This is a genomic window from Marinomonas sp. HM11-D, from assembly GCF_057626615.1.
The window spans coordinates 1-115343 of sequence record NZ_JBMMKT010000010.1 but is presented as its reverse complement, the minus strand read 5'-3'; the positions used below and the strand labels follow the sequence as shown (position 1 = coordinate 115343).

Below are 115343 nucleotides of genomic sequence, written 5' to 3'. Positions count from 1 at the left end.
TGTGGCAGGTCAGGGTGTTGTGGGGCGTTGGGGCGGCGAAGAGTTTGTTATTGTGTTTGATAGCAGTGATGCTCAGACAGTTGAGCGCTTACTGGTTGAATTGGTGCGACGTGTCAGTGAACATGGTTTTGGCGTCTCTCGCCCCGTTACCATTAGTATCGGTGGCAGTCTCCACCAAGGTTTCGACCATAAATTAACCTTACGAGCAGCGGATGAAGCTCTGTACGAAGTGAAGCTCACTGGCAAAAATGGTTACAAAATTGCGGTGCGTGAACGTTTAGAGGATTAGAGTCTGATTCAGTACGTTTTAAAGCGATACCTTGATGTAACGCCCACTCACGCTGATTATCGTCAGCTGAGCCTTACCTTTAGCTGTACTCTTGTTTGTACCCTGATCGCTGCATTTTACTGCTTTTACAATACAGTACTGCGTTTTTATCCGCCATTACTGATGGCGGACGCTGTAGCGGTTTGCCTGGGTCTAGCCTCATTAGTGTCTTTGTTAAGGTTCAAGCGTCCGCAGTTGGCGCGCTATATTCTGATGAGTTTGGTGGTGTTGGTGTGCTTCTCGGTCATGCTGATTAAAGGCAATCAGGGCTATAACCTTGCCTGGGCGTTTGTCTGTCCGCCATTGAGTATTTTCCTTTTAGGCTACGTGCGTGGCACCCTGATCAGCGCGTTTTATTTGCTGATGGTGGTTGGTTTAATGCTGCTGCAAGGCGAAACGTGGCAGCCGACACAATGGCATGTGGGAGCGTTTGCTAACATCATTATGATTTACTTGGGGCTGTTTGCTTTCGCTTGTCATTATGAAGCGAGCCGAAGAACGGCGCAGAAACTTCAGCACGAGGCCAATGCGCAACTGGCCGTTTTAGCGACCAAAGACGATTTGACTGGGTTATTTAACCGCCGTTATATAGAAGACCTGTTGCTCGACTCAGAACAAGAGTCGGTATTTATTGCCATGGTGGACATCGACGATTTTAAAGGAGTGAATGATACCTTTGGCCATCAAAAAGGGGATGAGGTGCTGCAACAGACGGCACGTATTTTACAAGAGGTGGTTGCCAATGCTGGGGTCGTTGGGCGTTGGGGTGGCGAAGAGTTTATTGTGGTGCACTACGCGGACCAGCCCGCCGTATTTATGACGTTGCTAGAGCAGCTGGTTACCCGAGTGCGTGAGCAGTTTGCTGATGATAGGCCCGCTGTCACCATCAGCATTGGTGGTACGACTTACTATAAGCAATTCCACAAAGCGTCCCTGCGCTATGTGGATCATGCCTTATATGATGCCAAAGAGGCCGGTAAAAACGGCTTTCGCATCGTGCGTCATGCGTGTGACGACGAGTTAGTACATTGATTAAACATGTCTAGCTGGTTGTCCTTAGCTTGGGTTTTAATACCGTATAAGCCCAGTAACGAGTGGTACAGGTTGTCGTGTGAGAACGCATCCTGTGCAGCCATTTGACTAACACAAGTACGGTTAATGCCTTTCGCCTCGGCGTATTGTTCTGGCAACCAGAACAACCAAGGCACATGGGTTTGTTCTGCAGGTGCCATAGAGTAGGGTGTGCCATGCAGATACAGACCATTCTCTCCCAGTGATTCACCGTGATCGGACACATAGGTCAGCGCAATGTTGTACTGATCTTGGTACGGTTTTAGGGTTTCAATCACCTTCTTAATAAAGTAATCGGTATACACAATGGTGTTGTCGTATACGTTACGAATCGCTTCGTCACTGCAATGCTCGATATCGCTTTGGTTACAGCTTGGCTCAAAGGTTGCCATGTCCGCAGGGTAACGCTGCCAATAAGTCGGACCGTGGCTGCCCATGGTGTGTAATACGAGGAACTTGTCTTGGCTTTTGCTTTCGATAAAAGATTGCATTGGCGCTAGCATGCTTTCGTCATAGCAGTACTCAGCATTACAGAACGGGCTGTTTAATTCATTGGCATTAACGATGTGCTCTGGCTGTGCCGCACCTTTATCGCCGCCATCGTTTTCAATCCACAGGGTCTCGACCCCCGCCTTGGCAATCACATCGACGATGCTATCACGCGATAGTGCCATGGCTTTGTCGTAGTCAGATTGTTTCAAATCCGAAAACATGCAGGGTACAGACAAGGCGGTATAAGTGCCGCATGAGGTGACCTTGTTCAGGGAAATTAAGTCTTCTGAAGCGGTATAAGGGTTAGTTTTTCGCTGGTAGCCGTTTTGTGCGAAGTTCTGTGCGCGCGCCGTTTCGCCCAAAATCATCACCACTAATGAAGGTTTGTTATTTTGACTGGCCGCCAGCTGAGCGTCATCCCCCACAGAAATGTATTCCAATGGTGTGCTGAAGTAGGTTTGATTCAGATATTTAATCGAGTTAAAAAACTGTGCTGGAATAATCATGCCGCCCAAGTAGTGATTGTTACGACCGATAGCGGCGTAGTTTTTATATTGCGTACCCAAGACACTGCCGATGCCGATGACACCTACTAAAACCAGCGCTAGGCGAGGTTTGAACTGTCCCCAAACACCTTTCGGGTAATCAATTTTGAACCAGCCCAGCAGCACACAAGGCAGCACACCATACAGCAAGATAAAACCGATCGAGCTGGCATTTAAGTAGGTGCCCGCTTCGCTAGAATTGGTCTCGAACACGTTCTCCATCATGCTCACACCCAGTGAAATGTGGTACTGCTCGACACCGTAAAGCGCCACCGCCGACGTCAGGGTTAAAAACATCATAAAGGGCTTAAACAGATAAGGAATCGTGACCAAACTGAATAGCAACGCCAATAGGCTGAACAGCAGCACAGGCGCGCTGTATTGGAACAGCGTTAAGCCACTGTCTTGGCCTAATTGAAACAGTTCTCCCAATAATGGTCGGTTCAGTACCAAGGTGTAGTAAAGCGCGAGCAATACCACAAGGTACTGAATCTTAATGGAGTAGCGGGCAGTCAAAAGGTTACGCACAGCAATAAATCCTACTAATAGTGGATGATCTTAGTGAGGCAATTTAGGGCTGCTAGCTTAAGCTGAGATTAAGTTGCGAATTTTTTGCGGAGCCTTCACGGCTTACGCGTGGTAAAGCCGCGTGGGCATAGGCATGCTTGTCTAACGCGTTTTTACCTACTGTTTAGTAGGCTGAATGTGCATAAACTGCATAAATCAACGTTGTTGTCTGCATAACACTCACCTGAAAATCATACAATGCGTCGATTTTTCCAACTTGTGGTTGGGACTTGAATTAAATCCGATATTTTTCGGTATGCAATGTGCATTCTCTGATGGTTAGATTGTTGACCATCTAAAGAAAAATATCACGATAGGAAATATAAAATGAAAAAGAACACACTGAAAATGAGTGCGAAGGCCATTGTGGGCGGCCTTGCATTAAGCCTTTCTAGCTTAACGTTAGCGGCAGACACTTGGGATATGCCATTGGCGTATTCGGCAACGAACTACCACTCAGAAATCGCGAAACAGTTCGCCGAACAAGTCTCTGCGGCACAAGATGAAATCGAGATCGTGACGCACCCATCTGGCTCTTTGTTCAAAGGTGGTGAAATCTACGGTGCCGTTCGTCGTGGTTTGGCGCCAATTGGTGAGCGTCTAATGTCGGCGTTAAGTAATGAAAGCCCAGTGTATTCTGTGGATGCGATTCCTTTCCTAGCGACGGATTTTGATTCCTCTTGGGAACTGTACCAAGCGTCTAAACCGGCGATGGAAGAAGTACTGAAAAAGCATCGTCTTAAACTGCTTTACTCAATTCCATGGCCGCCACAAGGTTTGTATGCCAACAAAGAGATCAACCAGATCTCTGATATGAAAGGTCTGAAATTCCGTGCTTATAACCCAGCGACCTCGACTATTGCTGAGCTGATGGGTGCGATTCCAACGAAAGTAGAAGCGGCGGAAGTCTCGCAGGCGTTCGCCACAGGCGTGGCGGAAAGTATGCTGTCTTCCGGTTCGACTGGTTACGATCAGAAGCTGTGGGAACACGTAAACTACTGGTATGACGTAAAGGCGTGGTTGCCGAAGAACATGGTGTTTGTCAACACGCGTGCTTGGGAGCAATTGTCTGAAGAAACGCAGCAGATCATCCTGAAAGCCTCGGCTGAAGCGGAGAAAAAAGGCTGGGCGAAAGCGCAAGAACTGGCAGATTGGTACAAAGGCGAATTGGCTAAGAACGGTATGACCGTACAGGAAGCGAACCCTACGCTAACGGCAGAATTTAAAGTCATTGGTGAGCAAATGACCAGCGACTGGCTGAAAGAAGCGGGCGCTGAAGGTCAAGCAATCATCGACGCCTACAACGCTAAGTAATCGTATTTTGGGGGAGGTTAGTGCCTCCCTCAACTATTCTCCCTTTCAATAGGTTCCAGTCTATGTCGTGTAATGTAATTAGTAAGGGACTGGATGGCTTATATAAGTTTTCCGGTGCCTTAGCGGCGTTGTGCATAGTGTCTATGGCGCTATGTGTAGTCACCAGTATTGTCAGTCGTTTAATCGGTCAGTATGTACCTGGGCTAACGGAAATAGCCGGCTATTTAATGGGCGCGGCCAACTGTTTGGCATTGGCTTATACCTTCCGAGGCAAAGCGCACATTCAAGTCACCTTGTTTATTGAAAAAATGGGCATCAGAAAGCAACGTTTGTGTTCACTGTTTGCCTTGTTCGTGACCGCTGCCATTACCATTTATCTTGCTTACTACATGATCCGCTTAACTTACTTTTCGTGGGACTTCGACGAACTAAGTGACGGTTCGATCGCCTTTCCTCTGTGGATCCCGCAAGCAGTGGTGGCATTTGGTACTGTGTTGTTTGCCATCAGCGTGGTGCATTCTTGCATTGAATATTTAACAGGCAAGGAACAGCCGATTGAAGAAGGAACCGCGGCATGAATGAAGTACTTTTGGCCGCCTCGTTACTGGGCGTATTGTTCTTCCTGTTAGGCGCAGGTGTTTGGGTTGGTGCGGCCTTAATTGGTTGTGCCATCGTTGGCATGGAGTTGTTTACTAGCCGCCCCACAGGCGATGCCATGGCGATCACTATTTGGGGCTCGATCTCCTCTTGGACCTTGACCTCTTTGCCCTTGTTTATTTGGATGGGCGAGATTCTGTTCCGAACCAAGCTTTCTGAAACCTTGTTCCGTGGTTTGACGCCATGGATGTATCGTTTGCCAGGTGGCTTGTTGCACGTAAACATTACCGGCTCGGCAGTGTTTGCGGCGATCTCGGGTTCATCGGCGGCAACCGTGGCAACGGTTGGCAAGATGTCCATTCCTGAGCTGAAAAAGCGCCGTTATTCGGATCGAATGATCGTCGGAACACTCGCGGGTGCCGGCACCTTGGGGCTGCTGATTCCGCCGTCGGTATCCTTGATTATCTACGCGGTCACCGTTAACGAGTCGATTGCCAAGCTGTTCATCGCCGGCATTATCCCGGGCTTGATGCTGGCTGGATTGTTTATGGGCTATGTGGCGATCAGTTCGTTCTTTCGCAAAGATGGTGAGACCGCGGACTTAAGTTTCACTTGGCGTGACAAGCTGTTGGCCTTAGTGAGCCTAAGCCCGATCATTGCGTTAATTATCTGTGTCATTGGCTCAATCTACACCGGTATTGCTACGGCAACCGAAGCCGCTGTTTTGGGGGTAATTGGTTCACTCGTGATTGCCATGATGCAGAAAAGTTTGGATTGGCAGAGCTTTCGTGACTCCTTGATGGGGGCGGTGAAAACCTCAAGCATGATTGCCTTTATCTTGATGGGGGCACACTTTCTATCTCTGGCGATGGGCTTTACTGGCTTGCCACGTCATCTGGCGGAAAGCATTGGCGCGTTGGAATTATCACCGCTGATGTTGATCGTGATTCTGACGCTGTTCTACATCATCTTGGGTTGTTTCCTAGACGGTTTGTCTTCGATCGTACTGACCATGGCGGTAATTGAGCCCTTGGTACGTCAGGCTGGCTTTGACATGATCTGGTTTGGTATTTACCTAATGATCGTGGTGGAAATGGCTCAGATTACACCGCCAGTAGGCTTTAATTTGTTTGTGTTGCAGTCTATGACGGGACACAACATGGCCTTTATTGCACGCGCGGCGTTTCCGATGTTCCTGCTGATGATTTTGGCGGTATTCATCATGGTCTGGCAGCCTGAGCTGGCCACCTTCCTACCGAATGCGATGAAGTAACCCTTCATCGCATGTAGGCGTGCCTGGTGAGGTTAGGCGCTTTGTGTTTGCTGAAACCAGTTAATCGCTTGGATGATGTCGAAGGTAGGTAAGCCTAACGCTTCGACCACCGCCGCACGGTAGGGCGATAAGTTGGTGCATTCCAACACCAAGACTTTTACGTCAGGGTTACGAATCACCAGCTCGCGGGCGGCTTGCACCACTTCGGCTTGGGCCTTATCAGTATCAAGGGACAGCAAATCGTTCTTAATGGTTTGATACAGCTCGCCACCTTTGGGAATGTCGCTAATCACGATATCGTCGGCAAAGTGACCGCCAAAATGTTTGGCGTTCAATTTGCTGGCATCAAAGGTCAATACGCCGATTTTATCTTGCGCTTCGTTCAAGAAATTTCGGGCGAAGGGGATCGTCATCAGCGAACTGGTCAGCACTGGCACTGAGGTCTTTTCTTTCAGTTCTTGCTGCATTTCACCTAAGAAGCCGCAGGTGGTCACAATTAAGTTCACGCCTTGATCTTCAAGGTTAATTAATCGCTCAAAAATATCATTTTTGGTGCGCTCATCAACCCCGTTTGCACTCACTATAGCGCTCACCGTCGCCGATGGAACACGCTCATAGATGACTTCACAGTTAAATGAGTCAGGGTTGCCGATGTCACCCAACACGCGCGGAAAGTGCGTGTTCAGCATGATGACGCCAAGAGAGAAGCTTTTCTCTAAATTTGACATTTATTTGAGTCTCAATCGTAGTATTTTCGAGTTTTTTATAGAGGCAGTTAGATGGTCAGCGTCTATGTGGTTGGAGCAGGTATTGTCGGCGTCAGTTGTGCGCTGAATCTGCTCGAGAAGGGGTTCAAAGTTACTTTAATTGATCGCTCAAGTGAAGTGAAAGAGACCTCATTTGGTAACGCTGGTGTGATTGCCCGCAGTTCTGCTTATTTGATGAATAATAAGAACCTCATTCCAAGCTTGCACAAGTACATGTTTAACAAAAGCCTGGCTGTGCGCTTGGATTACCGCTACTTGTTGAAACATGCAAACTGGGCCTCTCGCTTTCTGTATCAGTCGCTTGAGCCGAATTCGGAGAAAAATATCCGAGCCTTGGATAGCCTGATTCGCCAAGCCTTACCTGAGCATAAGAAATGGCTTGCCAAGAGCGGGCAAATGGCACGCTTGCAAGAAGGTGGTTGGTTGAAGCTGTTTCGCTCTGAGACAGGTGTCCACGGTACGGGCTATGAACAGGCGATTTATAAGCAGTTGGGCATTGCCGTAGAGGAAATTGATGCGCAGCAAATCCAAGCCTTGGAGCCTGCCTTAAAGCCGATTTACAAAAGCGGTTTACACATCAAAGATGCCGCTTCGGTTAATCATCCCGGGGAAGTAACGCAACACTACATTGATTTGTTTGTATCTCTGGGTGGCGAGCGAGTGATCGACAATGTTTCCCGTTTGTCTCGCGAAGGGACTCAAGTTGTGTTGCACGGTGAGCAAAACGTATATCGCGCAGACCGATTGGTATTGGCCGCTGGGCCATGGTCAAATGATCTGCTGAAAAGCCTGACGAAACCGCTGCCCATGTGTTTTGAGCGCGGCTACCATCAACACTTTGAAGTGCTGGATGAGAAACTGCTACAACGTCCGTTCTTGGATGCTGATAAGTCGTTTGTCATCGCGCGCACCACGCAAGGCTACCGCGTTACCAGTGGCTCGGAGCTGAAGGACAAAGAGGCGCCTCTATCGCCTAATCAATTGTGTGAGCTGATGCCATTTGCGCGTCAAGCATTGCATTTAGGCGAGCAGGTGGAAGGTTCCCTCTGGCAGGGCAATCGTCCGACATTACCAGATTCGTTACCCGCCATTGGCCCGTGTCCAAAGCAAGCTAATATCTGGTTGGCGTTTGGTCACCAGCATGTTGGCTTTAGTACTGGACCGGTCACAGGGCGCTTAATCGCGGAAATGGTCGCTGGTCAACGTACCTTTATTGATACGAAACCGTTCGCGCCAAATCGATTTTAAAAGGATGTCATATGCGTTTCGATAAGCTTGCTAAGGATCAGCTCAGCGCCAAAACCTTATCCGGTTATGGTGTAGCGATCGGCTGTTGCCTATTTCTATTGGCACTCATCCCAGGCTTAAGCGGCTTATCGATGTTCTCGGCACTGATTTATTGGCTGGTGTGCATCAGCGCGTGGCCCCGTATCAATGGCCGTAACAAGCGTCAAATCAGCTTATTGATCGGTGTGGGACTGGTGGCTCTGGCGATAGCTCTGGGCACTGACATCACGATTCCTTTCTGGCATCTGCTTGAAGGTAACCTTGGCATTGTGGCCATGCTTTCAGCAGTGTCTTTCTTGGGCTTATTGCCCGATACCGTAAAACAAAGCAAACCGGTCCTCGGTGGCAAAGGGGTGGTCAGTACTTGGGCCAGTGTTCAGCTGCTCGGGGCGGTCATCAATATGTCCGCGGTATTTGTGGTTGGGGATAAGTTACAGCGCTTATCCAAAGAAATGTCCACAGCCCAGTTTTCGGTGCTGGTGCGCGCGTTAACCAGCGCCGGTTGGTGGTCGCCGTTCTTTGCTTCGGTGGCGGTTGCCTTGTCGATTGCGCCGCAAGCGGAATTCCATCACTTGGCCATGATCGGTGTGCCGATTGCCGTGGTGGCCTGCTTGATGTCTCTGTGGGAGTTTAAACGCCAAGGCTCTATGGACGATTTTATTGGCTTTCCGTTAGCGTTGAATTCGTTGTTTTTCCCTGTGACACTGGCGTTGCTGGTGCTGCTGTTTCACTACTTTATCCTGCCTAATGTGGCGATCTTATCGATTGTTACCCTGTTGAGCCCGCTCTCGGTCATGGTGTTGTTATTGATGCGCAATGGCCCGCGTCATACCAAGCAGCGCCTAACGGAACATGCCAACATTCGTTTGACGAACATGGCCAATGAGCTATCGCTGTTTTTGGCAGCGGGCTTTTTAACCACCACCGTCAGCTTGGCGCTAAAGGGTGTGTTAGGGGAAGGTTGGTCTTTGTTTGCCGAGTTTGGCTTTGTCGAAGCCTACGCCTGCTTCCTGGCTATTTGTGGTATTGCCTTGCTCGGCCTGCATCCGATTGTTGGGATTTCGTTGATGAGTTCCGTGGTGCCATTTAATGATGTAAACAATACCTTGCTAGCGTTTGTGTCCTTATGTGCATGGGCGGTCGGCACCTCGATCAGTCCGTTGTCAGGCATTAACTTATCGGTCTCGGGTAAATACGGTGTCGATAATTTTACCTTGGGTAAAGCCAATCTTTTCTATGGCGCTGTGATGTCTGTTTGGGTGGCCGTGGCAATGTTTATTCTCAGCTGGAGTTTGCAGGCCTAGGCGAAATGCCTACGCCTGTAACTCGGCGTTAGCCTTTGCGTCGCCAAGCGTGATAACGCGCTAGCCATGGCATCAGCTTTTCAGGGGCGTGAGCTTTTTTCCATTCCCCAGCGGCGTATTTATTCGCCTCTGCCCAAGTAGGGTAGGCGTGAATGGTGCCAAGCAGCTTATTTAAGCCAAGCCCATGCTTCATCGCTAAGACAAACTCCGGCAGCATTTCCCCCGCATGTTCGGCGACAATGGTGACGCCTAAGATGCGATCCTTATTGGGGACGGTCAGTACCTTAATCAGGCCTTTAGCGCTGCTTTCGGTGATGGCACGATCCAAGTCCGAGATATCGTATTGAGTCACTTCATAGGCGATGCCTTGGGCTTGAGCTTCTTTTTCATTTAAGCCTACACGAGCCACTTGCGGGTCAACAAAGGTCACCGCAGGAATCACCCGATAATCAACCTTGAAGCGTTTAAATTGGCCGAATAGGGCGTTGACGCTGGCGTACCATGCCTGGTGTGCTGCCACATGGGTCAGCTGATAAGGCCCTGCCACATCCCCCGCCGCGAGAATGTTAGGGTAGAGGGTTTCTAAGTAGTCATTGGTGTCGATCGTACGATCGGCTGAGATACCCAGTTCTTCAAGACCAAAGCCTTGTAAGCGTGCTTGGCGCCCCAGTGCCACCAGCACAACATCAAACTCAAGGCAGCTTTGCTGGCCATCTTGTTGTTTTAAATAGGCTTTTGAAATGTCCCCAGAGCGTTCAAAGCGCTCTACGCTGGTGTTTGTGATGATCTGAACACCGTCCTGTTCGAGGGTTTTACGAACTAAGCTACTGATATCCTTATCTTCTTTCGAGAGTAAATACTCACTTTTTTCAATCACTGTGACCTGGCTGCCGAGTCGCTGCATGGCTTGTGACAACTCACAGCCAATCGGTCCGCCGCCCAATACTAAGAGGCGCTTTGGTGGCGCATCTAGCTCCTGGAAGGTTTGCCATAAAGTATCGCTGGTGACATAGGGTACGCTTGCTAACCCTTTGATATCTGGAATAAAAGGTCGTGCACCCGTAGCGATAATAGTGCTTTTACTGGTGAGTGTATGCTTACTTCCGCTTTCGTCTGTGATCTCGACGCGCCAAGGGTCCAATAGCTTAGCGTGGCCTTGGCGCACGTCTACCCCCAGCTGGCTGTAACGCGCAACGCTGTCATGGGGCTCAATCTTCTGGATCACTTCTTGTACGCGTGCCATGACTTGCTTGAAGGAAAACTCAGGCGTGACGCTGGTTAAGCCGTAGCGCTCTGCATGGCGCATCTGAGCGGCGACCTTAGCGCTTTTGATCAGAGCTTTGCTCGGCACACAGCCAAAGTTAAGGCAATCCCCGCCCATATGGGCTTGTTCGATCAGGGTCACTTTGGCTTTTACGGTGGCGCCAATGTAAGCGCTTACCAACCCTGCCGCGCCGCCACCAATCACAATCAGATTGCGATCATAGTGTTTCGGGGGCTGGAACCCTTGATAGACACGGCGCTTTTTTACTAAGGAAAGCAAGAGCTTAGCAAACCAAGGAAAGATACCTAACAGGGCAAAAGACAGCAGCAAGCTAGGCGATACGATGCTGCTGAGGCTATCGATCTGCGCCAGCTGTGTGCCGGCATTTACGTACACCGCGGTACCGGCCAGCATGCCGAGCTGAGATACCCAATAAAAGGTCCAAGCCTTGATTGGGGTGAGCCCCATTAAGAGGTTGATTAAGAAAAACGGAAACACCGGCACCAGCCGTAAGGTGAATAGGTAAAAGGCCCCGTCTTGTGCCACCCCTTGATTGATGGCGGTTAAGCGTTGTTGAAAACGGCTTTGTACCCAATCCCGCAAGAAATAGCGCGCGCCAATAAAGGCGAGGGTCGCTCCCAAGGTACTGGCAAAGGAAATGATGGCCAATCCCCAGCCAAGGCCAAACAAAGCACCGCCAGCAAGGGTCATTAACGTGGCACCAGGAATTGATAAGGCCGTCACTAAAACATACAAGATAAAAAAGGCCAAGGTCACCAGCAGCGGCTGTTGGTCACGCCAGTGTTGGAATTGGTCAAGGTTCTGTTGCATGGCCTCCAGTGTCAGCCAATCATGGAAGTGCCAAAATAATAGGCTGGCGATGATCAGGAGCACGGCTGCCAGTGTGAGCTTTTTCATCGGCATGTCTCTAAGTGATTGTTTAATAAGTAAGAGTGCTATTATTGGTTTAGACGATGTCACACTAGAAATCTTACAACATGAGCACAGAAACCTCAGCTTTGACAAAATTCCTATCGCTTATTTCGTTTTAATTTATGCTGCCCATATTTTTGATATTTTGGTTATAACGAAACGGATTTCAAAAAGCACGTTTTGATATTGGATAAGGCCTCTATCTTTCTCTATCATGAGCGCGAACAGTAGCCAAAAGCTACGAAATTGACGACTTTATACTGGAAACAACAGTTGCTATGACTAAACCAACCCCAGTGGCTTTATTGCCACTCGTCCTGTTTTTAACACTTTTTGTGGGCAGTGGCCTTTGGTATCAAAGCCAAGGTGTTGATTTTGCCTTCTATCAAATCCAAGCCCCGGTGGCGATCTTACCAGCCTTAGTGCTAGCGATTTTCTTGGGTCGTGGTGCATTAAACACACGTATTGAAACCTTTATGAAAGGTGTCGGCGATCCCACCATTATTACCATGGTGTTGATCTATCTACTGGCAGGTGCCTTTGCCAGCGTGGCGAAAGCCATCGGCGGTGTTGATGCCACGGTCAACTTTGGTCTGAGCATCATTCCACCAAGCTTTATTCTGCCAGGTATCTTTATTATCACCGCATTTGTGGCGACCTCGATGGGGACTTCCATGGGTACCATTGCGGCGATTGCACCCATTGCTATTGGTGTGGCAGAAGCCACGGATCTACCACTGTTAACCACAGTCGGCGCGGTCGTGGGCGGTGCCATGTTTGGTGATAACTTATCCATCATCTCGGATACCACTATTGCCGCGACCCGTACTCAAGGTTGTGATATGCGAGACAAGTTCCGCATGAACTTTAAGATTGCCCTGCCAGCGGCTCTGTTGGTGCTAGTGTGGTTGTTCTTACAAGGTTCCCAAGCCCATGTGGGTGACATTGCCGACTACAATATTTGGCTGGTATTGCCGTATGTGGCGGTGTTGCTGCTGGCGATCTTGGGTGTCAACGTTTTGCTGGTACTCTTCTCAGGTATTGTCCTAGCGGGCGTGATTGGTTTAGTCAGCATGGCCGATTACAGTGTGGCGAGTCTGTCAAAAGACATTTACGCAGGTTACACCGGCATGCAAGAGATTATGATCTTGTCCTTGTTGATCGGCGGTCTAGGTGGCTTGATGTCTTCTCAAGGTGGCTTGGCTTGGATCGTGAAAACGATTGAAGCCATCAGTCGTCGCTTTGGCGCTCAAGATGGCTCACGCAAAGCGGGTGAATTTAGTATCAGTGCCTCAGTGGCGCTTACCAACCTATGTACCGCGAACAATACCGTGGCGATTCTGATCAGCGGTGCGGTGGCGAAAGACATCGCGACTCGTTATGGCGTTGACCCACGTCGCAGTGCCAGCTTGTTGGATATCTTTGCCTGTGTCATTCAAGGCTTGATTCCCTACGGTGCGCAGATTCTATTGGCTTCATCACTGGCTGGGATCTCGCCATTGGAGCTAATTACCCATGTGCAGTACAGCTGGATATTAGCGTTAGTGGCGTTGTCTTCGATTGCCTTTGGCTGGCCAAAGGTGAAGCAAACGCAAGTGACCGCCGCCTAATCATTTGAAATGAATAGGAAAATCCCCGCACCAAGCGGGGATTTTTTTGCTTGAGCGATACGCTTAAGCTAGGGGGAGTCTATGTTAAATCTCTATTTCATGGCGTAAGAGGCGTCACCTGCGGTGAAAGTATTGGCTTCGCCCGAATGATCAAAGGTAGTAATGGTTTCCCCCTGTTTCTTCCATTCTTCTTGCTCTTCAGCGGTGGCTTTAGGTGAGAACAAACCTAGTTGTGCATAACAAAGACCTAGTACGGGTGAGATCCAGCAGGCGAACGCCAGAGGGATATACAATAGGTTTTCAAAGTTGCCGTCACCGATGCTGAGACCTAGCGCTGTGATGACAAAGGCACCACCTGCGTTCCAAGGAATCAATGGCGAAATCAGCGTACCGCCTTCTTCAGTGGCGCGAGATAGATTCAGCGTTGAATACTTCATGCCACGGTACACCGGCGCATACATACGACCAGGTAGCGCAATGGATAGGTACGGGTCGCCAGCGACAAGGTTCGTTGCTACCGAAGTAAAGGTTGCTGACGTTTGTAGGCCGCTGAAGCTGCGTACTTTCGACATGATGGCGCGAATAATGGCTTCTAGGCAGCCGGTTTTTTCTAAAGCACCACCAAAGGCTAGCGCAATCAAAATCATGGAAATGGTCCACATCATGGATTGGATGCCGCCACGGTTGAGCAGGCTGTTAATTTCAGCTGAGGCCGTTTCAATCGAGTAACCGCTGTTGGCAAAGGTAATCACTTCATAAAAACTCGCACCTTGCACAAACATAGCCGTTGCACCACCTGCCACAACACCAGCAAACAATGATGGCAGTGGAGGCATACGCATCACCGCTAATGCAATAACGATCACTGCTGGTAGTAGCAACCAAGCAGAGATATCGAAGTTGGCTTGCAGTGCCGAAGTGATTGAGTTAATACGGTCAAATGATGTCGCGCCATCACCAATTAACGTGAAACCTGCCACTAGGTAGATAACCAGTGCAATCAACATGGATGGGATGGTCGTTGGCATCATATTTTTAATATGTGAGAACAGATCGGTGCCCGTTACCGCTGGTGCAAGGTTCGTAGTGTCCGAAAGCGGTGACACCTTATCGCCAAAGAACGCACCCGATACGACAGCACCTGCGGTCCAGTACATTGGGATATCAAAGCCCGCACCAATGCCCATTAGCGCTAGGCCGACCGTACCGACCGTACCCCACGAGGTCCCCAAAGACAGAGACACCACGGCACACAGAATCATGGCGGCGGCTAGGAAAATCTGTGGTGATAACACGGTTAAGCCATAGTAGATCAAGGTAGGCACCGTACCGCTGGCGATCCATACGCCAACAATCATACCTACCAAAATCAGAATGCCGATTGAGGGTAAGCTTACGTACACCACATGCAGCATGCCTTGCTCGATTTCTTTCCATTTAAAGCCCAGCTTAATCCCCACCAAACTAGTGATGGCAACACCGATGGCCAGTGGAATGTGTGGCGTGAAATCGCCAAAGTAGAAAATTTGAATGCCGAGAATGATTAGCGTCAGTACGACGGGAATCAACGCCAGACCAAAGCTTGGGGTTTGCACCTTATTCGCCATAAATCCTTCCTGTTCCTTACATTATTATTAGAGGAGCAGCTGAGGCTGCTCGACGCACTTTTGTAAGTCCATGTTGTAACAAGTTAGATCAACGAATTCTCAAACAGGTCGTAATACTTTGTATGAACAATGTGATGCCAAAATGGCATCTTTTAGGCACTTTTATGTGTCTAAAAGGGGTTTTAAGAGCTGAAGCAGCTGCTCATAAAAGCGCCTTCTAAACTGTCTCGCAGGTGGGCCGTCTGTTGCTGTGCACCAAAATGTTTCTTTGAAATGGCATTGTGAAAAGCCAGACAAATCAATTTTATACGTGAGTCATCCTGTTTTTGGTCGATTGCACCAGCGCGGCGCGAACGAGGATGGTGATGGTGGCTTTTGAGGCGTGCACTGACGGACGCATGAATGGGAATAAGTAGCGAGTATGGCGCTTGGAGACGCTGGGTTTATGAGTTTGATACAAATGTAGGTAGCTGGTTTACAACTTGGATTTGAGTTTACAACCCATTCACAAATGGCCGTAGGCTAGGCGCTTATCTTTTGTCAGATGAGTTGCTATAGTCCTATCACTGCTTTGTCGTATGACGGCATTATGACCAACTCCCTTTTTTATTGTGAAACTGTGATCAGACCATGCTGACATCAGAAATCAAAATCCTTGTCGTCGATGACTCGCTAGTGACGCGTGAGACACTGCAAAGTTACTTCGCCGAAGAAGGCTACAGTGCCGAAGGTGTTGAGACCGCCGAAGCCGCAGAGCTACGCCTTGCAGAGGACGTGTTTGATCTGGTGTTACTGGATATCCGCCTGCCCGGAAAAGATGGTCTGACCTTGACCCGTGAACTGCGTTCGCGCTCGGAAATCGGCATTATTCTGGTGACTGGTAAGCAGGATGAAATTGACCGCATTATCGGCTTAGAGTGTGGCGCTGACGAATATGTGTGTAAGCCGTTTAACCCACGTGAAATTCTAGCGCGGGGCAAAAACCTGATTCGTCGAGTGCAAGCGCAACGAGCCATGGCTAAGCCTACGGACGAACCTACCTTGCGCAATCTAGGGCCTTGGCAGCTCGACACCTCCCGTCGTGTATTGGTCAAAGCAGATCGTTCCATTACTCAGCTTACAGAAGGCGAGTTCCAGCTATTGCTGACCTTAATGGAGCACGAAGGCACCCCTTTATCCCGTGACCAATTAATGGATCGCATTAAAAACCGTACTTGGAACGCGACCGATCGCACTATTGATGTATTAATTGGCCGCATTCGCCGTAAGTTGGCGGAAGATCCAAACTGTCCGCAAATGATTATCACCGTGCATGGGGTCGGCTATTTGTTTAGCTTATCTTCCATCGAAGACGAGTTATGCGCGCCTTAATTGTCGCGCTGCTTGGCTTTGCCTTTCATAGCGAGAGTTGGGCCGCTGACTCAGAGAATGCTGTTCCGACCTTAGCCAATCTCAAGGTAAAACTTTGTGGTACCAGTGCTTATCCACCCGCTTCTTGGGTGACGCAAGAAGGGCATGTGGAAGGGGTGAATACCCAGGTGGTACGACAAATGTTGAATTCACTGGGTGTGCAGGTGGATACCCGCCAAAACAGTAATTGGCGACGTTGCCTCAAAGAAGTGGAGCTAGGCAATGTGGATCTATTGACTGGATTTCGCACCGAGGCGCGCACTCACTATATGACGTTTCTTGAAACGCCCGTGCTTCACGAAGCCATTGACCTGTTTTTCCCCGTCGAACGCCCGGTGAACTTTAATGGTTGGCAGAGCTTAGCGGGCCTGCGTGTTGGCGTGCTGATGGGCGACAGCTTTGGCGATAAAACCGATGCCGCACTGAGTCAATATCCGAGTCTCGAATGGGTATCGAGCCAAGATCAGAACTTGCATAAATTGGCAGACAACCGCCTAGACGTGGTGCCCATGGGGCAGCTCTCGGGGCAGTTGCAAATTGATGTTCTTGGACTGACGGGGCAAATCGCCTCGACTTCCACCGATGTCAGCGATTACTGGTACGTGGGGATTTCGAAAAAATCGCCCCTTATCCATTTCCTGCCCGAGTTGAATCAAGCGTTAGCCCAGTTGTTATCCGATCCAAGTCCGATTCCTAAGTGGGTCGAGCAATATCGAGCTATCTATTTAGAATCCATGGCCACACCCTCGACGCGCAAGGAGTTGCCATGAAGCAAGCGTCTTGGATCAGTAAGGTGGTGGGCTATAAGCAGGCGCATCCGCTGGCCTATCGTATCTTTATTAAGCTGATTTCCCTGAGTTTGTTGCTTGCTTTGATTTCCACCAGCATTCAGGTCTACAACGAATATCGCCGTGAGCGACTGGCGTTACAGCAGCAAACCGACTTTATTACCTCCTCTCATATTGAAGGGATTCGCAAAGGTCTATGGGATCTCGATCGGGAACAGTTACTGCTGCAATTGAAAGGCATCATGAACTTTTCCAACGTCAATGCGGTGATGCTGCATTCGACCGATTGGAGCGATGACATTGTGGTTGGAGATGCGCCGGAGAATTTAGCGCAAGCCTACGGCACCACCTTTGATATCTATTACATTGATCGCTCTGGACAAGAAACGCAGCGCTTATTGGGCGAGCTAACGGTGTACCACGATATGGTCGCGATCCAATCACGCTTGCTACGTTCAGCGATTGAGATCGCTTTATTCCAAAGTGCTCTTGTATTGATCAATGGCTTGCTGCTCCTGCTGATCGTACATTTTATGGTGACCCGTCATTTAGAGTATATGGCACGCTATACCCGCTCCATTGACGCGGGGAATTTGACGCAAGCCTTGCGTCTGCCCCATAAGCCCAAGTCAGCGCAGGCGGATGAAATCGATGCGGTGGTCAATGCGTTAAACGAAATGCGCGAAGCGATTCTTGAAGACATTAAACAAAAAGATCAGATCGAGGCGGAGTTACGTTTCCATCGTGATCAACTGCAAGACCAAGTCAGACGACGCACCCAGCGACTACAGGATGCCAAAGAAGCCGCCGAGCAAGCCAACCGTGCGAAAAGCCAGTTCTTGGCCACCATGAGTCATGAAATTAAAACCCCATTAAACGGCATCATGGGGATGGTGGAATTACTGCAACGCACCGACCAAGCCCCAGCGGAGCAGGAAAAGCTCGATGCGATTTATCAGTCAGGGGACGCCTTGCTTGAAATCTTGAACGGGTTACTGGACTACGCGCGCCTAGAAGAGGGTATGTTTAGCCCCGAAATCAGTGAGTTTTCCATACGTGAGCTCGTCACCTCCACCAGTCTATTGTTTTCCGCCCAAGCACAAGCTCAGCAGACAGAGATTAGCCTTAATATCAGTGACGAACTGGCGAGTCATTATCGCGGCGGTGCGGGAGCGCTACGGCAAATCTTGTCGAACCTCGTCTCGAACGCAATCAAGTTTACCGAGCAAGGACAGGTCACCATAACGGTCGCACCCAGCCAGGATCCCGAGCTTAGTGACGGTGTTATTTTTGAAGTAGAAGACACCGGCATCGGTATTCCCGAACATTATCAAACCCAGCTGTTTGAGCGTTTTAGCCAAGCGGATGACAGTATTACTCGGCGTTTTGGCGGTACCGGTTTGGGCCTAGCGATCACGGCGCAATTGGTGACCGCCTTGCAGGGGGAGATCGGCGTTAGCAGTGAAGTGGGCCTCGGCAGTGTCTTTTGGGTTTATGTGCCCCTGACTCCGCTGCAGCAACTTTCCTCAACGGCGGATATGAGTGTTGCGCAAACGCCATTGCCAGCAATGCGTATCTTGCTGGTCGAGGATACGCCCATTAATCAGGCGGTGACTCTTGAGCTGTTAACGCAAGAGGGCCATCAGGTCAGCTTGGCTGAAAATGGCGAGCAAGCGTTAACGGCGGTGCAGCAACAGCGCTTTGATCTGATACTGTTGGACATTCATTTGCCCAATATGAGCGGTTTGGAAATCGCCACGCATATTCGTCAGCAACAAGGACCCAATCAAACGACGCCTTTGATTGCGCTGACTGCCAATGTGCAACCCTCCAATGTACAAAAGTGCCATGAAGCGGGCATTTTGGCGGTGTTACCTAAGCCCTTTAAGCGTGACCTGTTGCATCAGGCCATGCGCACGCAAACGGAAGCGCCAGAGCTGACTGAGGAAAGTCTGCCCAACGCAGAACTGCTTGATATGACTCTAATCCGCTCTCACTTGTCCGCGTTAGGTGCGCAGCGTTTGCTAAAGCTAGTGCAAAGCTTGGAAAAAGCGATGCGGCAAGGGCTAGAGGAGTTACGGCAGATGCGCGCGGAGCAAGATGATTACGAAGTCTCCGAAATCGCCCATCGCCTCGCTGGAGATGCGGATGCGATTGGGGCGCTGCAACTGTCCGCTAAATTACGTGCGCTAGAGCAACTGGCTCAACAAGGCTTGCAGCAGGACTATTCCCTTGAAATTCAACAATTAACGAGCTGTATTGAAGCAACGCTGGCAGCATTGCAAGCGGTGGTCGATCAGCCAGTCATCTGATGGGGGACTGGCTGATGTTTCACTTAATTAAAAGGTTCTGGCTGAGGCGTACTGTCCACTGACGGTGGCAGAATCGGCATAGTAAATGTCGGTTGATCGCCAGTTAGGGTTTTCAAAAAAGCCACAATCGCGGCATTCTCGTCCTCTGCAAACTGACGTCCTAGCTGCAAGCGCCCCATAATATCCACAGCCTCCGTTAGCGTCGCCGCTTCACCATCGTGAAAGTATGGGTAGGTGCGCTCCACATTACGTAACGTCGGTACTTTAAACATAAAGCGATCCATGTCTTTGCCGGTTACCGCGACGCGGCCTTCCGCGCTATTAGTGGTTTGATAGGCTTCGATGACGCCCATTTTTTGGAACGAGTTGCCGCCCGCCGCAGGGCCGTTATGGCATGCCGTACAGCCGCTTTCTTTGAATAGGGTGTAGCCCTGTTTGGCCGTTGGGCTGATGGCATTCTCATCGCCCATCAACCATTGATCAAAGGGTGCATTAGGGGTGACCAGTGTTTTTTCAAATTCGGCAATCGCATCGGTCATCAGATCAATCGAAATGCTCTGCTGGCCAAAGACTTGCTGAAACTCACGTTGATAACCTGGGATCGAATCCACGACGCTTACCGCTAAACCATGGCTCGAAGCCATTTCTCCTGGGTTGGCAATCGGCCCACCGGCTTGCTCTTTAAGATCCGCTGCTCGGCCATCCCAAAATTGCACAAAGCTCAAACTAGAGTTCAGCACAGTGGGAGAGTTAATGGGACCTTGCTGCCACTGATCGCCAATCGACGTTTTTAGGTTATCCGTGCCGCCCATACTTAAGTTATGGCAGGAGTTGCAGGAGATAAAACCGGATTTCGATAAGCGTGGGTCAAAGAATAACTTCTTGCCAAGCTCAGCCATGGCTAGGTTAATTTCTTTAACGGGTTCAATCGGTTGAATGGGCTCTTGAGCAAAAGCACCGACACTTGCCAAGAGCACACCAGAAGAGAGCAGGAATCTTTTAGAATTGGCCAAACATTGCATGATCCACCTCGCATGATTGGGGTTAACGTAAAAGCATCCGCATTAGCTGTTTAAAAGCATCCTTTGCCGATGTGATCGGTTTGATCATAGGCGTTTTGTTTACTTGTGTTACTGTAAGGCGACCGAGCATGACACATATCAGATATGCCAGTTGGCTATGTTTGACGGTGTTTAACTAGTTGTTTTAGTGAGGCTAAAGACGAATTATGTCAAACATGGATGCGGCCACAAGGTCGGGTATTCTGTATGGAGTCTCAGCCTATTTACTGTGGGCGGTTGCTCCGTTGTATTTCAAAACCATTGATCATATTCCTGCGTTGGATATTTTATCGCATCGTATTGTATGGTCCTTTGTTGTGGTCATTGTCTTAATGACCTTATTGCGTAAATGGCAGGATTTACAACGCACTGTGAATAAGAAAGTGCTGGGCGCCATTACAATCTCAGCTATCTTGATCGCGATGAACTGGGGGACTTATATCTATGCGGTTAACAGCCAGCAGTTATTGAGCGCCAGTCTTGGCTATTACATCAACCCATTGGTAAGCATAGTGCTGGGCATGATCTTTTTTAAAGATCGCTTGGATCGGCCTAAACAATGGGCCGCATGGTTGTGTTGTTTAGCGGTAGTGTTTGAAGTGATTCAGTTCGGGCGTTTGCCGTGGATCGCTCTGACATTGGCGTTAAGCTTTGGTCTATACGGCTTGATACGTAAAAAAATTGCCCTAGATAGCTTTACCGGTATGACCCTAGAAACCGCCATATTGTTGCCATACGCCTTAGTGCAACTGCATTGGTTTGGCGCCGATATAGGCTTTTTGCAAAGTGGTGAATGGGGTGCAAGCTTGCTATTGATGGCTGCAGGGCCTGTGACCATGGTGCCGTTAATGTGCTTTGCCGCCGCCGCGAATCGCGTCAGTTTAGTGACCTTAGGCTTTTTCCAGTACATAGGCCCGAGTGCCATGTTTATGCTGGCGGTGTTTTTATATGACGAGCCTTTTACGCCAGCTAAGCTGGTTACCTTTGGCCTGATTTGGGCGGCGTTGGGGATCTTGGTGATTAGCTCGATCAAGCAATTGCGTAAGCAAGGTCACGCGATGGTATAGGTAAAAAAAAGCCAACACCGAGTGTTGGCTTGGGTAAGGAAGTTATCGCAGGGGAATTAAACGATCGCTTCTTCTTGGAGCTGTACGCCAACGAGATAGTTGCCGTTTGCTGCCGGATCAAAATCCGAAACCTCAACAAAATAGGTACCATCTGCGTCGGCGGTAAACTCTAAAATGCCGTCTTCATCTTCTAAAGCCAGTTCGGAGACCAATGTGCCCGTTGCATCGTATACAGCAATAAGAGGCACCGACAAATCTGTGCTTTCGACAACAATATTGTAGGTTTCATCCGTCAAAAGCGTCACAGCAAACCAATCTTTATCGCCGCCCACCTCAAGGTCACCCACCGCAGGGTCGCCATCAACTGTAATGACACCAGTAGTCTCGATGTCGGCACTGAAATCATCGATCACCACGAAACTAATGTTGTAATTACCGGTGGAGGCATCGATCACATCTGAAAAGGCTAGATAGAAGGTACCGCTTTGCGTAGCACTAAAGTCGAACGTTGCCGCTTCGTCATCACCTACTTTGATGCCGCTGGCAAGTCGTTGGCCTTTATCATCTTGAAGCACCAAGTAAGGCAGCTCTAGTTCATCACTGGTTACGGTAAAGGTGTAATCTCGTCCGGCAACCAATTCAACAGAATAAAGGTCCGACTCCTTCACCTCACCGATGTCCGCGTCTAGGTTGGAATTCACCGTCAGCTCAATGACGCCGCTGTCTTCTGAATCATCGTCATCAGTATGGAATTTATCTAGGATCGTGCTATCGATGCCATTGTGAGCGAAGTAACGCACGATATGACCGCGAGCTGTCCCCATGATCTCTGCTAACATTTCATTGCTGAATTCGTACTGATTCAATACTTGTAACAAAAAATCAGGGGTGCTTAAGTTGCTTTGAATAAACGCTCGAGCTTGCCCTAGGCTGATGTTCAGATCGCTAAGATGTTTTGCCGCTTTCATGGAAGCCTCCGTTTTCTTTTTAATACTTATTTAGGCCGCACTAGATACAGATATATTAGCCAAAGTAGTTATAAATATAGGTGATCTATTCAAAATATGGTGTCAGTAGGGTGTGAGGATTTAGCAAATAATTATGCATAAAATGTGCATGTTTATTTTTTGAATGAAAGGGGCGCGAGTTATTCTTTTAATGGATAAAAAAAGCCAACACCGAGGTGTTGGCTAAATTTGGCTTTGTTAAAGGAGTTCTTTTCTAGGTCGCAATTAAACCATCATAGCTGGATCTTCAGCAGGCAACTCTTGAACGCCGACGGTAACGGCGTAAGTACCGGTTGCTTCAGCATCCGTTGCGGAGGCAATAATGTAGTAAGTGCCATCCGTCAACGCTGCAAAGGACAAGCTGCCATCCAGATCGTCATCACTCGCTAGTTCAACGACTACGCCGTCCACTTCAGAGACAAGAGTTAGGTTACCCAGCGCTGGTTCTTCAATCATTAGCGAAATATCGTAAGTTGTGCCTGCGACTAGATCAACGGCAAACCAGTCTACGTCACCGGCTGTTTCGATGGCGCTAGTCACGGTACTGCCTACCAGAACCTCACTTGTGGTAGAACTGTCTGCAGCGATCTCTTCGACAACGATGAGGTCACTTTCTGCAGCAGACATACTAATGTTGTACGTACCGATGGCTTCAGCATCAAGTTCTGACAAGGTTAAAAAGAAGGTGCCTGACTCGGTTGCAGTGAAGGTAAAGGTCGCTTCTGTTTCACCTTCTTCTTGAGTATCGCTAGCAAGTGTCGCGCCTTGTGCATCAAGCAGTGTTAAGGAAGGGGACAACAATGTCTCGCTCGTCACCGTAAAAGAGTACTCTTGACCTGCTACCAACTCGATTTGGTATTGATCCACTTCAGCGCCTTCGGCAAGGTTGGTTGCCAGAGAAGTATTGACCGCCAACAGTACCGCATCACTTCCAGCTTCTGTTTCTTCTGTTACCTCATCTTGAATCAAAACAGAGCGATCGATGCCATTATGAGCGAAATATTTCACCAACTGTCCCGGTGGTTGGCTTGCGATTTCCTCTAGATCCATATCGCTGTAAAAATCGTTTTCCGCGACGATTTGTTTCAGTAAATCAGGCGTGCTCAAGTCACTTTTCAGGGTTGAGCGTAGTTGGCCAAGGCTAATTTTTGAATCATCAAGGTTCTTCGACTGTTTCACTGGAGTCTCCATTTGTGTGTTTTTACATAAGTTAACATTTTTACATAAGTTAACAATATGTATATTACAGCCATAGGTCATGAGTGATGACTTCAATCAAATAGGGGGTTGTAGAGTGTCAGCATGAGGAAAATGTGGTGCGTTATTTTTGCGCATTCAGTGGGCGCCACAAAATGGTCGCAGAAAAAAGCCAACACCGAGGTGCTGGCTTTGTTAACAAAGTGATGGCTAGGGGAGTTAAGCGATCACATCGTCTGCGGTTTGCTGTTGTACACCGATTAGGTAATCACCAGTCGCATCTGGGTTTGCATCAGATGCTGCGATAAAGTAAGTGCCTGACTCTTCTGCCGTAAATGACAGTATGCCGTCATCGCCTTCAGAAAGGCCAAAGGCCAGTTCACCATCGCTATCCATGACGGCCAATTGCGCGGTTTCTGAGTCACTTTCCATTGAGAAGTTGTAAGTTGTGCCTGCCTCAAGTGACGTCGTGAACCAGTCTGCGTCGCCAGCGAAGTCGATAGAGCTAGCCACTGTGCCGCCCACATCCAACAAGCTAGTTGTTAGAACGTCTGCCGAGATATCGTCTTCATTAAGCTCTGGTAACTCAATCAGATCTTGTGCGTCGCTTGCTACAGAGATTGTGTAATCGCCTGATGCGGCACCTGAAAGATCGCTAACATCTAGGAAGTAAGAACCTGCTTCTTCTGCCGTGAAGCTGATGGTTAGGTCGTCGCCAGTGATGTTGAAGTTATTCTCAATGGTTTGACCTTCTGCATCGCGCAATACCATTGCAGGTGTTTCCACATTGTCAGAAGAAAGCGTCATGGTGTATTCCGTACCCGCTTCAAAGTCCATCGCGAACCAATCAGAGTCATTGGCCTGCTCGAAGCTACCGGCGACGTCAGAATTCGCCGCAATGGCGCCTGCAGTAGTGGTGTCCGCAGCATAGTCATCAACGACCGCATCTTCCTCTGTCACTGCATCAGATCCTTGTTCTGCAACAGTCTCGTCCTCAGAGACTTCTGTGCCTTCCTCTACGACAGTCTCATCCACAACATCCACGTTGTTTTCAGCGTCGGTTTCGTCTTCGGCAACCACTTCTGAACCGTCCTGATTCGTAGCGTTGTCTTCTGTCACCGTATCGTCTACCGCTTCAGCAGGCTCTTCAGGTGCGGTTTCTTCATCCGTTACAACCTCTGAACCATCCTGGTTCGTTGTTTCATCCTCTGCTACAACGTCCTCAGATGCTTCAGAGCCTTCCTCAGCAATTACATCAGAACCGTCTTGATTCACTGAGTCATCTTCGGTATCTGCTTCTGGATCCGCTGAGTCCTCTGTGTCTTCATCTACGACAACATCAGTATCGTCCTCTGCTACCACATCTTCTTCAGACGTTGAATCTTCGCCAGAGATCACATCAGAGCCATCTTGCTGGTTAGTTGAATCGTCTTCAAACGGATCTGCTTCTTCGTCTGTTACAGGCGTGTTTTCTTCCTCTGTTTCAGCGCTGTCTTCTTCAGACGTTGATTCTTCGCCAGCGATCACATCAGAGCCATCTTGCTGGTTAGTTGAATCGTCTTCAACCGGATCTGCTTCTTCGTCTGTGACAGGCGTGTTGTCTTCTTCTGTCTCTGCGCTGTCTTCTTCAGACGTTGAGTCTTCGCCAGCGATCACATCAGAACCGTCTTCCGTTTCAGTGCTGTCGCCCGCTTCTACATCAGAACCGTCTTCCGTTTCAGTGCTGTCGCCCGCATCTACATCAGAACCGTCTTCCGTTTCAGTGCCTTCGCCCGCTTCTGCGTCAGAACCGTCTTCCGTTTCAGTGCCTTCACCTGCTTCTGCGTCAGAGCCGTCTTCCGTTTCAGTGCCTTCGCCAGCTTCTACGTTAGAGCCGTCTTCGGTTTCTGACCCCGTCTCGTCTTCAGCAGAGTCTTCTTCTACTGTGGTGACGTTAATATTGTAAGTGCCAGACGCTTGATCTTCTGTGTCTGATAAATCTAGGTAGAAGACACCAGATTGTGGCGCTGTGAATGTGATTGTCGCGCCTGTTCCATCACCTTCTTGTAGGTCGCTGGCGATGCGCTCACCGTTGCTATCGCGTAGCACTAGGTAAGCAGAAGAAAGCTCTGCGCTAGTCACATTGAAAGAGTAAGTGACGCCTTCTTCTAGTTCGATGGAGTACAGATCGTTTTCCATGCCCTCATCGATGTTGGCATCTAAAGCGCTATCAAGCTCTAGTGCGACAGCGTTTAAACCGAAGCTGTCTTCTGTTGGGCTATCTTGAGAGTCATCTGGCTGAGGGAATAGAGCATCCAAACCATTTTGTGCAAAGTAACGCACGATTTGGCCTGGTGGTAAGTTGTCCATAATTTGAGCAACTGAATCAGCGTCAAAGTTCTGTTCGCTAAGGCTGTTTAGTAAGTAGTCTGGTGTGCTCATCTGTTCCTGTGCTGATGAACGTGCTTGACCTAGTGCATTGCCCTGATTCGAAAATTGCTTATCTGATTTCATGAAGACCTCCGTCCTAAGTTTGGTTTCAGAGTGTTGAGCGAGCAGTTGTTCGCTAACACGCAATCCAAGATAGGGGATTCGGCTCCAAGAAGGTGTCAGCTGAGCGTTAAGGTTCAGAAAAGCCGACTAAAGAAAATTTACGCTTTGTAAGAGGCCAGTGTAAAGGTGGTTGTAATGAAGTTATTTATTATAAGGCTATGATTTTAATAGATATTATTTAGTGTTGTTTGGCTTGGTTAAAATGAAGGGATTGCCTAGACCCCTCTATTTCTCTGATGAGAACTATTTTCAACTAAGGGCAGGATGTCTAGAAACCTTGCAAGCATTACGACTTTACAGGGCGTAATGCTTGATAGAATCTTGAAGTTAGGAGTTTTCAACAATGGTTGTTTAGGAAAACAACATCAATTTCATCGCCGCGATGGTCGATACCAATCGAATGAGCCATTTAAAGTGAGACGGCTTCACGTGTTTCAAGAAGTGATAACCGATCACTGAGCCCACCAACAATCCTGGTAACGCATAAGCGCTCATGGTTAAGCTTTCTTGGGTCAGCAGTCCTAAGCTCAAATACATTGGCAACTTCACTAGGTTAGTTAAGAAGAAGCCCCAAGCTCGTGTGCTGACGTAGCTTTCTTTGCCGAGCTTTTGTTCTAACAGGAATAAACTAAAGAGCGGTCCTGAAGCATTGGCGACCATACTCACTAAGCCGCTGAAAAATCCCATGGAATACGCGGTCACAGGCTTTTGCATAAAGGCGTTTTTCGGGCGAAAGTCGAGATACAGCCCCAAAGCAATCATGCCGACAATAATAACGCCCAACAGCGTCACGAACTGGCTCGCATCAATGCCAGACAATAAGTAGGTACCGACGCCAACGCCGAAGAAACTCAGCGGTAAAAAACGCGCCAATACGGGCCAAGAAATATTCTTACGGTAACTGTAGACCGCCATCACATCGGTAATGATATACAGCGGTAGCAGGACACCCAGAGCTTCTGGCCCCGGAAAGGCAAACATGACGATCGGTAGTACGATCAGGCCCATGCCGCCGACGGAAAATTTGGAAAAGCCGGTGATTAAACCAGCGATAAACATCACCACTAATGCGGTTGTCACAATGGTCCCCCTTGGTTATGAACGAGTGTTACTTGATTGGTTATAGAATACTCATAATAATGAAATAAAAATAATTTCATTTTTTGATTATCTTGAAAGGAAAAGGCGATCATGAAATTGGATCAGTTACGAGCTTTTATCGCCGTAGTGGAAACCGGCAGCTTTCGCGCGGCGGCGGATGCGATCCATAAGACCCAGCCAAGCATCAGTGCCGCGGTCAAAGCCCTAGAAGAGCAGTACGGCATTGTCTTATTGGACCGTGACAGTTACCGCCCAACCCTCACCGCAGAGGGCAAAGCCTTCTTTAAACAAAGTAAAAAACTGCTGCTACAAGTGAATCAACTCGAACAGTTGGGCCATCATTTGGCCCAAGGTACAGAGCAACAGCCACTGCGTTTATGCATTAGCCAGATGAGTTTGACGGAGCACATTGTGGATTTGCTTAAGGCGTTTGACGCCGAGCATCCACAGATTGCGGTGGAGCTTACCACCGATCATTTAAATGGCGTTCAGGATCACCTGATTAAAGAGACCTCGGATATCGCCATTGGCCCAAGTTATGGTTTGGACGATCGTCATGTGTTTGTGGAAGTGGGCAAGCTGGACATGACCTGTGTGGTGCACCCAGATTTGCTGCCAGGGTTACAAGCTGGCGCGCAAAAGGTTAAGCAACAGGCGTTGTATTCCTTGCCTCAGATCTTGGTTAGTCGCTCTGCCGAGGATCAGGAGCATCGCTTTGTGTTGCCGACTGGAAGACGTTGGCATGTGAATGATTTCCAAGCGAAAAAGACGCTGGTGCAAGCGGGCATGGGGTGGGCGCGCTTACCCCATTACATGATTAAAGACTCCCTAGAAGAGGGCCGCTTGGTGCGCATGGATGTGGAAAACTTTAGCTCCCATAGCCAGTTTCCCTTATTTATGATTCGCCTGCGCAATCAAACCCTAAGCAATGAAGCCAATACCTTTTGGCGCTTTACCAAAGCCTATCTAAAATCGCCTGCGTCAGATGCGGATGACTAAGGCATCTGCTGGAAGTATTGACTGATCTTGGCGGCTAGATGCGCGCCAAACGCAGGATGCGGCACCGGAGCCACAGCCAAGACAATGTCGACGGAAGGCAGAGCAGGCAAGCTTGAATCTTGGCTAATGGTGAGCCCCGGCGAGACGCTGGACACCGCCATGGCACTGATGCCAATGCCGCGGCGTAGTAGGCTTTTGATGGCGGTGGCGCTAGAAGAGCTGGCAACCAGCGTATAGGGGCGGCCTTGTTTTTCCATACCATCAATGGCAGCACTGTGAAATTTGCAGTCCGGTTCATATAGCACTAAAGGTAAGGTTTCGCCGAGACTGGTTTGGTTGCCGTGCACCCAGACACCTTTATCATGCTTTAACAAGTAACCTTCTTCGGCGTGGGGAGCGCGCGTCAAAATCGCCACATCGACCTTGCCTTGATCCAGCATTAGGCGTAACTGGGTGCTGCAATCACAGATAATGTTTAACGTTTGTTGTGGCAGTTGTTCACGAATCAAAGCCACCACATCGGGTAACACGGATTCGGCGTAATCATCTGGGCAGCCCACGACTAAGGGGCGATGATGTACCGTATGCTTAAAGTGGCTGATGGCTTCGTCATGCAGTGACAAGATCCGTCGTGCGTAACTCACCAACTCTTGGCCACGCTCAGTCAACGCCACATTGCGACCTTCCTTTGAGAACAATGTTTGTCCGGTCGCTTCCTCGAGCTTCTTCATCTGCATGCTGATGGCACTTTGTGAGCGATAAGTCTGCTTGGCCGCACGAGTGAAGCTGCCTGTATCCACAAAAGCCAAAAAGCTACGTAATGCATCAATGTCCATCGCATGGCCTATTCATTAGAAAAACGAAAGTAATCCATTAAAACTATTCGTTAGTCATATGAATATCAAGGGCGCACAATAAAACCACTTCCCACCACTTGCTAAGGAATTGCTTGTATGAAACTCATCATCGCCAACAAAAACTACTCTTCTTGGTCATTGCGCGGCTGGCTGGCTCTGAAAGCCTTTAATGTGCCATTTGAAGAGATTAAGTTGACGTTGTTTACCGAACATTTTTACGAGGCGTTATCGCTTTATAGCCCCGTGAAAAAAGTCCCAGTCTTGGTAAACGGTGATGTGGCGGTGTGGGATTCTCTTGCGATTGCCGAATACGTTAATGAGACGTTTCTGGATTTTAAAGGTTGGCCACAAGACCCTGCCGATCGTGCCTTTGCCCGTTCCATGGTGGCGGAAATGCACAGTGGCTACAGTGCTTTGCGTAATGAAATGCCGATGAACTGCCGTGCCCGTCGTCGAATCGACGCGAGCCAGCAAGCGAAAAACGATATCAAAAATATCCTCGCCCTGTGGCAAACATTGCGCAGTAAACACCAAGCTAAAGGGGATTACTTATTTGGTGAGTTCAGTTTGGCGGATGCCTTCTTTGCTCCCGTGGTGTTCCGCTTTGTCACCTATGGCGTAGAAATGAAAGGCTTGGCGAAGCAATACCATCAAACCATGCTCGATCATCCGGCGATGCAAGCATGGCTTGAAGATGCGCTCACTGAAACCGATATCGTCGAAGAAGACGAAGCGGGCGAGCCAGTTTAACCCTTCAAAATCTCCAACAAGCGCACAGATTCTTCGTGGTTGATGTTGTGCGCTAGGCCATCAAAGGTGTCCAGCGTGGTGCTGGCACCTAGCGCCTTTAGCCAGTTGTAGCCTTGCTCTGAGTAGCTTAACGGAATCACTTTATCGGCTTTACCGTGTAGGAAGTGCACGCTAGTGCCTTCAGGCTTATGCTCTGGCTCTAGTGCAAAGCGGCCAGAAAGTGAAATAATTTGGCGTGCTAAAGGCTCTGTCACCAGTTGCGTCGACGACAGCGACATAATCGCACCTTGAGAGAAGCCAATGATGGCGGTGTCTTCAGGGCCGACTTTAGCCTCTTGCTGCCAGCTGCGGATGTTTTCTGCAAACAGTGGCATCACTTCTTCGATGCGATTAATTCGGTTCTCTTCAGTGACACCACGAATGGAAAACCACTGGAAGCCATCGCCCATTTCAAAGCGGAACGGTGCCGCGACCGCAACGATCATGGCGCGATCCAAGTTGTCCGCTAACCAACGTCCCAGCGTTAACATGCTTTCTGGACGTGAACCGACGCCGTGGTACATGAGTACTAAGCGTGTTGGCATAATAGGTTTACGAATAACGATTGAATCTGACATGTTTAGCTCCCCCAAGTGATAACGCTACTGTATGAGATATGAATGCGGAAATAAATGAGCACAATCTGAATGCTATATTTCATATTCCGCAACAATGTGAAATCAGTGTGGCATCGTTAGTGAATGGCAGATAAAAGAAGCTGTAAAGAACACCTAAGCATTACTGACTTTATGGAAGGGTTGAGGCATTTGTTGTTCATAACTCGTGTTTTGCATCGGGGCTGCGTAAGGTAAAAGCACAGTCATCAAGGAAGCTATTACTATGAGTGCCACGATTCAGAAGTTATTTGCCAAAGCCTTGGCGTTGTTGTTTTTCATCTTAGCGGCCATGGTTTGCGGCAGCAGTTTAGTGACCGCATTTACCCAGCATGGAGAGGGACAAGCCCTGACCCAAACCTTAATTCAGGTGATCAACTCCAATATCATTGCCATTGCCGTGTTTGAGCTCGCCATGGTCATCAATAAAGAGTACGGCAATAAAAATGAGCACGATGTCATTGTTATGATGCGACGTACTTTACCGCGCTTTATCAGTACCGTGTGTGTGGCGCTGGCGCTAGAGGGCTTGATTATGGTGATCAAATACAGCCAAGCGGATATGGCCGGTAACCTCTATTACCCCGTCGCCATTGTGATCAGTGCCGCCTTTCTATTGGTCGGATTGGGCGTCTTTCTACGCTGTATCCCTCACGACCGACATGCACAGGATGACGCATAAGTCATCGTTCGCTGCGACCATAGATCGATTGGTTATTAAATAAACAGTCTGGGCGGTCGATAAACTGAGTTTTACCACTTAGGGAGGCCGCCCCATGGCAGAGACTCAATTATCGTTTCAATCCCGCTATGCCGCACAGACCACGACCTTTGTTGGGCAAAAGCGTACCCGCATTGACTCTGCTGTCTCGGACAATGCGGCTGGCCCAACACCGACGGCCATGGCGCAAGTGCAATTAGGCGAACGTATCAGTGCGCAACAAGAAGTAGCATTTCAGTCACGTAGTGACGCCCAAGCCAGTGATGAGTTTGAGCAGGGCATGTCGGCGGTAGAAGTGCGTTTTTCCAGCATGGTGACTTTGCTGGAGCGCATGTTTGGCATCAAGGTGAAGGTGTTTGATGCTGAGGATCTGCAAACGGAGACTAGCCCGGAAATCGCGGGACCTAATTCAAGACCGACAGAGACGGTGCCCGCTTCAGAAGTGCGAACCGGTCGTCGCCAAGTGCTGGAAGCCATTCAAGAATATCGAGTGGTGACAGAAAGCGAATCCAGCGCTGTGGCCATCCAAGGTAAGCTCGCGCTCAACGATGGTCGTCAATTGGATGTGAATCTAAGCCTAGATATGTCCCGCACACGCAGTGAGGAATACTGGGGGCAGATGACCTTATCAAGTCGCACCGTAGATCCCTTGGTGGTGAATTTAAACGGCAACGCTGCCCAGCTCACGAACCAGCGCATGGCGTTTGATATTGATGCGGATGGTAAGGCGGAGCAAGTGGCCTTTGCCACCGGTGATTCGGCTTTTCTGGCCTTGGACAAAAACCAAAATGGCAGCATCGATGATGGTAATGAATTGTTTGGTCCTCGCTCTGGCAGCGGTTTTGCCGATCTCGCTCAGTACGACGATAACCAAGATGGCTTGATCGACAGCCTAGATGAGATTTGGCAAAAGCTCGTTTTGGTGCAGCGCGATGAATCGGGTAATGAAAGCCTATTATCTTTAAAGGAGGTGGGCATCAGTGCGTTTGTCTTAGAACGCACCAGCTCACCCTTTAGCCTGTTTAATAACAAGGGTGAGCAAACTGGCGTGATCCGTGAAACCGGGCTGTATGTGCGCGACGATAACAGCGTCGACACACTACAGCACGTGGACTTGATGGTTTAAAGCTGCACCAGCGGATTATTGCTGAGCAAGATCGGTGCGAGTTGCAGTGATTCTATTTTCGCTTGGCTGGCGTTGATGGCGTCACTGTCATTGAACAGGCCAAAGCGCACATGGAAGGTCTTGCTCGACTTGCCTTTGATGGTAGGCACCAATCCAAGGTAGCGCTGATGTTTGCGGTTGTAGGCAAACGAGGTGCCCGGTTCAATCCCCACTACGTAGCCTTGCTCGAGGCTGTCGGTGTTTTTCCAAATCGTCAGCACTGGCAAGGTGCTGTTGCTCCAGCTGACTTCAATTGCGGCATCGCCAGCGGCATTTTTCATCAGCGCATGGCTCATGCCATCTTGGTCTTCTAGGGCGAGGACGTTAAACACCATTTCATCAAAGCCCTCGGTTGGTGCTGGCATTTGATTCCATTCGTGCAGACCTTGGGTCGCGTATTCGTTAAAAGGCGATACTTGTGTGCCCGCCACATGTAGCGTTGAGCCTTGCTCTAGAATCGGTGTACCAAAGTTATTGTGGTAGATGGCTTGGTAGGTGTTGTCGTAGTTCGACAGGTTATGCAGCGTGTCTTTAAGATGAATGTAAGGCTCGTCAGGGGTCATTGACAGCTCAGTCTGCAACTCAAAGTTAGTGGATTTAAAGCGTTTTTCATCCACGCGGCCTTTTAGGGTGACGCGATAAGGTGGCTCTTGTTCCACAATTAGCATCACGTCGTCCGCCGGTGTGTTTTGAATGCGGCCATGTAAGGTCAGCATTTCACCATTGTCTTCACCTGGGTGACCGGCCCATTGGTAGCCACAGCGTGCCACCATTTCATTAAAACCATCTAACCAGCCCAAGCCGCCCGATGCTTCTTGGTTGATAAAGCTTGGGTGCACGATTTCTTGAACCGGGGAATCCCAGCCATAGCGCAGTTCGCCGCGGGTTGCATCCAAGATTGCCATGGCGCGAGTCGGTACAATACGCACCACCTTGTCGCCCACGGTCAGGGTAATCAGTTTTGAGCCTTGCTGTTTGCCGCCGCGTAAACTTTGTAGTTTGCACTCAATGGCGATGTCGGCTGGAAGTCCCATGTCTTCGGCAGTCAGGTGGGCAGAGCTCAGATCGGTGTGCTGGGCGTTGCTCGTAAATGTGAAACGAAACTCTGGTGTGGTGGACATACGGACTTCCTATTGATTTAACCTGTCAACTATAGCGACTCTCAGCAAGGCTGTGAAAGGTTGGTCTGCTGATAAAAAGCAGAGCCATTGACACTGGTCTACACTTTGGAGTGCTTGATTCATTAATGGTTATGCAGTGGTGCCTTAGAACATTCTAGGCGTCTCTGCGTAAAGGCGTGCGGCGAGCGCTTCGTGCTCGTTCGCACGCATCTTACCCTCTGCTTCACTTTACATCCAATTCGATAGGCATTTTTTACAATCCATCAACGCGTAAAGAGCGTCATGAGCGGGTATCTTTTTGGTCTGCTTGGCGTAAGCTATTAACCTAACACTAGGACAGAGGGCACAACAATGAAAGTCAGTTTTTTAGGGCTGGGCACCATGGGATTCCCCATGGCCGGACATGTGAGCCAAGCGGGACATGAGGTCGTGGTTTATAACCGTACCCCTAGCAAGGCTCAGGTGTGGTTGGAAACCTACCAAGGAAGCTTGTCACTGACGCCTAAGGAAGCGGCGCAAACGGCTGACATCGTGTTGACCTGTGTCGGTAACGACAATGATCTGCGCCAGTTGTACTTAGGCGAACAAGGGGCCTTAAGTGGCGCTAAACCGGGCACCTTATTTGTCGATCATACCACTGCCTCAGCAGAAGTCGCGCGCGAGCTGGCGGCTGCGGCGCAAGCCAAAGGTTGTGATTTCATCGACGCGCCAGTATCAGGCGGCCAAGCGGGTGCGGTAAATGGTGTGTTGACGGTAATGATTGGCGGTGCGCAGAGCGACATCGATCGTGCCTTGCCCGTGTTGAACTGTTATGCCAAAGCCTGCACACGTATGGGCGAAATAGGTGCTGGGCAGTTAACCAAGATGGTGAATCAAATCCTAGTGGGTGGCGTATTGAGCGGCTTATCTGAAGGTATTCGCTTTGCCGAGAAAGCAGGCTTGGATATTCCAACGCTGGTAGAAACCTTGAAATACGGTGCTGCGGGTTCGTGGCAATTAGAGAATCGTGGCGAGAACATGGCGCAGGACAAGTTTGACTATGGCTTTGCCATTGAGTGGATGTGCAAGGATCTGGGCATTGCTCTAGAGCAAGCTGAGCAGATGGGTTTAAAACTACCGTACACTGAGGTGATTAACCAAGATTACCATGAGTTAGTCGCGCAGGGCTTTGGCCGCTGTGACACATCTGTCTTGATTAAAGCATTGGACAATCAATAGCTCAGTCCAAAGCCGACGCAAAAATGCCCACCGAAGTGGGCATTTTTATTAGAACGAGTACAACACCGATGCGGTGGTTTCGGTATCGGTAGTATCCCGATCCGATGGTACATCAGAGGTGTACTTCACCTTATAAGACAGCTTCATCGCTAAGTTATCGACGACACTGGCTTGTAGCGAAGAAATCGACTCATTGACGGTATTTCCGCCGCTGGTACTGATCTCGCTGTTCAATTCTTGGCGGAACAAAGAGGTCGGAGTTAAGTGGTTTTCATAGGTGCCGGCAAGACGCACAAAACTACCGCGGTCAGACTCGCCATCTGCACTGTCTCGATCAATCGCAAAGTCGCGATAACCTACTCCAAAGGAGGCTTCCAAGAAGGAGCCGTCGGCATGTTGCCAGAAACGGTTACCGTAACCTGTGGACGTTGAGCCTTTGCTACGGTAGCCAGAAAAGCGGTCTTTCTCGTAGGCGCCACGGACATACCAAAACTGTTGCGTATCAAATTTGTAGTTGGCCTGCGCTGAGCTGGTGTAACGCTCCGCAGTGGTTTCGCTATCCGAGCTACTGTAGAGCGAACTTAGGCTATAATCGGTACGCCATTGCACCGTTTCTTGAGTAAGGTTGATGGCGCCGTTTAGGTTGTTGGTATCAGTGTTGCCTGAGGTAGAGACCACACCGAGCTCCGCAGAGCCAGACCAGCTACTGCTGTTGCTATCAAGATCGTTATCGGCGGCATGGGTCAGTGGTGCGGCAAAGCAAGCCACCACAAATGGGGTCAGCAGGGCTTTTTTCATGGGTGTCCTCGTAGGCTAATAGGTAAGATTATGACAAGTTATCACAGCCCTGAAGCGGACCGCAGTGCTTCGTCGCAGGTTGCATGGTTTGACCATATTTCCCCTAAATGCTTGAAAAATGCTTATGTTAATCTTGCAAAAGATGACTCTTATTCCTTGTTTTATCAGTAAGTTGGACGAAAAAAGTCCCATTGAGAGAGTGTTGTGTCCGAAGTTAAACGTTATTTAAACGCCTACAGTGCTGATTTGCAGGCTCAAGTTGAGAGTCTCTTAGAAGCGGAGAAAACGGGTGCTTGGTTACTAAAAAAATATCCCAAGCCCCACGATCTAGCGGCCGAAAAACAGCTCTATCAATATGCGCAAGATATTAAGCAGCAGTATATGCGCAGCTCAGCGCCGATCAGTAAGGTGATTTATGACGATAAAATCCATGTTATCAACAACGCTTTAGGCTTGCATACCTTTGTTTCACGGGTGCAAGGCAATAAGTTGAAAGCGAAGAATGAGGTTCGTGTGGCTTCTATGTTCCGCCGTGTACCTGAACCTATGTTACGGATGATCTTGGTGCATGAGTTAGCGCACTTGAAAGAGAAAGAGCACAACAAAGCCTTTTACAAACTCTGTCAGCATATGGAGCCTGACTACCATCAGCTGGAGTTCGAGTTGCGTATTTACCTATGCCACAAGGATCGTTTTGGCGAGCTTTGGAATTAGACGCTAACTGGTCACAGAGCCTTTCTGTGACCAGTTCTCAGTAGCGACTAATCAAAGTCCGCTGCGCTATGACGCTCGATCAAGCCGTCTTCAGCAGAAGAGTTGACACGGATACCGCGTTGTACCGCTGGACGTGAAGCAATCATATCTGCCCAACGTTTTACATGGGGGTACTCTTCGACATTTAAGAACTCTGCCGCATTGTACAATTGCCCCAATACCAAACGACCATACCAAGGCCAAATCGCGATATCGGCAATGGAGTATTCAGCGCCCGCCATATAGGTGTTTTCCGCCAAGTGCTTATTCAGCACGTCCAGCTGACGTTTGGCTTCCATGGTGTAGCGCTCGATCGGGTATTCTTGCTTGAACGGTGCGTAGACATAAAAATGCCCAAAGCCACCGCCTAAGAAGGGCGCTGAACCCATCTGCCACATCAGCCAGTTACGGCATTCGGTTTTGCCTTTTAAATCTTTGGGAATAAAGGCGTCGTGTTTCTCGGCTAGGTATTGCAGGATGGCGCCTGATTCAAATAGACGCAGTGGCGGATTGACACTGGTATCGAGCATGGCGGGAATCTTTGAGTTCGGGTTGATTTCAACGAACCCTGATGAGAACTGATCTCCAGCACCGATGTTGATGGTGTAGGCATCGTATTCCGCTTCACTGATGCCCAGTGCGAGCAGCTCTTCTAGCAGGATAGTGACTTTCTGGCCGTTTGGCGTAGCAAGGGAATGTAACTGCAACGGATGAGCGCCTTTGGATAGCGCTTTTTCGTGGGTTGCGCCTGCGTAAGGACGGTTGGTTTTTGACCACTGCTGGGTTTTCTCAGCGTCCCATTGCCAAACTTTGTCCGGCGTGTAGTTGCTTTCAGAACTCATGGTGTGCTCCTCAATTATTTTGCTTAGCTAAGGTTATATGGCGATCGAGCTATAACCTCAAGGGCATAAAAAGGAGACTGTGTGCAAACAAAAAAGCCAGCACCTCACAAGGAGGTGCTGGCTTTTAGGCATCTGGTTCGATCGAGATTAAGCGATCTTAGTTAGCCAGCCGTGAGTATCGGGTGCTTTGCCCCACTGAATATCGTTCAGTGCTTGGCGAAGTTTTTGTGCCATTGGGCCGATTTCACCGTTGCCTACCTTGATGTCTTCACCGTTGTGGATGAAGGTGCCAACAGAGGTCAGAACCGCAGCTGTACCAGACAGCATGGCTTCAACACCTGGTTTCTTAGCACGTTCAATCAGCTCTTCTACCGATACTTCACGCTCAGAAACCGTCATGCCTAGGTCTTTAGCGATTTGTAGAATGCTTGAACGAGTAACGCCGTGTAGGAAGCTTGAATCCAAGGCTTTAGTGATGATTTCGTTGCCATCAACCAATAGGAAGTTCGCCGCACCGGTTTCAGTGATGTAGCCGTTCGGGCAGAACAGTACTTGGTCTGCTTGGTATTTTGATTTCGCTTCAAGGGTTGGAGCTAGGGCGCTAGCGTAGTTACCACCACTCTTGATCATACCCATGTGAGGTGCACAACGTTGGCCAGTTTCGTCTAGCAATAGACGCAGTGCACGTGCACCACCAGCGAAGTAATCACCTACTGGTGATAGCAGTACGTACACCATAGAAGACAAAGACGGCGCTGCTGCTTTACCTACCGCGGCTTCCGTACCGATGTGCGTTGGACGAATGTACATAGAGCCTGGAGGCGTTGGTACGTCCGCTGCGTATTCGGCAACGATGTCCACGATCATCTGAGTAACTTGTTCTTTGTTTACTTCAGGAAGTGATAGCAATTTACTGCTCTGTGCGAAACGCTCGACGTTTTGGTCCATTCGAAACACGTGCACGCTGCCGTCTTCGTGACGGAATGCTTTCAAGCCTTCAAAACAAGTGCTTGAGTAATGCAAGACGTGCGCACCTGGGTGTAGAGAGATGCTGTCAGAGGCAACGATCTGAGACTCAGACCATTGATTGTTTTCGAATGTTGCTAATGCCATTTTCGGCATAAACACGCTACCAAAAGCCGCCATTATGAGTTCCTATTGAATGAAATTGCGAAAAGGATATGTGCCATTAAGTTTGGGCAGGCGATTAGATTGGATGTCCAAGACTTAATCTCAAAATACTAAAACAGAATGGTCTTGTAAGAAAGTGAGATTACCGGATTACGGCGTTCTTGCTCTTAATTATCAATATTTACGACGTGATTTATAACTTAGCCACAGACCAAGCGGTCTGTGGCTAAGAGGAGCATTAGCGATTATTCAAAATCGCAATATAGTGATCGGTACGGTCGGTCTGATTCTGAGGCGCAATTTCGCGAATTTGTTGTACCCCTTCAAAGTCCGCACGCAAAGATTTCATTAGCGCATACATCATCATAAACATGATAAAGGCAAACGGCAGGCCAGCGGCCAAAGACGCGGTTTGCAGGGCTTTTAAGCCGCCCGCAAGTAACAACACCGAAGCAATCGCGCCTTGGCCCAAGCCCCAGAAAATGCGGTAGCTTGATGGTGGGTTTTCATTGCCCATGGAAACCAAGGTGGTGATCACCAGCGTGCCAGAGTCGGATGAGGTAATGAAATAAGTGACGATTAAGACAATCGCAATCAGTGTTACCACAGGGGTTAACCAACCTAGCTGCAGATGTTCAATCACCACAAACAGCGGTTTGGAAATATCTTCGTTTACCGCAGCAATAATACCACCGGTGCCAAAACCGCCCTCGGCGAACAGTTCGTAGTACAAACCGGTCGAGCCAAAGATCGACATCCATAGGAAGGTCACCAGCGTTGGCACCAGTAATACGCCGAGACAAAATTCACGGATGGTACGGCCTTTGGAAACGCGGGCGATAAACATGCCCACGAACGGTGCCCAAGCAATCCACCAGCCCCAGTAGAACACGGTCCACCAGCCTTGCCATTCCCCCTTAGGATCCGGATCCACCCAGAAGCCCATCGGGATAAAGTTCATGATGTAGTCACCGATGTTTGTGACAAAAAAGCCAAGCACAAACACCGTTGGTCCGGCCAAAATAAACACCACCAGCAAGACAATCGACATCCACATATTGGCTTCAGACAAAATCTTAATGCCTTTGCCGACCCCTGAAACCGCCGAGATGGTAGCGAGTAGGGATATCACGGCAATGATGATCACCTGAGAAGTGGTGTCTACCTCAATGCCAAACAAATAACTAAAGCCTGCGTTGATCTGGCCAGAACCAAATCCTAGCGTAGTCGCCACACCGAATAGCGTACCAAAAACTGCCAGCAGGTCCGCCACATGGCCACGCCAGCCGAAAATTTTATCGCCAAAGATCGGGTATAAAGCCGAGCGAATGGTGAGCGGAAGATCATGACGGTAGGCAAAATAGGCCAACGCCAAACCGACGATCACATAGACCGCCCAGCCGTGTAAGCCCCAATGCATAAAGGTGATCTGCATGGCGGTATTGGCCGCGGCAAGGGTGTTTTCTGTGCCTGGGGCGAGGAACGGGTTGCCTTGAATATGATAAGCCGGTTCGGCAATAGACCAGAACAGCAAGCCCACCCCCATGCCGGCCCCAAATAACATGGAGAACCAAGTGAAGTAACTGAACTCTGGGCGCTCATCATCTTTGCCTAAGCGGATGGTACCGTATCGGGAGCACATCAGGTAAAAGGTAAAGCCAAGGAAAATACACATGGATAGGACGTAGAACCAATCTAGGTTGGTTTGAATCCAATCTTGTAATCCAGAAAAGGTGCTGGCGGCATAGTCCACATCGAACATGGTGAACAGTAGAAAGGCCAAGATGAGGCCTTTAGAAAAAAAGGCCATGCTCGGGTTGAGATCCCGAAACATACCCTTATCGGCGAGGATGACGTAGTCCGTCTCGGACTGCTTAGATTTTGTTCCCATTGGAAGACCTTTATGAGTGTTCTCGATAGTGACTCGTTAGCGATCAAGGGATGAGCCGACGTTGATCGCTGCTTTTAGCAAAACCAATGCTTAAAAAGGAGCGTTTTAACGGCGCGTCAAATGAGAAGGGTGCTCAGCGGATGGAACTGATATGTTTAAAAAGCGAAAATTAGAATTCATAATCCATTGATTTGAAATGAAAAATAAAAACATTTCATGCCTGTTTTATTTTCTTGTTATGCCGTCCCAGCCTAACCAATAAAACACCCTGTGCAATGATGCTAACACTGTATGTCGAACCATTATGGTATAAAGCAGTACCTCATGAGTACCGTGTCGGGTCAGATGGCTATCTTTCCGACGCTTACGGGCAACTTGAATGAACATTTAATTACAGCGCTTAAACAGAGTTGATTTATGAAAAGAAAGGCGCTCTTTTGAGCGCCTTTCTAGCCTAGCGATTATTCAAAATGGATATGTAATGATCAGTACGATAGGTATGTTTCTCTGGGGCGATTTCGCGAATCTGTTGCACCCCTTCAAAGTCGGCACGCAGGGACTTAATGAGTGCATACATCATCATAAAGATAATGAAGGCAAACGGTAAACCAGCGGCTAGAGAGGCGGTTTGCAACGCTTTCAAGCCTCCTGCGAGCAGTAATACGGCTGCCACAGCTCCTTCGCTCAGTCCCCAGAAAATACGATAACTGGAAGGTGGATTCTCATTGCCCATGGACACTAGTGTGGTAATGACCAGGGTGCCCGAGTCAGACGAGGTAACAAAGTAGGTAATAATCAAAATCACTGAGATAAAGACAACGATGGGGGTAAACCAGCCCATGCCGAGTTGTTCAATGACCACAAACAAAGGTTTGGAAATGTCTTCATTGACGGCTGCAATCACGCCGCCGGTACCGAAACCTGCGTCGGCAAATAGCTCCATAAATAGCCCTGTGCCACCAAAAATTGACATCCATAAGAAGGTAATCAAGGTGGGTACAATCAGTACGCCTAAACAGAACTCACGAATGGTGCGGCCTTTGGAAATGCGCGCAATGAACATACCGACGAATGGTGCCCAAGCGATCCACCAGCCCCAGTAAAATACGGTCCACCAGCCTTGCCATTGACCTGCAGGATCAGGGTCGACCCAAAAGCCCATCGGAATAAAGTTAATAATATAGTCACCCAAGTTGGTGACAAAAAAGCCCAAAACAAAGACGGTTGGTCCAGCAATAAGAAAGATGGAGATCAGGATGATCGATAGCCACATATTCAATTCAGATAGAATCTTAATGCCGCGGCCGACACCGGATACCGCGGAAATGGTAGCGATAACCGACACCACAGCAATGATGATCACTTGCTCAACGGTGCCGACGTCAATGCCGAACATATAGTGTAGCCCAGCATTAATCTGGCCAGCGCCCAAACCGAGCGTAGTGGCCACCCCGAACAGAGTACCGAAAATCGCTAATAGGTCGGCCACGTGGCCGCGCCAGCCAAAAATCTTATCGCCAAAGATTGGGTACAAGGCGGAGCGAATCGTCAGCGGTAGCTCATGGCGGTAGGTGAAATACGCCAACGCCAAGCCTACGATTACATACACCGCCCAACCGTGTAAGCCCCAATGCAAGAAAGTCACCTGCATGGCGGTATCGGCACCGGCCATGGTGTTAGCGGTATTGGGCGCTAGAAAAGGGTTGCTTTGAATATGGTAAGCCGGCTCGGCGATCGACCAGAACAACAAGCCAATCCCCATACCGGCACCAAACAGCATAGACAGCCAAGAGAAGTAGCTGAATTCCGGGCGATCATGGTCTTTACCCAAGCGAATGCCCGCATACTTGGAACACATCAAATAAAAGGTAAAGCCCACAAAAATACACATGGATAAGACATAGAACCAATCAAGATTGGTTTGAATCCAAGATTGCATGCTGGAGAACAGACTGGCGGCCTGATCCACGTCGTAGAGGGTGAAGGCGACAAAGGCCAAAATCAGCCCCTTAGAGAAAAGAGCCATGTTTGGGTTTAAGTCCCGAAACAGGCCCTTATCGGCGAGTATGACATAGTCCGTATTGGACGATTTTGCTTTCGTTCCCATTTTTATAAACCTTTTTAGAGTACTTATTAATGAGACGTTAGCGGTCCAGTGTGCCCCCGTAAACTCCCTAAAAACTAATATAAAGCATAAGTCTTGCTAATGTTATTTTTTGGCAAACTCTTTTTCATATAGGTGTTCGGGTTTACTTATACTGTGAACGGGATGGGGTTTGTATTTGTTGCTTCGATATTTTTTATATTTATCAATGCCTTATTTTTAGTTTTGAGTGTTTCTCAATCTCAAATTAGAGAGGCTAGGCTTGTACTATAAAATATTGAGAGGCTATATATTATTTATATATTGTTTTTATTTATGTTAAGGGTGGCGTTTTAAGTGGGCTATTAGCCATATTTCCGACGCTTCCAGACAACTAGAATAAAGCTGTCATTACAGTTTATTGGTGTGTTTGGATTGTTGTGCTTCCACATAAAGACTTTTCAGTTCTTCGAGGCTGATATCGATAAACACATCGTGCTGTTGTAACACGCGATGCAGATCTTCTAACTCAACCGAATCTGTGTTGTTCGGCTTGGCTTGTTGCTGGGTGAACCAAAATAAAGGGTAGCGACGCCAATGAAAGGCGTTATTGAGCAGGATGGCTAGCATCACAATCACGCTGATATTCAGTAGAAAAGCCAAGCAGGTTTCCTGCAATGGAATATGCTCAATCCCTGTAACAAAGAAAAACGCGGTGGCAGCGCCCGGTGGATGAAGGCAGCGAAGATAATGCATCAGTAGCACGGTCGAGCCGACTGCCAAGGCCGCCGCGAGAATGCCAGAACCTAGAAAAGTACCAGCCAATACCCCTATCAGCATCGCCAAAGCTTGTCCGGCCAGTACTGGCCAAGGCTGCGACAACGGACCGTGAGGTAGCGTAAAGACTAAAAAGGCACTCGCTGCCGAAGAAGCGAAAAACAGTAAATGGGTTTCGTCGGACAAGCTCCATTGTGTCAGCATGGCAACGACAGCAATGGCTAAACAAGTAGAACCCCCCGCAATCAGGCGTTCCCAATGGGACGTTGGATTACTTTCCACGCCAATCTTTTGTGCTAATGATGCCCACATGTGCTGATGTCCTCCTATTCTGACGCGTCAGATGGTTGAGATAGCTGCATGGTAGCGACTCTTTATAAATAGATATAATGAATATTAACTGATATATAATTCAATAAAATTGCATTAAATGGGGCGATGATGGACGTTGAGTTAGCAAAAACCTTTTTGGAAATCATGCAGTCCGGCACTTTTGCCAAAGCGGCAGAACGCTTGCATGTGACGCAAACCACAGTGACGGCACGCATACAAACCCTAGAACTGCAGCTTGGCTGCAAGGTGTTTATCCGTAATCGCCTAGGGGCCCGATTAACACCGGAAGGGGAGCGCTTTGCGCGTTATGCTCGCGAGTTGATCAGTGTTTGGCAGGCAGCACAGCATGCCTGTCAGAATCCAGATGAGTCTGCACTGACGCCCTTAGCGCTTGGAGCTGAGCATAGTCTTTGGAATCCGGTGATGGTGGAGTGGTTGGCTGCTTTGCAAAGTGCTCAGACCTTTCAGCTCACCAGTCATGTGGCGACAACCGATGTACTGTATGAAGACATTCGCCAGCAACGCTTAAATGCAGCGTTGGTGCATAGCGCCCGTTATTATCCCGATCTACAGATAGAACAGGTGGCGGAAGAGAAGCTGATTCATGTGGCGTCTACCAAGCAGTCGACACCTGATTTATACATTGATTGGGGGGAGGAATTTGACCAGCAATTTGATCGCTGCCTGCCCTTTAGTCGACAGACAGCCATGCATTATTCCCATGGGCCACTGGCGTTGCATGTGATGTTGCGTCAGGGGGGGAATGGGTATTTTCGTACACGTGTGGTACTGCCACATTTGGAGTCTGGTGCGTTACATGTTGTTGAGCGTTCACCAGAGTTTCACTATCCGATTTATTTGGTCTCGCGCCCCGAGCGTCAACCGGAGAGTTTTGATGAGGTAAAGCAAATCCTACATCAGGTGATTGAACAAACCGAGCAGTGGCTAATTTAACAATTTTAAAAATAGCAGGCATAAAAAAAGCCCCTTACGAGAAGGGGCTTTTAATCGTTAAGCGATGATTAGAGCTTAAGCGCTGACTTTTGCCGACAGACGCTGTGCCGCCACTAGGGCCGCTGGCTCAAACTCTTCAGTACCTTTCGCAAGTTGCTCCGCTAGGATCTTCTTCATGCGACGTGACCAGAATTTAGTGATGTGGTTTTCCACCATATCCGCTACTTCTGATTCAGTACCTGCACTCACATTGTTTTGCGCAATGTGGTTGATCATGGTTACGATGCTTTCTTCTTCAGTATGAAACATAGTTTATCTCTCAATACCTACTTATTTAACCGCACTGTGTGCAGACGCTGAGCCACGTAGGAACTCGTTCTGGCGCTCGTGGTTGTCTTGGAAGTTCTTCTGCCATTCAGATGGCTGAGATACTTTCTCGACTTGAACCGCGGTCACCTTGTACTCAGGACAGTTAGTTGCCCAGTCCGAGTTGTTCGTAGTGATTACGTTAGCGCCACTGCCTGGATGGTGGAACGTTGTGTATACCACACCAGGTTGCATACGTTCGCTGACTTTCGCACGTAGTACGGTTTGACCTGCACGGCTGGTGATGCCCAACCAATCGCCAGTCTTGATACCGCGCTCTTCTGCATCGTGAGGGTGCAACTCAAGGATGTCCTCATCGTGCCAAGCTTGGTTATCAGTACGACGTGTTTGCGCGCCTACGTTGTATTGGCTCAAGATACGGCCAGTCGTTAGCAACAATGGGAAACGGCTGTTAGCACGTTCTGTTGTTGGTACGAATTCAGTTACCGCAAATTTCGCTTTACCTTCGTCACCGATTGGGAAGCTTTCAGTGTGCATGATTGGCGAGCCCATTGGGAACTCGTCGTTACATGGCCACTGCAAACTGCCGTGTTCTTCTAGTTTCGCGTAGCTTACGTTAGCGAAGCTTGGTGTTAGGCTCGCAATCTCATCCATGATTTCAGATGGGTGAGAGTAGCTCATTGGGTAACCCAATGCGTTTGCTAGGTCGACCGTTACTTCCCAGTCTTCTTTACCTGCGATCGGTGCCATGACTTTACGTACGCGGTTGATACGACGTTCCGCGTTAGTGAAGGTACCGTTCTTCTCTAGGAAAGTAGAACCTGGAAGCAATACGTGAGCGAATTTCGCTGTTTCGTTCAAGAAGATATCTTGTACGATCAAGCAATCAAGCGCTGCTAGTGCGGCTTCAACGTGTTGTGTGTTCGGGTCAGACTGAGCGATGTCTTCACCTTGTACGTACATAGCACGGAATTCACCAGACAATGCGGCATCGAACATGTTCGGGATACGTAGACCTGGCTCGTCGTCTAGTGTTACGCCCCAAACTTTTTCGAAGCGGGCACGGGCAACCGCATCCGATACGTGTTGATAACCTGGTAGCTCGTGTGGGAAAGAACCCATGTCACAAGAACCTTGTACGTTGTTCTGACCACGTAGAGGGTTTACACCTACACCTTCACGACCGATGTTACCGGTTGCTAGGGCAAGGTTGGCGATACCCATTACCGTTGTTGAACCTTGGCTGTGTTCCGTTACACCTAGACCGTAGTAGATCGAAGCGTTTTTCGCAGTCGCGAACTTACGTGCAGCTTCACGTACTTTCTCTGCTTTAACGCCAGTGATGGATTCTACTGCTTCTGGTGCATGACGCTCATCGATGATGAACTCGCGCCATTTCGCGTACGCTTTAGTATCACAACGAGACGCGATAAATTCTTTGTCTTCGTAACCTTCTGTCACCACTACGTGTGCTAGAGCGTTAACCATAGCAACGTTGGTGCCTGGGCGTAGTGGCAAGTGTGTTGCGTCGCCTAGGTGTGGTGTGCTCAGTAGGTCGATCTCACGTGGGTCGGTAACGATCAAGCTTGCGCCTTCACGTAGACGACGACGCATTAGCGAGCCGAATACAGGGTGAGCGTCGGTAGGGTTAGCACCGATAACAAGGATACAGTCAGAGAACATAACTGAGTCGAATGTTTGCGTACCCGCAGATTCACCTAGGGTTTGCTTCAGACCGTAACCGGTTGGGCTGTGACATACACGCGCACAAGTATCGGTGTTGTTGTTACCGAATGCCGCACGGATCAGTTTCTGAACCAAGTAAGTTTCTTCGTTGGTACAACGAGAAGACGTAATACCACCGATACTTTCACGGCCGTATTGCGCTTGGATTTCTTTTAGGCGTTTCGCTGCGAAACCGATCGCTTCTTCCCAGCTTACTTCTTTCCAAGGCTGGTCGATCGAATCACGGATCATTGGCGCTTTGATACGGTCTTTGTGGGTTGCGTAACCGAACGCGAAACGACCTTTAACACAAGAGTGACCGTGGTTCGCATCACCGTCTTTCGCCGGTACCATGCGTACTAGCTTGTCGCCTTTCATTTCAGCGTTGAAAGAACAGCCGACACCACAGTATGCACAAGTTGTGGTCACGCTGTGTTCTGGTTGACCCATGTCGATGACAGAGTTTTCCATTAGTGTTGCGGTTGGACAGGCTTGCACACAAGCACCACAAGACACACACTCAGAATCAAGGAATTGCTCGTCTTGGCCAGCGGCCACTTTCGAGTCAAAACCACGACCGTCGATGGTCAGTGCAAAGGTACCTTGAACTTCAGAACAAGCGCGCACACAGCGTGAACACACGATACATTTGCTCGCATCGAACGTGAAGTAAGGGTTAGATTTGTCTTTTTCAGCGTGTAGGTGGTTGTTGCCTTCGAAGCCGTAACGTACTTCACGAAGACCAACGGCACCGGCCATGTCCTGTAGCTCACAGTCACCGTTTGCTGGACAAGTTAGACAGTCTAGCGGGTGATCAGAGATGTACAGCTCCATGATGTTACGACGTAGCTTAGCAAGCTTGTCCGTTTGCGTAGATACTTTCATGCCCGCATCAACTGGCGTTGTACAAGACGCTGGCGTACCACGACGACCTTCGATTTGCACCGCACAGATACGGCAAGAACCGTAAGCTTCTAGGTTGTCGCTCGCACATAGTTTAGGGATGTTGATGTCATACATCGCCGCAGCGCGCATAACTGACGTACCTTCCGGTACGGTCACTTCTACACCGTCGATTTCTAGCGTCACCATCTTCTCGCTCAGAGAAGCGGGTGTGCCGTAATCCTTATTAGGGTCAAAATGTTGCAACATGATCAGACCTCCTTCGCTTGGGTCGCTGAAGCTGCATTCTTAACGAAGTCCTCAGTAAAGTGTTTCATGGCACTTTGGACTGGGAATGGCGTCATACCGCCCATGGCACAAAGAGAACCGTCTAACATGGTTTCACATAGATCAGTTAACAGTTCCATATTGGCATCGACGTTTTGGCCTGCGCGAATACGGTCGATCACTTCGACACCGCGAGTTGAGCCAATACGGCAAGGTGTACACTTACCACAAGACTCGGCAACACAGAATTCCATAGAGAAGCGTGCTTGCTCACTCATGTCCACTGTGTCGTCAAACATCACCACACCACCGTGACCAAGCACGGCTTGTTTCTGGCTAAACTCTTCGTAACCAAGTGGCGTATCCCACTGGCTTTCTGGTAGGTAAGCTCCTAGTGGACCACCCACCTGAACCGCACGTAGAGGACGACCGCTGCGCGTACCGCCACCGAATTCGAACATCAGTTCTTTGAGTGTTGGGCCGAACGCTAGTTCCACCAAACCACCGAATTTTACGTTACCTGCTACTTGGAAAGGCAGAGTACCGCGTGAGCGACCTACACCTACGTCAGCGTACGCTTTTGCACCCTTATCAAGGATGAATGGTACCGCAGCAAGAGAAAGTACGTTGTTCACAACCGTTGGCTGACCGAACAAACCAACGATCGCTGGCAATGGTGGCTTAGCACGAACTAGACCACGCTTACCTTCTAAACTTTCTAGTAGTGAGGTTTCTTCACCACAGATGTAAGCACCGGCACCCATACGCACTTCTAGGTCGAAGTGTTTACCACTACCTTGGATGTCAGCACCCAATAGGTTGTTGTCGTAAGCGGTTTGGATAGCGCTGTTCAAGTTTTCAATGGATAGCGGGTATTCAGAACGGCAGTAGATGTAACCTTGTGTCGCGCCAACAGCAAGACCTGCGATGGTCATACCTTCGATCAGCATGAATGGGTCACATTCCATCACCAAACGGTCAGCGAAGGTACCAGAGTCACCTTCGTCGGCGTTACAAACGATGTACTTTTGATTTTTTGGTGATGGCACATCAAGCACAGTTTGCCACTTGATGCCGGTAGGGAAAGCCGCACCACCACGGCCACGTAGGCCTGATTCTTTTACTGCATCAACGATTTCTTGTGATGACAGTTTGATCGCGTTCGCTAGACCTTTAAAGCCGTCTTTCGCTTTGTAGTCTTCTAGGGACAGCGGATCGTTGATACCAATACGTGAGAACGTGAAACGCTCTTGACGTTTTAGGTAAGGGATTTCTTCCACTAGGCCAACGGCCAATGGGTGCTCAACGTTGCCTTTGTAAAACTCAGCAACGAATAGAGACTCGATATCGCCTTCTTTTACTGGGCCAAAGCCGTAACGACCTGCGTCAGTTTCGACTTCTACCAAAGTTTCTAGCCAGTAAAGACCGCGCGTACCGTTACGACGTACTTCAACGTCAACTTTGTGTTCTTCCGCTACGATCTCAATTAGACGAGCGATGCGGTCAGCACCACGCGCTTTAGCGGTTGTATCAGAAGGAACGTGAATGCGAAACGTCATTACAGAATCTCCACTCGATCGGTTTTTAGGCTTTCCACTAGCTCGTCGAAGCGTGCTGCATCAACGTCTGCGTAAATGTCATCACCAACACGAATAGATGGACCGCATGAACAGTTACCTAAGCAGTAAACTGGCTCAAGGGTAATGTTACGGTCTGGTGTTGTTTGGTGGTAATCCACACCCAAAGAAGACTTGGCGTGAGCTTCCAATGCACGAGCACCTAGTGCCTGACACGCTTCTGCACGACATACTTCAACCACGTGACGACCTGGTTGATGGGTACGGAAGTGGTGGTAGAAGCTGATCACACCGTGAACTTCTGCGCGAGTCAATTTCAAAGCCTGAGCAATCAGGGAAACAGCCTCGTCAGGGATGTATGAAAAGCGATCCTGAATAGCGTGTAGAATCGGCAGCAGAGCGCCTGGCTTAGACTTAAGCTCATCGATGATGGCTTGGGCAGTCACTGGCTCCCATGCAACTGCTTTCAATGTAGTCATTGTATTTCCTCCTGTCGCCCAGCTACAAAGTTGATTTCGTAATCTGGCGGAAGTGTTGCTTATTATTGTAGCGGTTAATGTGCGTTAAGGCAGTGTAGTTGAGTTGTGAGATTCCTGCGATTCACAACCCCAAAGCCACTAACGCTGTCAAGAGTTTAAAACTGGTGCGCACCTTAGCACAGCCCAAATATTGTCATTTATCTTATTGCGACACTAATTGAGTGCTTTAAGGCATCGCGATTTATAAATTTGAAACTGGCAAGAATTGTTTGAATTTTAAACAAAGCAATGCGCAGAATCACTTTTTTCGTTCATATTTTCTACTCTCTCGCTCTTTCGTATCAAAAAAAGTTATAGCTGACATAAAAAAGTCATGAAAAAACAAAAAATCGTCGTTATCGCGACGGGGGCTGACGCTTGTGTGCAAGATTAGTGCGTTTAGCTGGTTTCTAATTGCATACGCCCAATTATGGGTGATAGTCCACATAAGTGTCGTGAATGGCACCATTGTAGGGCAAAAATATAAATACGGCTAAAACTCGGACAAGAATAAGTACGGCATCATTATGAAGATTGGTATACCGAAAGAGATAGAAGACGGCGAACTGCGGGTGGCCATGACCCCAGCAGTCGCTGAAAGGGTCAAACAGCTAGGCTTCGATCTAGTGATTGAGAGTGGCGCAGGTGAAGCCGCGTCTTACTCTGACGAAGCATACATTGCAGCAGGCGTTGAAGTGACCAGCGATACCAAATCGCTATGGCACAATTCAGACATCCTGATTAAAGTGCGTCCACCGATTGAACACCCAGAGCTAGGCTTTTATGGCATTGAGCTGCTAGGTAAAGATCAGACGCTAATTAGTACCCTCTATCCTGCGCAAAACTCAGTGAAGCTTAATCAGCTAGCTGAACGAGGCACGAATGCGGTGGCGTTAGATGCCGTTCCACGTATTTCTCGTGCACAGAAGATGGACGTGTTGAGCTCGATGGCAAACATCGCCGGCTACCGTGCGGTAGTGGAAGCAGCACAACACTTTGGACGTTTCTTCACGGGCCAAATTACCGCTGCGGGTAAAGTACCACCGGCAAAAGTATTGGTTATCGGTGCGGGTGTAGCAGGTTTGGCTGCCATCGGTGCTGCGAAGAGCATGGGTGCGATCGTTCGTGCGTTCGACACGCGTCCAGAAGTAAAAGAACAAGTGGAAAGTATGGATGCTGAATTCCTTGTTCTAGATTTCAAAGATGAAGATGGCAACGGTGAAGGCGGTTACGCCAAAGTAATGAGCCCTGAGTTCATTGCCGCGGAAATGGCGCTATTCGCAGAACAAGCGAAAGACGTTGATATCATCATCACGACAGCCCTAATTCCAGGTAAACCTGCACCAGAATTGATCACAGAAGAAATGGTTCGCTCGATGAAACCAGGCAGTGTGATCGTTGACTTGGCAGCAGAGACGGGTGGTAACTGTAAACTGACTCAAGCCAATGAGATCGTGCAGAAGCACGGCGTGACTTTGATCGGTTACACCAACCTACCAAGTCGTATGGCGGCGCAATCTAGCCAATTGTTCGCGACCAACATTTACCACCTACTAACAGAATTGTGCCCTAACAAAGATGGTCAGATCGATCTGAACATGGAAGACGAAGTAATTCGTGGCGCAACTGTTGTGAAACAAGGCAACATCACTTGGCCACCACCAGCACCACGTCTGTCTGCTGCGCCTAAGAGTGATGTAAGCGAGCCTTTGCCGGAGGCAAAAACAGCCAAGAAAGAAGAGAAGAAGCCAAGCGCGTTTGGTTTCCTAATCCCAGTCTTCATTATTGGTGCATTACTAATGGGTGTAGGTAGCGTAGCGCCTGCCGAGTTTATGGGACACTTGACCGTCTTTGTATTGTCGTGCTTTGTCGGTTATATGGTGGTTTGGGGAGTTAGCCACTCTCTGCACACGCCACTAATGAGTGTTACCAATGCCATCAGTAGTATCATCGTGGTCGGTGCTTTGACACAGATCTCGAACGATAGTCCGATCGTTGCGATACTGGCTGCTCTGGCAATCTTTATTACCAGCATTAACATCGTCGGCGGCTTTGCCGTGACGCATCGTATGCTGAAAATGTTCCGTAAGTAGGAGACGACAATGAACTTTGGAGTAATGACGGCTGCCTACATCGGAGCCAGCGCCTTATTCATCATGGCACTGGGTGGCTTGAGCCACCAAGAAAGCGCGCGCCGCGGTAACATCTACGGCATCCTAGGCATGGGCCTAGCGATGGCAGTGACTATCATCGGTGCAGTAACAGATAACTACGGCCTACTACTGTTAGGTCTAGTACCTGGTGGTGTGATCGGTTACATCCTAGCGAAACGTGTAGAAATGACATCGATGCCAGAATTGGTAGCGATCCTACACAGCTTGGTAGGTTTGGCTGCGGTATTCGTAGGCTTTGCCAACGCATTAGGTCACGGTGTGTACGAGTCAGTTGTGGCTCAGCGTATCCATGACGTGGAAACGTCACTAGGTATCTTTATCGGTGCGGTAACCTTTACGGGTTCTTTGATTGCTTACTTGAAACTAAGCGGCAAAGTATCGGGTAACCCACTGCAACTGCCTGGTCGTCACATGATCAACCTTGCGATCGTATTGGTGTCTTTGTACCTAATCGTTGAATTCGCAGCGGTAGGCGCAGCAGATGGTATGGTTTACCTATACATCATCACTATCCTAGCGTTGGTATTCGGTGCTCACCTAGTAGTTGCGATCGGTGGTGCGGACATGCCAGTAGTAGTGTCAATGTTGAACTCCTACTCTGGTTGGGCAGCAGCGGCAATGGGCTTCATGCTAGGTAACGACCTGCTAATCGTAGTCGGTGCCCTAGTAGGTAGTTCAGGTGCGATCCTGTCTTACATCATGTGTCGTGCGATGAACCGTAAGTTCTTGAACGTTATCCTTGGTGGTATCGGTACTAAGAAGAAAAAAGCATCTCCAGCAGCTGGTGCTGCGGTAGAAGAGCAAGGCGAGATTGTAGAAATCCAATGCGAAGAAGCCGCTCACATGCTTGAGTCTGCGAAAGAGGTCATGATCATTCCAGGTTACGGTATGGCGGTAGCGCAAGCGCAGCACACTGTATTCGAGATCACTAAGAAACTTCGTGAAAAAGGCGTGAACGTGCGCTTCGGTATCCACCCAGTAGCGGGTCGTATGCCGGGTCACATGAACGTATTGCTAGCTGAAGCGAAAGTACCATACGACATCGTGTACGAAATGGACGAAATCAACGATGATTTCCCTAAAGTAGACGTATCGGTTGTTATCGGTGCTAACGACATCGTTAACCCTGCGGCAAACGAAGTAGAAGATAGCCCAATCGCGGGTATGCCAGTCCTAGAACCTTGGAAAGGCAAACATACTATCGTGCTTAAGCGTGGTATGAGCCGTGGTTACGCAGGCGTAGAAAACCCACTGTTCTTCAAAGACAACACGCGTATGTTGTTCGGCGATGCGAAACAAACGGTTGATGCCCTGTTGAAGCATTTGTCAGCTGACTAATCTTAGCTGGCGATAAAAAGAAGCCCGAGGCATCCGCTCACGCCTCGGGCTTTTTTTCGTCTAAAGGAAAGTAACTGATGGCTATTTATACTGAGGTATTGAATAGCGATCAGTAATCAAGACTGAGAACAGTGGGTCGAGGCAAAGTCAGCTTACGGCCCGCCCAGACGGCACATCCCTGTGCCGATTGGGCTACGCAGGCATCCTGCCTGCTGGCCTTTAAGCTAATCTTTGCCTCTGAAAACTCTACGCCATATCTAGCGTGAGTAGCAGGCGGTATTGGCCATTCTCTACGCCTGGCGAACGATGTACGATGCCGCGGCCTTCATTGCCTTCCCAACGCTCGCCTTTTAATAGCGCAACGTCACCCACACTGATTTGCTGGATGCCGGCATCCGCTTTGATCAGGCCAGACGAGCCATCTGGTTGACCATTGCTGCCACGTCCTAGTTTTTGGCGATTAAGGTGGTGTTCTTCCAACCATTGTGTCGCTGGGCCTTGGTAAGTGGTGATCAAACGACAAGGCACTTGGTCTACATGAAAGCGTGGACACATGGCGCGATCCACTTGCGTTAAACGCAGGCCTGCAGTGTTTAAATCAAATAAACAGCAGTAGGCATCGACCAGTAACGCGATATCACGAATCAAAGCTTCACGCCCGTCGACATTGGGAAGGCCTCGTTCAAGGGACTTGGTAACGTTCTCAGGTGTGACGATCTGATTCAGGGAAAAGTTATTACCTGCGCTAAGAAGCGTAGCCACCGCTTGCTGGGTGTCTTCTTCTAAGTCTCGCTGCCAGACCATTAGGTTCACATCGTCTTGATAGATGCCAGCAAGACCCGATAACTCTTCGGAAAAGTCGGCGATCGGTGCGCGCAAGGCACCGAAGGTTTCTTCAACTACACTCACGCCGCTGCTCCTGGTTGCCACTCTGGGAACGGATCTTCCAGCTCTTGCCAAGTCGCTTTGCCTTGTAGCAGTTCGTCTTCGGTCAGCAGTGCTGCCTCTAGAGCCTTCGTCATGGCGTCTTGATCAAGGTTTTGGCCGATAAAGACCAGCTCTTGGCGCATATCGCCAAAGGGTTCTACCCAGCTGTCGTTGATGATGGCGAGTGATTCTTCATCTTGTGGCCAGTACTGACGCGGCACCGCATGCCAGAACATGCCGGCAAAGCCGTATTGTGCGATGCCGCCCGCTTGGCTCCATTGACCTGCGAACTCTGGGCGAGAGGCCAACCAGAAGTAGCCTTTTGAACGGATCAGTTTGCCGTATTGCTCAGTACTGTGTAGGAAGGTGTGGAAGCGTTTTGGGTGAAATGGTTTGCGTGCCACAAAACTAAAACTTCCAATGCCGTATTCTTCGGTTTCTGGTGTGTGCTCGCCGCGCATTTCTGCTAACCAACCTGGGGCTTGTTGAGCTTTTTCAAAGTTAAACAGGCCAGTACCAAGCAGCTTTTCATTCGGCACTTGGCCGCGCTCCATTGGGATAATCTCCGCTAGACTGTTGAGGCTGCGCAAGATGGCTTTGAGTTCATTCAGCTCGGCTTCACTGACCAAATCAATTTTGCTGATAAGCAATAGGTCGGCAAATTCCACTTGGTCGACCAATAAGTCTGCCACGTTACGCTCATCGTCTTCGCCCAGGGATTCGCCCGCTTCTTTGATGCTTTTTGCGGTGTTGTAGTCTTTTAAGAAGTTCACCGCATCCACGACGGTGACCATGGTATCCAAGGTGGCGATGTCCGAAAGGCTAACGCCTTCTTCATCGGCAAAGGTAAAGGTTTCCGCTACGGGCAAGGGTTCAGAAATCCCAGTCGATTCAATCACGAGGTAATCAAATTTATTCGCTTCGGCAAGCTTGCGTACTTCGATCAATAAGTCTTCGCGCAGGGTGCAGCAGATACAGCCGTTGCTCATTTCGACCAGCTTTTCTTCGCCGCGGTTAAGGGAAACTTCTTGTGAAACGAACGCCGCATCGATGTTGATTTCGCTCATATCGTTAACGATCACGGCGATACGTAGACCGTCGCGGTTATTTAATAAGTGGCTCAGTAAAGTGGTTTTGCCCGCGCCAAGAAAGCCCGATAGCACAGTGACCGGTAGGCGCTTGAAAGTGGAAGGTGTGTTCATGATTCTCTCCTAGAAAACTTAAAATGTTATAACATAACATTGATTTTTTGTAAAAGCGTGTTGCTTTCTTGTGCAATCCCTTAGACCTCGCGGGAGAATGCTTTTATTATTGATCTCTTGGTCGAGATTAAAGAATGAGGTAGCCAGTGTCCGAACGCGAACAACAGCTGATGGAAGTGATTTCCCGTGTCGATGGCGTCATGCCAGGCTCGGGCTTAAAGAAGCATCGCAAGATGGTAAGCAGTCCGTTCGTGATGTTGCGTGGCGCATCGTCGGTGTTTTACCAAGATCTGGCCAACTTAACCTTCCGTTTACCAGAAGCGATTGAGTCTTGGCCGTTAACCATGGTGATGGGAGATTGCCATGTATCGAACTTTGGCTTTTTTAGCGAAGAGGGCTCCCATGGCGACAATGTGATTTTTGCGCCGAATGATTTCGATGATGCCTGTGTTGGTCATGCGGGTTGGGATTTGCTGCGTTATGGTGTGAGCTTGCTTTTGTGTGCTGATCATTGCCAAGGGGCGATAGAAGGGCGTTATCAGCTATTAGAACCGCTGGATAAAACTAAGGTGATTAGTGCCGAACAAGCTGGTCTGGCCTTAACCGCCTTCTGGCAAAGTTACCGCGCAACCTGTCAGCAACTGGTCGATCAAACCATCGATTATCAACAGGTGTTGCAGCAATTTGATGATGAACATGTGCTGTATAAGTTGGAGCAAAAAGCGCTGAAACGCCAAACGGGTGGGGCAGACTTTCTGACCAAAAGCTCACTGGCTAAGGCGGTGGATTTAGATGCTCGCCCCCTCGCTTTTCTAGAGCTACCTGAGAAATTTAAACCGGTAGATGGCTCCACCTATCGGGCGATAGAGAAGGTGTTTGCGCCCTATGTGGACGACCATATTCTCGACATCGTGGAACGTGTTGGAGCGGGCACGGGCTCGGTGAATATGAAACGCTTCTACTTATTGGTGGGGCCAGAAGATGTGAGCCAAGAGGCATTGCATCTCTGCCACATTGTCGAAGTGAAAAAGCAGCGTGCCGCGGCGCCCTTGTTTGAGTACGAAGACTTAAGTCTGACTAACCTGTTGTCGCCAGCCCACTTAACCGTGAACTGTCAGCGTCGTATGCAGCGTAATCCAGACTTAGTCTTGGATGATGTGTTGTGGCGTAAAAGCCATTGGTTAGTGCGCTCGCGCCATCATGCGCGGGTGGGCATTGACCCCGAAGACATCGCCTGTGGCAAGCGTGCGCTAAATGGAGGTTTTCAAGCCTATGCAAGTGCTTGCGGTGAGGCGCTAGCCTTAGCTCATGCTCGTTTTGATCGCCGTTCTAAACGCTTTGAAACAGCCGTACTGGAAACTTCTGATGAGGTTTGGCAAGCGCTGGAAAGCTTACAGCGAGACTACGCTGAGCAAGTCAAACGTGACTGGCAATGGTTGTCTTCCATAGAGGCCCCTCTGACCTTATAGCCTTAAGAGTAAACTTCTAAAGCCCCGCCAATTGCCATAATTGCTCGGGGTCTACCTCATCGATCTGTTCTGGCTTAAGAAAGGCGTTGGCGTAGTTCAAGTAGGTTTTTGTCTCAACAAATAGCTTAAACAGCGCGCCATCTAAATGACCGTTTTTCACCATAGACGCGAGTATGGCGAGCGATTTAGAAATTGGATGGCCCGCTTTATAAGGTCGATCTGAGGCGGTTAACGCTTCAAATACATCGGCAATGGCGAGGATGCGATCCTGCACACTGAGTTGTGCTAAATCGAGTTTGCGAGGGTAGCCAGTGCCGTTGAGCTGTTCATGGTGATTACCGGCGATATTCGGAACATTTTTATACTCTTCTGGGAAGGGTAGTGCTGAGAGCATCTTAATGGTTTGCACCATATGATCCTTGATCACAAAACGCTCTTCATCGGTCAGGGTGCCGCGCTGCACGCATAAGTTATACAGCTCGCCTTTGTTAAAGGCTTGCTGTGGCAGCTCCATATCAAAGCCCCAAATGTTGTCAGGATTGCTGGCTTCCACAGCAGGGCGTCGCTCCCCCCATGGCTCAATATGTTCGGCTTTGTCTGTCAGTAGTGTTTCTTGTACTGGCAAGCTTTCCTGCGTCTCTGGCAGCAGTTGCTGCTCGTCTTGCGATAGACCCAAACGATCACTGAAATGACGCGTCCAAGTTTGTTGGGCTATCTTGTGCACACGCTCAATGTCCTCTTCGGCCATAAATTCAGCACCGATATTCGCTTGGGCGATAAAGGCAAAATCGGATTCTAGCTGCTGTTGACGTTGCTGTTTTCGTTGCGCTAGCTTGGTTTCTTCTTCTCCCGCCAGTAAAGCATTCAAATACTCAATTTCCGCATCGCGCCAGAGTACTTCAAAGCGGGTGCGCACTTCATGAATGCGGTTATAAATGGTTTCGAGTTTGGTGGCCTTATCGACCACATGTACCGGGCTGGTGATCTTGCCGCAATCATGCAGCCAAGCCGCGATATGAAACTCGCGGCGTTGATGATCATTCATTGTGAAGCTTGCCAATTCGCCTTGCTTGGTTTGTACCGCTGCTTCGGCGAGCATTTCTGCTAACTCCGGCACTCGTTCACAGTGGGCGCTGGTGTAAGGGGATTTAGCATCGATGGCATCAGCGAGTAGACGAATAATCGCATCGAGCAGTTCTTGTTGCGCTTCCAGTTGGCGGCGCGTGGAAATCGCGGTGGCCGCGGCGCCAGAGATCTCATCCATAAAGTGCTGGAAGGATTGGATGTCGACCTGGCTGTCTTCAGGGAGCTGCAGTAACAGAACCCCAAGGATAGAGTGATCGCGATCGATTAGTGGCGTTAAAAATAGCTGTTGCTGTGTCGCATCAAGCACGTCCATTAGCGTTGGACGTAATTCCGACCAGTTATTGCTTGGGCAAAGAATGATTTCTGGACAGTCGATATGCGTCTGGGTCGCACGTTGCATCTCGAGTTTAGACTCGTTGAATAAGTACACCGCACCTGCCTTGGAAGAGGTGATCGCAATCAAGTGGTTGGACACCTGTTCGAGCATGCGTTCTAGATCCGGATCGTGCGCCAAGGTATGGGAAATGGACTGAAAGTTATGGATGGTGAGCGCCATGTGGTCGGTTAGCGACGATAGCACATTGATTTCTTTTACCGGTGAATTCACATTAATCTTACGATCAAAATCAAACGATGACAGCTTGCTGACTTCTTCTGATAGCAGATGCAAAGGACGTGAAATCGAGCGGCCGACCAACCAACCAAACAGCATGAGGATCAGGATTACGCCACTTGATAACAGCAGCTGGTTACGTAGGTTTTGATTCACATCCTGTAGTAAAAAAGACTGTGGCACTGCATAGAGTAATTGCCAATCTTGATTGCTGGAACTGTCTAGAGGAGCGCGTATGCCGTACCACTGTTCGCCATCGGAGTCGAACTGGTTAAGGGCTTCTGAACTGTTCGGTATTGTCAGTAGTTGGGCTAACGCTTTCTCTTGCAGTTGTGCGACGCTTTTTAAGGTCGGCAGATTTGAATCTTCGTAGGTGGCTAGCGCCACGTCGGTTTGGTTGTAACCTAGTAGGCGTCCATCCTGATCCACTATCGCCATTTCTACCTCTTTGGCGGGTGTCAGGCGATGCATAAAATTCGACAAATCATTAATAGAAGCATCGACTCCTACCGTGGCGTGGCTGTTAGGGCTATGGATGGCAAAAGAGCTGCCGACTTCATCGGTGGTATAGAACAAATAGGGTTTGGTTAAGATTAAGTCAGGTTTGGCTTGAGCTTGCTGAAACCAAGGTCGTTCTCTGGGATCGTAGCTGTAGCCGTTTGGCTGTTCAGTTTGTTCTAAGGGCTGGAGCGCTTCATCAAGAAAGGTCCAGCGAGCGTTTTCAACTGCCCCCGATGCGTCGCGGTCGATTGCTTGCAGTAAAAACATGGAGCCTTCCGGCGCATCCAGCCGCTGGCGTGCGATGGGGCTTTCAAGAGAACGTAGTAAAAAGAAGTCACCATCCTCATAGCCCACATAGATGGCGCTTAGGATGCGGTTCATTTTGATGACACTGGCCAGAAACGGCAGCCTTGTCGCACGCTCCTCCATATTGTCGAGCGTGGTGATGGCATCGAACTGCAACAACATGACGCTTTGTTCGGCGGTGATGGTGACGCTTTCTATTTGTTTTTCGAGCGACAAGGTCACTTGCTTAGCGTTCATCTCCACTTGCTGGTTGAGCGAAGTGCGGCCATAAAGGTAGGAAAAGATAGTGAGGGTGGCCGCTAATAACATCATGCTAATAATGATGCTGCCGCTGAATAAAACTCTAACTGAAATGCCCGCTTTCTTACGGTATCTATTCATCCGTGCTGACCTGCAAAATAAGAGAGATGCAATCTGGGAAGTGAGTGACAGCATTCAGTATCAGCGAGGATCAGAAAATTCTCAAGCAAGCGGGATCGCCACCTTACGCGAATATAAAGGTGACGATCCTAGACGGTCGATTAACCGAGTAATTTAGCGGTGGCTAGATAACCTTGTTGAATGGTTTTTAGTTTGTCGTCGGTTTGGTCGCGTTCCACAAAGTAGTGCTCCACGCCCGCTTGTTGCGCGGCAGCGAAGATCGGTGCAAAGTCGGTCACACCAGTGCCCACATCGGCAAAGTTGCCAGCAGCATCCATATCTTTAACATGCCAAAGTTTGAAGCGGCCAGCGTGTTGCTGGAAGTAAGCAAACGGATCTTGCTTGGCCTTTAATACCCAGTACAAGTCCATTTCCATGGCCATATTTTGTGCTTCGACTTCGTTCAGTAATACGTCGTATGGCATCTCGCCATTCATCACATCAAATTCAAAGGCATGGTTATGGTAAGCAAGCGTTAGACCTTGCTTGCGGCAGGCTTCGCCCCAGCGGTTGCACTCTTCAGCCAGTACTTTGTAAGTATCGATGCCATGGCCACGTTGTTCTTCGGTGAGGTATGGAACGACCACGTATTGGTGACCGATTTCTTGGGCCAGCTCGATGACTTTTTGAATGCCATCATTGCGGAAGGTATCCAATGGAATATGAGCGGATGGTGATGACAAGCCATTGTCATTCATCATCGCACGGATCTCTTTTGGCGAATGACCAAAATAGCCAGCAAATTCCAGTTCTTTATAACCCACTTGCGCGACCAGCTTTAGTGTATCGCTGACGCTTGCGCCCATCATATCGCGTAGCGTGTACAGCTGTAGACCGACCGCCTTTGAAGCGCTGCTGGCAAACACTGGCATGGATGGCAATGCCATGGCGCCGATGCCTGCTGCGCCAAGTTTGAGCAAGTTACGGCGGCTTATGCAATTGGCTATTTTGTTAGAGTAATCAGACATTTAGGGGATCTCCTCGATTATTGTTATTGTCGTCCCTGTACCTTTTTAAAAGGTTATAAGTTCGGTGCAGGTCCGGTGCTGGCGCGGGTAATCAGCTCAAAGGGCAAGATCACTTTGGGCGCCTTGGTCACCTTGTTATCTAAAACATCGATCAACAGATTGACCGAAGTGCGACCAAATTCTTCTGCCGGTTGGGCAATGGTCGTCAGTGGCGGATCACAGAACTCGGCAAAGGAAATGTCGTCAAAGCCTGCTACTGAGATGTCTTCTGGCACGCGCAGGCCCGCTTGTTTAAAGCCTTGAATGGCACCTATGGCAATTTCATCGTTGGCACACACCACCGCCGTAGGGCGGGTTGGTAACGCCAAGATCTGCTCCGCCGCTTCACGTCCAGAATACAGATCAAAGTGACCAGCAAATAACAACGACTCATCAAACTCGATCCCTGCTTCCATCAGCGCATCGCGATAACCGGCCAAACGGGTTTGTGTCAAAGGACTCTGTTGTGGACCCTTGATAATGGCAATGCGGCGATGATTTAAGCGAATCAGATGTTCAGTAATGGCTTTGGCAGCAGAGCGGTTATCCAGTGTTACCACGGGGAAGCGATCGCTTTCTAACACCTCACAGGCGTTGACCATGGGCAGCAACCTGGTACTGCTTTGCACTTCAAATGGGTTGTGGGCGCGTAGCTGGATCAGGCCATCGGCCTGAGAGGTCTGTACCATTTTGGCGTAATTGGCTTCTAGTTCGGCATTGCCCAAGGTGTTACCGAGCAATAGGGAATAGCCACGCTCGGCCGCGGCGGTTTGCATGCCGCTGATGACACGGGCAAAGAAAACGTTAGCCACAGTAGGCACCAGCACCACCAGATTAGAGGTCTTACCCGAACGGAATTTCACTGCCATCAGATTGGGTTTATAGCCAGTTTCTGTGACCGCTGCTGTCACTTTAGCGCGGGTCTTTGGGGATACTCGCTCAGGTTGTTGTAGGGCACGGGATACCGTTGCCACCGATACGCCCGCTAACTCTGCGACATCACGAATGGTTGCCATAACCTTCTCTTTAACCTTTTTATTATTCTCAGTCACTAAAATGTAACCGATAACATTTATTAATGGGAGATTACTAGAAATGTCTGAAAAATCCAGTACTAAGCCCAGATTATAACCCAAGAAATGCCCTGAAAAGAGGCGCAATGCCCCGTTATTGCTCGAAAATTGTTTGACAGACAAAAATGTAAACGGTTACATTTTGCAAAAATATAAGCAAGACAACGCTGGGCAATATTCAGCGGGGAGAAAAACATGGCTAAATTGGAAAAAATCCGCGCCGGAATGGTCGGCGGCGGTGAAGGTGCGTTCATTGGCGCCGTGCATCGACATGCAATGGGCTTAGATGGCCAGTACCAACTTGTGTGCGGAGCCTTCAGTCGTAATGACGACAACAACCAGCGCACAGCCGATAGCCTGGGTCTCGACGATCAGCGTGTGTATGGCTCTTGGCAAGATATGTTGGCGCAAGAAGCCAAGCTCCCCGAAGCAGAGCGTATGGAAGTGGTGATCATTGTCACGCCCAACCATATGCATGTGCCGATTTCCATGGCCGCGATTGAAGCGGGTTTTCATGTGTTCTGTGAAAAACCAGCGGCGTTAAATCTTGCTGAAGCGAAGCAATTGGCCGATGTGGTCAATGGCTCGGATCGTCTGTACGGTCTGGCTCATACTTACCTTGGTTACCCTATGGTGTGGCAAGCCAAGTCCATGGTCGAAGATGGCAAGCTTGGCACCATTCGCAAAATCCTCGTCGAATACCCGCAAGGTTGGTTAACCCTTCCAGAAGATCCTTCCAATAAACAAGCGGCTTGGCGTACGGACCCTGCGCAATCCGGTGGCGCTGGCTGTATGGGCGATATCGGTACCCATGCTTTTGGTTTGGCTGAGCTGATCAGCGGCCAACAAGTCACCAAGTTGTGTGCGGATATGAATTCGATTGTCGAAGGCCGACGCCTTGATGATGACGGCGCGGCCTTCTTCCATACGGACCAAGGTGCTCGTGGTGTATTGATCGCCAGCCAAATCTGCGCGGGTGTCGAAAACGATCTGAAAATCCGTATTTACGGCGACCAGGGCGGCCTTGAATGGTCTCAAATGGAGCCGAACTCTCTGACTTACCGCACCATGGATGCGCCGTACATGGTGTATCGCGCCGGTGCCGGTCAACCAGGTCTTTATCCAGAAGCCTCACGTCGCTGCCGTGTGCCAGCGGGACATCCTGAAGGTTACCTAGAAGCCATGGCCAATCTATACAGCGATTTTGCTGCCGCCGTGCGCCAAGGCTTGTCTGGCAAAGCGCCGGGTGTGCCTGGGCTTGAATCTGGTCTACGCGGCATGGCGTTTATTGAAGCCATGGTGGCAAGCGGTGCCAGCGATCAGAAATGGCTAGGCATGCCAGAAACCCATTAATTGAGTCGAGGAGAGAAACGATGTCGACAATGAAAGGTCCTGCGATTTTCCTCGCACAATTTGCGGGTGACAGTGCGCCATTTGATAGCCTTGAAGGCATGGCCAAATGGGCGGCGTCACTGGGTTACAAAGGCATTCAAGTGCCCACCGATCCTAAGCTATTTGATCTTGAGATCGCTGCCGAGAGCCAAGAATACTGCGACAACATCAAAGCTATATGTAAACAAGCGGGTGTCGAAATCACCGAGCTTTCGACGCACTTGCAAGGTCAGCTAGTGGCCGTGCACCCAGCTTACGATGAGTTGTTTGATAACTTTGCCCCAGCAGAATTACACGGTAAGCCAAAAGAGCGTACCGAGTGGGCCATCAAGCAATTAAAACTGGCGGCGAAAGCCAGCCAGCGTCTTGGCCTAAAAGCCCATGCGACCTTCTCTGGCGCGTTTATGTGGCACCTAGTTTATCCATGGCCACAACGTCCGGCTGGCTTGGTCGAACAAGGCTTTAAAGAATTAGCAGCGCGTTGGACGCCGATCTTGGATGCTTTTGACGAAGCCGGCGTCGACGTTTGTTACGAAATTCACCCAGGGGAAGACCTGCATGATGGCGCGTCCTTTGAGCGCTTTTTAGCGGCGGTGGACAACCACCCGCGTGCCAACATCCTGTTTGATCCAAGCCACTTTGTGCTGCAACAGCTGGACTACCTCGATTTCATCGATCGCTACCACGATCGCATCAAGATGTTCCATGTGAAAGACGCAGAATTCAATCCAAATGGTCGTTCCGGCGTTTATGGCGGTTACGAAGATTGGGTGAATCGTCCTGGCCGTTTCCGCTCGTTAGGCGACGGACAGGTGGATTTCAAAGGCATTTTCTCCAAGCTCACGCAATACGGTTTTGACGGTTGGGCGGTGCTGGAATGGGAATGTTGCTTGAAAGACTCCGCTCAAGGCGCTGCTGAAGGCGCACCGTTTATTGCGGCACACATGATCAAGCCTACTGAGGTAGCGTTTGATGATTTTGCTGGTGCTAGCAGTAGCGAGGCACGTAATCGACGCATCCTAGGGCTAGACAACGCATAACGATAAGAATCCGCTTTGCCCACACCATGAGGTTAAAACAATGATAACAACTCGTCTTAGTATAATGATGTTTCTCCAGTTCTTTATCTGGGGAGGATGGTTCGTCACCTTAGGTACTTTCTTAGGGCAAACCCTAAGTGCCAACGGTGGTGAAATTGGTATGGCGTTCTCAACGCAATCTTGGGGAGCGATCATCGCGCCGTTTTTCGTCGGACTGATTGCTGACCGCTTCTTTAACGCGGAACGTATTTTGGGTGTGCTACACCTCATTGGCGCGGTGCTGATGTACATGATGTACCAAGCACAAGACTTCGCGGCCTTCTACCCATACGTATTGGGCTACATGATTGCCTACATGCCAACCCTTGCCTTGGTGAACTCAGTGTCGTTTGGTCAAATGAAAGACCCAGCGAAAGAGTTCGGTAAAGTACGTGTGTGGGGCACCATCGGCTGGATTGTTGCCGGTCTAGTGATCAGTTTTGTGTTCTCTTGGGACTCACAAGCAGCGATCGCCGACGGCATGCTACGCAACACCTTTGTGCTGGGCGCTGTGGCTTCAGTGATCTTGGCAGCCTACAGCTTCACTCTACCAAGCACGCCACCAAAAGGTGCGGGTCAAAGCAGCAGTGTGAGCGAAATCCTAGGTTTGGATGCGTTGAACCTACTAAAAGATCGTAGCTTCCTAGTGTTCTTCCTATCTTCTGTGTTGATCTGTATTCCGCTGGCGTTCTACTACCAAAACGCGAACCCGTTCCTAGCGAGCGTGGGCGTGGAAAACGCGACCGGCATTATGACCATCGGTCAGATGTCGGAAGTCTTGTTCCTATTGATCATGCCAGTGCTATTGAGCCGTTTTGGCATCAAGCTAACCCTGCTAATCGGTATGTTGGCCTGGGCACTGCGTTACGTGCTATTCGCTTACGGTAACGCTGACAGCGGCATGGCGATGTTGATCCTAGGTATCGCTTTGCACGGTATTTGCTACGACTTCTTCTTCGTGACTGGCCAAATCTACACGGATGCCAAAGCTGGCGATAAGAACAAGAGCGCGGCACAGGGCATGATTACTCTAGCGACCTACGGCGTCGGTATGCTGATCGGCTTCTGGGTGGCAGGTAAAGTGACCGATGCCTACACCATTAATGGTGTGGCAGACTGGAACGGTATCTGGATGTTCCCAGCAGTCTTTGCCGCGGCAGTGATGGTGATCTTCTTGATTCTGTTTAAAAACGAGAAGCTAACCAAAGCGGCGTAATAGCGATAAATCGTTGGTTTGCTGAAAACAAAAATGCCCCGCTTTCTAGCTTAGAAAGCGGGGCATTTTGGCTAATGAGGAAGCATTACTTCTCTTGCATCTGCGCTAACATTTCTGGGGTGATTTGCCCAGATAAAGCCATTTGGATAGTGTTTACCAAACCAAGGAAACCTTCTGCACCTTGGTACAAATCGGCACCAGAGAAAATGTAGTTTTGGCCATTTTCATTGGTCATGATTAACTGTGGTACGCCGCCAGAGCCTGGCAAACGGCTCAGTAGTTGGCTCGCTTGTTGTACCATTTGATCGGCTTGTTGTTGCAATGGGCTGCCATCTTGTAGCAAAGCCAACAAGGTGTCTTGATCCACTTCAACGCCTTGCTCTGCCGCCACTTCTTTAGCGATTTTCGCTACTTCCGCCGCATCCGATGTATCGATACCATCCACGTAACGACGAATTTGCGCTGTGTGTAGCAACTCACCCGCTAGACCCAGTTGTTGGGTTTCTAAGAACAGGGTCGCTTGAGTTAGGGCGCGAGAAGAAAATACGCCATCAGGCTTCAGCAGCACCTTGTTAAAGTACGCTTCAGAGAACTCTTGACCAGACAGCGACTGAATGCGCTCGTCGTTGGTCTTGGCAAAGTCCGCGATGTCGCTGGTTGGGCGCGGATTGTAGAATAATCCCACCGGAGCCATGGCAATGTTGCCAAGCTCAGACTCGCGCAGTGCTTTGATCGCAGGCGCCGCCGCGTAGCACCAGCCACACAGCGGATCGAATAAATAAGTAAATGTCATGGGCGACGATCCAAATGTTCGTAAAGCCACACCATAGAACGAAATGCTGTGTTTGAAAAGCGCTGTGGCGCCAACAGATAAACTAGGTTGATAGTGCGCAATTTTGTCCAATACCTTTGCTATGATGAGTTGTAATCTTTTCAGTAAAGATCAACGCACACTTTGGGGTTGGAAATGTCCGACGAGAATCGTTTTACCTTTATGAATAGCCAAGGGCTTGAGGATGTCATGTTGCTGAAAGCATCCATGACCGACTTTGCCTACAGCACGCATGCCCATGAAGAGTATTCGATTGGCGTGACGCTGACCGGTCGTCAGGACTTTTATACCCAAGGTGCGTTTCATAAAAGCCATCCTGGGCAAATCATGGTGTTTAACCCAGGCGATGCCCACGATGGTGAATCCGGTGACGAAACGGCGCTGACTTACAGCATGTTGTACATTCACCCAGATCAGCTGGCACCGTATTTGGAAGCCTTGAATGTTCGTTCGCCGGAGCAATTTCGCATTCAGGATGCGGTGTTTTCTGACACAGAGGTGCAAGACAAAATCCTGCGCTTGGCACATTTAATCGAGCTGAAAACCGGCACCTCCAGTGAGTACGAATCCCTATTGTTCGAGCTCAGTGAACAGCTCGTACGTTATCAATCGCAGCAGCCCTTGTTGGCTGAGTCACGTCGTCAGCAATTGTTAGAGCGCGCCAAAGACTACTTACAAGACCACTACCAAGATGAAGTCTCGTTGGACGATTTGTGCCAAGTGGCCTGCATGTCCAAGTACCATTTTTTGCGCTGCTTTAAAGCCTATACCGGTATGACGCCCCATCAATATTGGCTCAATGTACGTATTCATCGTGGTCAGCAAGCCTTGCGCTCCGGTGTGCCAGTGCTCGATGTGGTGACTGAGCTGGGCTTTAACGATCTGAGCCATTTCAATCGTCGCTTTAAACCTGTGTTTGGCATGACGCCGCGGCAGTATCAGCAGCTGATTCTCGCCCGCTAATCTTTTTCCCTTTCTATCGTTCTTTGATCCGACTCAAATGCCGTTGGAGGCTTTGCTATGCTTGAGATTTTTCTGTTCGCTGTGGCGATGATGTACAGCCCTGGTCCTGTGAATATGCTGTCTTTATTTGCGGGGGTATCCGATTACGGTTGGCGGGCGTTGCGCTTCTGTGCCGGTGTTGGTTTGGCCATGTGCTTGCTGTTTATTGTCACGGGCTATCTAGGCAGCTCGTTTATGACCGCAACGCTGCAAGGATTGGCGGCATTGGCTGGCGGTTCTTATATTGCCTATTTGGCACTGAAAATTATCAAAGCCAGTTTTAGTGTGCAAAACGCTGGTAACAGGCCGCAAAATCTTACATTTTTGTCAGGCTTTTTGATGCAGCTCACTAACCCGAAAGCCATGGTGGCGGTGCTGCCCATTGTGACCGTGCAGTTTCCCAATGCTCATGTGGAAGGGCTGATGATCTTGCTGATGTCGCTTGTGCTCGGTACCATGGCCGGCGGTGCGCCAGCGAGTTACTTTGTGGCGGGAAGTCAATTAAAACAAGCGGTGCTGAATCCACGCATTATGAGTTGGCTACAACGGGTGATGGGGGTGATGCTGCTGATGCTCGCACTACAATTTCTCTACAACGGCATGCAATTGCTGGCATAAAGAAAAGGCTGAACCTTTCGGTTCAGCCTTTGTGTTAGTCATCAAGAGCAAGCCACTAGCGTGCTGGGGCTTCTTCTGGGTGAGTGTTCTCCACGTGGTGTTTTTCTGACACCGGACGAACCGCCATGTTGGCAAAGAAAGCCACAACCAGCAGTGCTGCCATCGCATACATGGTGGTGTTGTACAGACTGGACGTCGGATCCACTGTGCCCGCTGGTGCGATTTCCATTAATCGACCTAGGGTGACTGTTTTTGAAGCAATCAAAGACTCTAATTGTTCAACGCCAGCACCAAATGCCTGTTGGAATCTTGCCGGGTCGATTTTCGCCGCCAAGTTATGGATGGCGTTGTTCAACGACTGTTCGCGTAAGTAGGTAATCGCGAATGGGCCTAACACACCAGCAGTACTCCAAGCGGTTAATAGGCGACCGTGAATACCACCCACGTGCAAGGTACCAAAGATATCTGCAAGGTACGCAGGAATCGTCGCGAAACCACCGCCGTACATGGTGAAGATAATCATGGTCGCGATGCAGAACAGGATTAACCAAATCACCGCAGGGTTGCTGCTGACTTGGCTCGCCACAAATGGAATGGTGACGTACAGCACCATACCGATTAAGAAGAAGCAGAAGAAGGTATTCTTGCGCCCTAAGTAATCGGATGCTGACGCCCAGAAGAAACGTCCCACCATGTTAAAGACACTGATCATCAAGACGTAGGTGGCGGCAAAGCCCGCGTCAACAATGGTGGGTAGGGTGGTCCCGAAGATCTCCGTCATCATGGTTTTCGCCACACCGATCACACCGATACCGGCGGTCACGTTCAAACACAGCACCAACCACAGTAGGTAAAACTGAGGTGTTTTTAAGGCTTGGTCAATGTGTACATGATTTTCAGAAATTAGACTGGTTTTCTTTTCGCTTTCCGCTGGCGGAGTCCAGCCTTCTGGTTTCCAGCCTGGAGCAGGTACACGGTAAGCAAACGCGGCAATGGTCATAATGATAAAGTAAACAATACCAAGGGTAATGAACACGCCTGCGACACCGGTATCGCCCGTGTTGACCACATATACACCTTCAGGTCCTGGAACCGGCATTTTCGCCATATCTGCAGCACTTGCGACGACGACTTCTAGACGCTCACCAGCCACTTCCACAAAGCGACGTCCGGCATCGGTGATCAAGGTTAAGTCAGCCACTTGGCCTAGGTATTGTGGTGCTACATAGAATTTAGACAGTAGCCATTCTTTCAGGGGGGCGCCTATCATGGCGCCGCCACCAAAGCCCATAATGGCCATCCCCGTTGCCATCCCCCGTCGGTCAGGGAACCAGCGTATTAACGTACTCACCGGAGACACATAACCCAAGCCGAGACCACAGCCGCCGAGCACACCGTAACCGAGATAGAGTAGCCAGAGTTGGTCGGTTAAAATGCCGGCGCTACCCACTAAGAAGCCGCCACCCCAAAGGATCGCTGCCAAGAAACCTACGGCACGAGGACCCACTTTTTCTAACCATTTACCACCAATGGCGGCAGCTAAGCCTAGGAACACAATGGCGGTGGAGAAAATCCAGACCACCGAACTTAAAGACCAGTCGTCTGCGGCACTGGCGACCACGCCGTGCTGACGTACCAAAGGTGGGTTGAAAATACTCCATGCGTAGACGGAGCCGATACAAAGGTGAATAGCAATGGATGCCGGTGGAACGCGCCAGCGGTTAAAGCCCGGTTTGGCGACAATGCGTTCTTTGAGCAGGAAAGATAATGGACCAGATGTGTTCGACATAAGGTGTTTCTCCGCTTTTATATTTATTGTTGCAGTCGTAGTTGTTAGGCGAGCTTATGGCTCGCTATCTAATACAGAGCAAGAACAACGCCAAAAAACTAAGCTGTTGATTTATAATGAATTGTTTTTTGGTTTTATGAAGTGTGAAAAATAAACCGAGTCATTATGACTCGGCTCATTTATAGGGTAGGGTTATTTTGACTCGCTTCGGTTTGCGGGTTGAGCCAAATAAAAAACACGCTGCCACGGCCGATGCGCGAGCGTACTTTTATTTCAGCCCCCACTTCTGACAGCAGTCGGTGAGTGATGGATAAGCCCAGTCCAGTGCCCGTATGGGAGGTAGAGAAGAACGGATCGAAGATGCGTTTTAGATGGTCAGGGTCAATCCCAGAACCGTTATCGCGCACGGTGAGTTTGATACGACCATTTCGTGTGTCACAACTACGAATCACAATGATACCGTCTTGTGTAATGGCGTTGGCGGCATTCATGATGAGATTGATCAGCACCTGCTGTAATTGTGAAGCATCGGCGAGCGCCGAGCGCTGCGCCTTAAGATCCAGTGTTAAGCGAATCTGACGGCGCTGCAGCTCATGTTTGACGAGCGTCTGCGTTTTCTTAATCACATCGTTTACATCAATCGTCGTGAATGTCTGATGTTCGGGCGTGGGGCGAGCGAGCTTAAGTAAGTCATTGATAATGATGCGAATACGATCGACTTGCGCGATGATCAGCTCGGCATCTTGGCGTACTTCTGGTGTGGCATGATCGCCCAGTTCATCCAATAACAGATCCATATAGCCCAAGATTACCGCCGTTGGGTTATTGATCTCATGGGCAATGCCCGCGGTCAATTCGCCCAATGCGGCCAGCTTGCCTTGTTCGATTAACTGCTCGCGGGTGCGATCTAATAAGGCAATGTGTTGTTGTAATTCCTCGGTACGCTGGCTTAAGGCGTGGGTGCGCTCATGAACCTTTTCTTCTAGCTGATTTGACGCCTGTTGGATCGCTTGATGTTGGGCATCGAGCTGCGCCAGCATTTCATTAAAGTGCAGTGCCAGTTGTTGTACTTCATCCGTTGATTGCCCAATAGATAAAGGCTGTCGCGCACCATCACGTACTCGGTCCATGGCGTCCGCCATACGCTCTAACGGCTTGGAAATGGCGCGCGCCCCGCGAATGGTAATGGCGATACAAAACAGTAACACCGCGACAAACAGCCAGAGCAATAACTCTAGCCAGATATAGAAACTCTCGAGGAAGGGCGCTTCGAGAAAGCCAGTGTAGAGCATACCGACGCGTTTACCGTTCACATCCAATACTGGCTCGTAGGCGGAGATATACCAATCGTTGACCACAAAGGCTCGATCGAGCCAGCGCTGACCTTGCTCTAATACCTGAGATTTCACCTGAGCTGACACTTGTGTCCCTAAGGCCCGCAGCTGCGGGGCGCTGGGGTGGGGCACGTTGGTGCTGATGCGCACATCGCCTAAAAAGAGCGTCACCGTGCCCACTACATTGTCGGGTAAACTGCCGGGACCATAGACGGTTGAGCGGATTTGATCGACCAACTCAAAGTTGCCATTCATCAGTACGCCAGCGGCGAGCAGAGCGATGGCTTGACCTTGATCATTCAACAAGGGCTGCATTAAATGCAGCATCATGCCCCGTTGTTCTAGACCCTTTGTAGACGTTGCTAACGTCACCTGAGCTTGAGCGGCTAAGGTAGTTGAGAGTTCTAGTAGCTGTTCATGTGTGAAAATCTGCACGCCACTCACTGGCCCTTGTGAGAGAGCTTTCGCGGCCAGTGGCCCAGCAGGATAACGACAATTCGATGTAGTTAGTTCACAGCCATTTAAATTCAACACACGCACATAATCGACCCCAGCGGCACGAGCTAGCTCATTTTCTAATAGAGCTAACGCGTCTTCTTTAGTCGAGCTGGGCTCACTGTAACGCAGTAATGCAGGGCGAAAACGGTAATCACTGGCAAGCAGGGAGAGGCGTGTCAGATGCTGTTGTTGGTTAGTGATAAAGGCCTCATGAGCCACCGCAAGGTCAGTGTTGGCCTTCATTAATAATTGGCGGTAGCCGACTTCCTGGCTCCATAAGTAAGCCAAGCCAATGACGCCTGGTAGAATCAACAGCAAGGGAAACAGGGTGAGTCGCAATAAGCGGTAGCGCAGGCTATTACGGCGACGTGACCAAGGTGCTTTAGTCAAGGGCGTCGCACTCATCACTGCTTGATTGGCGTTTACGGTCGAGGGTTTTGCGAGTAATACCTAGCTGTTTCGCCGCCTGAGTTTTATTGCCGCCGTGAGCGCTAAGTACTCGCTCGATATGATTCAGTTCCACCTCTTGTAGCGTCCAGTCTAATGGAAAACCATTGAATACTGAGTCGCTAGGAGAAGGCCGTTGCAGCAGTTCATGGGCGTTCATGTTCAATAATAAGCAGCGCTCCACAAGGTTTTTCAGCTCGCGAATATTCCCCGGCCAGCGCTGTTGGCGCATCAAGTGAAAATCCTGCTCAGTAAACTGGACTGGTGGCATGGCGAGCTCTTGGCTTAAGCGTTTGACCAAGTGCTCGGTTAACAGCGGTAGATCGTCGAGCCGCTCTCGCAACGGTGGCAGTAGGCATTGCAACACATTAAGGCGATAGAACAAGTCTTCGCGAAAGCGGCCTTGCTGAACTTCATCGGCGAGGTGCTTATTGGAAGCTGCCACGATCCGAACACTCACCGGTCTATCGCGCTCGGTACCCAGCGGACGAATGCGGCCATCTTCCAACACGCGCAATAATTTGGCTTGCATGGCCAAGGGCATTTCTGAAATTTCATCGAGAAACAGGGTGCCATGGTCAGCGTAACTAAACAGGCCTTCCCGTGACTGGTGGGCACTGGTGAAAGCGCCTTTGACGTGACCAAACAGCTCTGATTCCATCAGTTCGGGTGCTAAAGCTGCGCAGTTCACTGGCACAAAGGCACCTTGTCGGCCACTAAGTTGATGCAAGGCGCGCGCGGCTAATTCTTTGCCAGTGCCGCTTTCACCTTCTAATAAAACGGCTGAAGGCGCAGGTGCGATGCGCTCAATCAGTTTGTTTAAGGTTTGCATCGCAGGGCTTTGACCAATTAATAGGGGCGTTTGCTGGCCGTTCAGTTGGCGTTGTAAAACGAAGTTTTCCCGCGACAATCGGCGATGATCGAGGGTTTTCTTTATTGCGGCGCGCATCTGCTCAATGCGAAAGGGTTTTAGTATCAAGTCACTGGCACCTAGGCGTAGGGCGTCAATGGCGTGGTTCATATCGGTAAAGGCGGTCATAAAAATTACGTCGCCGTGGTTACCCGAATCGCGTAAGGTCTGGATCCATTCCACCCCAGAACGCTCCGGCATACAGATGTCCACCACCAGCAAGTCGTAATGCTTTTCGAGGCGACACTGATCTGCTTGTTGAGTCGACTCAGCACAGTCGACCACCTGATAGAGCTTACTCAGCGCACGTTTTAAAAAGTCCCGAATCCCTGCTTCATCGTCGACGATCAAAATCGCCAGATCGTTTGCCTGAGCCGGAGTGGGGCGTTCATTCCGTTGTTCGTTCATCGCCATCTTTATTGTTCTTATCATGCTTGATTGATTGGCGAATGCTTTCGCCAGTGCCATTCAATGTAACGTGCTAAGCAAGAAAGGGGAAGACTCAAGGCGGGTCTGAAAACGACGCTCTACCAAGGGCAAGGTATAGTGAAAGTCACTTGGAGCGGCTTTTTTGTGCTCTCTAGAAATTCGGTTGTTGCACGTTAAAGCCTTTCAGTGTTGCACTGGTGCGGTATTTCTCGAAGTAGGCGATAAAATCCTCGTCAGTCACTTCTTTTTTCAGCTGGCTGGCATGGCGCAGAAACAGCTGACCATCTTTGCGTAGAGCAATGGATTGATGGGTAATATTCAAATTGGTGCCGATCCATTTTTTCACATCATAATCAGGGCGCACCATGCTGATGATGCTGCCGCTAGGGATACGATCGAGCAAAGCTTGGTTGATGCTGTCGCCCTGATAGACAGCACTTAGGGGAACATAAGGCGTAGTCACGGTTTGTGGGTGAAAACGCGTGCCTTCCTGATGCAGCGCTTGCAGCAAAGTGTCACGCTCAGCATCCTCTGGTAAGCCTTGTAAGCGGCTGTCGGACATCATCTGATACCAGGCAGGTTTATCAATCAAGGTCGTGGCGCTGAGGGTTTGTGCTTGTCCTACCTCGGCGGTGATATCGGTCAGTAGCCACTGATTGTTAGGAATCCAATCGGCGCTGGCAAAATGATTACGACTGACAAACGAGACTTGCCCATCTTGATAGCGAATCTTCTGCATATTGCTGGCAAAGTCCTTGGCAGAATTGGAGAGTGCGCCGGCTAAGATGGTTTCCACATACGTGGTGCAGTCGAACACATCAAAGCGATACAAGGGATCACGATCGTATTTTCCAGTTGAACCTTCCCCCAGATTTCCGTCCACATAAGGAGCCCCCTGAAACAGGTCGCTTAGGGCGGCTATACGTTCAGCGCTGGATGCGTGGGACGCTTGTAGCGTGTCTATTTTTTCAAAGAAGCTTTCCGCATCGGTTTGGGCCAAGGCAATGGTCGAGGTCGCGTAAGCGGCGAGTAGCGCGAATGAGGTGGAAACTCGAATAATGGCGGCAAGCATATAAAGCCCTAAGATACTGCAATTCAAATATGACCTAAGTCTGCATGACGATGCCGCGGTGTGCCAGTCGATTTACAAAATGTCAGTTTTTTACAAGGTTAGCGAGATACTAATCAGCTATGCTGGCAGAAGAAAAGAGGTCGAGTCGAAATGGATAAAGTGAACTATTTCAGCACCTCGGATCAGGCGGTCGGTCTAATTGAAGGGCATTATCAAAGCTTTGCTTTTTCGCGCCATTATCATTTGGACTATCACTTTGGGCTGATCCTTGAGGGGCAGCAACAATTTACCTATTTAGGCCAACGCTATCATGTAGGGCCAGGGGATTTGGTGGTGATGCCACCAGATGAGCTGCATGACGGCCATTCTAGCAGCGAATCTGGCTACCAAAGCCAAGTGTTTGCCATTGATCCCAGTTGGTTTGCCAAACAGCTCGACGATGCAAGTGCAGACAGTTGTTTAAGCTTTCTACAGCCAGTGATTCAAGATCCCTATGTCTTCTGTTCTTTGGTTCGAGCTCATCAAGCGCTGCGTCAAAACCAGTTGGCGCAATTAGCGCAAGATTGCTTGCCTTATGAAGGTTTTCAGCCGTTGCTGGAACGCTATGCCAAGCGCCAACCTGAAGTCGTCTTGCCATTGGGACGTTTAACCATTGAGCGTTTGCGAGACTACCTTTTGGCCAACCTAGCGGAGCCGATACAACTGGCGCAGTTAGCGGCCCTGTGTGACCTTAGCCCAACACAATTTCAACGCCATTTTAAAGCGACCATGGGGATGACACCTTATGCTTGGCTGACTCGTCTGCGCTTAGAGCAAGCGATGAAACTGATCAAGGCCAAGCTGTCGGGGACGGAGGTAGCGCAGCGAGTGGGGTTTTATGATCAGGCCCATTTCAGCAAAGCCTTTAAACAAGCGTTTGGCGTATCGCCTTCGGAAGTGCGTTAGCTGTCAGTTTTGTACAAGCGTTGCTGTGCCTAATTCAGGCACACTGATCTCCTTATGGGAGAACAATAATGAACGAAACACATATCCTCATCACCTTGGCTGCGGTGCATTTAGTGGCCCTGATGAGCCCAGGGCCTGACTTTGCCTTAGTGGTGCAAAACGCGGCACGCTTTGGTCGACAAACTGGCTTGTACATTGCCTTGGGTTTGTCCTTAAGCATCTTAACTCATGCGATTTTTAGTATGACTGGGATCAGTTACTTGGTGCAGCAACAGCCGTTGCTGTTTGCTTTGCTGCAAACGGCGGGTGGACTATACCTGCTGTATTTAGGTGTCGGAGCTCTGTCGGCCACATACAAACACTGGCATGTTGCCCCACAAACAATGGGGGGAAATATCGTCCTATTAGCGAGCAAGCGCCAAGCGTTTGTAAAAGGTTTTTTAACCAACCTACTAAACCCCAAAGCTTTAGTGTTCTTTGCCAGTCTCATGTCGAGTTTAATCCCTATCAGCATGTCACTGAGCGGGAAAGGACTAGCGCTGACGATTATCTGGAGCTTATCGCTTTTCTGGTTCGCCTCTTTGGCGTGGCTACTGACTCGCCCCAGTTTACAGCGCAAAATGCTGAACGCAGGTCGTTATATTGATCTGCTGTGTGGCGTGTTTTTTTCGCTGTTGGGTGGGTTTATTTTATTCAAGGTTTTGCTTATGTAAGTGGCTTTAATGATGTATATCAAGCCATCATAAAAGATATTTATAAAAATGCCTTGGTCATAAAACGGTCATTATCTAGCGCCTGCTGTTACTTATAATCGCCGCCCAAATCACTCATTTGGGATGTGAGAGGGAGTGCTAGTAATGCGTCATATATCTGGGTCGATAAGACACAAACTTTTCCTTGCCGCTTTTATCGTTGGCCTGACTTTACTGTCTATTGCTGTGTTTACCTACATTGAGTCGGGCAAGGTGCAGGACTTGTTCGAGCTGAACCAGACGCTTGAAAACAGTGAAAAGCGTATGCTGCATCTGCGTAAAGACGAAAAAGATTTCTTAAGTCGAAACGAGGCTCGCTACGTTGAACAGTTTGAAGCGAATTACCAACTATTGATGGCGGATTTAGCGCATATCCAGCGCTCACCGCTGATTGATCAAGAGCAAGTGTTTGAAAACTTACGTGACTTGCAAGGTTACCTTGCGGCCTATCGCAACGCATTTCTGGCGATTAGCCAGATGCGTGAGGAAATGGGATTAACGGAGACGCTTGGTTTGCGTGGCAAGTTACGCCAAGCCGTACACGATGCTGAAGTAGCGATTAAAGCGTTAGGCAAAAGTGATCTGGAAGTGGCGATGTTGACGCTGCGACGTCATGAGAAAGATTTTATGCTGCGTTCCGATGTTGGCTATGTTACGAAACATGAGCAAAGTATCGCTGTCTTTCAGAGCTTGTTAGCGCAAGCGGATTTAGACAGTGCGTCACAACAAAAGATTTCGCACTTTATTCAAGCTTACCGTGCAGGTTTCCAAGCGTTAGTGCAAAAAAGCCAGCAAATTGGGCTGAGTGAAAATGACGGGGTGATGGGCAATATGCGTCAGCAAGTTCATCAAACAGAAGGCACTTTTGACATCCTCCTTGATTTACTTGAGCAAACGCAGAAACGTTTTATTGTAAATCTAGCTTGGACCTTAACTGCGATGTTGGTGGCAGCGGTATTGTTTGGCGTCTCTATGATTGTATTCATTGCTATCAGTGTTTCTAAGCGCGTCAATGTCGTCGGGGCTCAGCTACATAATATTGCTGCAGGTTCAGCAAACTTATCGCAACGCTTGGATATCAAAGGGCATGATGAAATTGCGGAGCTAAGTTCAAGCTTTAACCGTTTTATAGGTAAACTGCAGAACGAATTTCAAGGCATTCAACGTGTCAGCCGTGACCTGCATTCAGCCACAGAGATCAATGCGCAATTGACGGAGCAGGCGCGAGCCAATGCCACCAAACAGCAGGAAGAGTCCTCTCAAGCCGCTGTTGCGGCGCAGCAAATGGCAGCGACCGCACAAGAAATGGCGCAGAATATTGAGACCACAGCGGAGCAAACCAATCGCGTTCAAGCTGCTGTCGCACAAGGGCATACCGTAGTACAGCAAACACGCTTAGCGATTGATGAACTGGAAAAAGTTATCCATCATTCGAGTCAAGCAGTGACTACCGTCAGCGAACAGACAGCTCGTATTGATTCGGTGGTGGATGTGATTCAAAGTATTGCAGAACAAACCAACTTGTTAGCGCTTAATGCGGCGATTGAATCAGCTAGAGCGGGTGAAAGTGGCCGAGGCTTTGCCGTAGTGGCCGATGAAGTTCGCTCACTTGCCCAGCGTACTCATGATTCAACCGAGGAGATTCAAGCCTTGATTGAGTCCTTGCGTAATAGTGTGAAAGACGCCGTCGTTCATATGCAACACAGTAGTGAATACGCACAGCGAGGCGTGGTCAGCACGTCACAGGTGGAGGACTCCTTGGCATCGATCACGCATGCGGTGGAGGGCATCGTTTCAATGAGTGCTCAGATTGCCGCAGGCTCTACAGAACAGGCGCAAACCGCAGATGTGATGGGGCATAATATTTCGGCCATTTCATCTTTGGCTGAAGCAACTTTAGCGACTGTGAACTCAGTGGATAAAGAAGGTGAACAGCTGTCTCGCCAATCTAGGGAGCTGTCCGACATAGTCGAAGCCTATATTTAATTTGGCACGAATAAAAAGGGGCGCTACCTTGTGGTAGCGCCCCTTTTTAGGGTGTAACTTTAATTAAAAATTAAAGTACAACGATGTTCTCAGCTTGTGGGCCTTTTTGGCCTTGAGTTACAACGAACTCAACTTTTTGGCCTTCAGCTAGTGTTTTGAAGCCATTGCCTTGAATCGCACGGAAGTGAGCGAATACATCAGGGCCGTTGTCTTGTTGAATGAAACCGAAGCCTTTAGTTTCGTTGAACCATTTAACTGTACCAGTCGTTTTAGTAGACATAATAGATATCCTGTAGATAAAAAATAAAAGAGCCTGCAAGAGGCGGGTGTAGCGGAGAAATAGACAATATTTTAGATCTTACAAGACGAAGGACTACTTTATATAACACTACGTAACGAGGACTTAAACACGCAAACTTTCTAGCTGGTGTTCAATATATAGACAGCAGTTTACCGAGTCAATCTTTATTTTAAGAAAGACTAAAATAATTTTGTATCGGCTAACCAGCCAAAGTAAATCAAGCCGCAAACTGAGATTATGCCCAGCCACGCGGTGAATTTAAATAGTGGCTTTTGTGTTTTATGGCGATAGCGTTGTTGGGCATACAAGGCGCCAAAACCTCCCCCGAACAAGGCGGCCAAATGCAAAATCCGTTCGGGGATGCGCTCTTTATTTCCCTTAATGGCTTTACGCTTGTCAAGCCAGTACAGCCAAGGTAAGACAATCAAGTTTTGACTCACTAAAAAGCTTGCTAGCAACCAAAGGTGAAGCGGTTCAAGCTCTGTGAAGAGGGCAAACTGGCGATTAAGCCAAACCGCGGCGATAAGTATTAAAGCGCTAACAAGGCTACTTAGTAGCAAAGTAAGCAACAGCCATTTGCGATAGATAGGTGACACAGTGAGAGCCTTATTAGAATGAAATAAATAGCTTGGAGTGTCCTTGATTAAGGTGTTTAGGGCAATGCTTCATAATCCAAAATCTTCCCAGCCATATTCAAAATATGTCTCATAACTAGACGTGCGAGGGCATCAAGCGCAGACTGCCTGCTAGATTTTCTAGCTGGCCTATGGAGTGTGCTGTGTCTGTGTTGTTAGAGCGTAAAATTGATTGTCATAACCATGTGTTTGACCCTGAAAACTTCCCTTATCAACCGGATCGCTACCATCCTCAAGGCCACGAAATCAGCCCAGCGGATTACTTTTTACAGGTATTAAATGCCTACCACGTCTCCCATGCCTTGGTGATCGGCCCCAACTCTGGTTACGGCGAAGATGATAACCGTGCCTTGTTGGATGCTATCCAGCGCTCTAATGGCCGCTTTAAAGGTATGGCTGTGGTGTCCAAAGACGTTACCGATGACACATTACTCGCCCTGAAAGCGGCGGGGATTGTGGGCGTCACCTTTAACGTGGCCTTTTATGGGGTGGAGCATTTTGCCCATGCCGAAACCTTGATGGAACGCTTGCACAGAGTGGGGCTGATGGCGCAAATCCAAATCATAGGCGATCAACTGTTAGCGTTTGAAGCCTTATTAAAGCGCACCCCAGCGACAGTGGTGATTGATCACTGCGGTCGACCTGAACTGGATAAGGGCATGGACTCCGATGCCTTTCAAGCCTTGCTGTCGATAGCCGAGCAAAGCGAACACTTTATCAAACTTTCCGGCATGGCCAAGTTTTCAAAACAAGGGTTTCCGTTTAACGACACGAAAGAATATGTCATGGCGCTTTTCGATGCGTTTGGCGAAGATCGCGTGCTTTGGGGTTCTGATTGGCCATTTTTGCTGGCACCACAGCGTATGGACTATGGCACCTTGCTGATGTTGGCGGAGGACTGGTTCCCAGAACCAAGCGTGCGTGAGAAGTACTTCTGGCGCAATGCGGCACGCTTATTTGGCTTTGAATAAGCTAGAGGGCGACCGCCAACCCTAATCCCACCGCGCTGGTGAATATCAAAGGTATGCTGGCGCGTTGAAACATGGATTTTCCTCCAATGGCGCCGGTCATGCCTGCTTTCAACAGACCGTTTACGGTTGCTGCAATAACAATCCCTAATACCGCTGTATCTAATGCTAAGCCTTCACGGCTCATGCCGGATAAGGACAGGTTAATCGGATCCACATCGGCAACACCGGACGCTGCCGCTAAGATGAGCACCCCCGCATCTCCCAGCGTCGCCTGCAGGCCGCTACTGAGCAGCAAAATCCCCGCTAACAAGGCGCCAAAGCCTAATGCTGACCACAGCGATAACGGCGACGCCGGTGGCGCCACGTTTTCAGGCACCATTTGGTTACCGCGGTACCACAACCAAAGCGCTGGGATATAGGTCAGCACGGCCATGGTTAATGTGGGGATCGCCAGTAACGGCAGAATGTCTGGGTTAATCACACTGGCGACCAAGAGAATGCGCGGGTACATGGTGCCACAGGCAAACAGTACCCCAGCGGCCAAGAGCGGTGCAGCGGGCGGGACTTGTTTCGCCATCCTTGAAAACTGCAAGGTTAATGCGGTAGATGAGGCCAAGCCGGCAAATAAGGCAGTGGCCATGATGCCCTTGCGCGCGCCCGCGAATTTCATCGCGAAATAGCTGACAAAGGAAATACTCGAGATCAGGATGACCATCCACCAGATCTCATACGGGTTCAGCGCGTTCCACGGTCCCATATTTTCATCGGGAATCACCGATAAAATCACTACTGACATGATCAGCAGTTCTAGCGCAGCCCACAGTTCTTTCTTTTCAATCAACCATAGCCAGCGATGTAATTCGCCTTTCAGGCTGAGTAAAAGGGTGGTGATCACGGCTAAAGAGGCGGCTTCGATGACGTAGCCCACCATCACCATGGCACCAAAACAAAAGGCCAACAGCGAGGCGATTAACGAGGTCAGGGAGGAATGCTCGCGGGTGCTATTGACCACGTAAGAGGCGGTTAAAGCGATGGCTAAACCAATAAAAAATACGCCCAGCAGAAAACTACCCAGTTGCTCAGCCAGCATCGCGGACACAGCACCCAGCAATGAGGTCAGTCCATAGGTGCGTAGGCCGGAGACCCGAGCGCCGTCTTTTTGATCACGATATTTAAAACCGCGTTCAACGCCAATCAATAGCCCCAAAGACAACGCGATCCCTAGCAACACAATAGAAGAATCACCCACCTGCATAGCACCGTCCTAATGTTTTGTTATTAGCGGAAGAACCATTTTCCTTTATTGAAGCGTAACACAGGCACTCAAAAATGGAGCCGGATTCGATCAGCTAAACGTGTCCTAATTGAGCGCTAATATCGGCGGCGGTTTGCAGTAGCGGGGCTGCATAATCCTTGGCAAAGGCGGCTTCACTGGCGAACAGTTTAGGCCAGACTAGGTTGATACAGGCGCGGACTTTGCCATCTGTGATCACTGGCACGGCAATGGCGCGGAGTTCGTCACCACTGCTGCGTTCGCCAAAGTAAGTGGGGGCACGAAAGGCATAGCCCTGCTGGCGTATTTGCTCGTGCATTCTCGGCCATGCTTCCGTAAACAGACGTTGCTCGCGAGAGCTGTGGCTGGGTTCTTTCCAGGCCTGTTGCAGATAGCGCTCGCTGTCTTCTGGTTCACTAAAGGCAAGTAACGCCCGTCCCGCAGCGGAGCGCAGTATGTCGACCTTGGTTTGAATGCGGCAGTGGGCGATATGCAGGCGGGTCAGTGCACGCGTGCTTTCAACGAGAATGAGTTGATTGCCAATGGGCATAAAAATATCCGATGGCCACAAGACTTGATCGGTTAGGGCTTCGGTATTTTGGCAAATGATTTCAATTAACGGCTGCTCAGCAGGGGGAATATGCACTTCGGATTGCTGAGGTAGCAGCACATTACTGCGATAGCGTTGATCAAGCAGGTTTTGACGCACGAGGTTTTGCTCGCATAAACGTTTTAACAGCCGATGCGTAGTGCTTTTGGGAATGCCGGTACGTTTTACTATTTCTGACAATGTTAGCCCTTGAGCATTACCCAGCTCTGCTAAGATTTGGATTCCACGATCAAGGGCTAAAGTCATATTAGGCGCTCGTTAACTATTCAAATACATCCAAGTCATTGGCTAACACCACCTTGCCATCGTAGTGCTGACGGACTTGCTCGGCAGTGGATTCCACTGGCTCAGCATAGAACAGTAAGTGGGTCAGTACCAGTAAGCCGGGCTGTGCGGCGTTGGCGACTTTGGCCAGCTCCGCCGCTGGAGTATGGGCTTGGGAATGATAGTTTTGCCACGCGGGTGAGACCTTTTTCAAGGCTTCATCATTGATCACTTCGTGCACCAAAATATCGACCCCTTTGGCCATTTCAATCAACTTCTCGCTGTAGCCGGTATCGCCAGAAATAACGATGCTTTTATCCGGTGTGGTGATCTTGTAGCCGAAGGCTGGCTCAATATCGCCGTGGGGTACATCAAACGCTTCGATGGTGACATCGCCATCTTGGAATACCCAGCCGCCGTGCTCGTATTCGGTCACTTTAGTTTTATACAGTTCCGGATTTTTCACCGGTTGTAAGCCGTGCAAACGTAGATCCAAATCCACCTGCAGCATTTCATAGTAGCCGTCGGTCATGGCTTGAATGCCTTTTGGGCCAAACACGGAAATCTGGTTATCTCGACGCCACCACAGGGTAGAGGCTAATTCGGCGTAATCCAAAATATGGTCACTGTGTAAGTGGGTGATAAAGAGGTTTTCGATTTTGGTCGGATGCAGTTGCGGAAAGCCCTTGGCTGCCGCTTGAATGGTGCGATGTACGGCGCCTGGGCCGATATCAAAGAGGTAGGCTTTATCGTTGTAGACCACGGCGGTGGCCGAGCCGACCCGTTCAGGGTTGGTCACTGGGGTGCCCGTGCCAAGGGTAATGACTTGAGTTTTTGCCAGCGCTGGCAACGCCACCAAACCAAGAGATAAAAGGGCGCATTGAGAGAGTTGTTTGATCATCATCTGAGTCCACTCTGTTATTTTTATTGGGAAGACATCTAAGTGCGGCCATAAGCCGCTCAGCCGTGTAACGGATGCATTGATCATTGCCAGCAAGTGGCAAAAGGTAAACGGGAAAATGCAAACTGTTCCACTGAGTGGAACGGCATAAGGGTGAATTTTTTACCCTCAAATAGGGTTGTAACAGAGCTAAAAGTGACTGCTTTTAAAGGAAAATTAAACCACTTAAAAGGAGTGAGTAATGGCGAAAATAGCGATTTGAGTGCTATTCGATTTTAAAGCGAAGCAAACTAAGTGGAGCAAGGATCCACATTACACAGTAGACCCTTGCGAGATTGAAGGCTTATGGGAATAGGGCTCTAGAAGACGCAGACCAAGGTGGGTTCTCGCCCTTTAATCTGGCCATCCAATACGGCGTCGACGATTTTATCTTGGTACACCTCGTAAATTAAACGAAGGTGCTCTGGGCGCCAATCGGAAGAGCGAAATACCTTGCCATAGTGGGTTTGGGTGATGCCCGCAGGTAGCTTGCTAAAGTCGAGGTCGGTGAGCTTTTCTGCTAGCTCAGTGGCGTAGATCTCGACATTTCTCGCCGCTAGCTGATGCAGCGAATCGCCTCGAACCATGGGCGCGGCGGTTTGGAAAATAATACCACCACCGTCCAGTTCCGGCGTCGTTTCGTGTAGCGTCATGCCGGTCATCTGTGGCTCTAAAAAGTAACTTGGCCAAAAATGCGTAATGGTGCCACGATAATCTGGCGACAAGCCGCCGTGGGTATTCCAAAAAGTGCTACCAATAGAGGTCATAAAGGCATCGCTTAATTTATGACAGCCATAACTTAGCACCAGATCCGGCGAGAATTGCTGAATGAAGTCGATCGTCGCTGCGCTGTTTAGATCCGCATGGGAGGTATGCAGTGTGGGCAGTGCTAAGTCTTCGTATTGGAACCAACTATTTTCAACACTTTCTCGTAGCTGAAAGTGTTGATTAAACAGCGCTTGTAAATCTTCGGCCAAGTGGGCCGGTGCCGTCGGTACGAAGTTCTCGCGTTGCTCTATGACCCAGGCTTTCATGTGCCCAGACTTGGCCAGCTGAGAGGCCATAAAACGGTGTCGTGGGTGGTCGCCGGAAATAAACACAAAACTCATGAATCTTTCTCCAAAATACCTTTCAGAAGTAGTTGTTGGACTATTGGCATGGCATTCATCACACTGCAATCGAGCTTTTCTACGGCCTCGACAAGGGTTCGATGGCCATCAAAGAGCGACAGCAACTGCAGTAATAGATTGAGCTGGGCACGAGAGTCGAGGGCATTATCGCTGGACAACTTGTTGGTCATAGGGCCGTTCATGGTGGGATACAAATCATGCTTGCCCAACATGGGCTCACCGCCCATCACTGTTGATCTCAACTTCCTATGGCTTAGCTCAAAGCAATCAATAAATAGAGCTAATTTTTCGATCGAGTCTTCAATCGCAGCAATGCTGGTCAAGGCCTTATTATCTAGGCTGGTGTGGTATTCAGGGAACTTACCATAAACGGTACGGGCCGCTTGGATGACCGGTAAATTCAAACCAGGTGAGCAGTATTGACGCTCATCGGAGCCGGAGGTCGGGGTAAATTCGCGTACTTCGTAATACTCAGCATCAGCCTTGGCAAATAAACGGGCCAACTGGTCGATACTAGAGCTGTCGTCTAACCAATCGCGGCGGCTTAGCTTAAAGCTCACTTTCTCGTGCGGGCCTCCTAAACAAGTCAAAACAATACCGCCAACGATTTTCTCAAGATCTTGTTTGTCTGTGGTAGCGAGATAACTAATCGAGCCAATGGTTTCTGGTACGACCACGAAACGATAGGAGTAGTAACGCTGACTCTGCTGTGCCAGCTTTTCATATACCCCCAACATAGCCAGCGGCCCAGATAGTTCATTGTTGCCCATGCTTGGGTGGCACAAATAGGTGCTGATCAGTACCGTTTCTTGGCTTTCACCCGGCAGGAAGTATTCCCCATAACGTAGCGCACCATCGAACTTTTTCGTTTTGATTTCAACACGATAAGAGGCGTCTCTTAGCGTTTGCTTCAGCTCTTCAGAAACGCACAGTCCCCAACGTGGTTTGTAATAAGAGGTCACATAGGGAATGGCGTTGGGCAGACTTGGGATAGAGTGCAAATGAGCGAACAGCTCTTGTTGCGATACCACACCGGAAAAAGGCTCAGAGAAGTTTAATACATGCAGATTGGAGTCTTCGGTCGAGAAGATTTCATTGCCCTGCATGTCGTACAACGCAGCGTGTTCCAGCGCCCATTCTTGCGGTACTTGCCAATCAAAGACTTGGGTGCCGGTTGCCACCTCTTTGATTTCTAAAGGCATATACTCCTTTAGAATATGCAGTGATTGAGTAATGCCGGGGCCAGTGATGGAGCGACAAATGGGAAAGAGTTGATCAAAAATACGATCAAGGTTAAGCGCGGTCATGCTGCATCCTATTGATAACCAATGTGTACATTGGTTCCATAGTGACGGATTTAGCCGCGCTTGTCTTGTATTCTGTTAGCCAGTTGAAATGAGTAATCTAAATAGATCAAGCACTTGCGATCAAGTTGCTAAAGGCTTTGCTGATTAGATCTTTTTTCACTGTGGGGCGTGCCACAGATTGATCAAACCAGAAGCTCATCGGCTGATCAAAACCAATGCCATGCATGTAGTTGTACAGGGCTTTGCGTAGGCCATTACCGAGCATGTCATGGTCAGTACCAGTTGGGTCAAAGAAGTCCACATCGTTCTCGGCGAATAGGGTTTCAGGGCGCTCAGCCAAGGTGATGCCGTATTCTTCTGGGTTGATACCAATTGGGCTGTGAATGGTGGCGGCGAAGCGGTGCCAGTAAGCCGATTGGAAACAACCGTGGGACATCATCTGGCGCACCATTTCTAACGCATCAACAGTTTCCTGCTCTGTTTGTGTTGGGAAGCCGTACATCAAGTAGGCGTGCACCAAGATGCCTGCATCACTGAAGCCTTTGGTAACGCGAGCCACTTGCTCGACGCTGACGCCTTTTTTCATCAGTTTCAGTAGACGATCCGAGGCCACTTCCAAACCGCCGCTGACAGCGATACAGCCTGAGTCCGCCAGCAATTGGCATTTCTCTGGCGTGAAGGTTTTCTCAAAACGAATATTGCCCCACCAGCTGATTACCACGCCACGCTCGATTAAGCGTTCCGCTAGGGCAAACAAAGCTTTAGGTGGCGCTGCTTCATCGACAAAGTGGAAGCCGGTCTGACCGGTTTCTTCGATCAATTGTTCGATACGATCCACCAAGATATCGGCGCCTGCATAGTCGTAGCGCTCGATGTAATCCAAGCTTACATCACAGAAGCTGCACTTCTTCCAGTAACAGCCATGGGCGATGGTGAGCTTGTTCCAACGGCCATCGCTCCAGATACGGTGCATGGGGTTGAGCATTTCACACAGGGACAAATACTCGGTCAGGGGCAAGCCGTCATACACTGGCGCGCCCACTTCCGTTTGTGGAATGTCTTTTAGGTCTTTGTTGTCATTGAAGTAAACAAACGGCTCGCCGTCTTGGTCTTCAGCAAGGAAATACGTACGTACTAAGTCATCGACCTCACACTTACCATCAAAGTAATCCAGCAAGGTCATAAACGGGCGCTCGCCATCGTCGACACAGATAAAATCGACAAACTCAAACACGCGGGTGTCTTTCAGCGCGCGCAGCTCCGTATTCACAAAGCCGCCGCCCATCACGATCGGAATATCGGGGTTAATCTCTTTACAGGTTTGTGCAATGCGTAGCGCGCCCAGCATATTGCCAGGGAAGGGCACCGTCAGCGCGACCACGCTGGGTTGGGTTTCTTCAAGGTAAACCTCCACCAACTGCTCAAGAATTTCTGAGCTAAAGCTCGATTCACCCATCAGCGTATCGTACAGATCATCAAAGGTTGGGTTGGCGGCGGCTAAGCGCTCACCGTAACGACTCACCTCAAAGTAAGGATCAACCCCTTGCGTAATCACGGCAGATAAGTCGTTGATAAATAAGGTTGCTAAGTACTTGGCCTTGTCCTGTACGCCTAGATTACCAAAGGCGCTTTTCAGTACATCGCCGGATACCGCTTCCATCTGCTCGATCACATCGAACGCAGGGCCTTCGGGTAGAAAACGGCGCGAGTTAATGCGCATGGCAAGGCTGGAGTCCTTGCCCTGTAAAAAGCGAATCACTGGCTCAACACATAGACGATAGCGATCAAACTCGGCGAGGAAAGTATAAATCGCATCCGGTAGCTCATCGTCATCGAAGGACTCGAAGTTCTCTTCCACATGCTGACGCATAATGTCCAAGCCCTGCGCTGTCATCATTTCCAAGAACAACTCAATCGCTGGATCGCGTTGCACCGCATCGTAACCACGAGAGCGCAAAAAGCCCGTGAGATACGCCGTCGCTGGGTACGGAGTATTCAACTGAGTCATAGGAGGAGTCATTAAAAGAACGGTCATAGCAGGCCTGTCTGATGTGCGAACAATTTGCGGGGATTTTAGCATTATCAGCTCAGAGTTCCTTTAGAAATCTTTGCTTTCGGGTTGCCTCCTTGCTGATATTTTATCCTAGCTAAATTGAGAATTTCTGCATTGCCAACTAAACCTAAGCAATACCCCATCCATACGCTCTTGAACTGGGAGCCATGATAACTATGAAAATCAAAACCAAACTATATCTAGGACTTGGCGTGATGTTGTGTGCGATTCTGCTAAGTTCTACCGTTGCTCGATACGGGCAAAATCAATTAGTAAATACCCTTGAATTTATTACCGGGCCAGCATGGTCCACGGCCGATGGTGCCATGGAAGGGACAATAGAATTGCAAGCTCAGATTATTGCACTGCAAAGATTTACCTCTGGTGACCGTTCTTTAATGGACACTCAAACAGCGGTAAATGATGCATCGGCTGCGATGCAGCAAGCCTTTGACCGTCTAAAACAGGCGCAATTGGCGGAAGCCTCACAAATCACCCAGTTAGATCAATTCTTAAAGCAGTTTGCTCAAGATAAACAGGCGCTACTAAGTAGTCCTGAAGCAACTCGAGGCGCTAAGTTAGAGACGCTGATTGCAAACAGTGATCGGATGCAGGCGTTTATTACGCAGTTAGAGGAAACCGGTGATTCGAAAGTTGAGTCCACGGCGTTGGCCCTAGAGAACACCATCAGTCAGGTAACGGTCACAACATTTGTGGCCTTAGGCATTACCTTTTTTATTGCTGCCTTTATTTTGTATATGGCGAAAAACTCAGTGATTATGCCTCTGCAAGCGATGCTTTCAAGGCTGGAAAAACTGGGTAGCAGTCATGGCAATTTAACGGAAAAAATCGATATTAATAGCCATGATGAAGTGGGGGAGGTGGGACAGCAAATCAACCGCTTTATCGGTGTGGTACACGATGCCATGGTTCAAGTCAGTCACGTGATCAATACCACGACCCGTTTGACGCATCAGATTGGCCAAGACTTACAGGCTATTGATGAAAAGGTGAGGGCACAAAGCCACGATACCGATCAAGTGGCGGCCGCGACGCATCAAATGAGTGTTTCTCTTAGTCAAGTTGCGTCCTCTGCGGCGGAAACGCAAGCCGCGTCGGTACAGGTGCAAAATCAGTCTTACAGTGGGCAGGATACGCTTAAAACAACTCTGTCTGCGCTCGATAGTGTAGTGGGCTCGTTAAATGAAGCGTCTGCCGTTATTAGCACGTTGGAGCAAGATGGTCAGAACATTGGCTCTGTGCTGGAAGTGATCCGTAGCATTGCAGAACAGACTAACTTACTTGCTTTGAATGCGGCCATTGAGGCGGCTCGCGCAGGGGAGTCTGGACGAGGATTTGCGGTGGTGGCAGATGAAGTACGCAGTCTTGCCAATCGTACGCATGAATCCACCATTGAAATTCAGACCGTTGTTGAGCGCATTCAAAATGGCTCTGGTAGAGCGGCTGAGGTCATGCGTAATTCTCAGGTATTGGCCGATGATGTATCCCATCAGGCCAAAAGTGCCATGGAACTTTTTGATGGCATTACTCGCTCTATTGAATTGCTGAATGAGCTAAATCTGCAGATTAAGTCAGCCACTGACGAGCAGCAAAATGTCTCCGAAGAGCTGAATCAACGCATCGCGGGGATCTCAGATAATGCCAGTGCCAACGCTGAGCTGACGCAGTCAGGTGTGCGCATGAAAGATGATTTGTTAAAAGAAATGCAGGCCTTAGATACGTTAATCAAACGCTTTGGGTTCTAGCGCTTCAAACAAGGTTTTTCCAGCCAATGCCAAGACGCCACGGCACAGAAAAGTGTGATCAAACTGGATGCCAAAACAAAGCTAAGAAAGGATGCCTGTGGCACAAGCTGTAGCGTGCTTTGCTGCGCTAGAAAACCATAGATATACACGCCGTAGGAGTAATCACCGAGGCGGTTAAATTGGCGAATCCAGCCAGTTGGGCGATACGCCAATAGCAACACAGAGTAGGTCATGGCGACGGCAAAATAGGCGCTAAAGAAGGCTGTTTTGTACGCTAATGGTGCCAGTAACCACAGCACAAACGCGTAGCGATAGCGCAGTATGATGTGCTTTCTGGTCAGATAGTAAAGTGCCCCAGCATAAAATAAGCAGATAAATAACAGCATAATTTGCGCATCATCGTCGCGATGTTTCAGCAAGGCGTGGCCGATAACGCTTAAGCCCAGTAACCCTAAGACGCCAACACCAAGTAAGACACTTCGGTTTAGGATTGGCCACCGCTCGATGCCTAACGCGATCAAGCAGTAGACCATAGCGGTCATCATATAAAGCCAAGCTTCAATCGGAAGCGTCCATAGGGAAGCGTTTACATTACTGGGATAGGGCGCGTTGGCAAATACGCCGGTGAGCTCAAATTGAGTATGAATATTGAGAAGGTTAGCATTGAGTAAGTAATCCCAGGTTTGCTGAGAGGCGAAATATTCACTCAGGCTTACCTGCGTGAAAAACGGTCCGACAACGAAGATGGTCATCAATAATAAAGCAAGCAATGCTGGCAATAAACGTAACGCTCGGGCAACAAGATAACGTTTTAAATCATTTGATTGCAGTAAGCTTTTGCAGATTAAAAAGCCGCTAATGGCAAAGAAGACGGTGACAAATAGATGGTCGATACGTACGCCCAGCAACGACCACGCAAGGGACTGTCCGGTGAACACCAAATAACTGTGCGCCAGCAACACGCCGAGCGCACAGAGCAACCTTAAAAGATTGAAATTATTATCGCGGGATTGGCTGGTAAGTTCGAGATTCATAAACCATAAGTCTTCGATCAATGAAGGCTTATGGTACTCGTGTTACCAGCAACTGTTCTACACGCACGCCTTCTAAATCCAGCACCTCGAACTTATAGCCTTCATGAACAAAGGCATCGGTGCGTTTTGGCAGACGTTTCAGTTTATAAATCACAAAGCCGGCGATGGTTTCGTATTGATTACGATCTGGGAAATCTTCGATCTCAAGGCTGCGCATCACGTCGATAATCGGTGTTAAGCCCTCGATCAACCATGAATCTGCGTCACGCTGTACGATCTGCTCGGCATCTTGTGGTGTGATTAAGTCGCCCATAAAACTGCTTAATAAGTCTTTTACCGTGACCAAGCCGACCACGGTGCCGTATTCATTAACCACCACGGCAAACGGCTGCGGCGCCACTTTAAAGGCGTTTAAGGCTTCAGAAAGCGTTAGCGTTTCCGGTAGATAGAACAGGTCTTTATCGATTTGATCCGGTGGGATACAGGCTTTTTCGCCTTTTAACACCATGCGCAAGATTTCTTTTGATTCAATCACGCCGAGGATCTTATCAAGGTTGCCTTCACAGACTAAAAAGTCATTGTGCGGATGCTCGATGATTTTCTGACTGATGTCTTCGCTACTTTCGTTGGCATCGAAATAAATAATCTGATCACGGGGAGTCATGGCGCTGCCGATGGTCAGACTATCCAGTTCAAATACGTTACCGATTAGCTGGTATTCCTGTTTTTGCAGACTACCGTCTTCGGCACCGGCGTCCATCATAGCGACGATGTCTTCGGTGGTGACCAGCTCCTCTTGCTTAGTTGGCAGATTCAATAAACGCAAAATAGCGTTGGTTAAGCCATTAAATAGAAACACCACTGGCATCAGCACAAAGGTGATCCAGCGCATTGGCGTGACCAATTTGATGGCCACAGCTTCTGGCATAATGATCGCTAAGCGTTTCGGTAGTAGGTCGGCAAATAGGATAAACAGCGAGGTTAAGACCAAGAAAGACAGCATAAAGCTGACTTGATCGAGCAAGGGCCCTTGGTAAACCATGATGACCATGTCTTTCATATAAGGCGTCAGCGCTTGTTCACCGACGATACCGCCTAAGATAGAAATCGCGTTTAGGGCGATTTGAATCATGGCAAAGAAAGCACCTGGATTTTGCTGTAATAACAGCACTTCTTCCGCTTTTTCATTACCGTCTTCACTCATGACCCGCAGCTTAATCTTACGGGCCGCCGCCATACCAATTTCAGACATGGCGAATAGCGCGCCGAACAATATCAGCAGGCCAATCCACATTAGATCACTCATCACTTCCCCTTATTCGTAGCGGCTACGAAAACGATTTAAAAAACCGTGTTTTGGAGCAGTGTACAAGCCCTAATCTGGCTTCCATAGACGGTGCTTTTCGCAGTCAAAAAGCACGCGCATTATAGGGTTAAAAAATGATCAATCAACGATTATTTTCAAGCGCTATTTGCACGAGCATGTTAGTCAAGAATTGGGCGTAAATAGTCGGGGCCCAACTGACGCATTTGCAGTTCGATCCAGCCCACCCTTTGTGCCAAATGGTGGCTTAAACGATTTGGGTTTCGCTGTCGTGGGTTAGGTAATAACACGGCTAATCGTGCGGCTTGATTCGCGGTTAACGCTCGAGCTGGACGTTTGTAATAATACTGGCTGGCCGCTTCGACACCGTAAATGCCTTGGCCGAATTCGGCGACATTCAGGTAGACCTCGAGAATGCGTTTTTTGCCCCACACCGCTTCAAGACTTAGGGCGAGCCCTGCTTCGAGTCCTTTACGGAATAAACTCCGTCCAGACCAGAGAAATAGGTTCTTGGCGGTTTGTTGCGTAATGGTACTGGCCCCCCGTAAACCGTCGCCATCACCGTAATCTTTTAAGGCATTGCCGATGGCTTTAAAGTCGACACCAATGTGATCAGGAAAGCGCTGATCTTCAGAAGACACCATGGCCAGCGGCACATGGGACGGTAGCTCATCGATGTCCACCCAGGTTTGTTCTACCGGATAAGGGCTTTGCAACATAAACGCCGTGGTCGGCGGCGGCACAAAGCGCAACAACACCAAGATCAGCACGAACAGCAGTACCAGCTTCCAAAAGGTGGAATACAGCCAACGGAGAATGCCGCGTTTTTGTTTTGCCATGTTTCGCCTCTAGTTATAAAAGGGGGCTACCTTTAATGAGCGTCTTCATCATAGCAAGTTTCATCGTACAGTGGGCGCTCTTGGTGCGCTTTCAAATTTCGTATTTGGCTAGCCTCAACTTAGCTTGCCAATCGGCTGTAACTTAAAATATGGCCTTTAAAAGGCTTGTCTAAATAGTCGGTGTGGGCTGGTTGGGTTTGGGCACAACTAAAGCCAAAGTTAGCGAGTTTATGGCTCAGCTTGTTTTTACGGCCGCGACCGGGATCGACCACAATGACTTCACAAGACGGTAAGGCATGCTCTTGAATAAAGTTCGCCAGAATCTCGATATGGTTGTCTTCGTATAGGACATCGCTGCCAATAATAATATCGAAGCGACCTAAGGTGTCGTCTTGGCTAGCCCAATCTGCTTGTTGGTAGGGAATCAGTTCATCACCATTAAGGGCGGTATTACGATCGAGGAAGTGATGTGACTCAGGGTGATAATCCGTCGCGGTAATGTCTTTATGTTGCTTATTCAACAGCAGGCTAGACAATGCCATTCCGCAGCCCAGTTCTAACACTCGCTTTTTACCCACATCGTAGTCACACATATGGTTCGCCAACACCAAGCTAGAGGGCCATAAAATGCCAAAGATAGGCCAGGTGGCCGACGAAATGCCGAGTTGTTCAGCGAGGCCGTCTGGGTCGTGAAATTCTTGATTATCGCGTAGGGTGCATAAATGGATATCAAGTTTGCCAAACTCTATGGTTTGGTAACGCAGTCGCAGGGACGTCATATCTCTCTCAAATAAGTAGGCGCTAGGCCAACTATTCTAGAATAAGTGACGAAACGAGATGGGTTTGTGTGGCCAGTATAGCACCAATCTCGATGCACTCGGTGTTTATCTCCCTCTGCGCTGTATCACGGGGTTACTGCGATTAATGAATCTTTCTTGCCAATAATTGAATTCGTTTAATGCACCAGCCTTGCTATGTTGTAGGGCACATAACAATAAAAAGGATAATGACATGTCGGGACCACTCAATCGCACAGCAGGGAACCCCATTTTACCGGTGCTGGGGATTAGCTTAGCGGCTGCAGCCTGTGCCGCATTGGGGCTGCTGTTTTTGCCTACCGTACAGGCAGCCACTTTAGGAGTGCTAGTGTTCTGTGCGGCCTTATGGGCAACTTCTTATGTGCCAGAGTTTTGGCCTGCGCTGGCCATGTTTGCCTTGATTACGGTGACGCAAATTGCCCCAGGCAGTGTGGTGCTTTCGGGTTTTACCTCGTCGACCTTTTGGCTGTTGTTCAGCGGTATGGTGTTTGGCGCGGCGATTCAATTTACCGGTTTAAATCATAAAGCCGCTGGGCTCTTGATTCGCATTGTTGGCAAACGCTACCGCAGCGTGATCATCCGCACGACCTTGTTTGGCTTGTTGTTGGCTTTCTTAATCCCATCGGGTATTGGCCGAGCAGTGCTCTTGATTCCGATTGTGTTAGCGATTACCGAACAATTGGGTTATGAAGAGGGCTCAACAGGACGCTATGGTATTTTACTTGCGGCCGCTTTTGGTACCTTCTTACCTACTTTTTCGATCTTGCCGGCCAATGCCCCGAACATGCTGTTATCCGGTATCAGTGAAGCGCTATATGGCGAGACGCTGTCCTATTGGGATTATTTAGTACTGCATTTTCCCGTGCTGGGGCTGGTCAAAGCCGGGTTGGTGATTGCTGTGATTCTATGGCTGTTTCCCGCCCAAGATCCGGTGCATCCGGTGAAACCTGCCACGTCGGAAAAGGTCACGCTGTCCAGCAAGGAAAAGCAATTGCTGCTGATCTTAGTACTGTGTTTTGTCGCTTGGTTAACCGATAGTCTGCACCATATTTCACCGGGTTGGATTGGCTTAATTGCCTGTGCTGCCTGCCTATGGCCAGCAGGGGAATTTACCAGTAAGCAATGCTTGAGTAAGGATCTGAATTACGGACCGCTGTTTTTTGCCGCGGGGATTATCGGCTTAGGTGCAACCATTGCCTACACCGGATTAGGCGAGTCGATTGTCAAAGGATTAACCCAAGTGGCACCCTTTGCCGCAGGGGAAAACACCCTGAACTTGGCCTTAATGACGGGCATTTCCATGTTAGTAGGCATGATTGCCAATCTTGCTGGGATTCCCGCGATCATCACGCCGTTAGCGGGAGATTTGGCGGAGATTACAGGCTTGTCGAGCTACACCATTGTCATGTCTGAAGTAATGGCCTTTTCCACCGTGTTGCTGCCGTATCAAGCGCCGCCGTTGATTACCGCGATGGCGCTTGGCAAACTGCCTTTATCAGTGGTCAGCAAAGTGTGTCTGGTGACCTTTGTCATCACCATTGTGCTGCTATTGCCGCTGAACTTTGTCTGGTGGCATGTAATCGGTATGTTGTAGCGGCTGATCACAACAGGTCAGTATTCTTCAATACTCTGGCCACGGCCTGTTTCATGCTCTCTACATTGTTAAATGTAAGGAGCATAACATGGTTATTTCGACTCTAATTTCAATGAGCTTATTTGCCTTGGCGGCGTCTCTGTCGCCAGGTCCTGTCAACCTAGTCGGCGTCAGCAGTGGCGCGCGCTATGGCGTTTGTGTCGGACTGAAATTTGTCACTGGTGCCACCCTTGGTTTTATCGCCCTGTTTCTACTGATTGGTTTTGGCTTGCAGCAGCTGATTGTCGCTGTGCCAGAATTACTGTGGTTCTTGAAATGGGCCGGAATCGCCTTCCTGCTGTTTATCAGTTATCAACTTTGGCGCGACAGTGGCGAACTGTCCGCCGAGCAGCAACAAAGTCAGCCCTCGGCTTGGCTGGGGGCCTTGATGCAATGGCTTAATCCGAAAGCTTGGTTAGCCTCGATTTCTGGCATTGCAGCCTATACAGCGCCGACGGATGCTCAGGGCATTTGGGTGTTTGCGGGGCTGTATCTAGTGATTTGCTGGCTGTCTTTAATGGTGTGGGTGTTGCTTGGGGCATGGATGGGGGAATGGCTCAACACGCCCAAACGTATTCGACTGCTCAATCGAACCCTAGCGTTAGGCTTGCTGGGCAGCTGCCTCGTGATCGCGTCTTAAAACGCAATATATTGCTTGGGCGTGGCCGCTACGCGTTCCTTAAACACGCGATGGAAGTGGGCCTGATCACTAAAGCCAAATTGTCCCGCCACCTCGACAATCGACACACCATTCTTCAATGCGATTTGTCCGAGCTGAACTCGTCGATTTAAACGAAACGCATGGGGTGTCATCCGATAGTAGCGTTTAAATTGACGTGTTAAGTAACCACTACTGAGGCCAAACTTATGAGCAATCTCCTCAATGGCCTCTTCTTGGTGGGCATTTTCAATCAAGTAATAGGCAATGCGTGACAGCAGGCTTGGCGTCTCAGGTATTTCAGGATACTTGTTACTTAGCCATGGTTGAAACAGTTCGCACAGGACGCTGGTGAGCGTGGCCTCTTTCTGGGTATTTGGGGCATTCGACATTAGCAAGCCACATAGCGCTTTCAGATCAGCAAAGGCGTCTTCTGCTGAGATGACATCCTGTCTTGTGGCTTGCCAGTGAGCCGTGTCCTGTAGACCGGCTTGATAAAGCATTTGTCCAAGCCAGTCACAGTCCACATGTAGCATATAGTATGACCAAGGCGAGTCGGGTGTGGGATTACAGGCATGAACCTCATGGGCGTTCATGACCACCAAGTCTCCTTGCTGAACCTGATGTAAGCGATCGCCGCATAAAAACGAACTTTGCCCCGCTAGGATTGCGCCGATCGACCACTGTTCATGGGAATGCGGTGTGTAGCGCACGCGATGGCCATCTTCGATATAACGCAGTTCCACAAACGGCAGTTCAGCGCTACGCCAAAAGATCGGATGAGCAGGGTCTGACATATCGGTAGGTCTTCCTCGATTAACTGAGTGCTAGCGTCACGCTTAAGGTCAGCATAAACACCGCAATGATGGCGTCCAATATACGCCAAGCCAGTGGGCGATTAAACACTGGACGCAGTAGGCGTGCGCCAAAGCCTAATGAACAAAACCACACCACGCTAGCACCGCAAGCGCCAATGGCAAAGGCAATTTGTCCCATGCCAGGGTAGTGGGTCGATAGGCTGCCCAGCAGCACCATGGTGTCTAAATAGACATGGGGGTTTAAAAAGGTAAATGCTAAGCAGGTCAGCACCACCTTGGTTAGGGATGCTTGATTGCCATTTTGTGTGGCGTGCAAGGCACCGGAACCAGACCAAGCGCGTTGCGCGGCCAGCAAGCCATAATAGGCTAGAAACGCCGCGCCGCCCCATTGTAGGTACACCATCAAAGCAGGCCATTGCTCGATCAGAAAGCCAATGCCCGCCACGCCTAAAGAAATCAGCAAAATATCGCTAAGCGCGGTGATGGTGACGATCACGCCAATATGCTGGCGCAGCAGACCTTGTCGTAGCACAAACGCATTTTGTGAGCCGATCGCGATGATCAGACCTGCGCCTGTGGTAAAGCCGGATAAAAGTGCCGTCAACATGGCGTATTCCCTAAGATTAAGTGACTGGCCGCTAGTGTGATGGCGATTAGGTGCTTAGTAAATTTAATAAATATTGCTATGGTTAAGTATTTCTAATCTGGAGGGCGTGATGAGTTTAGTGCATCCGCAGTTGGCCGCTTTTGCCGCGGTGATTGAAGAGGCCAGTTTTGATGGTGCGGCCCAGCGTTTGTGTGTTACACCATCGGCGATTTCTCAGCGGGTGAAAGCCTTGGAAGACCGTCTGGGCCAAGTGCTGATTGTGCGTCAGCCGCCTTGTCGGCCAACAGAAGCGGGGCAAGCTTTATTGCGTAAAGTATTGCCCATGCTGACGTTAGAGGCCGAAGCCTTGGCGGATTTTCAGCTCGACCAACCTGAGCAAATGGCTCAGCGTCGCCTGAAAATTGCGGTCAACGATGATTCCTTAGAAACCTGGCTCTTGCCCGCGTTGGCGCAGCTGAGCCAGCAATTTGGCTATTTGTTTGATGTGGTGGTGGATGATCAAGACCATTCCTTGAGTCTACTGCGCGATGGCAGTGTGCTCGGTGCAGTAACCTCTGATAGCAAAGCCATTCAAGGTTGTGATATTCACGCCCTTGGTATCATGCGCTATCACGCCATTGCCTCAGCGGAATTTAAAGCGCGCTATTTCGCGCAAGGGCTCACCACCGAGTCATTGAACTCTGCACCTATGCTGGTGTTTAACCGTAAGGATGAACTGCAGAATCGCTTTATTCAAATGGCGGTCGGGCAGACGTTGCAGCCACCCACTCATTATATTCCCACCTCAAAAGGCTTTGTCGAAGCCGCAGCATTGCACCTCGGCTGGTGTATGGTGCCAGAGTGCATGATCCAGCAAGACCTCGCGCGCGAGCGCATTGTCTTACTCGCCCCTGAGATGAGTGTGGATGTGCCGCTGTACTGGCAACATGCTTCGATTCGCTCCACCACGTTGGCAAATCTAACCCGTGTATTTACCAAGCAAGCACAACAAATTTTAGCCCTGAGCTAGTGGGTACTTTACTTTGATAATCAAACAATCTATTTTGAAATAATATTTGATAATCAAAGTAGTTGCTTATGACCATTCCCGCTTGTACCAAAGTCGATCAGTTTTCCTACTTCGACGCTGAAAATGAAAGACGCACCCTCTATGTGTTGCTGTTGACCTTCGTCACCATGGTGTTGGAGATCGGCGCCGGCACCATTTTTGGCTCTATGGCCTTGTTGGCCGATGGCTGGCATATGGGGACGCATGCGGCGGCATTTTGTATTACCTTATTTGTCTATCGCTACGCCCGTAAACACAAGCACAGCGGTCAGTTCTCCTACGGCACGGGCAAAGTGGGCGTATTAGGTGGCTACACCAGTGCCATTTTGTTGGGATTGGTGGCGCTGGGTATGTTACTAGAATCCTTTCATCGTCTGGTGAGCCCAGTGGCCATTGAGTTTAATGCCGCCATTGCGGTGGCGGTGATTGGTTTGCTGGTGAACCTACTGAGTATGCTATTACTTGGGCATCACGATCACGGTCATCAACACGGTCATGACCATTCGCATTCTCACGATCATGCACACGACCATAGCCATCATCAGCACGAGCATCATGATCACAATCTAAGTGCCGCTTATCTGCATGTACTGACGGATGCGCTGACCTCGGTGTTAGCAATTGTCGCCTTGTTAGTCGGCAAGTATGTTGGTTGGACTTGGCTTGATCCTCTTATGGGCGTGGTGGGGAGTTTAATTATTGCCAAATGGGCATGGGGCTTAATGCAGCAAACGTCGCCGATTTTGTTAGATAAAGCCATAGATCAAGAGTACAAACAGCAGATTGCAGTCGCACTGGATGAGGCCGATGTGACCTTGCAAGATCTGCACATTTGGAAAGTCAGTGCCGATCATTTCTGTGCCACCTTGACCCTTAAAGACGAGCAAATGCGTGAGCCGGCTTTCTTTAAGCAACTCTTGGTGGAGTTTGATAAACTCGACCACCTCGTTATTGAAGTGAATCCAGTATAGGTCTGTCTTTATGTCTTGCTACGCATCGCTAAACAAAGTGTTGATTGAGTTCTACGACAAAATGGCGTCGTGGGAAGCCTCAGTGGTGCGTGAGTCGGATTATTCCTTAGCGCAGATTCATACCCTAGAAGCCTTGGGTAATTATGGTCCCATGAATATGAAGTCCTTAGCCAATCAGCTGGGGATTACGACAGGGACATTGACCGTACAAGTGGATAAATTGGTCAAGCTCGGTCTATTGCAACGTTTCTACAGCGAAGATGATCGTCGTTCCATTACCGTGGCGTTGACCGATGCCGGGCAAGCCATTCACCAACATCATAACGCCTTACACCTTTCCCTAACGGAAGAACTCACCAAAGAGCTCAGCGAAGATGAACGTCAACTGCTGGCGACGCTTCTGGGGAAAATGAACCAAGAGTTTTAATTCAAATTCAGATTGCCCAATGTGTAGGTCTGCTGTCTCACTTCGAGCGGTTACATAATGCAGTGGACTTTTTAGGGGGATTTGCTAGCTTCAGTGGTAAACCTCTTCTAATCAAGCGATGGGCTTAAATCTTAATGAGTGATGTGACGACACAGCACAATGGATTTGAAACGGTTTTCAGGGATTCGAAAGATGGTTTAGCTATTTTCAAAGATGGCTATTTTGTAGATTGTAACCAATCCATGGTTGAACTGGTCGGCGGTCGCTCGAAAGCCGACTTCCTTGGCCTAACCCCGTTTGATTTCTCCCCCGAATTCCAGCCTGACGGACAGTCCTCCGTTGAAAAGGGCATGAGGCTTATTAAACAATGCTATAACGAAGGCAGTATGCGCTTTGAATGGGTGCATAAGAAATTCAATGATGAACTGTTCTGGTGTGAAGTCATCATCACCAAAATGATCCTCAATGATGAAGTGGTCATTCATGCCAATTGGCGCGATATCTCTGAGACAAAACAACTGCAGCTAGAGTTAGCCGAGCAAAAAGAAATCTTTGAAACCCTGTTTGACGAGTCATTGGACAGTCTCAGCGTCTTCGATGGCAAGCAATACATCGACTGCAACAAAGCCTTTGTCAGGATGTTTGGTTTTGCTTCAAAAGAAGAGGTTATTGGCATTCATCCCGCTTCGCTTTCCCCTGAATATCAACCGGATGGTCGTACTTCGAAAGAAGCCGCGCAAGCCGTTATCCAAGCGGTATTGCAGCAAGACCTAAAGCAGCGTTTTGAATGGGTGCATAAGAAAATCGACGGCACCGAGTTCTGGACCGAAGTGATCTTAAGCAAGGTAACTCTCAACGGTGTCGATGCCATCTATGCGGTGATTCGCGATATTTCCGAAAAGAAAGATCTTGAGTTCAAACTGGCACAGCAAAAGCAGACTTTTGAGACTTTATTCACCGAATCTAAAGATGGTCTAACCATTTACGATGGTCATAAATATTTAGATTGTAATAATGCCTTTGCCAATATGATGGGGTTTGACTCCAAAGAACATATTGTTGGCCTAGGGCCATTGGATATTTCGCCGGAATTTCAAGCCGATGGACGCACCTCGGTGATCAACTCCGTCGAGCTCAATCGAGAGATTATCCAAAACGGTAAAGCGCGTTTTGAATGGCTGCATCGAAAGGTCGATGGCACGCCAGTCTGGACCGAAATTATTGTCACCACGATTGTTCTGAATGGCGAGCAGGTGTTCTTTTCCACTACCCGTGATATCACCGAGAAAAAAGCTCTAGAGCTTAAAATCGCCGAACAAAAGCTCACCTTTGAGACCTTGTTTAATGAGTCCCAAGATGGCCTGACCTTCTTTGATGGTGAGAAATACATCGACTGCAACAAAGCCTTTATGAGGCTGATGGGCTTTACCAGCAAAGACCAAGTCATTGGCTTAAACCCATTGCTGTTGTCACCACAATATCAGCCGGATGGAACAAGCTCTAAATCGCTGTACCTTTACTGTCGTGACGAGGTGTTCGGAAAAGGCAGTGCTCGCTGCGAGTGGTTGCATAAAAAAGTCGATGGCACCGAATTCTGGACCGAAGTAATCATAGGTTTGTTGTCGCTAAATGGCCGAGAAGTCGTCTACTCCATTACTCGCGACATCCATGAGAAGAAAGCATTAGAGCTACAGATCGTTCAGCAAAACGAAGAGCTTAATCAATCCAACGAGGCTCTTGAGCGTACTGTTGAACATTTGCAACAAGCTCAAGATAAGTTGGTTGAATCGGAAAAAATGGCCAGTTTAGGCTCTTTAGTGGCAGGCGTTGCCCATGAAATTAATACCCCCATTGGCGTTGGGGTAATGGGCATTACCCAGCTGATGGACGAGAGTAAAGTCATTCGTAAGCGCTATAAAAGTGGCGAGATTACCGAGGGTGATTTTGAAGACTTCTTAAATAGCACGGATGAGTTGTCTGAAATTGTGCGCAAAAACCTCGATAGAACCGCGCATCTGGTGCGCGGCTTCAAACAAATTGCCGTGGATCAGACCAGCGAAGAAGAGCGTGAGATTAATCTAAATGACTACGTCAAAGAGGTGCTTTTCAGTCTGGGTTCGGTGACACGTAAGGCCAATGTCAGTGTTGCTCTAGACTGCCCCGTAGATATCAAGGTCATCGCTAATCCAGGGTTAATTTCTCAGGTACTGACCAATCTGATTGTTAACTCCATCAACCATGGTTTTAGCGAGCGGCCGTCTGGCTGCATCGATATCGAGATTCGCGAAATCAGCGCCATGGCTTTTACGCTCCACTATAAAGACAATGGTAAAGGCATCAGCGCGGCCAACTTGCCGAAGATCTTCGATCCCTTCTTCACCACCAACCGCAGCAGCGGAGGCACCGGCCTTGGCTTAAATGTGACTTACAACATCATCACCAACGCCCTAGGTGGTTCTATTGAATGTCACAGTGTGGAGGGTGAAGGAGTCGAGTTTGTGATCAGTTTTAAGGTTAAACAGCGGCTTTGAATTTATGCGCGGTAGCGTCCGCTCATATGCGTAAAAATGGATATTCACATTAATGCCATATTAGAAAATTGCTCTGCTTCGTCCATCTATCATATAACCCTTGCCACATCATACTTCTATAAAAGTAATTAATATCGAGGTGGCAAGTGGATTGCAGAATACTTAGAGAAATCAGCCTGAAGTCCGATGGCCACATACATTGCGACGACAGTAATGGCTACACGGTCCATCTTGGTCAGGTGGGTGAATTTGATAATTGGAATGTGAGGCAGGTACTTGAAGGCCCCATATACCAGCACATTCGTACTTCTTTCTTTAACGGTACACCGCCTTGGGGAGATACCTGCCGAGGTTGCGATTTATTCAATATTGGCAGCACGCCAGAAGACACACTTTCCAAGTCAATCAAAATCAGAATTGAGCCAACATTAGATTGTGACTTGGCTTGCGCCTACTGTAAGCGTAAACGTGAAGCGAGAATCCGAGAGGGAGACTGGCACCTGTCTCTAAAGCGTTTTAATCAATTGCTCAGCAGCTGCCAGAAAAATCAAATTGATGTGAGTTATCTTTCTTATCTTGGTTGGGGCGAACCTTTAAACCACCCAGAGTTTGGCCAGCTAGTACTGTTAGGGAAACAATACTATCCCGAGATGTTTCAAGAAGTGACTACTGTGGCGCAGCAAGACTTCCAGTCGACATTAGGGAATATTCCTATCGACTTAATCACTATTTCCTGTGATGGTGTGACACAAGAGCCTTATGAGCGCTACCGACGCCACGGGGTGATTGAGAATGTGTTTAAGTTTATGGAAGACTCCAAGCAACATAAATCTGAGCACACGAAAATCATTTGGAAATACATCGTTTTTAATCATAACGATACGGACGAAGAGTTGTTGAAAGCCCAACAGCTTGCTGATCTTTATGATATTGATGAACTGCATTTTGTGCTGACCAATACGGATAATGGCTCGAAGCGCTTTTTTGCCCATAATCTGCATGAGTTTCCATTGCAGTCTAGTAAAGCCCGCGTCATCAATGCGGCAGCGTTGCAAAAAATTAAGTACGACCTGAGTGATAAAATTAAGCGCAGAAGTTTGAATAAAAAATCTTTGCGAGGCTGGATTGATAAACTTTTTATCACCAATGGTAATCAATTGATTTGTGAAGGTTGGCTGTTTGATAAAAAAGCTGGGCTTTCAGGTCTGGAAATTCGCATTAATGATGGGCGTTTTTATAAGGCTATTTCGATCAAGGAGGAGAGGGTGGATGTCTCTGAGCATTTTGACAATAAGTTCTCCAAGGAGTGCGGATTTGTCGCTCAGTTGCCTATATCAGAAGAAGAGCAGCATGCGTTCTCGGTTGAGCTCTTGGCAACAGTGGGAGATAAACAGATTCGCTATGAAATACCCCGTATGACGTTAGAGAAGAGAATTCCTATTTCGATGGTGTAAAAAAAAGCCCCTATCTTTCGGTAGGGGCTTTGTGTTTTAGGCTTTGAAAACCGTTTAGGCTAGGTGTGATTCAAAGAAGTTAGTCATCTTATCGAATGGGATCACATCCACCTGATCGTATAGGTCTGTGTGAGTCGCGCCAGGGATGATCATTAGCTCTTTTGGCTCGGCTGCCGCTTCGTAAGCTGTTTCACTGAAGTAGCGAGAGTGTGCCACTTCACCGTGAATCAGCAATACTGGACGCGGTGCAATCTCTGCGATGTAGGTCAGAATTGGCAGATTCATAAACGATAACGGTGTCGTTAGAGTCCAGGCGGCATTAGAGTTGATCGCACGTGGGTGGAAACCACGTTCTTTCTTCTTGTAGTAGTCGGCGTATTCGACCACGAACTGTGGTTCGCCGCCTTGTAGCTCAAGGGATACTGGACCGTATGCTGGTTTGCCGCTTTCTACGTCAGCCCAACGTTGTTGGCTTAGTTGCGTTAGGGTTTGTGTACGCTGTTCTTTGGTTACGCTGTCGTTGTAGCCTTTTGACATCACGCGAGTCATATCGTACATGGTGCTGGCAACGACCGCTTTGACGCGCTTATCGACTGCCACGGCACTCAATGCCATGCCACCAAAACCACAAATACCGATTACACCGATGCGCTCACGATCCACGTGCTCTTGCATACCGATGCAGTCTACTGCCGCACTAAAGTCTTCCGTGTTGATGTCTGGAGACGCCACGTTACGTGGTGCACCGCCACTTTCACCAGTGAATGAAGGGTCAAATGCCAAGGTCACAAAACCGCGTTCAGCCATGGTTTGTGCGTACAGACCAGACGATTGCTCTTTCACCGCACCAAATGGACCACTCACTACGATGGCAGCAAGCTTGCCGCTAGCATTCTTCGGCACGTATAAATCGCCTACTAGTGGAATGCCGTAACGGTTTTGGAAAGTCACTTTCTTATGGTTGACCTTGTCGCTTTTCGGGAAGGTTTTATCCCAGTTGCTTTCCAGCGTTAGCTCAGTCGTGTGAGCAAAGGCTTGGCCAGATGCCATCGCGGCAACGCTCACGGCAGCGATGCCAGCACCGGTCATTTTTAATAGATCACGACGGCCAGAGTTTTCTAGGGCCTGTTCAGTTGAAAGATTAGTTGGCTTGTCTTGGTTCATGTGGACCTCCCTTGATGTGCCTCGCGGCGACATGACAATTTGCACTAAAGATAATGTGGCAATCAGTGCCACTGAATGAGGGAAGTTTTGCAGGCCGACTGTTTTTTATGTAGTGCAATCGTCCAAAGTTATTGCCTAATACTACAGAATTGGTTTTTTGCTAAGGATCGGCTTGAGCGGCCGCTTAGAGGGAAACCTTAATGAAAAGTTCCAACTTTTGATGAATTTGATGCAGAAAATCTTATTTTAAAAATCGTGAGTCATGCCTATAAGTCTACAAAGCTCGTAAACTTATAGACCAATAGAAACGTTAAGATTAAGCGCTTTTGTTCTTCGCCGAACGCATATGCAATTGCAGGCCAAGTAGAAAGTAACGCAGGATCTGATCTTTACACTTGCGGTATTGGCGGTTATCCGGCTTGCGGAAAAAGGCACTCAGCTCGTGTGGACTGATATTAAATTCCGCCAAGCGCATCACTTCGAGCATATCTTCCGCTTTAAAGGCCATGGCAATGCGCAACTTCTGCAAAATGATATTGTTGTTCAAACGTGCCTCAGGCACTGGTTGCTCACCGTCGCGGGCGCCACGTTTTAGGATGATTAAGCCATTTAAGAAGGACGCCAGTTCGACGTCTTCTAATGGCATATAGCCTTCCGCATCGTCTTTCTTTAACCAAGCTGTCACTTGTTCAGGCGTTACCGTTAGCTGTGCTAGGGCGAAAATCTCCACCATGGCGCTGTCTTTAAAATCGAAGGTGTAGCGCACGCGGCGCAAAATATCATTATTGGTCAAAGTCGGTTCCAGAGTCGGATGGGTGAGATCGCGTAAGGATAACATTAATTGCGTAAATGATCTTAAAGGGATCTCGTTTCCCGCTTTACCTCATCTAGGTTTGCTGTAGTATGCGCCCACTCACTTTCCAGCATTAGTTAATCATGCTGCTTCAACGTTTAAATCGAATTTTTCTCTTCACTACAGGACCTTGCCTTATGGCAGATTTTAAAACCCACGTGACCGTGGCGGCCGTGATCAGCGCACCCTTGGCCGTCAGCGCTTTTATCTTTGGTTTGGCAGATATCAACGACACCATCTTGTATATTCTTGCTGGCACGCTAGGGGGGATGTTGCCCGATATAGATGCCGATGAATCCATTGCCATTCGCATCGTTTTTCGGCTGTTTGCCGCCTTATTTGCGGGACTGAGTTTAGTGGTTTGGCTGGATAAAATGATTTACTGGCATCTGCTGGCGCTCGCCATTACCAGCTACTTTGTGATTCGTTTTCCGGTGCAATGGCTGTTTGAAAAGCTCACCGTGCATCGCGGCACATTGCACAGTCTCTTGGCGAATATTCTGTTTACCGCGGTAGCGGTGCCCCTTGCTTACCATGTGTTTGCCCTCGATGCGCAAACCGCGTGGGGCATCGGTGGCTTTATCTTTCTTGGCGCGACTATCCATTTGATTTTGGACGAGATTTACAGCATCGAACTGTCGGGGATGCGTGTCAAACGCTCATTCGGAACAGCCATGAAACTCACCGATTGGGGCGAGCCATTGGCTTCGATTCTCTTTGTGATCGCCTGTGGCGTGGGCTACTGGCTTAGTCCAAGTCCAGCGGTGTGGTTGGACTCATTATCGTTGTTGGCTGCGGGCTAGAGGACCCGCTACTCAAACAAACGCATAAATTTCTGATTGCCGTTTGGGTCGGAGCCGTTAGCGATCTCGTAGCATGGCTCGGCCAACTGCGTTGCCAGACCCACAATGTCTCGGTCCAGTTTTCCGCTCTCCGCCATATCGCTCAACATGGATAATACGGTGCTCAGATCGACCCCTTCACGATAGGGGCGATTTTGCACCAAGGCTTGGAAAATATCCGCCACAGCAATAATGCGCGCTTCGACAGTAAGCTCGCGAGCGGTGGGATGGAATGGGTAGCCTTTGCCATTGATACCTTCATGGTGAAAGGCGGCCCAACGGGCAATCTCTTCTAAACCTGGAATATGGCGCAGAATCTCATAGGTTTCATAGCTGTGCTGATTCATGATCGCACGCTCTGAAGGATCGAGCGGGCCCGGCTTATCGAGAATCTTATCCGGCGTATGCAGCTTACCTAGGTCATGTAGTAAACCTGCGATTTCCACCTTGTCACATTGCGCCTCAGACAAGCCATAAGACTGCGCCAGAAAGCGCGCCACATCGGCCACACGCACTGAGTGTTGCGCGGTGAAAGGGCTCTTTTGATCGACCACGTAAGAGAGGATCAAAGACAGGTGTTTGATTTGCGGTAAGGTCAGGCGCTGGCTACTGGGAACATGCCCCATCTCCCATGTGTAGCGGGTGATATGACGATCTTCCAGTGCAATCCAAAAGGCTTCCGAGCGTTGCACTTCCTTAAAGGCTTCGATAAAGGCGGGATTAAAATAACTGCCCGAACGAGCGCAAGTATTGTCAACGATTTGATCTTTGACCAGCAAAATGTCTTTGCCGTAGTGGGCGGCGGCTTGCACATCGATACGATCGGCGAGGAAAATGAGATTGGTCATACGTGCATCGTACGCCGAAATATCCAGCTCATTCAGCTCTGCCCAAGAGGTATGATGGTGGCGGATCGGGTTGGCAAACTTGGCTAACGGAGCAAAGTCCTTGAGCAAGCGATAGCCAATCTCGCAGTGGATATTGGCGCCATCCCAATTGAACTGATTGACCAAATTATTGTGCATTGACTCGGTCGACACACCGCAGTCATGCAGCAAGCCAAACTCGAAGGCAAAGCGAATATCTGTTTCACTAAAGCCCAATTCATAGCCTAACTGACTGGCAATAAAACCCACTCGTTTGCCATGGTTGGTGTCGTCCATGCCGACCAGAGATACCGCGGTTTCAATCACGATAATCATCTGTCGAAGGTCTACATCCAGTCCTTTATCCATCATCATCCCGCCGTCTAACCTCATACGAATTGGTTTAGATTAGTCTAATTTATGAAAGCATGCACTGACTTCTATTAAGGGCGAGTTAAGTATGGCTAGCGCATGGCGCGAAAAAGGCTCGAGTAGGCGAGTGACGCAAACATGAAGTAAGTTTATTCTAACGAATTGACGATATTGAACGGATAGGGAGCCATCATGGCCAATCAAAAATTAACGGCAGAAGCGATTCAAACGGCGCTGGTTGAACTTAACATGGCGGCTTCCCAAGACTGGGTGATTGAAGACGGCAAACTCACGAAAACGTTTAAGTTTAAAAACTTCCAACAAGCGTTTGGCTTTATGACCATGTGTGCGCTCTACGCCGAGCGAAAGGATCATCACCCAGAGTGGTCGAATGTCTACAACCGAGTAGATGTGCAGCTAGTGACCCATGATGTGGCGGGGTTGTCGGTGAAAGATTTTGATCTGGCGAAGAAAATGGATGAGTTTGCGGGCTTGATTTAAATTGGGGTCAGATGAACATAGTCGCATCTGACCACAATAAAACCTAGTTTACTTAGCGGCTGTAAGACTTATTAGAAGTAATACGAGCCAAGCCTTTCACAATCTTGAAAATCGACCAGATGAAAGTACCTAGCAGGATAAAGTAGCCCACTACCACAAACGCTAGCACGAAGCCGACGATCGAGAGACCCAAGCCCCACCAGAAGGTTTGAATGATGTTCTTGTAGTGATCTTCAAACATGGAACCACGCGCATCTCCGATTTTGACCATGGCCCATATCGCACCAATAATCCAGAAAATACCCGTGAATAAGCCAACTAGCATCAGCACATAAGCAATTAAGGCTTGGTTTTTAGCGCTCTCATCCAGTGCGGTTAGGCCTGCAGGCGGAAAAGAGTTAGGTTGAACGTCTGACATATAATCTCCTTTAATGTCTTAAGGACGGGTGGTTGCTTCATTGATAATTGAAGCAGGGTGAAATCCTTTATCTTTGCGCGGGAGATTACAGCGAAATGTACAGGTGTAGCAAGATTAAAATGTGAGCAGAGGAAAATAGTGCTGATGAAATTTTCATCTGACTTCGGTAGTTGAGGTAAACTTAACGCTAACGTGTATTGGAAAGGGTCGTTGTTAATGTTTGTCAGCTTTCTGCGTCGCCCAAACAATCTCTCCCAAAAAATGATGCGTGTGATTTTCTCGATCTATTTGGTCGTTACTTTTGTTATCACAGGCGTTCAGTTTTTGAGTGAATACTTGAAAACGCAGGATGCGATTATCAGTGAGTTACAGCAGCTGGAAGCTACCGTACAGAGCCCGATTTCAACCAGCTTGTGGCAGTACAATCAGGATCAATTGCAAGCGCTGGTCTCTGGGCTTATGCAAATGCCTATTATCGAAGGGGTGGATATCCGCGATCAGGATGGCCAAAGCATTCTGTCGAAGCGATTCTATGAGCCTACTGCGGCCCCCATGTCCATTTTTGAATCGGCCTCTGAGTTAAGTTGGAGCTTAAATGACAAGCATATTCCGCTGGGTTCCTTGATTCTTTATTCCTCTTCCGATGTGGTGTTAGAGCGTGTTTGGTTCGGCTTCCTCTTGATCGCCGCCACCGCCATCGTCAAGTTAACGGTGCTATTTTGGCTGTTTATCTGGGCCTTTGATCGCTTTTTAGCGGCACCTCTAAAAGAGTTGATGATGCAAGTGGATGAGGTGCAAATCAGTCAAAATGTCGGTCAGCGTATTAGCCTATCCAACGTAGAAAACAACGAACTGAGTCAACTTCAGGAGCATATGAATACTATGCTGGGTGCGATGGCGAGCGATCGTCAGCGGCTCTTAGAAGATGAACAAGCTAAGCGAGATTGGTTAGAAGAAGCGGTCGCAAAACGCACTGAAGACCTGCAAACCCTCAACGACAAACTGCAATATCTTGCTACCAGAGACTCTTTGACAGGAGCCTTAAATCGCGGCAGTTTCTTTGAGGCCGCACAGCAGAGGCTCGATCTTGCTCAACGTGAAAAGTCGACCGCGTCATTTATCTTGGTAGATTTGGATTTCTTTAAACTCATTAATGATACCTATGGGCATTTCATTGGTGACAAAGTACTGCGCCACTTTACGCAAACGCTGCAAGACTTGTTAAGAAAATCCGATCTGTTTGGTCGCGTCGGTGGTGAAGAATTTGCCATATTTCTACCCGATACCAGCCCAGATGATGCTTTTAAGTTGGCTGAAAAAATTCGCCAAGTGATTCGTGAATCCGTATTGGAAATTGATGGTAAAACAGTGACTTACACCGTCAGTTTAGGGGTGGGGTCATCCCAATCTGAAGATCAAAATATTGATGAATTGTTTAAACGTGCGGATCTGAAGCTCTACGGAGCAAAAGACAACGGGAGAGACCGTGTTGAAAAATAATAGACGCAGAATAGTCCCTTTCCTTTTATGTGCAGTGGGGTTGGGTGCATCGGCTATCAGTCAGGCACAGACACTTAAAGTGTGCTACGACCAATGGCCACCGATGACTATCTTTCCAACGTCCGATGCCCCAGAGCGTGGTGTCGTGATCGACATGGTGGAACACATCTATTCGGCAAAAGGCTATAGTCTTGAATACTACGAAGTACCACTCGCCAGGGGACTGGATATGGTGGCAGAAGGTCAGTGCGACATGCTGCCAGAATTCCTATATTCAAAGCAGGCGGAAACCGGTTTTGTGTACGCAGATGAACCGACCTTTGCCTACGACAGCGCGTTTGTGGTGAGAAAAGACGATGCTTGGCGCTATGATGGCATTCCATCGCTACAGAATCGACGTGTTGCAACCGGTCCCGGTTGGGACTACAGCTCCATGAGTGCTGGCTATCAGAACTTTATTGATGATCCGAAAAATGCCAACTTCGTTGAAGTTATCTCCGGCGATGATGACGTGATTGATCGCATTTTTCATATGATTAAAAGCGATCGTGTCGACTTATATGCCGATAACGAACTGGTGCTGCAGTACATCTTGAACCAATTAGACCTGCACGACTCACTGAAAATCGTTCATCCGGGGTTAGAAAAACCACTGGTTGAAATGCCTATATTCTCAAAACAGATACCCGCTGAGCAAAGACAAGCCTTGATCGACATCTGGAACCAAGGCCGCCGCGCGATAAAGGGCGAGACAGAGCAAGCGCTGCTGGATAAGTATCAAATTGGGGTCAGATGAAAGTAGAGCAATGGATAAGAACCCCCGCATTTCGGTTACCCACAGGACTTACTAAGGTTGTATAGAACATGATCCACCTGCAAGACTACTTCGCCCGTATCCATTACCAAGGGTCAGTGACACCTGAGCTTTCAACCTTAAAAGCCATTCACGCGCTGCATCCGGCGCATATCCCGTTTGAGAATATTGATGTTTTGCTTGAGCGTGGCATCAGTTTGGATCTAAACAACATCCAACAAAAACTTATCGGCAACGGTCGCGGTGGTTACTGTTTTGAGCACAATGCTCTATTTATGCAGGTGTTGAAACAGCTAGGATTTGAAGTCGAATCGTTAATGGCGCGCAACGTTTGGCGACAGCCTGCTGATATGCCATTTGGCCCAAGAACCCATCAGGTGCTAAGAGTTCGCATCGAAGGTGAATGGTGGCTCGCGGATGTGGGCTTTGGTGGTCTCGTTCTGACCGATCCATTGCGTCTGGCAACCAGTGAAGCGCAGCAGGGGCAACACGAAGCGTTTCGCATTTTGACACACGATCACGGCTGGATGTTGCAGGTGAACGTACAGGAACAATGGGAAGACCTATACGATATTGCCAGCCAACCTCAGGAACCGATCGAGATGGAAGTCGCCAACTGGTTTACCTCGGCCAGCCCCAACTCCAAATTCCGCCACAACCTAATGATGGCAAGGGCAACACCGGACACTCGTTACGCACTGTTGAACAACCGCCTAACGGTTCGCCCACGCAACGGTACACCAGAGCAACGAGAACTAAACCCTGAGCAGTTAGCTGTTGCTTTAGAGGAGTGCTTTGCACTTAAGGTCGAAAGCGACTGGACGCCGCTGCTGGAAAGGATTGTTGAAAAAGCTAATTCGTAAAACGAATAAGTTTACGACGGCATCTAACTGAGCAACATATTTCTCATTTCTCTAGCTTAAGGTAATTTTTGAGAAATATATTGCTCAAAATAATAGTTTTATTTTTCTATGAGCTTCAGAAAACTTTTACAAGGCTAAGATTTTTCTTACAAACGGCTATTTCTCTCAGAAAATAGTTACGAAGCGAAACTCACCTGTTTGATAACTGTACAAATAATCAGTATCTGTCTATAGTTTTTGCGTTGTCACTTACGGATTGAGGAGCAACGTATGCCTAAGGCAAGAAGCCAACAGATCAGCTTATCAGATACGCCTTATTATCATTGTGTTTCCCGCTGTGTCCGCCGAGCATTTTTATGTGGTGAAGACAGTGGGACTGGTCAATGTTACGAGCATCGCCGTAGTTGGGTTGAGATGCGTCTACTTCACTTAAGCAGGCTATTTGCCATCAAAGTATGTGCTTATGCCGTTATGAGTAACCATACCCATGTCGTGCTATGTGTTGATGCGGACGCTGCCAAGAGCTGGTCGACAGAGGAGGTATTAAGCCGTTGGCATCAGCTTCATAAGGGTACCATGATCACTCAGCAATATATGATGAACGGCAATGTCCCTGAGTATCTACAGCCTTTGTTAGACGAAACGGTTGAAACCTATCGGCAGCGCTTAATGGATATAAGCTGGTTCATGAAAGAGCTAAATGAAAACATTGCACGCCAAGCAAATCTGGAAGACAAATGCACTGGCAGATTCTGGGAAGGGCGCTTTAAGTCCTAAGCTCTGCTCGACGAAGCGGCGCTGATTGCATGCATGGCTTATGTTGACCTCAATCCAGTAAGAGCCAAGATAGACCACACACCAGAAACCTCAGCCTATACCAGTATCAAAAAACGCATCAATGCTGCCAAACGCAATCAGCAACCCAAAACGCTTTACCCCTTTGTTGGTAATCCAAGAGAAAACCAACCAAAAGGACTTCCTTTCAAACTTGAAGATTATCTTGAGCTGGTCGATCTAACAGGCCGAACTGTACGGCAAGGTAAACGCGGCAGTATCGACTTGTCTTTGGCGCCCATTCTGCAACGACTCAACATCCCTTCAGAAAACTGGCTTACCATCGCGATTGAATTTGAGAAACATACCCATGCAGCAGTTGGCACAGAGCTGATCTTATCTAACTACTACCAGAATGCTGGCTACAAACGCCGACCGAAAATAGGCAAAACGAAACAGTTACTCACCTAGTAAGCTCCCACTCTCTTTTCATTCTGTATTGCCTCATTTGGCAAGAATTCGGCATGTCTAAGAAATGCTAAATTCCTACAAATTCTATGATATTGATGGTTAAGTAGCAGAAAAAAGCCAGTTTTAGATGAAACTGGCTTGGTTGCTATAACTGAGTTGTAAGTCATTTTTTAAGGTGGGTGGCCTGTTAAGACCTTCTAAGAGTTCGCGTTGAAGGCGAATGGTGGCTCGCGGATGTGGGCTTTGGTGGTCTCGTTCTGACCGATCCATTGCGTCTGGCAACCGATGAAGCGCAGCAGGGGCAACACGAAGCGTTTCGCATTTTGACACACGATCACGGCTGGATGTTACAGGTGAACGTGCAAGAACAATGGGAAGACCTATACGATATTGCTAGCCAACCTCAGGAACCGATCGAGATGGAAGTCGCCAACTGGTTTACTTCGACCAGCCCCAACTCCAAATTCCGCCACAACCTAATGATGGCACGAGCCACACCGGACACGCGTTACGCACTGTTGAACAACCGCCTAACGGTTCGCCCACGCAACGGAACAGTAGAGCAACGAGAACTAAACCCTGAGCAGTTAGCTGATGCTTTACAGGAATGCTTCGAGCTGAAGGTCGAAAGCGACTGGATGCCGCTGCTAGAAAGGATTGTTGAAAAAGCCAATTAGTGGAAGGGGTCAGATCCCTTGCACGTAAAGGCTAAGTATTAGCCTCAGCCAAATTCGGTGTATAAGGGATCTGACCCCTAAGCCAAGGGCCTACCTGTCTGCCATGCATTACGAATGGTATTGATCTCTTGCGAGTTTTGGTGCTGTTCAAACATGGAAAGATAGCTAAGGCTTCGGGTGGCAATATCTGAGCCAAGAGCATTAAAAACAGGATGGGGTGTAATAAACGACAGAGGCTTGAAACCGCCGTTATGTCGAAAGCTAGACCAGCGATACTGGGCGGCTTGCTCAACCATATTGGCTCTTACGGGATTCAATTCGATATAACGCATCACCGCCAGAAAGTAGCGCTCTGATTGAACTAGATTGCTTTTATAACGGCCTTCCCAGAGAGAACCGCTACGTCCATATTTATGGTTTATAAATGGAACGTAGCGGCGTCCGATATGCTGCATAAACTTTCCTACATTCTCAGTGTTCTGAGCAGTAAGTAGGATATGAATGTGATTAGTCATCAAAACAAACGCATGGATGGCAATGTCATAAGCCCGAGCGGCTTCCTTCATCCAGCTAGCATAGGCTTTATAATCTTCATCCTCAAAGAAAACAGCTTCGCGTGAAGCGCCACGTTGAACGATATGGACGGGTACATTGGGCAACAATGTACGAGGTCTTCTTGGCATCTTTTCCTCCATGAATAGAAACCAAAGTGAATAGGGCCGATTTCGTATAAGGGATCTGACCCCTTGGGCTAAACAGATTCGCTGTATAAGAGACATTAAATATTGGATTTGGATCGAGCTGTCATTGTATTTATGTTTTTCAGGCTAGGGATTACAGGAGTAACGGGTACTCTTTGGTATTTTACACTTTATTTTTATACAGCTGGCTGGTCTATCCATACCTCTTCCGATCCAGCTATCAGGGGTCAGATCCCTTTCACGTAAGGACTGGTGTTAGTCTCAGCCAATCTCGGTGTATAAGGGATCTGACCCCTTAGTACCGTGGTACTAGATGACAAGTGATCACTGACCCATCAAGAATAATCAGTAAACAATTTTTCTTATTTTTGTGTTGCAATTAGGCATTCAAGAACTTTTGGGCATGCTCACGTAAGTGATCACTTCAGGGATCGATTAGGCGTAAAATATTGATTTTTTCAAGCCTTGATTTTCACTGGCATGAGTTCTATTGTTCGGCTTAGTCAATTGATTTGGCTAATAAAAAAGCTCCTATCACTAGGAGTGATAGGAGCTTCTCTTTTGAGAAAGGCTGATAAATTAATCAGAGCACTTACTCGATTTGACGATTGTACTGTAATGCTCTGAATATGATTCTTCAAGCCAATCTCTTATGAAATTTTTTAATTAAGAGGAGGGCATGGCATGAACAGATTACTGTACAAAGCCATCGTCATCTCCGTTTTGACTGCGGTTTTGCCTTCGGGACAAGCTTTGGTTAATTCGGTAGATGTCAGCATTACTATCTATTAAGTACTAAAAAGGAGACCTTCATGTCTCCTTTTCTTTTGCCTGAAATCCTCAAAGGGGTCAGATCCCTTTCACGCAAAGGCTAAGTGTTAGTCTCAACCGAAATCGGTGT

General features: G+C 48.9%; 95 protein-coding genes and 2 pseudogenes (1 of these 97 running past the window's edge). 46 read left to right on the top strand and 51 right to left on the bottom strand.

Annotation, left to right across the window (positions count from 1 at the left end):
- Positions 1–289 carry the 3' portion of a GGDEF domain-containing protein gene (locus tag ACOSVP_RS13790; RefSeq protein WP_487348068.1) on the top strand. It extends 770 nt beyond the left edge of the window, so the window shows 289 of its 1059 coding nt (coding positions 771–1059); its start codon lies beyond the left edge, outside the window; its stop codon occupies positions 287–289.
- A 3-nt stretch (positions 290–292) separates the two neighbouring features.
- Complete coding sequence (locus tag ACOSVP_RS13785) at positions 293–1360, top strand: GGDEF domain-containing protein (RefSeq protein ID WP_487348086.1); 1068 nt, start codon at positions 293–295, stop codon at positions 1358–1360.
- Here ACOSVP_RS13785 and ACOSVP_RS13780 read toward each other — a convergent pair.
- On the bottom strand, positions 1330–2964 hold the full coding sequence (locus ACOSVP_RS13780) for a phosphoethanolamine transferase (protein WP_487348067.1): 1635 nt from the start codon (positions 2962–2964) through the stop codon (positions 1330–1332). The two genes, ACOSVP_RS13785 and ACOSVP_RS13780, sit on opposite strands and share 31 nt — an antisense overlap.
- Before the next feature lie 366 nt (positions 2965–3330).
- Between ACOSVP_RS13780 and ACOSVP_RS13775 the strand changes: the two genes are divergently transcribed.
- The 3 genes from ACOSVP_RS13775 (at position 3331) to ACOSVP_RS13765 (ending at position 6187) form a co-directional block, all read left to right on the top strand.
- The gene (locus tag ACOSVP_RS13775) at positions 3331–4317 is read left to right on the top strand and encodes a TRAP transporter substrate-binding protein (RefSeq protein WP_487348066.1); all 987 of its coding nucleotides are present in this window, start codon (positions 3331–3333) and stop codon (positions 4315–4317) included.
- 62 nt (positions 4318–4379) lie between these two features.
- Positions 4380–4895, top strand: a complete 516-nt coding sequence (locus ACOSVP_RS13770; protein WP_487348065.1) for a TRAP transporter small permease — start codon at positions 4380–4382, stop codon at positions 4893–4895.
- The gene (locus ACOSVP_RS13765; RefSeq protein ID WP_487348064.1) at positions 4892–6187 is read left to right on the top strand and encodes a TRAP transporter large permease; all 1296 of its coding nucleotides are present in this window, start codon (positions 4892–4894) and stop codon (positions 6185–6187) included. The genes ACOSVP_RS13770 and ACOSVP_RS13765 overlap by 4 nt, the downstream gene beginning before the upstream one ends.
- Positions 6188–6219: 32 nt before the next feature.
- Here ACOSVP_RS13765 and ACOSVP_RS13760 read toward each other — a convergent pair whose 3' ends face one another.
- The gene (locus ACOSVP_RS13760) at positions 6220–6915 is read right to left on the bottom strand and encodes an aspartate/glutamate racemase family protein (RefSeq protein WP_487348063.1); all 696 of its coding nucleotides are present in this window, start codon (positions 6913–6915) and stop codon (positions 6220–6222) included.
- Positions 6916–6966: 51 nt separating this feature from the next.
- Between ACOSVP_RS13760 and ACOSVP_RS13755 the strand changes: the two genes are divergently transcribed.
- Both ACOSVP_RS13755 and ACOSVP_RS13750 read left to right on the top strand, forming a co-directional pair.
- Positions 6967–8202, top strand: a complete 1236-nt coding sequence (locus ACOSVP_RS13755; RefSeq protein WP_487348062.1) for an NAD(P)/FAD-dependent oxidoreductase — start codon at positions 6967–6969, stop codon at positions 8200–8202.
- A gap of 11 nt (positions 8203–8213) precedes the next feature.
- The gene (locus tag ACOSVP_RS13750) at positions 8214–9545 is read left to right on the top strand and encodes a hypothetical protein (protein ID WP_487348061.1); all 1332 of its coding nucleotides are present in this window, start codon (positions 8214–8216) and stop codon (positions 9543–9545) included.
- Positions 9546–9573: 28 nt separating this feature from the next.
- Here the strand turns inward: ACOSVP_RS13750 and ACOSVP_RS13745 are convergent, their stop codons facing one another.
- Complete coding sequence (locus tag ACOSVP_RS13745) at positions 9574–11727, bottom strand: dihydrolipoyl dehydrogenase family protein (RefSeq protein ID WP_487348060.1); 2154 nt, start codon at positions 11725–11727, stop codon at positions 9574–9576.
- A 293-nt stretch (positions 11728–12020) separates the two neighbouring features.
- On the opposite strand from ACOSVP_RS13745, the gene ACOSVP_RS13740 reads away from it, so the two are divergent.
- Positions 12021–13352 carry a Na+/H+ antiporter NhaC family protein gene (locus ACOSVP_RS13740; protein ID WP_487348059.1) on the top strand — a complete coding sequence of 444 codons (1332 nt, stop codon included), beginning with the start codon at positions 12021–12023 and terminating at the stop codon, positions 13350–13352.
- A gap of 92 nt (positions 13353–13444) precedes the next feature.
- Here the strand turns inward: ACOSVP_RS13740 and nhaC are convergent, their stop codons facing one another.
- Positions 13445–14959: a Na+/H+ antiporter NhaC gene (gene nhaC, locus ACOSVP_RS13735; protein ID WP_487348058.1), complete on the bottom strand. Its 1515-nt coding sequence runs from the start codon at positions 14957–14959 to the stop codon at positions 13445–13447.
- Between the two features lie 630 nt (positions 14960–15589).
- Here nhaC and ACOSVP_RS13730 point away from each other — a divergent pair.
- Genes ACOSVP_RS13730 through ACOSVP_RS13720 form a run of 3 tightly spaced genes read left to right on the top strand, consistent with a single transcriptional unit; the run spans position 15590 to position 19469 of the window.
- Positions 15590–16330, top strand: a complete 741-nt coding sequence (locus tag ACOSVP_RS13730) for a response regulator (protein WP_487348057.1) — start codon at positions 15590–15592, stop codon at positions 16328–16330.
- On the top strand, positions 16318–17139 hold the full coding sequence (locus ACOSVP_RS13725; RefSeq protein WP_487348056.1) for a substrate-binding periplasmic protein: 822 nt from the start codon (positions 16318–16320) through the stop codon (positions 17137–17139). The genes ACOSVP_RS13730 and ACOSVP_RS13725 overlap by 13 nt, the downstream gene beginning before the upstream one ends.
- Positions 17136–19469 (top strand): ATP-binding protein, encoded by a 2334-nt coding sequence (locus tag ACOSVP_RS13720; RefSeq protein ID WP_487348055.1) that lies wholly within the window; start codon positions 17136–17138, stop codon positions 19467–19469. Before ACOSVP_RS13725 ends, ACOSVP_RS13720 begins: the two co-directional genes overlap by 4 nt.
- Positions 19470–19492: 23 nt before the next feature.
- Here ACOSVP_RS13720 and ACOSVP_RS13715 read toward each other — a convergent pair whose 3' ends face one another.
- Positions 19493–20491: a cytochrome-c peroxidase gene (locus ACOSVP_RS13715; RefSeq protein WP_487348054.1), complete on the bottom strand. Its 999-nt coding sequence runs from the start codon at positions 20489–20491 to the stop codon at positions 19493–19495.
- 206 nt (positions 20492–20697) lie between these two features.
- Here ACOSVP_RS13715 and rarD point away from each other — a divergent pair, with 206 nt between their 5' ends.
- Positions 20698–21597 (top strand): EamA family transporter RarD, encoded by a 900-nt coding sequence (gene rarD, locus ACOSVP_RS13710; RefSeq protein ID WP_487348053.1) that lies wholly within the window; start codon positions 20698–20700, stop codon positions 21595–21597.
- 56 nt (positions 21598–21653) lie between these two features.
- Here rarD and ACOSVP_RS13705 read toward each other — a convergent pair whose 3' ends face one another.
- From ACOSVP_RS13705 to ACOSVP_RS13690, 4 genes are all read right to left on the bottom strand, one after another.
- On the bottom strand, positions 21654–22565 hold the full coding sequence (locus ACOSVP_RS13705) for a hypothetical protein (protein WP_487348052.1): 912 nt from the start codon (positions 22563–22565) through the stop codon (positions 21654–21656).
- 264 nt (positions 22566–22829) lie between these two features.
- Positions 22830–23783 carry a pre-peptidase C-terminal domain-containing protein gene (locus ACOSVP_RS13700; RefSeq protein WP_487348051.1) on the bottom strand — a complete coding sequence of 318 codons (954 nt, stop codon included), beginning with the start codon at positions 23781–23783 and terminating at the stop codon, positions 22830–22832.
- Between the two features lie 237 nt (positions 23784–24020).
- Positions 24021–26294: a pre-peptidase C-terminal domain-containing protein gene (locus tag ACOSVP_RS13695; protein ID WP_487348050.1), complete on the bottom strand. Its 2274-nt coding sequence runs from the start codon at positions 26292–26294 to the stop codon at positions 24021–24023.
- 390 nt (positions 26295–26684) lie between these two features.
- Entirely contained in the window at positions 26685–27413 is a 729-nt protein-coding gene (locus tag ACOSVP_RS13690) for a sulfite exporter TauE/SafE family protein (protein WP_487348049.1), read from the bottom strand.
- A gap of 111 nt (positions 27414–27524) precedes the next feature.
- Here ACOSVP_RS13690 and ACOSVP_RS13685 point away from each other — a divergent pair, with 111 nt between their 5' ends.
- The gene (locus ACOSVP_RS13685) at positions 27525–28433 is read left to right on the top strand and encodes a LysR family transcriptional regulator (protein ID WP_487348048.1); all 909 of its coding nucleotides are present in this window, start codon (positions 27525–27527) and stop codon (positions 28431–28433) included.
- Here ACOSVP_RS13685 and ACOSVP_RS13680 read toward each other — a convergent pair.
- A complete protein-coding gene (locus ACOSVP_RS13680; RefSeq protein WP_487348047.1) occupies positions 28430–29269 on the bottom strand; it encodes a LysR family transcriptional regulator in 840 nt (279 codons plus the stop codon). The two genes, ACOSVP_RS13685 and ACOSVP_RS13680, sit on opposite strands and share 4 nt — an antisense overlap.
- Positions 29270–29386: 117 nt before the next feature.
- Here ACOSVP_RS13680 and ACOSVP_RS13675 point away from each other — a divergent pair, with 117 nt between their 5' ends.
- Complete coding sequence (locus ACOSVP_RS13675) at positions 29387–30040, top strand: glutathione S-transferase family protein (protein WP_487348046.1); 654 nt, start codon at positions 29387–29389, stop codon at positions 30038–30040.
- Here the strand turns inward: ACOSVP_RS13675 and ypfH are convergent.
- Entirely contained in the window at positions 30037–30657 is a 621-nt protein-coding gene (gene ypfH / locus ACOSVP_RS13670) for an esterase (RefSeq protein WP_487348045.1), read from the bottom strand. The two genes, ACOSVP_RS13675 and ypfH, sit on opposite strands and share 4 nt — an antisense overlap.
- 262 nt (positions 30658–30919) lie before the next feature.
- On the opposite strand from ypfH, the gene ACOSVP_RS13665 reads away from it, so the two are divergent.
- Together ACOSVP_RS13665 and ACOSVP_RS13660 are read left to right on the top strand one after the other, a co-directional pair.
- Positions 30920–31375, top strand: a complete 456-nt coding sequence (locus tag ACOSVP_RS13665) for a hypothetical protein (protein WP_487348044.1) — start codon at positions 30920–30922, stop codon at positions 31373–31375.
- A 94-nt stretch (positions 31376–31469) separates the two neighbouring features.
- Positions 31470–32540 (top strand): hypothetical protein, encoded by a 1071-nt coding sequence (locus ACOSVP_RS13660; protein ID WP_487348043.1) that lies wholly within the window; start codon positions 31470–31472, stop codon positions 32538–32540.
- Here the strand turns inward: ACOSVP_RS13660 and ACOSVP_RS13655 are convergent.
- Positions 32537–33700 carry an aldose 1-epimerase family protein gene (locus ACOSVP_RS13655; RefSeq protein ID WP_487348042.1) on the bottom strand — a complete coding sequence of 388 codons (1164 nt, stop codon included), beginning with the start codon at positions 33698–33700 and terminating at the stop codon, positions 32537–32539. The two genes, ACOSVP_RS13660 and ACOSVP_RS13655, sit on opposite strands and share 4 nt — an antisense overlap.
- Positions 33701–34051: 351 nt before the next feature.
- On the opposite strand from ACOSVP_RS13655, the gene ACOSVP_RS13650 reads away from it, so the two are divergent.
- The gene (locus ACOSVP_RS13650) at positions 34052–34918 is read left to right on the top strand and encodes an NAD(P)-dependent oxidoreductase (RefSeq protein ID WP_487348041.1); all 867 of its coding nucleotides are present in this window, start codon (positions 34052–34054) and stop codon (positions 34916–34918) included.
- 48 nt (positions 34919–34966) lie between these two features.
- On the opposite strand, the gene ACOSVP_RS13645 is transcribed toward ACOSVP_RS13650, so the two are convergent.
- Positions 34967–35716: a DUF481 domain-containing protein gene (locus ACOSVP_RS13645; protein WP_487348040.1), complete on the bottom strand. Its 750-nt coding sequence runs from the start codon at positions 35714–35716 to the stop codon at positions 34967–34969.
- 204 nt (positions 35717–35920) lie between these two features.
- Here ACOSVP_RS13645 and ACOSVP_RS13640 point away from each other — a divergent pair, with 204 nt between their 5' ends.
- Complete coding sequence (locus ACOSVP_RS13640; RefSeq protein WP_487348039.1) at positions 35921–36430, top strand: M48 metallopeptidase family protein; 510 nt, start codon at positions 35921–35923, stop codon at positions 36428–36430.
- Positions 36431–36477: 47 nt separating this feature from the next.
- Here ACOSVP_RS13640 and yghU read toward each other — a convergent pair whose 3' ends face one another.
- From yghU to ACOSVP_RS13615, 5 genes are all read right to left on the bottom strand, one after another.
- The gene (yghU, locus tag ACOSVP_RS13635) at positions 36478–37311 is read right to left on the bottom strand and encodes a glutathione-dependent disulfide-bond oxidoreductase (RefSeq protein ID WP_487348038.1); all 834 of its coding nucleotides are present in this window, start codon (positions 37309–37311) and stop codon (positions 36478–36480) included.
- A gap of 147 nt (positions 37312–37458) precedes the next feature.
- Positions 37459–38457: a branched-chain amino acid aminotransferase gene (locus ACOSVP_RS13630; RefSeq protein ID WP_487348037.1), complete on the bottom strand. Its 999-nt coding sequence runs from the start codon at positions 38455–38457 to the stop codon at positions 37459–37461.
- Between the two features lie 223 nt (positions 38458–38680).
- A complete protein-coding gene (locus ACOSVP_RS13625) occupies positions 38681–40333 on the bottom strand; it encodes a BCCT family transporter (RefSeq protein ID WP_487348036.1) in 1653 nt (550 codons plus the stop codon).
- A 454-nt stretch (positions 40334–40787) separates the two neighbouring features.
- The gene (locus ACOSVP_RS13620; protein ID WP_487348035.1) at positions 40788–42440 is read right to left on the bottom strand and encodes a BCCT family transporter; all 1653 of its coding nucleotides are present in this window, start codon (positions 42438–42440) and stop codon (positions 40788–40790) included.
- Positions 42441–42827: 387 nt separating this feature from the next.
- Positions 42828–43505, bottom strand: coding sequence for an HPP family protein (locus ACOSVP_RS13615; RefSeq protein ID WP_487348034.1), 678 nt, complete (start codon positions 43503–43505; stop codon positions 42828–42830).
- A 126-nt stretch (positions 43506–43631) separates the two neighbouring features.
- On the opposite strand from ACOSVP_RS13615, the gene ACOSVP_RS13610 reads away from it, so the two are divergent.
- Entirely contained in the window at positions 43632–44480 is an 849-nt protein-coding gene (locus ACOSVP_RS13610) for a LysR family transcriptional regulator (protein ID WP_487348033.1), read from the top strand.
- A 75-nt stretch (positions 44481–44555) separates the two neighbouring features.
- Here ACOSVP_RS13610 and ACOSVP_RS13605 read toward each other — a convergent pair whose 3' ends face one another.
- From ACOSVP_RS13605 to ACOSVP_RS13590, 4 genes are read right to left on the bottom strand one after another with little or no spacing between them, the layout of a single operon-like run.
- A complete protein-coding gene (locus ACOSVP_RS13605) occupies positions 44556–44789 on the bottom strand; it encodes a formate dehydrogenase subunit delta (protein ID WP_055463422.1) in 234 nt (77 codons plus the stop codon).
- A gap of 21 nt (positions 44790–44810) precedes the next feature.
- The gene (fdhF, locus tag ACOSVP_RS13600; protein WP_487348032.1) at positions 44811–47684 is read right to left on the bottom strand and encodes a formate dehydrogenase subunit alpha; all 2874 of its coding nucleotides are present in this window, start codon (positions 47682–47684) and stop codon (positions 44811–44813) included.
- 2 nt (positions 47685–47686) lie between these two features.
- Positions 47687–49261, bottom strand: coding sequence for a formate dehydrogenase beta subunit (locus tag ACOSVP_RS13595; RefSeq protein ID WP_487348031.1), 1575 nt, complete (start codon positions 49259–49261; stop codon positions 47687–47689).
- Positions 49261–49758, bottom strand: coding sequence for a formate dehydrogenase subunit gamma (locus tag ACOSVP_RS13590; protein ID WP_487348030.1), 498 nt, complete (start codon positions 49756–49758; stop codon positions 49261–49263). Before ACOSVP_RS13590 ends, ACOSVP_RS13595 begins: the two co-directional genes overlap by 1 nt.
- 566 nt (positions 49759–50324) lie before the next feature.
- Here ACOSVP_RS13590 and ACOSVP_RS13585 point away from each other — a divergent pair.
- Together ACOSVP_RS13585 and ACOSVP_RS13580 are read left to right on the top strand one after the other, a co-directional pair.
- On the top strand, positions 50325–51890 hold the full coding sequence (locus ACOSVP_RS13585; protein ID WP_487348029.1) for a Re/Si-specific NAD(P)(+) transhydrogenase subunit alpha: 1566 nt from the start codon (positions 50325–50327) through the stop codon (positions 51888–51890).
- A 9-nt stretch (positions 51891–51899) separates the two neighbouring features.
- Positions 51900–53309: an NAD(P)(+) transhydrogenase (Re/Si-specific) subunit beta gene (locus ACOSVP_RS13580; RefSeq protein ID WP_487348028.1), complete on the top strand. Its 1410-nt coding sequence runs from the start codon at positions 51900–51902 to the stop codon at positions 53307–53309.
- A 246-nt stretch (positions 53310–53555) separates the two neighbouring features.
- Here the strand turns inward: ACOSVP_RS13580 and ACOSVP_RS13575 are convergent, their stop codons facing one another.
- Positions 53556–54218: a DUF1826 domain-containing protein gene (locus ACOSVP_RS13575; RefSeq protein WP_487348027.1), complete on the bottom strand. Its 663-nt coding sequence runs from the start codon at positions 54216–54218 to the stop codon at positions 53556–53558.
- Positions 54215–55438, bottom strand: coding sequence for a zinc metallochaperone GTPase ZigA (gene zigA, locus ACOSVP_RS13570; protein ID WP_487348026.1), 1224 nt, complete (start codon positions 55436–55438; stop codon positions 54215–54217). Before zigA ends, ACOSVP_RS13575 begins: the two co-directional genes overlap by 4 nt.
- Before the next feature lie 146 nt (positions 55439–55584).
- Between zigA and ACOSVP_RS13565 the strand changes: the two genes are divergently transcribed.
- Positions 55585–56907 (top strand): DUF2252 family protein, encoded by a 1323-nt coding sequence (locus ACOSVP_RS13565; protein WP_487348025.1) that lies wholly within the window; start codon positions 55585–55587, stop codon positions 56905–56907.
- Between the two features lie 16 nt (positions 56908–56923).
- Here the strand turns inward: ACOSVP_RS13565 and ACOSVP_RS13560 are convergent, their stop codons facing one another.
- The 3 genes from ACOSVP_RS13560 to ACOSVP_RS13550 all read right to left on the bottom strand — a co-directional run bounded on the left by ACOSVP_RS13560 (position 56924) and on the right by ACOSVP_RS13550 (position 61856).
- On the bottom strand, positions 56924–59794 hold the full coding sequence (locus tag ACOSVP_RS13560) for an HD domain-containing phosphohydrolase (RefSeq protein WP_487348024.1): 2871 nt from the start codon (positions 59792–59794) through the stop codon (positions 56924–56926).
- Between the two features lie 140 nt (positions 59795–59934).
- The gene (locus ACOSVP_RS13555; RefSeq protein ID WP_487348023.1) at positions 59935–60801 is read right to left on the bottom strand and encodes a sugar phosphate isomerase/epimerase family protein; all 867 of its coding nucleotides are present in this window, start codon (positions 60799–60801) and stop codon (positions 59935–59937) included.
- A gap of 53 nt (positions 60802–60854) precedes the next feature.
- Positions 60855–61856 (bottom strand): LacI family DNA-binding transcriptional regulator, encoded by a 1002-nt coding sequence (locus tag ACOSVP_RS13550; protein WP_487348022.1) that lies wholly within the window; start codon positions 61854–61856, stop codon positions 60855–60857.
- Between the two features lie 252 nt (positions 61857–62108).
- Here ACOSVP_RS13550 and ACOSVP_RS13545 point away from each other — a divergent pair, with 252 nt between their 5' ends.
- Genes ACOSVP_RS13545 through ACOSVP_RS13535 form a run of 3 tightly spaced genes read left to right on the top strand, consistent with a single transcriptional unit; the run spans position 62109 to position 65600 of the window.
- Positions 62109–63266, top strand: coding sequence for a Gfo/Idh/MocA family protein (locus tag ACOSVP_RS13545; protein ID WP_487348021.1), 1158 nt, complete (start codon positions 62109–62111; stop codon positions 63264–63266).
- 20 nt (positions 63267–63286) lie between these two features.
- Positions 63287–64345 carry a sugar phosphate isomerase/epimerase family protein gene (locus tag ACOSVP_RS13540; protein WP_487348020.1) on the top strand — a complete coding sequence of 353 codons (1059 nt, stop codon included), beginning with the start codon at positions 63287–63289 and terminating at the stop codon, positions 64343–64345.
- Between the two features lie 40 nt (positions 64346–64385).
- A complete protein-coding gene (locus ACOSVP_RS13535; protein WP_487348019.1) occupies positions 64386–65600 on the top strand; it encodes a nucleoside permease in 1215 nt (404 codons plus the stop codon).
- A gap of 85 nt (positions 65601–65685) precedes the next feature.
- On the opposite strand, the gene ACOSVP_RS13530 is transcribed toward ACOSVP_RS13535, so the two are convergent.
- Positions 65686–66393 carry a DsbA family protein gene (locus ACOSVP_RS13530; RefSeq protein ID WP_487348018.1) on the bottom strand — a complete coding sequence of 236 codons (708 nt, stop codon included), beginning with the start codon at positions 66391–66393 and terminating at the stop codon, positions 65686–65688.
- A gap of 174 nt (positions 66394–66567) precedes the next feature.
- Here ACOSVP_RS13530 and ACOSVP_RS13525 point away from each other — a divergent pair, with 174 nt between their 5' ends.
- Positions 66568–67395, top strand: a complete 828-nt coding sequence (locus ACOSVP_RS13525) for an AraC family ligand binding domain-containing protein (protein WP_487348017.1) — start codon at positions 66568–66570, stop codon at positions 67393–67395.
- Positions 67396–67452: 57 nt separating this feature from the next.
- Positions 67453–68052, top strand: a complete 600-nt coding sequence (locus ACOSVP_RS13520) for a LysE family translocator (RefSeq protein ID WP_487348016.1) — start codon at positions 67453–67455, stop codon at positions 68050–68052.
- Positions 68053–68107: 55 nt separating this feature from the next.
- Here ACOSVP_RS13520 and ACOSVP_RS13515 read toward each other — a convergent pair whose 3' ends face one another.
- The 4 genes from ACOSVP_RS13515 to ACOSVP_RS13500 all read right to left on the bottom strand — a co-directional run bounded on the left by ACOSVP_RS13515 (position 68108) and on the right by ACOSVP_RS13500 (position 74531).
- On the bottom strand, positions 68108–69841 hold the full coding sequence (locus ACOSVP_RS13515; protein ID WP_487348015.1) for an OFA family MFS transporter: 1734 nt from the start codon (positions 69839–69841) through the stop codon (positions 68108–68110).
- Between the two features lie 179 nt (positions 69842–70020).
- A complete protein-coding gene (locus ACOSVP_RS13510; protein WP_487348014.1) occupies positions 70021–72063 on the bottom strand; it encodes a sensor histidine kinase in 2043 nt (680 codons plus the stop codon).
- Entirely contained in the window at positions 72056–73444 is a 1389-nt protein-coding gene (locus tag ACOSVP_RS13505; protein WP_487348013.1) for a sigma-54-dependent transcriptional regulator, read from the bottom strand. Before ACOSVP_RS13505 ends, ACOSVP_RS13510 begins: the two co-directional genes overlap by 8 nt.
- A gap of 166 nt (positions 73445–73610) precedes the next feature.
- Positions 73611–74531: an N-acetylmuramoyl-L-alanine amidase-like domain-containing protein gene (locus ACOSVP_RS13500; protein ID WP_487348012.1), complete on the bottom strand. Its 921-nt coding sequence runs from the start codon at positions 74529–74531 to the stop codon at positions 73611–73613.
- Positions 74532–74681: 150 nt separating this feature from the next.
- Between ACOSVP_RS13500 and ACOSVP_RS13495 the strand changes: the two genes are divergently transcribed.
- The 3 genes from ACOSVP_RS13495 (at position 74682) to ACOSVP_RS13485 (ending at position 78214) form a co-directional block, all read left to right on the top strand.
- Entirely contained in the window at positions 74682–75476 is a 795-nt protein-coding gene (locus tag ACOSVP_RS13495; RefSeq protein WP_487348011.1) for a helix-turn-helix domain-containing protein, read from the top strand.
- 68 nt (positions 75477–75544) lie between these two features.
- Positions 75545–76189 (top strand): LysE family translocator, encoded by a 645-nt coding sequence (locus tag ACOSVP_RS13490; RefSeq protein WP_487348010.1) that lies wholly within the window; start codon positions 75545–75547, stop codon positions 76187–76189.
- A 144-nt stretch (positions 76190–76333) separates the two neighbouring features.
- Positions 76334–78214 (top strand): methyl-accepting chemotaxis protein, encoded by a 1881-nt coding sequence (locus ACOSVP_RS13485; protein WP_487348009.1) that lies wholly within the window; start codon positions 76334–76336, stop codon positions 78212–78214.
- Between the two features lie 70 nt (positions 78215–78284).
- Here ACOSVP_RS13485 and ACOSVP_RS13480 read toward each other — a convergent pair whose 3' ends face one another.
- Together ACOSVP_RS13480 and ACOSVP_RS13475 are read right to left on the bottom strand one after the other, a co-directional pair.
- Positions 78285–78494, bottom strand: coding sequence for a cold-shock protein (locus ACOSVP_RS13480; RefSeq protein WP_487348008.1), 210 nt, complete (start codon positions 78492–78494; stop codon positions 78285–78287).
- A 200-nt stretch (positions 78495–78694) separates the two neighbouring features.
- Complete coding sequence (locus ACOSVP_RS13475) at positions 78695–78955, bottom strand: DUF1294 domain-containing protein (protein WP_487348007.1); 261 nt, start codon at positions 78953–78955, stop codon at positions 78695–78697.
- A 338-nt stretch (positions 78956–79293) separates the two neighbouring features.
- Between ACOSVP_RS13475 and ACOSVP_RS13470 the strand changes: the two genes are divergently transcribed.
- The gene (locus tag ACOSVP_RS13470; protein ID WP_487348006.1) at positions 79294–80121 is read left to right on the top strand and encodes an amidohydrolase family protein; all 828 of its coding nucleotides are present in this window, start codon (positions 79294–79296) and stop codon (positions 80119–80121) included.
- A gap of 1 nt (position 80122) precedes the next feature.
- Here the strand turns inward: ACOSVP_RS13470 and ACOSVP_RS13465 are convergent, their stop codons facing one another.
- The 6 genes from ACOSVP_RS13465 to ACOSVP_RS13440 form a co-directional block, all read right to left on the bottom strand.
- Positions 80123–81376 (bottom strand): MgtC/SapB family protein, encoded by a 1254-nt coding sequence (locus ACOSVP_RS13465; RefSeq protein ID WP_487348005.1) that lies wholly within the window; start codon positions 81374–81376, stop codon positions 80123–80125.
- Between the two features lie 94 nt (positions 81377–81470).
- Entirely contained in the window at positions 81471–82250 is a 780-nt protein-coding gene (locus ACOSVP_RS13460; RefSeq protein WP_487348004.1) for an IclR family transcriptional regulator, read from the bottom strand.
- A gap of 16 nt (positions 82251–82266) precedes the next feature.
- Positions 82267–83172: an MBL fold metallo-hydrolase gene (locus ACOSVP_RS13455; RefSeq protein WP_487348003.1), complete on the bottom strand. Its 906-nt coding sequence runs from the start codon at positions 83170–83172 to the stop codon at positions 82267–82269.
- Between the two features lie 356 nt (positions 83173–83528).
- Positions 83529–84317: a formyl transferase gene (locus ACOSVP_RS13450; RefSeq protein WP_487348002.1), complete on the bottom strand. Its 789-nt coding sequence runs from the start codon at positions 84315–84317 to the stop codon at positions 83529–83531.
- A complete protein-coding gene (locus ACOSVP_RS13445) occupies positions 84314–85645 on the bottom strand; it encodes a DUF4910 domain-containing protein (RefSeq protein ID WP_487348001.1) in 1332 nt (443 codons plus the stop codon). The genes ACOSVP_RS13450 and ACOSVP_RS13445 overlap by 4 nt, the downstream gene beginning before the upstream one ends.
- Before the next feature lie 106 nt (positions 85646–85751).
- On the bottom strand, positions 85752–87653 hold the full coding sequence (locus tag ACOSVP_RS13440; RefSeq protein ID WP_487348000.1) for a B12-binding domain-containing radical SAM protein: 1902 nt from the start codon (positions 87651–87653) through the stop codon (positions 85752–85754).
- 221 nt (positions 87654–87874) lie between these two features.
- On the opposite strand from ACOSVP_RS13440, the gene ACOSVP_RS13435 reads away from it, so the two are divergent.
- On the top strand, positions 87875–89464 hold the full coding sequence (locus ACOSVP_RS13435) for a methyl-accepting chemotaxis protein (RefSeq protein ID WP_487347999.1): 1590 nt from the start codon (positions 87875–87877) through the stop codon (positions 89462–89464).
- Here the strand turns inward: ACOSVP_RS13435 and ACOSVP_RS13430 are convergent.
- The 4 genes from ACOSVP_RS13430 to ACOSVP_RS13415 all read right to left on the bottom strand — a co-directional run bounded on the left by ACOSVP_RS13430 (position 89461) and on the right by ACOSVP_RS13415 (position 93440).
- Positions 89461–90498 (bottom strand): acyltransferase family protein, encoded by a 1038-nt coding sequence (locus ACOSVP_RS13430; RefSeq protein WP_487347998.1) that lies wholly within the window; start codon positions 90496–90498, stop codon positions 89461–89463. The two genes, ACOSVP_RS13435 and ACOSVP_RS13430, sit on opposite strands and share 4 nt — an antisense overlap.
- A gap of 28 nt (positions 90499–90526) precedes the next feature.
- Complete coding sequence (gene paeA, locus ACOSVP_RS13425) at positions 90527–91804, bottom strand: polyamine export protein PaeA (protein ID WP_487347997.1); 1278 nt, start codon at positions 91802–91804, stop codon at positions 90527–90529.
- Between the two features lie 179 nt (positions 91805–91983).
- Complete coding sequence (gene mtgA / locus ACOSVP_RS13420) at positions 91984–92661, bottom strand: monofunctional biosynthetic peptidoglycan transglycosylase (RefSeq protein ID WP_487347996.1); 678 nt, start codon at positions 92659–92661, stop codon at positions 91984–91986.
- A gap of 119 nt (positions 92662–92780) precedes the next feature.
- Positions 92781–93440: a class I SAM-dependent methyltransferase gene (locus ACOSVP_RS13415; RefSeq protein WP_487347995.1), complete on the bottom strand. Its 660-nt coding sequence runs from the start codon at positions 93438–93440 to the stop codon at positions 92781–92783.
- Positions 93441–93672: 232 nt separating this feature from the next.
- On the opposite strand from ACOSVP_RS13415, the gene ACOSVP_RS13410 reads away from it, so the two are divergent.
- Together ACOSVP_RS13410 and ACOSVP_RS13405 are read left to right on the top strand one after the other, a co-directional pair.
- Entirely contained in the window at positions 93673–95073 is a 1401-nt protein-coding gene (locus ACOSVP_RS13410) for an SLC13 family permease (protein ID WP_487347994.1), read from the top strand.
- 88 nt (positions 95074–95161) lie between these two features.
- Complete coding sequence (locus ACOSVP_RS13405; protein ID WP_487347993.1) at positions 95162–95752, top strand: LysE family translocator; 591 nt, start codon at positions 95162–95164, stop codon at positions 95750–95752.
- Here ACOSVP_RS13405 and ACOSVP_RS13400 read toward each other — a convergent pair.
- Together ACOSVP_RS13400 and ACOSVP_RS13395 are read right to left on the bottom strand one after the other, a co-directional pair.
- Positions 95749–96567 carry an AraC family transcriptional regulator gene (locus tag ACOSVP_RS13400; protein WP_487347992.1) on the bottom strand — a complete coding sequence of 273 codons (819 nt, stop codon included), beginning with the start codon at positions 96565–96567 and terminating at the stop codon, positions 95749–95751. The genes ACOSVP_RS13405 and ACOSVP_RS13400 overlap by 4 nt on opposite strands.
- 19 nt (positions 96568–96586) lie before the next feature.
- Positions 96587–97195 carry a LysE/ArgO family amino acid transporter gene (locus ACOSVP_RS13395; RefSeq protein WP_487347991.1) on the bottom strand — a complete coding sequence of 203 codons (609 nt, stop codon included), beginning with the start codon at positions 97193–97195 and terminating at the stop codon, positions 96587–96589.
- A 109-nt stretch (positions 97196–97304) separates the two neighbouring features.
- Between ACOSVP_RS13395 and ACOSVP_RS13390 the strand changes: the two genes are divergently transcribed.
- From ACOSVP_RS13390 to ACOSVP_RS13370, 5 genes are all read left to right on the top strand, one after another.
- Positions 97305–98204, top strand: a complete 900-nt coding sequence (locus tag ACOSVP_RS13390) for a LysR family transcriptional regulator ArgP (protein WP_487347990.1) — start codon at positions 97305–97307, stop codon at positions 98202–98204.
- Positions 98205–98272: 68 nt separating this feature from the next.
- Positions 98273–99214: a CDF family Co(II)/Ni(II) efflux transporter DmeF gene (gene dmeF / locus ACOSVP_RS13385; protein WP_487347989.1), complete on the top strand. Its 942-nt coding sequence runs from the start codon at positions 98273–98275 to the stop codon at positions 99212–99214.
- A gap of 10 nt (positions 99215–99224) precedes the next feature.
- The gene (locus ACOSVP_RS13380) at positions 99225–99641 is read left to right on the top strand and encodes a MarR family winged helix-turn-helix transcriptional regulator (protein WP_487347988.1); all 417 of its coding nucleotides are present in this window, start codon (positions 99225–99227) and stop codon (positions 99639–99641) included.
- 134 nt (positions 99642–99775) lie between these two features.
- The gene (locus ACOSVP_RS13375) at positions 99776–102172 is read left to right on the top strand and encodes a PAS domain-containing protein (RefSeq protein WP_487347987.1); all 2397 of its coding nucleotides are present in this window, start codon (positions 99776–99778) and stop codon (positions 102170–102172) included.
- Positions 102173–102318: 146 nt separating this feature from the next.
- Positions 102319–103626 carry a radical SAM protein gene (locus ACOSVP_RS13370; RefSeq protein WP_487347986.1) on the top strand — a complete coding sequence of 436 codons (1308 nt, stop codon included), beginning with the start codon at positions 102319–102321 and terminating at the stop codon, positions 103624–103626.
- Between the two features lie 54 nt (positions 103627–103680).
- On the opposite strand, the gene ACOSVP_RS13365 is transcribed toward ACOSVP_RS13370, so the two are convergent.
- Positions 103681–104790, bottom strand: coding sequence for an alpha/beta hydrolase (locus ACOSVP_RS13365; RefSeq protein ID WP_487347985.1), 1110 nt, complete (start codon positions 104788–104790; stop codon positions 103681–103683).
- Between the two features lie 316 nt (positions 104791–105106).
- A complete protein-coding gene (locus tag ACOSVP_RS13360) occupies positions 105107–105583 on the bottom strand; it encodes a YehS family protein (RefSeq protein WP_487347984.1) in 477 nt (158 codons plus the stop codon).
- A gap of 197 nt (positions 105584–105780) precedes the next feature.
- Between ACOSVP_RS13360 and ACOSVP_RS13355 the strand changes: the two genes are divergently transcribed.
- Positions 105781–106446 (top strand): metal-dependent hydrolase, encoded by a 666-nt coding sequence (locus ACOSVP_RS13355; RefSeq protein WP_487347983.1) that lies wholly within the window; start codon positions 105781–105783, stop codon positions 106444–106446.
- A gap of 8 nt (positions 106447–106454) precedes the next feature.
- Here ACOSVP_RS13355 and ACOSVP_RS13350 read toward each other — a convergent pair whose 3' ends face one another.
- Positions 106455–107726: an HD-GYP domain-containing protein gene (locus ACOSVP_RS13350; RefSeq protein WP_487347982.1), complete on the bottom strand. Its 1272-nt coding sequence runs from the start codon at positions 107724–107726 to the stop codon at positions 106455–106457.
- 189 nt (positions 107727–107915) lie between these two features.
- Between ACOSVP_RS13350 and ACOSVP_RS13345 the strand changes: the two genes are divergently transcribed.
- The gene (locus ACOSVP_RS13345; RefSeq protein ID WP_487347981.1) at positions 107916–108224 is read left to right on the top strand and encodes a 4a-hydroxytetrahydrobiopterin dehydratase; all 309 of its coding nucleotides are present in this window, start codon (positions 107916–107918) and stop codon (positions 108222–108224) included.
- Positions 108225–108276: 52 nt separating this feature from the next.
- On the opposite strand, the gene ACOSVP_RS13340 is transcribed toward ACOSVP_RS13345, so the two are convergent.
- Positions 108277–108642 carry a DUF4870 family protein gene (locus ACOSVP_RS13340; RefSeq protein ID WP_487347980.1) on the bottom strand — a complete coding sequence of 122 codons (366 nt, stop codon included), beginning with the start codon at positions 108640–108642 and terminating at the stop codon, positions 108277–108279.
- A gap of 216 nt (positions 108643–108858) precedes the next feature.
- Between ACOSVP_RS13340 and ACOSVP_RS13335 the strand changes: the two genes are divergently transcribed.
- The 5 genes and pseudogenes from ACOSVP_RS13335 to ACOSVP_RS13315 form a co-directional block, all read left to right on the top strand.
- A complete protein-coding gene (locus tag ACOSVP_RS13335; protein ID WP_487347979.1) occupies positions 108859–110142 on the top strand; it encodes a sensor domain-containing diguanylate cyclase in 1284 nt (427 codons plus the stop codon).
- Between the two features lie 34 nt (positions 110143–110176).
- Positions 110177–110938, top strand: coding sequence for a substrate-binding periplasmic protein (locus tag ACOSVP_RS13330; RefSeq protein WP_487348085.1), 762 nt, complete (start codon positions 110177–110179; stop codon positions 110936–110938).
- 68 nt (positions 110939–111006) lie between these two features.
- On the top strand, positions 111007–111819 hold the full coding sequence (locus tag ACOSVP_RS13325) for an arylamine N-acetyltransferase family protein (RefSeq protein WP_487347978.1): 813 nt from the start codon (positions 111007–111009) through the stop codon (positions 111817–111819).
- Between the two features lie 270 nt (positions 111820–112089).
- Positions 112090–113064, top strand: a pseudogene (locus tag ACOSVP_RS13320) (transposase).
- Positions 113065–113270: 206 nt separating this feature from the next.
- Positions 113271–113741, top strand: a pseudogene (locus ACOSVP_RS13315) (arylamine N-acetyltransferase family protein); the annotation flags it as partial.
- A gap of 77 nt (positions 113742–113818) precedes the next feature.
- Here ACOSVP_RS13315 and ACOSVP_RS13310 read toward each other — a convergent pair.
- On the bottom strand, positions 113819–114424 hold the full coding sequence (locus ACOSVP_RS13310; RefSeq protein WP_487347977.1) for a transposase: 606 nt from the start codon (positions 114422–114424) through the stop codon (positions 113819–113821).
- Between the last annotated feature and the right edge of the window lie 919 nt (positions 114425–115343).

Excerpts from the sequence above, each read along its gene's own strand:
- ACOSVP_RS13435 (WP_487347999.1), top strand. The coding sequence starts at position 87,875 with ATGAAAATCAAAACCAAACTATATCTAGGACTTGGCGTGATGTTGTGT.
- ACOSVP_RS13610 (WP_487348033.1), top strand. The coding sequence starts at position 43,632 with ATGATGGACGTTGAGTTAGCAAAAACCTTTTTGGAAATCATGCAGTCC.
- ACOSVP_RS13500 (WP_487348012.1), bottom strand. The coding sequence starts at position 74,531 with ATGCTTGCCGCCATTATTCGAGTTTCCACCTCATTCGCGCTACTCGCC.
- ACOSVP_RS13530 (WP_487348018.1), bottom strand. The coding sequence starts at position 66,393 with ATGACATTTACTTATTTATTCGATCCGCTGTGTGGCTGGTGCTACGCG.
- ACOSVP_RS13310 (WP_487347977.1), bottom strand. The coding sequence starts at position 114,424 with ATGCCAAGAAGACCTCGTACATTGTTGCCCAATGTACCCGTCCATATC.
- ACOSVP_RS13585 (WP_487348029.1), top strand. The coding sequence starts at position 50,325 with ATGAAGATTGGTATACCGAAAGAGATAGAAGACGGCGAACTGCGGGTG.
- ACOSVP_RS13740 (WP_487348059.1), top strand. The coding sequence starts at position 12,021 with ATGACTAAACCAACCCCAGTGGCTTTATTGCCACTCGTCCTGTTTTTA.
- ACOSVP_RS13440 (WP_487348000.1), bottom strand. The coding sequence starts at position 87,653 with ATGACTCAGTTGAATACTCCGTACCCAGCGACGGCGTATCTCACGGGC.
- ACOSVP_RS13590 (WP_487348030.1), bottom strand. The coding sequence starts at position 49,758 with ATGACTACATTGAAAGCAGTTGCATGGGAGCCAGTGACTGCCCAAGCC.
- paeA (WP_487347997.1), bottom strand. The coding sequence starts at position 91,804 with ATGAGTGATCTAATGTGGATTGGCCTGCTGATATTGTTCGGCGCGCTA.
- ACOSVP_RS13650 (WP_487348041.1), top strand. The coding sequence starts at position 34,052 with ATGAAAGTCAGTTTTTTAGGGCTGGGCACCATGGGATTCCCCATGGCC.
- ACOSVP_RS13555 (WP_487348023.1), bottom strand. The coding sequence starts at position 60,801 with ATGTCTGATTACTCTAACAAAATAGCCAATTGCATAAGCCGCCGTAAC.
- nhaC (WP_487348058.1), bottom strand. The coding sequence starts at position 14,959 with ATGGCGAATAAGGTGCAAACCCCAAGCTTTGGTCTGGCGTTGATTCCC.
- ACOSVP_RS13520 (WP_487348016.1), top strand. The coding sequence starts at position 67,453 with ATGCTTGAGATTTTTCTGTTCGCTGTGGCGATGATGTACAGCCCTGGT.
- ACOSVP_RS13495 (WP_487348011.1), top strand. The coding sequence starts at position 74,682 with ATGGATAAAGTGAACTATTTCAGCACCTCGGATCAGGCGGTCGGTCTA.
- ACOSVP_RS13545 (WP_487348021.1), top strand. The coding sequence starts at position 62,109 with ATGGCTAAATTGGAAAAAATCCGCGCCGGAATGGTCGGCGGCGGTGAA.
- ACOSVP_RS13660 (WP_487348043.1), top strand. The coding sequence starts at position 31,470 with ATGGCAGAGACTCAATTATCGTTTCAATCCCGCTATGCCGCACAGACC.
- ACOSVP_RS13340 (WP_487347980.1), bottom strand. The coding sequence starts at position 108,642 with ATGTCAGACGTTCAACCTAACTCTTTTCCGCCTGCAGGCCTAACCGCA.
- ACOSVP_RS13695 (WP_487348050.1), bottom strand. The coding sequence starts at position 26,294 with ATGAAATCAGATAAGCAATTTTCGAATCAGGGCAATGCACTAGGTCAA.
- ACOSVP_RS13415 (WP_487347995.1), bottom strand. The coding sequence starts at position 93,440 with ATGACGTCCCTGCGACTGCGTTACCAAACCATAGAGTTTGGCAAACTT.
- ACOSVP_RS13760 (WP_487348063.1), bottom strand. The coding sequence starts at position 6,915 with ATGTCAAATTTAGAGAAAAGCTTCTCTCTTGGCGTCATCATGCTGAAC.
- ypfH (WP_487348045.1), bottom strand. The coding sequence starts at position 30,657 with ATGTCAGATTCAATCGTTATTCGTAAACCTATTATGCCAACACGCTTA.
- ACOSVP_RS13630 (WP_487348037.1), bottom strand. The coding sequence starts at position 38,457 with ATGGCGGCTTTTGGTAGCGTGTTTATGCCGAAAATGGCATTAGCAACA.
- ACOSVP_RS13365 (WP_487347985.1), bottom strand. The coding sequence starts at position 104,790 with ATGAACCAAGACAAGCCAACTAATCTTTCAACTGAACAGGCCCTAGAA.
- ACOSVP_RS13680 (WP_487348047.1), bottom strand. The coding sequence starts at position 29,269 with ATGGACATTGATGCATTACGTAGCTTTTTGGCTTTTGTGGATACAGGC.
- ACOSVP_RS13490 (WP_487348010.1), top strand. The coding sequence starts at position 75,545 with ATGAACGAAACACATATCCTCATCACCTTGGCTGCGGTGCATTTAGTG.
- ACOSVP_RS13665 (WP_487348044.1), top strand. The coding sequence starts at position 30,920 with ATGAGTGCCACGATTCAGAAGTTATTTGCCAAAGCCTTGGCGTTGTTG.
- ACOSVP_RS13445 (WP_487348001.1), bottom strand. The coding sequence starts at position 85,645 with ATGACCGCGCTTAACCTTGATCGTATTTTTGATCAACTCTTTCCCATT.
- ACOSVP_RS13720 (WP_487348055.1), top strand. The coding sequence starts at position 17,136 with ATGAAGCAAGCGTCTTGGATCAGTAAGGTGGTGGGCTATAAGCAGGCG.
- rarD (WP_487348053.1), top strand. The coding sequence starts at position 20,698 with ATGTCAAACATGGATGCGGCCACAAGGTCGGGTATTCTGTATGGAGTC.
- zigA (WP_487348026.1), bottom strand. The coding sequence starts at position 55,438 with ATGAACACACCTTCCACTTTCAAGCGCCTACCGGTCACTGTGCTATCG.
- ACOSVP_RS13400 (WP_487347992.1), bottom strand. The coding sequence starts at position 96,567 with ATGTCAGACCCTGCTCATCCGATCTTTTGGCGTAGCGCTGAACTGCCG.
- ACOSVP_RS13525 (WP_487348017.1), top strand. The coding sequence starts at position 66,568 with ATGTCCGACGAGAATCGTTTTACCTTTATGAATAGCCAAGGGCTTGAG.
- ACOSVP_RS13605 (WP_055463422.1), bottom strand. The coding sequence starts at position 44,789 with ATGTTTCATACTGAAGAAGAAAGCATCGTAACCATGATCAACCACATT.
- ACOSVP_RS13515 (WP_487348015.1), bottom strand. The coding sequence starts at position 69,841 with ATGTCGAACACATCTGGTCCATTATCTTTCCTGCTCAAAGAACGCATT.
- ACOSVP_RS13620 (WP_487348035.1), bottom strand. The coding sequence starts at position 42,440 with ATGGGAACGAAAGCAAAATCGTCCAATACGGACTATGTCATACTCGCC.
- ACOSVP_RS13450 (WP_487348002.1), bottom strand. The coding sequence starts at position 84,317 with ATGAGTTTTGTGTTTATTTCCGGCGACCACCCACGACACCGTTTTATG.
- ACOSVP_RS13460 (WP_487348004.1), bottom strand. The coding sequence starts at position 82,250 with ATGACTTTAGCCCTTGATCGTGGAATCCAAATCTTAGCAGAGCTGGGT.
- ACOSVP_RS13410 (WP_487347994.1), top strand. The coding sequence starts at position 93,673 with ATGTCGGGACCACTCAATCGCACAGCAGGGAACCCCATTTTACCGGTG.
- ACOSVP_RS13715 (WP_487348054.1), bottom strand. The coding sequence starts at position 20,491 with ATGCAATGTTTGGCCAATTCTAAAAGATTCCTGCTCTCTTCTGGTGTG.
- ACOSVP_RS13405 (WP_487347993.1), top strand. The coding sequence starts at position 95,162 with ATGGTTATTTCGACTCTAATTTCAATGAGCTTATTTGCCTTGGCGGCG.
- ACOSVP_RS13560 (WP_487348024.1), bottom strand. The coding sequence starts at position 59,794 with ATGAATAGATACCGTAAGAAAGCGGGCATTTCAGTTAGAGTTTTATTC.
- ACOSVP_RS13380 (WP_487347988.1), top strand. The coding sequence starts at position 99,225 with ATGTCTTGCTACGCATCGCTAAACAAAGTGTTGATTGAGTTCTACGAC.
- ACOSVP_RS13580 (WP_487348028.1), top strand. The coding sequence starts at position 51,900 with ATGAACTTTGGAGTAATGACGGCTGCCTACATCGGAGCCAGCGCCTTA.
- ACOSVP_RS13350 (WP_487347982.1), bottom strand. The coding sequence starts at position 107,726 with ATGATGATGGATAAAGGACTGGATGTAGACCTTCGACAGATGATTATC.
- ACOSVP_RS13745 (WP_487348060.1), bottom strand. The coding sequence starts at position 11,727 with ATGAAAAAGCTCACACTGGCAGCCGTGCTCCTGATCATCGCCAGCCTA.
- ACOSVP_RS13345 (WP_487347981.1), top strand. The coding sequence starts at position 107,916 with ATGGCCAATCAAAAATTAACGGCAGAAGCGATTCAAACGGCGCTGGTT.
- ACOSVP_RS13595 (WP_487348031.1), bottom strand. The coding sequence starts at position 49,261 with ATGACGTTTCGCATTCACGTTCCTTCTGATACAACCGCTAAAGCGCGT.
- ACOSVP_RS13485 (WP_487348009.1), top strand. The coding sequence starts at position 76,334 with ATGCGTCATATATCTGGGTCGATAAGACACAAACTTTTCCTTGCCGCT.
- ACOSVP_RS13675 (WP_487348046.1), top strand. The coding sequence starts at position 29,387 with ATGAAACTCATCATCGCCAACAAAAACTACTCTTCTTGGTCATTGCGC.
- ACOSVP_RS13390 (WP_487347990.1), top strand. The coding sequence starts at position 97,305 with ATGAGTTTAGTGCATCCGCAGTTGGCCGCTTTTGCCGCGGTGATTGAA.
- ACOSVP_RS13765 (WP_487348064.1), top strand. The coding sequence starts at position 4,892 with ATGAATGAAGTACTTTTGGCCGCCTCGTTACTGGGCGTATTGTTCTTC.
- yghU (WP_487348038.1), bottom strand. The coding sequence starts at position 37,311 with ATGAGTTCTGAAAGCAACTACACGCCGGACAAAGTTTGGCAATGGGAC.
- ACOSVP_RS13705 (WP_487348052.1), bottom strand. The coding sequence starts at position 22,565 with ATGAAAGCGGCAAAACATCTTAGCGATCTGAACATCAGCCTAGGGCAA.
- ACOSVP_RS13535 (WP_487348019.1), top strand. The coding sequence starts at position 64,386 with ATGATAACAACTCGTCTTAGTATAATGATGTTTCTCCAGTTCTTTATC.
- ACOSVP_RS13375 (WP_487347987.1), top strand. The coding sequence starts at position 99,776 with ATGAGTGATGTGACGACACAGCACAATGGATTTGAAACGGTTTTCAGG.
- ACOSVP_RS13725 (WP_487348056.1), top strand. The coding sequence starts at position 16,318 with ATGCGCGCCTTAATTGTCGCGCTGCTTGGCTTTGCCTTTCATAGCGAG.
- ACOSVP_RS13480 (WP_487348008.1), bottom strand. The coding sequence starts at position 78,494 with ATGTCTACTAAAACGACTGGTACAGTTAAATGGTTCAACGAAACTAAA.
- mtgA (WP_487347996.1), bottom strand. The coding sequence starts at position 92,661 with ATGGCAAAACAAAAACGCGGCATTCTCCGTTGGCTGTATTCCACCTTT.
- ACOSVP_RS13505 (WP_487348013.1), bottom strand. The coding sequence starts at position 73,444 with ATGGCGATGAACGAACAACGGAATGAACGCCCCACTCCGGCTCAGGCA.
- ACOSVP_RS13655 (WP_487348042.1), bottom strand. The coding sequence starts at position 33,700 with ATGTCCACCACACCAGAGTTTCGTTTCACATTTACGAGCAACGCCCAG.
- fdhF (WP_487348032.1), bottom strand. The coding sequence starts at position 47,684 with ATGTTGCAACATTTTGACCCTAATAAGGATTACGGCACACCCGCTTCT.
- ACOSVP_RS13775 (WP_487348066.1), top strand. The coding sequence starts at position 3,331 with ATGAAAAAGAACACACTGAAAATGAGTGCGAAGGCCATTGTGGGCGGC.
- ACOSVP_RS13395 (WP_487347991.1), bottom strand. The coding sequence starts at position 97,195 with ATGTTGACGGCACTTTTATCCGGCTTTACCACAGGCGCAGGTCTGATC.
- ACOSVP_RS13730 (WP_487348057.1), top strand. The coding sequence starts at position 15,590 with ATGCTGACATCAGAAATCAAAATCCTTGTCGTCGATGACTCGCTAGTG.
- ACOSVP_RS13625 (WP_487348036.1), bottom strand. The coding sequence starts at position 40,333 with ATGGGAACAAAATCTAAGCAGTCCGAGACGGACTACGTCATCCTCGCC.
- ACOSVP_RS13615 (WP_487348034.1), bottom strand. The coding sequence starts at position 43,505 with ATGTGGGCATCATTAGCACAAAAGATTGGCGTGGAAAGTAATCCAACG.
- ACOSVP_RS13755 (WP_487348062.1), top strand. The coding sequence starts at position 6,967 with ATGGTCAGCGTCTATGTGGTTGGAGCAGGTATTGTCGGCGTCAGTTGT.
- ACOSVP_RS13335 (WP_487347979.1), top strand. The coding sequence starts at position 108,859 with ATGTTTGTCAGCTTTCTGCGTCGCCCAAACAATCTCTCCCAAAAAATG.
- dmeF (WP_487347989.1), top strand. The coding sequence starts at position 98,273 with ATGACCATTCCCGCTTGTACCAAAGTCGATCAGTTTTCCTACTTCGAC.
- ACOSVP_RS13645 (WP_487348040.1), bottom strand. The coding sequence starts at position 35,716 with ATGAAAAAAGCCCTGCTGACCCCATTTGTGGTGGCTTGCTTTGCCGCA.
- ACOSVP_RS13430 (WP_487347998.1), bottom strand. The coding sequence starts at position 90,498 with ATGAATCTCGAACTTACCAGCCAATCCCGCGATAATAATTTCAATCTT.
- ACOSVP_RS13465 (WP_487348005.1), bottom strand. The coding sequence starts at position 81,376 with ATGCAGGTGGGTGATTCTTCTATTGTGTTGCTAGGGATCGCGTTGTCT.
- ACOSVP_RS13685 (WP_487348048.1), top strand. The coding sequence starts at position 27,525 with ATGAAATTGGATCAGTTACGAGCTTTTATCGCCGTAGTGGAAACCGGC.
- ACOSVP_RS13550 (WP_487348022.1), bottom strand. The coding sequence starts at position 61,856 with ATGGCAACCATTCGTGATGTCGCAGAGTTAGCGGGCGTATCGGTGGCA.
- ACOSVP_RS13355 (WP_487347983.1), top strand. The coding sequence starts at position 105,781 with ATGGCAGATTTTAAAACCCACGTGACCGTGGCGGCCGTGATCAGCGCA.
- ACOSVP_RS13325 (WP_487347978.1), top strand. The coding sequence starts at position 111,007 with ATGATCCACCTGCAAGACTACTTCGCCCGTATCCATTACCAAGGGTCA.
- ACOSVP_RS13770 (WP_487348065.1), top strand. The coding sequence starts at position 4,380 with ATGTCGTGTAATGTAATTAGTAAGGGACTGGATGGCTTATATAAGTTT.
- ACOSVP_RS13750 (WP_487348061.1), top strand. The coding sequence starts at position 8,214 with ATGCGTTTCGATAAGCTTGCTAAGGATCAGCTCAGCGCCAAAACCTTA.
- ACOSVP_RS13540 (WP_487348020.1), top strand. The coding sequence starts at position 63,287 with ATGTCGACAATGAAAGGTCCTGCGATTTTCCTCGCACAATTTGCGGGT.
- ACOSVP_RS13455 (WP_487348003.1), bottom strand. The coding sequence starts at position 83,172 with ATGATGATCAAACAACTCTCTCAATGCGCCCTTTTATCTCTTGGTTTG.